The sequence below is a fragment of the Blochmannia endosymbiont of Camponotus sp. C-003 genome (genome assembly GCF_023585685.1).
Classification (GTDB): domain Bacteria; phylum Pseudomonadota; class Gammaproteobacteria; order Enterobacterales; family Enterobacteriaceae; genus Blochmanniella.
On record NZ_CP097764.1, the window covers coordinates 115,344 to 230,686 of the forward strand.

General features: G+C 28.8%; 89 protein-coding genes, 5 tRNA genes and 5 pseudogenes (2 of these 99 cut by a window edge). 50 read left to right on the top strand and 49 right to left on the bottom strand.

Annotated features, from left to right (window positions below; all coding sequences use genetic code 11):
• Positions 1-1,408: pseudogene (cls, locus tag M9397_RS00465) on the bottom strand (cardiolipin synthase) (its annotated part extends 47 nt beyond the left edge of the window); the annotation flags it as partial.
• 917 nt (positions 1,409-2,325) lie between these two features.
• On the opposite strand from cls, the gene M9397_RS00470 reads away from it, so the two are divergent.
• Positions 2,326-2,946, top strand: coding sequence for a TonB family protein (locus tag M9397_RS00470; RefSeq protein WP_250227021.1), 621 nt, complete (start codon positions 2,326-2,328; stop codon positions 2,944-2,946).
• Positions 2,947-3,484: 538 nt separating this feature from the next.
• Here the strand turns inward: M9397_RS00470 and M9397_RS00475 are convergent.
• The 8 genes from M9397_RS00475 to ribA form a co-directional block, all read right to left on the bottom strand.
• Positions 3,485-3,649: a YciC family protein gene (locus tag M9397_RS00475; protein WP_320411835.1), complete on the bottom strand. Its 165-nt coding sequence runs from the start codon at positions 3,647-3,649 to the stop codon at positions 3,485-3,487.
• Between the two features lie 610 nt (positions 3,650-4,259).
• Complete coding sequence (gene trpA, locus M9397_RS00480) at positions 4,260-5,096, bottom strand: tryptophan synthase subunit alpha (RefSeq protein ID WP_250227022.1); 837 nt, start codon at positions 5,094-5,096, stop codon at positions 4,260-4,262.
• Positions 5,093-6,295 carry a tryptophan synthase subunit beta gene (gene trpB / locus M9397_RS00485; RefSeq protein ID WP_250227023.1) on the bottom strand — a complete coding sequence of 401 codons (1,203 nt, stop codon included), beginning with the start codon at positions 6,293-6,295 and terminating at the stop codon, positions 5,093-5,095. The genes trpA and trpB overlap by 4 nt, the downstream gene beginning before the upstream one ends.
• 40 nt (positions 6,296-6,335) lie before the next feature.
• On the bottom strand, positions 6,336-7,712 hold the full coding sequence (gene trpCF, locus M9397_RS00490; protein ID WP_250227024.1) for a bifunctional indole-3-glycerol-phosphate synthase TrpC/phosphoribosylanthranilate isomerase TrpF: 1,377 nt from the start codon (positions 7,710-7,712) through the stop codon (positions 6,336-6,338).
• Between the two features lie 11 nt (positions 7,713-7,723).
• Positions 7,724-8,719, bottom strand: a complete 996-nt coding sequence (trpD, locus tag M9397_RS00495) for an anthranilate phosphoribosyltransferase (protein WP_250227225.1) — start codon at positions 8,717-8,719, stop codon at positions 7,724-7,726.
• 1 nt (position 8,720) lies between these two features.
• On the bottom strand, positions 8,721-9,320 hold the full coding sequence (locus M9397_RS00500; RefSeq protein WP_250259757.1) for a glutamine amidotransferase-related protein: 600 nt from the start codon (positions 9,318-9,320) through the stop codon (positions 8,721-8,723).
• Between the two features lie 2 nt (positions 9,321-9,322).
• Positions 9,323-10,885, bottom strand: a complete 1,563-nt coding sequence (locus M9397_RS00505) for an anthranilate synthase component 1 (protein WP_250259759.1) — start codon at positions 10,883-10,885, stop codon at positions 9,323-9,325.
• A 2,835-nt stretch (positions 10,886-13,720) separates the two neighbouring features.
• Complete coding sequence (gene ribA, locus M9397_RS00510; protein WP_250227027.1) at positions 13,721-14,308, bottom strand: GTP cyclohydrolase II; 588 nt, start codon at positions 14,306-14,308, stop codon at positions 13,721-13,723.
• 1,613 nt (positions 14,309-15,921) lie between these two features.
• On the opposite strand from ribA, the gene M9397_RS00515 reads away from it, so the two are divergent.
• Both M9397_RS00515 and M9397_RS00520 read left to right on the top strand, forming a co-directional pair.
• Positions 15,922-16,707 carry an enoyl-ACP reductase FabI gene (locus M9397_RS00515; RefSeq protein WP_250227028.1) on the top strand — a complete coding sequence of 262 codons (786 nt, stop codon included), beginning with the start codon at positions 15,922-15,924 and terminating at the stop codon, positions 16,705-16,707.
• A gap of 303 nt (positions 16,708-17,010) precedes the next feature.
• Positions 17,011-17,670, top strand: coding sequence for an MBL fold metallo-hydrolase (locus M9397_RS00520; protein ID WP_250259762.1), 660 nt, complete (start codon positions 17,011-17,013; stop codon positions 17,668-17,670).
• A gap of 168 nt (positions 17,671-17,838) precedes the next feature.
• On the opposite strand, the gene M9397_RS00525 is transcribed toward M9397_RS00520, so the two are convergent.
• The 5 genes from M9397_RS00525 to M9397_RS00545 all read right to left on the bottom strand — a co-directional run bounded on the left by M9397_RS00525 (position 17,839) and on the right by M9397_RS00545 (position 23,044).
• On the bottom strand, positions 17,839-19,056 hold the full coding sequence (locus M9397_RS00525; protein ID WP_250227030.1) for an amino acid aminotransferase: 1,218 nt from the start codon (positions 19,054-19,056) through the stop codon (positions 17,839-17,841).
• Positions 19,057-19,270: 214 nt separating this feature from the next.
• A complete protein-coding gene (asnS, locus tag M9397_RS00530; protein WP_250227031.1) occupies positions 19,271-20,680 on the bottom strand; it encodes an asparagine--tRNA ligase in 1,410 nt (469 codons plus the stop codon).
• 282 nt (positions 20,681-20,962) lie between these two features.
• On the bottom strand, positions 20,963-21,481 hold the full coding sequence (gene fabA, locus M9397_RS00535) for a bifunctional 3-hydroxydecanoyl-ACP dehydratase/trans-2-decenoyl-ACP isomerase (protein ID WP_250227032.1): 519 nt from the start codon (positions 21,479-21,481) through the stop codon (positions 20,963-20,965).
• A 772-nt stretch (positions 21,482-22,253) separates the two neighbouring features.
• Positions 22,254-22,571: a heat shock protein HspQ gene (hspQ, locus tag M9397_RS00540; protein ID WP_250227033.1), complete on the bottom strand. Its 318-nt coding sequence runs from the start codon at positions 22,569-22,571 to the stop codon at positions 22,254-22,256.
• A 143-nt stretch (positions 22,572-22,714) separates the two neighbouring features.
• Positions 22,715-23,044 carry a TusE/DsrC/DsvC family sulfur relay protein gene (locus M9397_RS00545; protein WP_250227034.1) on the bottom strand — a complete coding sequence of 110 codons (330 nt, stop codon included), beginning with the start codon at positions 23,042-23,044 and terminating at the stop codon, positions 22,715-22,717.
• A 383-nt stretch (positions 23,045-23,427) separates the two neighbouring features.
• On the opposite strand from M9397_RS00545, the gene M9397_RS00550 reads away from it, so the two are divergent.
• Positions 23,428-23,511 (top strand) — tRNA-Ser (locus tag M9397_RS00550).
• A 308-nt stretch (positions 23,512-23,819) separates the two neighbouring features.
• On the opposite strand, the gene M9397_RS00555 is transcribed toward M9397_RS00550, so the two are convergent.
• Positions 23,820-23,893: transfer RNA gene (locus M9397_RS00555), tRNA-Lys, on the bottom strand.
• A 388-nt stretch (positions 23,894-24,281) separates the two neighbouring features.
• On the opposite strand from M9397_RS00555, the gene pgsA reads away from it, so the two are divergent.
• The 3 genes from pgsA to M9397_RS00570 all read left to right on the top strand — a co-directional run bounded on the left by pgsA (position 24,282) and on the right by M9397_RS00570 (position 25,393).
• On the top strand, positions 24,282-24,833 hold the full coding sequence (pgsA, locus tag M9397_RS00560; RefSeq protein ID WP_250227035.1) for a CDP-diacylglycerol--glycerol-3-phosphate 3-phosphatidyltransferase: 552 nt from the start codon (positions 24,282-24,284) through the stop codon (positions 24,831-24,833).
• Between the two features lie 389 nt (positions 24,834-25,222).
• Positions 25,223-25,294: transfer RNA gene (locus tag M9397_RS00565), tRNA-Cys, on the top strand.
• A gap of 17 nt (positions 25,295-25,311) precedes the next feature.
• A tRNA-Leu gene (locus M9397_RS00570) sits at positions 25,312-25,393 on the top strand.
• Between the two features lie 154 nt (positions 25,394-25,547).
• Here the strand turns inward: M9397_RS00570 and M9397_RS03320 are convergent.
• From M9397_RS03320 to rne, 3 genes and pseudogenes are all read right to left on the bottom strand, one after another.
• Positions 25,548-26,502, bottom strand: a pseudogene (locus tag M9397_RS03320) (L,D-transpeptidase family protein).
• A gap of 368 nt (positions 26,503-26,870) precedes the next feature.
• On the bottom strand, positions 26,871-27,794 hold the full coding sequence (lpxL, locus tag M9397_RS00585) for an LpxL/LpxP family Kdo(2)-lipid IV(A) lauroyl/palmitoleoyl acyltransferase (RefSeq protein ID WP_250259766.1): 924 nt from the start codon (positions 27,792-27,794) through the stop codon (positions 26,871-26,873).
• Positions 27,795-28,173: 379 nt separating this feature from the next.
• A complete protein-coding gene (gene rne, locus M9397_RS00590) occupies positions 28,174-30,765 on the bottom strand; it encodes a ribonuclease E (RefSeq protein ID WP_250259769.1) in 2,592 nt (863 codons plus the stop codon).
• A 508-nt stretch (positions 30,766-31,273) separates the two neighbouring features.
• Between rne and rluC the strand changes: the two genes are divergently transcribed.
• The 16 genes from rluC to M9397_RS00670 all read left to right on the top strand — a co-directional run bounded on the left by rluC (position 31,274) and on the right by M9397_RS00670 (position 46,528).
• Positions 31,274-32,290: a 23S rRNA pseudouridine(955/2504/2580) synthase RluC gene (gene rluC / locus M9397_RS00595; RefSeq protein ID WP_250227040.1), complete on the top strand. Its 1,017-nt coding sequence runs from the start codon at positions 31,274-31,276 to the stop codon at positions 32,288-32,290.
• A gap of 900 nt (positions 32,291-33,190) precedes the next feature.
• Positions 33,191-33,361 (top strand): 50S ribosomal protein L32, encoded by a 171-nt coding sequence (gene rpmF / locus M9397_RS00600; RefSeq protein ID WP_250227041.1) that lies wholly within the window; start codon positions 33,191-33,193, stop codon positions 33,359-33,361.
• Positions 33,362-33,364: 3 nt separating this feature from the next.
• Complete coding sequence (gene plsX / locus M9397_RS00605) at positions 33,365-34,420, top strand: phosphate acyltransferase PlsX (RefSeq protein ID WP_284150757.1); 1,056 nt, start codon at positions 33,365-33,367, stop codon at positions 34,418-34,420.
• A 6-nt stretch (positions 34,421-34,426) separates the two neighbouring features.
• Positions 34,427-35,380: a beta-ketoacyl-ACP synthase III gene (locus M9397_RS00610; protein ID WP_250227042.1), complete on the top strand. Its 954-nt coding sequence runs from the start codon at positions 34,427-34,429 to the stop codon at positions 35,378-35,380.
• Positions 35,381-35,416: 36 nt separating this feature from the next.
• Positions 35,417-36,355 (top strand): ACP S-malonyltransferase, encoded by a 939-nt coding sequence (gene fabD, locus M9397_RS00615; RefSeq protein WP_250227227.1) that lies wholly within the window; start codon positions 35,417-35,419, stop codon positions 36,353-36,355.
• Between the two features lie 29 nt (positions 36,356-36,384).
• A complete protein-coding gene (fabG, locus tag M9397_RS00620; RefSeq protein ID WP_250227043.1) occupies positions 36,385-37,119 on the top strand; it encodes a 3-oxoacyl-ACP reductase FabG in 735 nt (244 codons plus the stop codon).
• Positions 37,120-37,254: 135 nt separating this feature from the next.
• Complete coding sequence (acpP, locus tag M9397_RS00625; protein WP_250227044.1) at positions 37,255-37,512, top strand: acyl carrier protein; 258 nt, start codon at positions 37,255-37,257, stop codon at positions 37,510-37,512.
• 624 nt (positions 37,513-38,136) lie between these two features.
• Positions 38,137-38,961: an aminodeoxychorismate lyase gene (pabC, locus tag M9397_RS00630; protein WP_250227045.1), complete on the top strand. Its 825-nt coding sequence runs from the start codon at positions 38,137-38,139 to the stop codon at positions 38,959-38,961.
• Positions 38,962-39,331: 370 nt separating this feature from the next.
• Positions 39,332-39,970 (top strand): dTMP kinase, encoded by a 639-nt coding sequence (gene tmk / locus M9397_RS00635; protein WP_250227046.1) that lies wholly within the window; start codon positions 39,332-39,334, stop codon positions 39,968-39,970.
• Between the two features lie 6 nt (positions 39,971-39,976).
• Positions 39,977-40,981, top strand: a complete 1,005-nt coding sequence (locus tag M9397_RS00640; protein WP_250227047.1) for a DNA polymerase III subunit delta' C-terminal domain-containing protein — start codon at positions 39,977-39,979, stop codon at positions 40,979-40,981.
• A 16-nt stretch (positions 40,982-40,997) separates the two neighbouring features.
• Complete coding sequence (locus M9397_RS00645) at positions 40,998-41,783, top strand: YchF/TatD family DNA exonuclease (protein WP_250227228.1); 786 nt, start codon at positions 40,998-41,000, stop codon at positions 41,781-41,783.
• 280 nt (positions 41,784-42,063) lie between these two features.
• Positions 42,064-42,432: an HIT domain-containing protein gene (locus tag M9397_RS00650; RefSeq protein ID WP_250227048.1), complete on the top strand. Its 369-nt coding sequence runs from the start codon at positions 42,064-42,066 to the stop codon at positions 42,430-42,432.
• Positions 42,433-42,651: 219 nt separating this feature from the next.
• The gene (locus M9397_RS00655; protein WP_250227049.1) at positions 42,652-43,161 is read left to right on the top strand and encodes a penicillin-binding protein activator LpoB; all 510 of its coding nucleotides are present in this window, start codon (positions 42,652-42,654) and stop codon (positions 43,159-43,161) included.
• Between the two features lie 221 nt (positions 43,162-43,382).
• Positions 43,383-44,588 carry a lipoprotein-releasing ABC transporter permease subunit LolC gene (lolC, locus tag M9397_RS00660; protein ID WP_250227050.1) on the top strand — a complete coding sequence of 402 codons (1,206 nt, stop codon included), beginning with the start codon at positions 43,383-43,385 and terminating at the stop codon, positions 44,586-44,588.
• Entirely contained in the window at positions 44,581-45,282 is a 702-nt protein-coding gene (locus M9397_RS00665) for an ABC transporter ATP-binding protein (RefSeq protein WP_250227051.1), read from the top strand. The genes lolC and M9397_RS00665 overlap by 8 nt, the downstream gene beginning before the upstream one ends.
• A 10-nt stretch (positions 45,283-45,292) precedes the next feature.
• Positions 45,293-46,528, top strand: coding sequence for an FtsX-like permease family protein (locus tag M9397_RS00670; RefSeq protein WP_250259772.1), 1,236 nt, complete (start codon positions 45,293-45,295; stop codon positions 46,526-46,528).
• A 280-nt stretch (positions 46,529-46,808) separates the two neighbouring features.
• Here the strand turns inward: M9397_RS00670 and purB are convergent, their stop codons facing one another.
• Positions 46,809-48,188 carry an adenylosuccinate lyase gene (purB, locus tag M9397_RS00675; protein WP_250227229.1) on the bottom strand — a complete coding sequence of 460 codons (1,380 nt, stop codon included), beginning with the start codon at positions 48,186-48,188 and terminating at the stop codon, positions 46,809-46,811.
• Between the two features lie 421 nt (positions 48,189-48,609).
• Positions 48,610-49,713 carry a tRNA 2-thiouridine(34) synthase MnmA gene (gene mnmA / locus M9397_RS00680; RefSeq protein WP_250259773.1) on the bottom strand — a complete coding sequence of 368 codons (1,104 nt, stop codon included), beginning with the start codon at positions 49,711-49,713 and terminating at the stop codon, positions 48,610-48,612.
• A gap of 738 nt (positions 49,714-50,451) precedes the next feature.
• On the opposite strand from mnmA, the gene mntR reads away from it, so the two are divergent.
• The gene (mntR, locus tag M9397_RS00685; RefSeq protein WP_250227054.1) at positions 50,452-50,916 is read left to right on the top strand and encodes a manganese-binding transcriptional regulator MntR; all 465 of its coding nucleotides are present in this window, start codon (positions 50,452-50,454) and stop codon (positions 50,914-50,916) included.
• 464 nt (positions 50,917-51,380) lie between these two features.
• Positions 51,381-52,025 carry a transglycosylase SLT domain-containing protein gene (locus M9397_RS00690; protein ID WP_250227055.1) on the top strand — a complete coding sequence of 215 codons (645 nt, stop codon included), beginning with the start codon at positions 51,381-51,383 and terminating at the stop codon, positions 52,023-52,025.
• A gap of 866 nt (positions 52,026-52,891) precedes the next feature.
• Here M9397_RS00690 and M9397_RS00695 read toward each other — a convergent pair.
• Positions 52,892-53,530: a winged helix-turn-helix domain-containing protein gene (locus tag M9397_RS00695; RefSeq protein WP_250227056.1), complete on the bottom strand. Its 639-nt coding sequence runs from the start codon at positions 53,528-53,530 to the stop codon at positions 52,892-52,894.
• A gap of 603 nt (positions 53,531-54,133) precedes the next feature.
• Between M9397_RS00695 and M9397_RS00700 the strand changes: the two genes are divergently transcribed.
• The gene (locus M9397_RS00700; RefSeq protein WP_250259775.1) at positions 54,134-56,293 is read left to right on the top strand and encodes a TonB-dependent copper receptor; all 2,160 of its coding nucleotides are present in this window, start codon (positions 54,134-54,136) and stop codon (positions 56,291-56,293) included.
• 115 nt (positions 56,294-56,408) lie between these two features.
• On the opposite strand, the gene infA is transcribed toward M9397_RS00700, so the two are convergent.
• Positions 56,409-56,627: a translation initiation factor IF-1 gene (infA, locus tag M9397_RS00705; RefSeq protein ID WP_250227058.1), complete on the bottom strand. Its 219-nt coding sequence runs from the start codon at positions 56,625-56,627 to the stop codon at positions 56,409-56,411.
• A 470-nt stretch (positions 56,628-57,097) separates the two neighbouring features.
• Positions 57,098-58,069, bottom strand: coding sequence for a thioredoxin-disulfide reductase (gene trxB, locus M9397_RS00710; RefSeq protein WP_250227059.1), 972 nt, complete (start codon positions 58,067-58,069; stop codon positions 57,098-57,100).
• 475 nt (positions 58,070-58,544) lie between these two features.
• On the opposite strand from trxB, the pseudogene M9397_RS03325 reads away from it, so the two are divergent.
• The 13 genes and pseudogenes from M9397_RS03325 to M9397_RS00770 form a co-directional block, all read left to right on the top strand.
• Positions 58,545-58,937: pseudogene (locus M9397_RS03325) on the top strand (DNA translocase FtsK 4TM domain-containing protein); the annotation flags it as partial.
• Positions 58,938-59,699: 762 nt separating this feature from the next.
• A pseudogene (locus M9397_RS03330) lies at positions 59,700-60,905 on the top strand (DNA translocase FtsK); the annotation flags it as partial.
• A 139-nt stretch (positions 60,906-61,044) separates the two neighbouring features.
• A complete protein-coding gene (gene lolA, locus M9397_RS00720; RefSeq protein ID WP_250227061.1) occupies positions 61,045-61,668 on the top strand; it encodes an outer membrane lipoprotein periplasmic chaperone LolA in 624 nt (207 codons plus the stop codon).
• Positions 61,669-62,429: 761 nt separating this feature from the next.
• Complete coding sequence (gene serS / locus M9397_RS00725) at positions 62,430-63,716, top strand: serine--tRNA ligase (protein WP_250259779.1); 1,287 nt, start codon at positions 62,430-62,432, stop codon at positions 63,714-63,716.
• A gap of 132 nt (positions 63,717-63,848) precedes the next feature.
• Entirely contained in the window at positions 63,849-64,937 is a 1,089-nt protein-coding gene (gene serC, locus M9397_RS00730; protein WP_250227063.1) for a 3-phosphoserine/phosphohydroxythreonine transaminase, read from the top strand.
• A 133-nt stretch (positions 64,938-65,070) separates the two neighbouring features.
• A complete protein-coding gene (gene aroA, locus M9397_RS00735; protein WP_250227064.1) occupies positions 65,071-66,369 on the top strand; it encodes a 3-phosphoshikimate 1-carboxyvinyltransferase in 1,299 nt (432 codons plus the stop codon).
• A gap of 121 nt (positions 66,370-66,490) precedes the next feature.
• On the top strand, positions 66,491-67,213 hold the full coding sequence (cmk, locus tag M9397_RS00740; RefSeq protein ID WP_250227230.1) for a (d)CMP kinase: 723 nt from the start codon (positions 66,491-66,493) through the stop codon (positions 67,211-67,213).
• A 77-nt stretch (positions 67,214-67,290) separates the two neighbouring features.
• Positions 67,291-68,988, top strand: coding sequence for a 30S ribosomal protein S1 (gene rpsA, locus M9397_RS00745; protein WP_250227065.1), 1,698 nt, complete (start codon positions 67,291-67,293; stop codon positions 68,986-68,988).
• A 711-nt stretch (positions 68,989-69,699) separates the two neighbouring features.
• Positions 69,700-71,454 carry a lipid A ABC transporter ATP-binding protein/permease MsbA gene (gene msbA / locus M9397_RS00750; protein ID WP_250227066.1) on the top strand — a complete coding sequence of 585 codons (1,755 nt, stop codon included), beginning with the start codon at positions 69,700-69,702 and terminating at the stop codon, positions 71,452-71,454.
• Positions 71,454-72,467 (top strand): tetraacyldisaccharide 4'-kinase, encoded by a 1,014-nt coding sequence (lpxK, locus tag M9397_RS00755; RefSeq protein WP_250227067.1) that lies wholly within the window; start codon positions 71,454-71,456, stop codon positions 72,465-72,467. The genes msbA and lpxK overlap by 1 nt, the downstream gene beginning before the upstream one ends.
• A 223-nt stretch (positions 72,468-72,690) precedes the next feature.
• On the top strand, positions 72,691-72,858 hold the full coding sequence (locus M9397_RS00760) for a Trm112 family protein (protein ID WP_250227231.1): 168 nt from the start codon (positions 72,691-72,693) through the stop codon (positions 72,856-72,858).
• A gap of 11 nt (positions 72,859-72,869) precedes the next feature.
• Positions 72,870-73,634, top strand: a complete 765-nt coding sequence (kdsB, locus tag M9397_RS00765; RefSeq protein ID WP_250259781.1) for a 3-deoxy-manno-octulosonate cytidylyltransferase — start codon at positions 72,870-72,872, stop codon at positions 73,632-73,634.
• Positions 73,635-74,009: 375 nt separating this feature from the next.
• On the top strand, positions 74,010-74,624 hold the full coding sequence (locus tag M9397_RS00770) for a UbiX family flavin prenyltransferase (protein ID WP_250227069.1): 615 nt from the start codon (positions 74,010-74,012) through the stop codon (positions 74,622-74,624).
• 151 nt (positions 74,625-74,775) lie between these two features.
• Here M9397_RS00770 and M9397_RS00775 read toward each other — a convergent pair whose 3' ends face one another.
• Complete coding sequence (locus tag M9397_RS00775) at positions 74,776-76,776, bottom strand: inverse autotransporter beta domain-containing protein (protein ID WP_250259783.1); 2,001 nt, start codon at positions 76,774-76,776, stop codon at positions 74,776-74,778.
• 236 nt (positions 76,777-77,012) lie between these two features.
• On the opposite strand from M9397_RS00775, the gene fumC reads away from it, so the two are divergent.
• Both fumC and nth read left to right on the top strand, forming a co-directional pair.
• Positions 77,013-78,404: a class II fumarate hydratase gene (fumC, locus tag M9397_RS00780; protein ID WP_250259889.1), complete on the top strand. Its 1,392-nt coding sequence runs from the start codon at positions 77,013-77,015 to the stop codon at positions 78,402-78,404.
• Positions 78,405-78,518: 114 nt separating this feature from the next.
• Positions 78,519-79,178, top strand: a complete 660-nt coding sequence (gene nth / locus M9397_RS00785) for an endonuclease III (protein ID WP_250227071.1) — start codon at positions 78,519-78,521, stop codon at positions 79,176-79,178.
• A 100-nt stretch (positions 79,179-79,278) separates the two neighbouring features.
• Here the strand turns inward: nth and tyrS are convergent, their stop codons facing one another.
• The 3 genes from tyrS to slyA form a co-directional block, all read right to left on the bottom strand.
• Positions 79,279-80,562 (bottom strand): tyrosine--tRNA ligase, encoded by a 1,284-nt coding sequence (gene tyrS, locus M9397_RS00790; protein WP_250227072.1) that lies wholly within the window; start codon positions 80,560-80,562, stop codon positions 79,279-79,281.
• 132 nt (positions 80,563-80,694) lie between these two features.
• Positions 80,695-81,345 (bottom strand): pyridoxamine 5'-phosphate oxidase, encoded by a 651-nt coding sequence (gene pdxH / locus M9397_RS00795; RefSeq protein WP_250227073.1) that lies wholly within the window; start codon positions 81,343-81,345, stop codon positions 80,695-80,697.
• A gap of 254 nt (positions 81,346-81,599) precedes the next feature.
• Positions 81,600-82,034, bottom strand: coding sequence for a transcriptional regulator SlyA (slyA, locus tag M9397_RS00800; RefSeq protein ID WP_250227074.1), 435 nt, complete (start codon positions 82,032-82,034; stop codon positions 81,600-81,602).
• A gap of 769 nt (positions 82,035-82,803) precedes the next feature.
• Between slyA and rnt the strand changes: the two genes are divergently transcribed.
• Positions 82,804-83,457, top strand: a complete 654-nt coding sequence (rnt, locus tag M9397_RS00805) for a ribonuclease T (RefSeq protein WP_250227075.1) — start codon at positions 82,804-82,806, stop codon at positions 83,455-83,457.
• Between the two features lie 174 nt (positions 83,458-83,631).
• Here rnt and grxD read toward each other — a convergent pair whose 3' ends face one another.
• Together grxD and M9397_RS00815 are read right to left on the bottom strand one after the other, a co-directional pair.
• Positions 83,632-83,964, bottom strand: coding sequence for a Grx4 family monothiol glutaredoxin (grxD, locus tag M9397_RS00810; protein ID WP_250259786.1), 333 nt, complete (start codon positions 83,962-83,964; stop codon positions 83,632-83,634).
• A 180-nt stretch (positions 83,965-84,144) separates the two neighbouring features.
• Positions 84,145-84,765 carry a riboflavin synthase subunit alpha gene (locus M9397_RS00815; protein ID WP_250227077.1) on the bottom strand — a complete coding sequence of 207 codons (621 nt, stop codon included), beginning with the start codon at positions 84,763-84,765 and terminating at the stop codon, positions 84,145-84,147.
• A 299-nt stretch (positions 84,766-85,064) separates the two neighbouring features.
• On the opposite strand from M9397_RS00815, the gene M9397_RS00820 reads away from it, so the two are divergent.
• Both M9397_RS00820 and M9397_RS00825 read left to right on the top strand, forming a co-directional pair.
• A tRNA-Val gene (locus M9397_RS00820) sits at positions 85,065-85,138 on the top strand.
• A 285-nt stretch (positions 85,139-85,423) separates the two neighbouring features.
• Entirely contained in the window at positions 85,424-85,663 is a 240-nt protein-coding gene (locus M9397_RS00825) for an LPP leucine zipper domain-containing protein (RefSeq protein ID WP_250227078.1), read from the top strand.
• Positions 85,664-85,790: 127 nt separating this feature from the next.
• On the opposite strand, the gene M9397_RS00830 is transcribed toward M9397_RS00825, so the two are convergent.
• The 16 genes and pseudogenes from M9397_RS00830 to prfA all read right to left on the bottom strand — a co-directional run bounded on the left by M9397_RS00830 (position 85,791) and on the right by prfA (position 104,842).
• Positions 85,791-86,219 carry a SufE family protein gene (locus M9397_RS00830; RefSeq protein WP_250259788.1) on the bottom strand — a complete coding sequence of 143 codons (429 nt, stop codon included), beginning with the start codon at positions 86,217-86,219 and terminating at the stop codon, positions 85,791-85,793.
• Between the two features lie 27 nt (positions 86,220-86,246).
• Positions 86,247-87,470, bottom strand: a complete 1,224-nt coding sequence (locus M9397_RS00835) for a SufS family cysteine desulfurase (RefSeq protein ID WP_250227080.1) — start codon at positions 87,468-87,470, stop codon at positions 86,247-86,249.
• Positions 87,467-88,759 (bottom strand): Fe-S cluster assembly protein SufD, encoded by a 1,293-nt coding sequence (sufD, locus tag M9397_RS00840; RefSeq protein WP_250227081.1) that lies wholly within the window; start codon positions 88,757-88,759, stop codon positions 87,467-87,469. The genes M9397_RS00835 and sufD overlap by 4 nt, the downstream gene beginning before the upstream one ends.
• On the bottom strand, positions 88,737-89,480 hold the full coding sequence (gene sufC / locus M9397_RS00845) for a Fe-S cluster assembly ATPase SufC (RefSeq protein WP_250227082.1): 744 nt from the start codon (positions 89,478-89,480) through the stop codon (positions 88,737-88,739). The genes sufD and sufC overlap by 23 nt, the downstream gene beginning before the upstream one ends.
• Positions 89,481-89,537: 57 nt before the next feature.
• A complete protein-coding gene (gene sufB / locus M9397_RS00850) occupies positions 89,538-91,034 on the bottom strand; it encodes a Fe-S cluster assembly protein SufB (protein WP_250259790.1) in 1,497 nt (498 codons plus the stop codon).
• Positions 91,035-91,051: 17 nt separating this feature from the next.
• Entirely contained in the window at positions 91,052-91,432 is a 381-nt protein-coding gene (sufA, locus tag M9397_RS00855; RefSeq protein WP_250227084.1) for a Fe-S cluster assembly scaffold SufA, read from the bottom strand.
• 487 nt (positions 91,433-91,919) lie between these two features.
• Positions 91,920-92,936 (bottom strand): lipoate--protein ligase, encoded by a 1,017-nt coding sequence (locus tag M9397_RS00860; RefSeq protein WP_250227085.1) that lies wholly within the window; start codon positions 92,934-92,936, stop codon positions 91,920-91,922.
• 558 nt (positions 92,937-93,494) lie between these two features.
• Positions 93,495-95,888, bottom strand: coding sequence for a phenylalanine--tRNA ligase subunit beta (gene pheT, locus M9397_RS00865; RefSeq protein WP_250259792.1), 2,394 nt, complete (start codon positions 95,886-95,888; stop codon positions 93,495-93,497).
• A gap of 15 nt (positions 95,889-95,903) precedes the next feature.
• The gene (gene pheS, locus M9397_RS00870) at positions 95,904-96,896 is read right to left on the bottom strand and encodes a phenylalanine--tRNA ligase subunit alpha (RefSeq protein WP_250227087.1); all 993 of its coding nucleotides are present in this window, start codon (positions 96,894-96,896) and stop codon (positions 95,904-95,906) included.
• 177 nt (positions 96,897-97,073) lie between these two features.
• Positions 97,074-97,451 (bottom strand): 50S ribosomal protein L20, encoded by a 378-nt coding sequence (gene rplT, locus M9397_RS00875; protein WP_250227088.1) that lies wholly within the window; start codon positions 97,449-97,451, stop codon positions 97,074-97,076.
• A gap of 71 nt (positions 97,452-97,522) precedes the next feature.
• Complete coding sequence (rpmI, locus tag M9397_RS00880; RefSeq protein ID WP_250227089.1) at positions 97,523-97,720, bottom strand: 50S ribosomal protein L35; 198 nt, start codon at positions 97,718-97,720, stop codon at positions 97,523-97,525.
• A 92-nt stretch (positions 97,721-97,812) separates the two neighbouring features.
• The gene (infC, locus tag M9397_RS00885) at positions 97,813-98,352 is read right to left on the bottom strand and encodes a translation initiation factor IF-3 (protein ID WP_250227233.1); all 540 of its coding nucleotides are present in this window, start codon (positions 98,350-98,352) and stop codon (positions 97,813-97,815) included.
• 6 nt (positions 98,353-98,358) lie between these two features.
• Positions 98,359-99,757, bottom strand: a pseudogene (gene thrS / locus M9397_RS00890) (threonine--tRNA ligase); the annotation flags it as partial.
• A 1,986-nt stretch (positions 99,758-101,743) separates the two neighbouring features.
• Positions 101,744-102,577, bottom strand: coding sequence for a 3-deoxy-8-phosphooctulonate synthase (gene kdsA, locus M9397_RS00895; RefSeq protein WP_250227090.1), 834 nt, complete (start codon positions 102,575-102,577; stop codon positions 101,744-101,746).
• A 346-nt stretch (positions 102,578-102,923) separates the two neighbouring features.
• The gene (gene prmC / locus M9397_RS00900) at positions 102,924-103,760 is read right to left on the bottom strand and encodes a peptide chain release factor N(5)-glutamine methyltransferase (RefSeq protein WP_250227091.1); all 837 of its coding nucleotides are present in this window, start codon (positions 103,758-103,760) and stop codon (positions 102,924-102,926) included.
• Positions 103,760-104,842, bottom strand: a complete 1,083-nt coding sequence (prfA, locus tag M9397_RS00905) for a peptide chain release factor 1 (protein WP_250227092.1) — start codon at positions 104,840-104,842, stop codon at positions 103,760-103,762. The genes prmC and prfA overlap by 1 nt, the downstream gene beginning before the upstream one ends.
• 717 nt (positions 104,843-105,559) lie before the next feature.
• Here prfA and lolB point away from each other — a divergent pair.
• The 5 genes from lolB to ychF all read left to right on the top strand — a co-directional run bounded on the left by lolB (position 105,560) and on the right by ychF (position 110,045).
• Entirely contained in the window at positions 105,560-106,135 is a 576-nt protein-coding gene (lolB, locus tag M9397_RS00910) for a lipoprotein insertase outer membrane protein LolB (protein ID WP_284150762.1), read from the top strand.
• Complete coding sequence (ispE, locus tag M9397_RS00915; protein ID WP_250259794.1) at positions 106,132-106,998, top strand: 4-(cytidine 5'-diphospho)-2-C-methyl-D-erythritol kinase; 867 nt, start codon at positions 106,132-106,134, stop codon at positions 106,996-106,998. The genes lolB and ispE overlap by 4 nt, the downstream gene beginning before the upstream one ends.
• Positions 106,999-107,104: 106 nt before the next feature.
• A complete protein-coding gene (locus M9397_RS00920) occupies positions 107,105-108,043 on the top strand; it encodes a ribose-phosphate pyrophosphokinase (RefSeq protein ID WP_250227094.1) in 939 nt (312 codons plus the stop codon).
• A gap of 244 nt (positions 108,044-108,287) precedes the next feature.
• The gene (gene pth, locus M9397_RS00925) at positions 108,288-108,890 is read left to right on the top strand and encodes an aminoacyl-tRNA hydrolase (RefSeq protein WP_250227095.1); all 603 of its coding nucleotides are present in this window, start codon (positions 108,288-108,290) and stop codon (positions 108,888-108,890) included.
• A gap of 78 nt (positions 108,891-108,968) precedes the next feature.
• Positions 108,969-110,045, top strand: coding sequence for a redox-regulated ATPase YchF (ychF, locus tag M9397_RS00930; protein WP_250259796.1), 1,077 nt, complete (start codon positions 108,969-108,971; stop codon positions 110,043-110,045).
• A 154-nt stretch (positions 110,046-110,199) separates the two neighbouring features.
• Here ychF and M9397_RS00935 read toward each other — a convergent pair whose 3' ends face one another.
• Both M9397_RS00935 and gpmA read right to left on the bottom strand, forming a co-directional pair.
• Positions 110,200-110,910 (bottom strand): Bax inhibitor-1/YccA family protein, encoded by a 711-nt coding sequence (locus tag M9397_RS00935; RefSeq protein WP_250259798.1) that lies wholly within the window; start codon positions 110,908-110,910, stop codon positions 110,200-110,202.
• Positions 110,911-111,100: 190 nt separating this feature from the next.
• The gene (gene gpmA / locus M9397_RS00940) at positions 111,101-111,796 is read right to left on the bottom strand and encodes a 2,3-diphosphoglycerate-dependent phosphoglycerate mutase (protein WP_250259800.1); all 696 of its coding nucleotides are present in this window, start codon (positions 111,794-111,796) and stop codon (positions 111,101-111,103) included.
• Between the two features lie 266 nt (positions 111,797-112,062).
• Between gpmA and pgl the strand changes: the two genes are divergently transcribed.
• On the top strand, positions 112,063-113,085 hold the full coding sequence (gene pgl, locus M9397_RS00945; RefSeq protein ID WP_250227099.1) for a 6-phosphogluconolactonase: 1,023 nt from the start codon (positions 112,063-112,065) through the stop codon (positions 113,083-113,085).
• A 944-nt stretch (positions 113,086-114,029) separates the two neighbouring features.
• Here the strand turns inward: pgl and ybgF are convergent.
• Together ybgF and pal are read right to left on the bottom strand one after the other, a co-directional pair.
• Positions 114,030-114,830 carry a tol-pal system protein YbgF gene (ybgF, locus tag M9397_RS00950; RefSeq protein WP_420022204.1) on the bottom strand — a complete coding sequence of 267 codons (801 nt, stop codon included), beginning with the start codon at positions 114,828-114,830 and terminating at the stop codon, positions 114,030-114,032.
• Between the two features lie 7 nt (positions 114,831-114,837).
• Positions 114,838-115,343: the 3' portion of a peptidoglycan-associated lipoprotein Pal gene (gene pal / locus M9397_RS00955; protein WP_250259802.1), read on the bottom strand. The gene runs 31 nt beyond the window's last position; only the last 506 of its 537 coding nucleotides appear in the window; its start codon lies beyond the right edge, outside the window; its stop codon occupies positions 114,838-114,840.

The window sequence follows — 115,343 nt, forward strand, 5'->3', positions numbered from 1 at the left end:
TAGCCCATTTTTGAGGATCGATTATTTTGGAATGTGCAATATAGGTTTCCTGTGTTTTTTCTAACTCGTTACTAAAATCTTTACTATCAATAACTAAAGTTATTTCAAAGTTTAACCATAAACTGCGTGTATCTAGGTTAACGGTTCCTATGAGACTTAATTGTTGATCGACTAATACACTTTTTACGTGTAGTAATCCATTTTGGAACTGATGTATTAAAACCCCGGCTTTCAATAATTCACTAAAAAATGCTCTACTAGCCCAGTTTACTAATACAGAATCGTTATTTTGAGGAATAATGATATGTACTTCTACTCCCCGTTGTGCTGCTGTACAAATGGCATGTAATAAATCGTCGCTAGGTACTAAGTATGGAGTGGTAATGATAAGTTTTTTACGCGCTTCATATAATGATATTAACAATACTTGATGAATTATTCCTTCTGGACATCCTGGGCCAGAGGGAATAATTTGAATAGTGTGTCCTGTTGGTATTAGTTTATGCGCTGTTACTATGTGAGCGTTAAATAATAATGGGAATAATACATGTTGTCCTGTTTCAATTTCCCAATCAGAAGAAAATATTATGCTCATGGCAGAAGCTGCAGGACCATCTATACGTACCATAATGTCGACCCATTGTCCAATCCCTATATTTTTTTTAAACAACTGTGGGTCTACCATATTCATACTGCCAGTATAAGCAATATGGTCATCAATTAATATCATTTTTCGGTGTTGTCGCAAATCCATACGGCGTAGAAATATACGTAACAAATTGATATGTAGCGCTTCTACAATATTAACCCCAGCTTGGCGCATTATATTAGGATATGAGCTACTGAAAAAATTAGTACATCCAGCTGAATCTAATATAATTCGACATCGAATACCTCTTTTAGCTGCTATAATTAATTTTTTTATAACATGATCTACTAACCCCCCAGATTCCCAAATATAAAATATCATATCAATGCTGTGTTGAGCTAATTCAATATCTTTAATTAAAGATACGATAGTATCGTCAGTTTTTTTAAATAATTGTATTTGATTACCTCTTAGAGCGCCTATTCCTTGACGATGTTCGCAAAGCTTAAATAATGAAGAAGCAATTAAGCTGTGTTCAGTGGAAAATATATGTTTGTAGGTTTTTAGTATTTGTATGCGACGCATAGTAGATGACCATGCTATTTTACTTCTAGTAGAGCGTGGTTTACCAAGGTTAGATTCTCCAAATAATAGATATGTAATGATACCTATTAAAGGTAAAATATAAATTACTAATAGCCATGCCATAGACGATGGTACTGCTCGGCGTTTTATTAAAACTCGAAATGTAACTAGTACGATTAATAACCAATAACTGCACAAGAAAATACAATTAAATATAGCATGAATCGCAATCATGATTTACATAAAATCCTTTGAGATGTTTATGGGATACTTTAAACAAAGATTATAGATTATTATTGAATATTTATTTTATGACAAAATTTTATAATCGCATAAAAGATGTAGATATGTAATGATCAAGTATTGATTAGTAAAATATATTCATTGATATTCATCATTATTTAATAATATAAATTTTATTATTATTATTATAATGTTTTATATTATAAATAGTATACGATAATTGAGGTCATTTCTTATGTTTATTAGGAAATAAATAATTTATACATTTTATTATATAATTAGTAATTATTGTTTCATGCATACATATATATATTGATTATTAATATCTAAATAATAAAAGAAATCATCAAAAACATGATGTATGTGTATATTTAAATTGTGTAATATTACCCAATTAGAATTGATGCATTAATATTTTATAATGTAATTCACGTATTTGCTATTTGGTTGAAGAGAATGTTTTTAAATTGTTTGATTGATGCTGTAATTACGTATTTTTAATGTTTTTTGAAATATGTATGAGAAAGTATAAGAATGATTATGTGAATGAATTATGTTAGTTATTTTGAATGAAATTTAAATTGAATGTTTGTGTGTACTAATATTTTCAATATATGCAATATAAATAAAGAAAACATATATGATACACATAAATGTGTTTCGTATCGCATAAAACTTCTTATATGTCATATATCTTGATATGTTGTATATTTCTGTTACGCACTTAAAGTGTTAAGAAGATTGATTTGAATAATAATAATAATTTTTAATATAAAAATGTAAAATGCACATCATAATGAAACATGATGTTTTTTAAACAAATAAAAAATTTGATTATTGATCTGTATCAACAGATTTGGTGTAAACTGTATATATCGCTTTATTTTTGTTGTTTTTTGTCATGTGTAATGCACGTATTGGTAATATATGTATTATTAAATCGTTATTGTCATTTTGTTAATACTTCAACTTACACCCAAAGATCTCAAATAATTACATTGTCATTACTGCAATCTAATCAGCTTTTTCATGAATCGTTAGAAAAAAATCATGTGTCGAAAAAATTTGAACCATATCGTAACCAGCAAAATCCAAGAGCTATGATGTATTCAAAAAATAAAATTGTAGATAGTTCTCAACATAAATCAAATACTAATTCAAATTTTCATTTGATTAAAAAAAACAATGTTAATATTGAGGATTCTACACTAATGCATTCTTTGAATTTGTCTCAAAAAAATTATGATCGGACGTATATATCTTCTTGCATAATTAATCGTGTGTATCCTGAATATCCCAATAGAGCGAGAATATTAAATATAGCAGGAAAAATTACTGTACAATACGATGTGAATACTAAAGGTAGAGTTGAGAATATACATATATTATCAGCTGTACCGCCTGGTATTTTTGAAGAAAGTATTAGATCAGCTATGCGTCGTTGGGTATATGAGCGTGATAGGCCAGAAAAAAAATTAATTATTACTTTTAAATTTTGTTTAAATGCTGTAAAAATATTTGGGAATTAGTATGATATATGGTTATGTTATGTAAGTAATGTGTTTGATTAATCGAATAGTTGTTATTTTACGTTATAATATACATAGGTGTTGATGTCGTATTCATTATTTTCAGTGTACATAAAATGTTTTTAAAAATTAATAACTTCATATTGTTTTGATAATCATGTGTAAGCGGTATTAATGAATTAAAATAATTGTAGCTAATATTTTTGTTCGTGCTATTTGTTACAATTTTAACAATGAAGATTCAAGAATGGAAATAATGAATTAGTATTAGTATGAATGTAGTTTTTATTAAGCAATTATAATAAATATTGGTGGCGTGATTAAATGGATGTTACAGTAGCTGATTTTTATGCTTAGTCGGACAGTTCCATAATAGATATATTATGAGTGATGATAATAACCAGAGTTATAACTGATTATAATAGATAGCGGTGTAGTCAGAATCGTGTTATTATTAAGTTCAACCGTATGCACAATGTAGTGTAAGAAATGAATAGTAATAATTTTGGAAATTCTGGTATTGTTGAATTAATGATATTTATTGTATTATAAGATTGATTGTTTTATTGGTGGTGGATAAAACATACAACGTAGTTAATATACTTCCTAATAAAAAGTTACCACTTATCAGCTTAGAAATACTTTTAGAGACAGATAATTTTAATAAAATATACCGTTGATTTGATGATATTTCCTGGATTATAGCTTATAAGTTCATATCAATACAGTGATAGTAAATATGAGATCTTCTTTTTGGTAAGAAAGAATAATTTAGGCTAGTTTAAATAATGAATGTCATAACTAATATTAATATTGTAATGTTAATATATAATAATTGAGAATACACACAGAATATATTTTAAGATCATTTGATTATCATAATTTTTATAAAAATATTTTTGAAAATGAAAACCATATTTCCTTAAAATCGAATGTATGCAATTTAATCAAATTATTTAATTTTAAACAGAACATAATATGATTCTACAAATAGTTAATGGTTCATCATATTATTCGGGAATACTTGTAATTGGTAATTTTCTGATAAATGATATCGTTAATTTATAACAATCTGAATGTTTCTGCATCAATGTGGTGAAATTGTATCTAGGTGTCTGTTTATAAGTTTAATGTGTTTTAATGGGAAATTAAACACGTTATAATAACATTTTACACATATGTTAATGTGATATCAAGTTTAAAATAATCTATTTTAGAAGTTTTATAAGGATTTACATGTTAATTTGAGGATTGTAATATATAATTATTTAGTTGTTTTTTCAAAATAATAATGGAAGTAATACATTTATTTATTAATTTAAATTTATATTGAAATGCATGGATTTTTTCATAAGACGTACTAATCTTTCTATTTTATTAAACGCTAGTACTATATCAGATATATTTTCTTCGATAATTTTTGCAATTTTAGAACCGGTGATGATCCCAGAAGTTCCTAACAATAACGATTCTTGAGCTTGAAGTGGTGTGTGTATTCCAAAACCTTGTAGTATAGGTAAATTTTTTTTTTGTTTTTGGATACACTGAATCATATTATATAATATAGCGTTATTGATTTTTGTTGTATTAATATCTATTCCAGTTACTCCGGGGCGAGATAATAAATAGATATATCCATGTCCGAAAGTAGTAATATTATGAATTAATTCTTCGGTAGCATTAGGTGGACAAATGAAGATATGGGCTATTTTGTGTTGCACAGCAGAACTATAAAACGGTAGGCTTTCTTCTACAGGAAGATCAGGAATTAATATGGAATCTATATCTATATTTGCACAATATGAATAGAATTTATCTATTCCATTTTTAAAAATTAAATTTGCATAGATTAGTATACCGATGGGTAAATTTGGATATTTATTACGAATATTGTATAGCATCGTCATACAACGTTCCAAATTCATCCCTGATTTAAAAGCACGTTCCATGCTCTTTTGTATCATAGGGCCATCTGATATAGGATCAGAAAATGGTATTCCTAATTCTAATGCATCGGAGCCTGATGAAACTAATATATCTATGATGTGTGTAAAAGAAATAGGATCGGGATATCCTATAGTAATAAAAGGAACAAATGCTCCTGATTTTTTTTGATTTAGGTGTGTAAATAATTTTTGATAACGATTCATTCTGATGTATCTCTTTCTTTTTGTAATTGCAATGCATCATAAACTGTAGAAATGTCTTTATCTCCACGTCCTGACAAGTTGACTATTAAAATTTGTGATTTATTTGGTTGTTTTTGAATTATTTTTAATGCGTGAGCTAAAGCATGCGCAGATTCTAGAGCCGGTATAATTCCTTCATGAATAGATAGTTTCTTAAAAGCTGTTATGGCTTCTATATCATTAACAGATACGTACTTTACTCGACCAATATTTTTGAGGTAAACATGTTCTGGTCCAACAGATGGGAAATCAAGACCAGCGGAAACAGAATAAGAGTTTTTTATTTGTCCTTCTGCAGATTGTAAGATTGAAGTTTTCATACCAAAATAAATTCCTGTACTTCCATGTTGTAGAGCAGCCCCATGATATTTAGTATCTACACCTAATCCTCCAGCTTCTACTCCCAATAACTGCACTGATGGTATGTCAATAAAATCGGAAAATATACCAATAGCATTAGATCCTCCTCCTACGCAAGCAATAATTGCATCTGGTAAGCATTGTTCATATTTTTGTATTTGTTTGTATGTTTCTTTGCCGATGATACGTTGAAATTCTCTAACGATTGTAGGAAAAGGATGGGGGCCAGCAGCTGTACCAAGCATATAATGAGTGTATTCATAAGTTTTCGACCATTCACGCATAGCCTCGTTACAAGCATCTTTTAAGGTTTCAGAACCATGATATACTGGAATAACTTGAGTACCCATTAACTGCATGCGTAAAACATTGAGTTTTTGACGTTTTATATCTTTGGATCCCATATAAATACGACATTTTAACCCTAACAGAGATGCTGCAATGGAAACAGCCACTCCATGTTGTCCAGCACCAGTTTCAGAGATTATTTCTGTTTTAGACATACGTTTTGCTAGTAAAGCTTGTCCTAATACTTGGTTGGTTTTGTGAGATCCTCCATGTAATAAGTCTTCTCGCTTTAAATATAGTTTCGTTCGAGTTCCTTTTGTTAAATTTCTGCATAATGTTAGAGGAGTGGGTCGCCCGGCGTAGTGATTTAGAAGATATTTAAGTTCTTTTTGGAAAAGAGCATCATCTTGAGCTGATATAAACGCTTCTTCTAATTGATTTAGGGCTGGCATTAGAATTTGAGGTACATACATACCTCCAAATTCTCCAAAATAGGATTTTAGTTTTATCATATTGATTATTTTATTTTTAATTATTCGAAATGTATGTTCCTTAATAAGACTTGATTATTTGGAAGATTTTGATAAGTTTCCGGTGATTTTTAATGCCTGGTTTAATTTCAACACCAGAATTAAAATCTAAACCTATACAGCCTATGCGTGCCGCTTTATCGCAATTGTTTATTGTTAATCCTCCTGCTAAAATTACTTTATCTAATCGCATATTAGATAGTAGTGACCAATCGAAAGTTTTGCCGCTACCTCCTCCATTGTCTGCTAAATAGCGGTCTACGTTCAATATATTATACCTTGACAATGGCCTGTTGTGGTGCCTCATGTTAATACTTTTCCATATACGACATTGCATGGGCAACTGTGTCCGTAAAATATTAATGTAATCTTGGTTTTCTATGCCGTGGAGCTGAACCGCTGCTAATTTCAATATGTTAGCTATGTTAACAACATAAGAAATTGTAGCGTTACAAAATACACCAACATAACTTAAATGTTGTACGTGAGAAACAATACGTTTTGCAGTTATGATATTTATGCAGCGAGATGAAGTGGGAACAAAAATTAAACCTCCGTATATTGCTCCTGATTTATATGTAATATAAGCGTCTCTCACTCGAGTAAGTCCACATATTTTATTTTCTCCTAAAATTAATTTTTTAATGGCTACATTAAGATTTGGTTGAGACATTAATATTGTGCCTATTAAAAATCCGTTGACATATTGTCTAAGTTTTCTTATATGACAATAATTGTTAATACCAGACTCGCTGATTACAGTGATTGTATTAGGTATATCTTTGCTTAGAGTAATAGTACGATTTAAATCAACAGAAAAATCATGCAGATTGCGATTATTTATACCGATTACTTTCGCTCCTAAATATTTAGCACGTTTTAATTCATCTGCGTTTGAGATTTCTGTTAAAACTCCCATACATAGTGTGTGAGCTATTTTGACCAATTTTTGATAAGTTGTATCATCTAGAATTGATAGTATTAGTAAAATGGCATCAGCTTTATGTAAACGTGCAAAATAAATTTGCCATTCTGAAATAAAGAAGTCTTTACATAATATTGGTTGTTCTACGATATCGCTTACTTGGTGTAAAATATCAAAATTTCCATGAAAGTATTTATCATCAGTTAATATCGAGATCACTGAGGAGTAATTTTTATAAGTTTGCGCTATTTTAACAGGATCAAAATTATTACAAATAATACCTTTAGAAGGAGACGCTTTTTTACATTCTAATATAAATATTGTTTGACGTTTGTTGTTGGACATAGCGCTATAAAAATCACGATTGCTTAATTGTGTTTTGGTTTTTAAAATATGTAACGAATGCTGCTTTTCTTGATTAGCTATCCATATTTTTTTATATGACAGAATTTTATCAAGTATTGTGTATTGCATGATTTTGTATCTTAGTTGTCTGATAAAGAAGTTAAGCGAGCGTAAGGTATACCATGATGCATTTTTTCTAAAGCTAGTTGTGTATTAGCATGTAAATTGTTATGCCCAAATAATTTTAATAATAATGCTACATTGGCTGCTATTACAGCAGAATGAGCAGGTTCTCCTTTTCCTTTTAATGTATTGATCATGTATTCGTGGGCTTGTTTTTTTGAATAACAACGTAATGTTTCTATCGGATAAGAGTTTAATCCAAAATCTGACGCTGTTAAAACATAATTGCTGATGATATCGTTGTATAGTTCTGCTACATGAGTAGAAGAGTGTAATCCTACCTCATCAATCCCTCCGCAATGTACTACTATCGCGTGATTATATTTAAGCAACTGCAATATTCGGATTATAGGCGATAATAATTCTTTTTTGTATACGCCAATGAGAGTTAATGGAGGTTTGGATGGATTGATCAATGGCCCTACTATATTAAATAACGTAGGAATTTTTAATTGCTTGCGTATGGGCATTATGCGGTGTAGTACTTCATAGTATTGTGGGGCATATAAAAAACATATACCTAATTCATTAAATTTTTGATATGATTTTTCTGGAGTATTATCTATATGTAAATAATATTTTCCTAGTAAATCCATTGATCCTATTAGACTAGATATACTGGAATTGCCGTGTTTAATGATTTTGGCGCCACAAGTTGAGGCTACAATAGCGCTAGTTGTAGAAATATTAATAGTATTACTATTGTCTCCTCCGGTACCTGTAATGTCTGCAAACAAGCTATTTATACGAGGAAAAGGTTTAGAATGAGTTAATAATACATTTACAGCGCCTATAATTTCTTCAAAAGTCTCTCCGCGTATTTTCATACTAATCAGCGCCGATGCAATCTGTATTGAAGATAATTTTTCTTTTATTATGCAATATAATAATGTTTCACTTTGTTCTTGGGTAATATTTTTACCTTGATATAAAGTATGTAAAATGTCTTGTATATTATTTTTTTTCATTATATAAACACATTGCCCATGCGATAGTTTGTTGAATAAGTTGCGTTCCGTGAGTAGTTAGAATAGATTCGGGATGAAATTGAAACCCACAAATCCGATCAAAGTCATTACGTACTGCCATTACCGTGTGTTTGTTGTAATAAGCATTAATTTTTAAATTATTTGGTATGCAATTACCTATTAATGAATGGTATCGTCCTACTAAAAAAGGGTTTGATATATTAGAAAACATAGCTAAATTGTCATGGTATATCAAAGAAGATTTTCCATGAAAAATTTTTTTTGATTGCGATATATGTCCTCCATAAAACTCTACAATGGCTTGATGTCCTAGACAAATTCCGATTATTGGAATTTTTCTGTGTAATCGTGTTATTAATTGTATCATGCATCCAGCTGTACTAGGAGATCCAGGGCCTGGGGACAATATTAAAATTGGGTCTATCATATCTGATAGTTTATCAATTATTATTGATGCTGGTAGTTGATTGGTATATATCAATACTTGATGTCCGTTATTACGTAACTGATCTACTAAATTATACGTAAATGAATCAATGTTATCCAATAATATTATGTCAGCCATTGTCAAAATAATTCCTCAGAGCCATGTGCTGTAGAGATGGCATGTAAAACAGCACGTGCTTTGTTACGGCTTTCTTCGACTTCTAATTGAGGTATAGAATCTATTACTATACCGGCACCTGCTTGTACTGTCGCTATTTGATTGGTAACATAAGCTGATCGGATGATGATGCATGTATCTAAATTTCCAGAACCAGTTAAATATCCAATCGCGCCCCCGTAAGTATTGCGTCGAGTACCTTCTACTTCATAAATCAGCTGCATAGCTCTGATTTTAGGAGCTCCAGTTAATGTTCCCATATTCATACATGCGCGATAGGCATGTAGTATATCAAGATCATTACGCAATTCTCCTACTACTCTAGATACTAAATGCATAACAAAAGAGTATCTGTCTACTTTTAATAAATCAGCTACATAACGGGTACCTGCTTTACAAACACGTGCCAAATCATTTCTGGCTAAATCTACTAACATGAGATGTTCTGATAGTTCTTTATGATTTAGACGCATTTCTAATTCTATACGGTTATCTGAATCTATATCTAATGATCCGTCAGTATGATAAGTTCTAGATCGCGTGCCAGCGATGGGGTAAATTTCAATTTGTCGAGTATCTGCGTTGTATTTTAGAGAACTTTCTGGAGAAGCCCCGAAAAGTGTAAATGTTATGTCCTGCATAAAAAACATATAGGGACTAGGATTATTAGTTTTCAATACATGGTATGCTGCTAATGGTGAAGGACATGGAAGGAAGAATCGCCGTGAAGGAACAGCTTGTAATATTTCTCCTTGACGGATAGATCTTTGTATTTTACGTATAACTCGTTTATATTTTTCGTCATTCGGATCACAGTGTAATGTCATGTTGTGTAGTTTTTTGTAAGGAATAGACTGAGGTGTTTGACTAATTTGAGTTTTTAATTGGTTCATTCTAGTTTTCAATCGGTTTTTTTCTAAGGTATTTGAGCTAAATAAGGTGCTTTGTAAGGAAGCAGTATATTTTTGATGATCAAACACCAATAATGTTTCAGATAAATAGAAACAGTAGTCTGGGCATGTATAAGTATTGATTAATTGAGGAAACGATTCAAAACAAGATATTAAATCATAAGAAAACAAACCCCCTAAAAATATAGCTTTGGGGGTATTTGGAAGAGGTTGTATTATTTTCAACAATGAGCGTAAACAGTCAAATATTGAAATTGATCGTAGACGTGTATCTTCATCAATCATTGTTTGTATTATAGGAAATATAAATTTAATTCTGTCAAAAGTTTTATAAATTTGTACTTTTGTAGGTAATGTTTGTGCTAGTAATGGGAGCAAGCTTGCTCCATTTTTAGTCAAAGCTTGTACAGTAACGGTTGTACCATAGGCGGTAATACGTAATGCACTATCAATAATCATCATACTTTCTATGTTGTGTTTTTTATTGATTTCTGATGATTCTAATAATAATGTCGAATTGCGTTTATTGCATAATTGATTAAAAACTTCTGAAGAATTAGAGTGGTAGCGTACTTGAATATTTAGACATTGCATTCGATTTTTTTGATATCTCATTATTTTTTAAATTTTTTTCAGTGATTTATTTATCAAACAGCTCATTTATATTAATGGTCTAATTGAAACATTTTCATTTAAGTATAGTAACTTTTTTAAATAATCGCTTAATTACTAGAAACGGTATTAATAAGAGAACATTCAATTTTATCTCGATGTGATTTTTATGTTTTTTATAGATACATAAATATCAATAACATTGATAATACTATTGTTTTTTAAAATGTCAAATAGCAGTTACTGTTATTAATAGTAAAAATATTTTTAATTGAATATGGTAATATTACAGATAGACAACTTAATAGATAAAAAATTGTCTATTATTGTTGTGAGTATCAAATGTATAGTTTTTTATTAAAATTATAATTATTACGATAAATATAAAATTACACTGAATTATAATGAAAACATATATATATTATTAGTTTTTATAGATTTTAATGGTTTTTTTGTAAAGGTGTTAATTATGTCATCAACTATAAATACAATTTAAATAAATGTACTGAAATGATATTTATTAAGTGTATATTTATATATGAGGAAACATATACGCAAATATATATATATGGATGATTGTATCATTTTACAAACATGATAAATTTGGGTAGAAATTGTTGTATTTGGTTGATTGTGTTGATGTAATAATTAATTTCAATAACGTTAAGATAAATATATTGTGTAATTGAATGCTATTTAATAGAGTAATTTATCGAATTAACATGAGTGTACAAAGTTTAGAATAAACATTCTATATATAATATTTTAATTTAATCGTTTTTGATATTTATTTCATGATGGTATATATGAAATTTTTTATTATTTGAATAATGTGTAAATCTTTAAATTGCATTTCAATACATTGATTAGATGTATTATGGATGTATTAATGTGTGAGGGTATAATATAATGAATTCCTTTTTGAGAGACTTCATGTGTAATGAAGAAGATTAAAGTGATGATTTTGTATGATTTTATTTATGTTAATATAATTAACTAAATTTTTCTGATTGATAAGCTGCTTATATTATCAACATGAATAATAATTATGGTATTTATAAAAGGATCATTTCTCAATACTTGAAATGTTATTATTTTTATTTAGATTGATAGTATGAATTATTTTGAATTGGATCTATAAAACAGTGATGAATGGAAGTTGTGACGATGTTTACTGAAATTATTGAAAATAAAGCTCATTAATAAAAATATTTTTAATTGCTTGGTGAGTTATTTACATGTGGGGATTAAATCTAGTAGTATACTGTAAACATATTGATTTTTAATTATATTTAGCAATGATGATAGTAGTTGTGTATATTTAATATTGTATAAAAATAAATTATTCTAATTTTTAGTGTGAATGAAATTTTCATTGAAAATGATCATAATGATTTACGTACCGTAATCAGGACTCAATTACATTAAAATGATGTGAATAAAAATTTAGATATTACAACTCAAAATGATTAAGTTTAAGAATGTATTATAATGCACATATTATTTATAGATGAGTTTTAAACTGAGTTGGTGATAGATGATACTTAGAAATAGTTTGGTACGCCAAACTTTAATGTAAGTGTGCATTATTGTGATCATATGAAATTAAATATTTTTAAATCAAATTTTGATAATGTTTCGTTGTGCATTGCTTATTGAATAAGTGTTAATAAATGTTTTATTTTGAAACAATTTTTATAGATTTATATTTGTAGAGTTTTGTGACTATGACTTGATCTATTTTAGAATAAAATCATTAATAATAAGTAAATTATTTGAAACTTTCAGCATTATGTATTCTATATAGTTTTATTGTATGTAATAATTATGATTATATCGCGTATATCAGAATAGGATGTATGCAGTGGTTTTAGTGATGATTAATTAGTAGTTAAATGTTGTTTGTATTCTTCAGGGAAGAATGGAGAATTTTATGTAATGGTAATATTATTAAATATATTTATATAATGCAGTATATTATAATTGATGTGTATTATAGTAATACCAAACCTTCTTGTGTTTTATAAATGATTAATTATTTAGGTCAGAAATTGTTTTTTAAGTATATTTTTGAGTCTTTAAAAAAAAATTTAAGTAAATTTAATAATATCGATAAATATGCGGATATGTAATTTATGTAAAATAGTAGGTGGGTTATAGTTATAATATATGTATATTGAGGATATGATTTGAATAAGGTTATTAATAGAAAGATGACATATTTTGTGTATATATGGAAAATATTATATTTTTTGAGTTTTGAAATAGTTAGATGTAAATAAATGAAAATGTTGTTGAAGGGATTCGTTCAATATAATAAAAATAAAAAGTTATGTGTTCATGGATTGTGTAACGGATTTTAAGAGTGATAGTTTTTATTTAAATTAAAGAAAGATATGATGTGTAAAAATATTTTTTATATTTTTATAGTATGGGGCTTTTGTAATAAATTAGTGTATATTAAAATTAATTGAATTAAAGGATAGTGGATTAGTGATGTATCATTTATTTGAACTATTTTTATTTAAAATAACTTGATGATTAAAGCGTGGTTCTTTTATAAAGCACAAATAAGAATAATTTTTTAAAGATATAACTTATGAAAAATTTTGATGGATTTTATATAGGTTAAATTGCTGAAGTTTTGTATTTATACGATTTAAATTAGATGTCGATATTTAAAATCATTATTTTTATTCTTTGAAGAAGATAAAAATTTAGTTCGGTATGATAGAGTATACATATTGTTTATTTTGTACACAGAAGTAGCTAATGAAGTTTTCATATAACAAAACATTTTTAAAATGTAGTTATAATGTTTATATTTTTTTATGATAGTTATAAAAATAAATGTCCTAATTTAGATGCTTTGGTATCCAAATATCTGGAGTTTTCTGGATTTCTTCCTACTATTAGAGGAACTCTTTCTGTTATGTCAATACATGATTTATTTAGGATTTCTACTTTTTTTGGGTTGTTGGTTAAAATGCGTATTTTTTTTACATGTAATAACTTTAAAATATCTGCACAAATAGTGAAGTCTCTTTCGTCGGGAGCAAAACCTAAACATTGGTTTGCTTCTACTGTATCAGCTCCACTATCCTGTAGTGCATAAGCGCGAATTTTATTTAGTAATCCAATGTTGCGTCCTTCTTGACGGTGATAGATTAAAATACCGCATTTCTCTTCTGTGATGCAATGTAATGCAGTTTTTAGTTGAAATCCGCAATCGCAACGTGAACTAAATAAAGCATCGCCTGTTAAACATTCAGAATGTATTCGAGTTAATACGGAATCTGATCCAGTAATATTTCCATATATTAATGCAACGTGATTATTTCCAGTTAAATTTTCTTCAAATCCTACGACTAAAAAATTACCCCAAAGTGTTGGTAATCTTGCTTCTGTCACCCGTCTAAGTCGCATGTTATTGCCTCTCTAAAGATGTCATCAAGAATGTTTATTTTTTATTAAAGAATTGCTAGTTTTTTAATAATAGTGTTGAAGTGTAAAATATGTTATATATTTAAACATTCGTATTATGTTGTATAGTACAAAATAACTTCGTTAATTAATAATTAAATATTGAATATGTATTCAACAGTATTGTTATAAGCATAATTGTTTAAGCTTGTTATTATAACTATAAGATGTGTTATGTATGTTACAAATAATATTTATTAATATTTTTTATTTTAGCGAGTTTTATTAAAACTATATAAAAAGGTGGTATTAAATTTAAATAATTACAACTTGTATTTACTATTTTCAATATCCATATGTTTTAGTTTTATAACTACAGCAAGTATAATGTATTTAATAAAATTTATGAATATTTATGTAAATTTTTAAAAATATAATAATTTTATACATAAATGGTATTTATTTTTTTGTATGTGTTTTGTAATTACGAGCACAAATAAACATTTGATATTTAATGATTTATTACAATGAAAAAAATAAATGTTCATGTGCATAGACAAAACATCATATATTTTGTATTTTTTTGATATAAAATTAGTGAATAATTAATAAAATTAGTTAATATTTTTTTTGATTATTATTTTAATATTTATTGTTAAAAGAGGATGGAATTACAGTATGATCTAATATATTTTTAGTACAAATAAAATTATTTTATTAAAATTTAATATCATCTTTTATGGAATCATAAGTTAAAGGAATTAAGATTTATTTTTAAGTAATTTATTCTACATTTTACGCAGTAATGAAGGAGCAGTCGCACATATATCTAATCGATATAATTTCTTCAAATTTAGTGTTATACAATAATGATTACATAACCACTATTAATGCTTAGTGCTGCTGGGTATGTAATTACGTAATAAAATGATTATTTTAAAAACGTACATGTGGTAGTATGATATTTTATTATGTAGCTTGTTTAAAGGGATTATACAAGCCTAGTTCATTTCAGAATTGATATCTCTAAGATATGTTAATAAATAGGTTAAATTTATTGAGAATTTATAACAATATAATTAATAAAATTTTGATAAATATATTGAGCTATAAAAATTAGAATATTTTAAAATTTTTGACATGAAGATTCAGTAGTAATTATTTTGATAAATTGTTTAATGAATATTTATTTTTTAAATAATTGTAGTTATTGAATAGAAGTAAATAGTGTGTTGTTAATTAAAATATAATATATATTATAATAATAAATTTTTTTAATACTCCATATTTATTGATTGGTTATCGTAAAGTAGAATGAGGTGATGACGCTGATCATAATTTATTATAGTTGAAGTTTATATTCATTTTTACGATATGGCAATTGTAGATTGTTGGTTCACAATGTAACTATATTTTGTAGGTATTGTTTGTTATGATAGTAGTAGCCATTTTACTACAAATTTATTGGTGATAATTTATACAATTAATATTAAGTAACAATCTTGCAGCAATAATAGAAGTTTGTAAATATATAATAGTATTCGTTATAATTAATGTTGAACGCTTAATGTATTATTATTTTTTATTACATAAACGTGTATTTTGGGGATATAAGTATGGCATTGCTTAGTAATAAGCGAATTTTAGTTACCGGCATAACTAATAATAGATCTATAGCTTATGGCATAGCTCAGGCTTTACATAGAGAAGGTGCGGAATTAGCTTTTACTTATCATATTGATAAATTAAAATTGAGAATGCAAAATATATCTAAAAATTTTGATTCTGATATTGTATTACCATGTGATGTGTCTGAAGATTCTTGCATACATAAATTGTTTGTTGAGTTAAGAAAAAAGTGGTTAACTTTCGATGGATTTGTACATGCGATAGCATTTGCTCCTACTGATCAATTACAAGGTGATTACATAGATACTGTTACTCGTGAAGGTTTTATATTGTCTCATGTTATTAGTTCTTATAGTTTTGTAGGTATAGCTAAAGCATGTAGGAATATGCTTAATAATACCGCATCCTTAGTAACATTGACTTATTTAGGTGCCATGCGTGCTACACCTCATTATAATGTAATGGGATTAGCTAAGGCTTCATTGGAAGCGAATACTCGTTATATGGCTAATGCCATGGGACCAAAAGGTATTCGTGTCAATGCGATTTCTTGTGGGCCTGTTCGTACTTTGGCGTCTTCTGGTATTAAAAATTTTAAAAAGATGTTATTATGTTATCAAAGAAAATCGCCTGTTCGTCGCAATATTTCTATTGAAGAAATTGGAAACGTTGCTGTATTTCTATGTTCTGATTTATCATCTGGTATTACCGGTGAAATAATTTATGTTGATGGTGGATTTAATATCGCGTCCAACATAGATGATGCAGAATGATTCATATACTTAGTGAGTATATGTAGAGTGTAGTTGTTATTTTTGAATATTTTAAAGTTGAAATTGTATTCAATAATTATATGTGCTTAAATATATATTTAAGATCATTCGTTTTAGTTATTGGGTTATTAACGAATATATGTGTTCTCTTATAATTATTGTTTTATTTTATAATCTAATATGTAATTTTTATAGTGTAATTATTTTTAAAAGTATGAATCTACATGGTAGATTTGTATGTAAATACAAATATTAAAACATTATTAATTTTTAGAACCAGATGCACATAATTATGAGATAAATATGCGATATAGTATTGTACCGGTCACTCCTTTTCATCAAAATTGTTCAATAATTTGGTGCGAAGCAACACATGAAGCAGCGTTAGTAGATCCTGGGGGAGACAGTGATAAACTACGATCAGAAATAGATAGATTAGGAGTGAAAATAAATAAAATTTTATTAACCCATGGTCACTTTGACCATGTCGGTAGTGCTATGGAATTACAACAATATTATAAAATCCCAATAATAGGTCCAAATAAAGCTGATCAATCGTTGTTAGATGATTTATCTATTCAATACAGAATGTTGGATTTAAGTATTATAGATTTCTTTAAAAATACTACTCCTAATTCGGTTATTCCAGACGTTTGGTTAGAAGATGGTGATATAGTGCGAGTAGGACACGAAGTTTTTGATATATTACATTGTCCAGGACATTCCCCTGGGCACGTAGTGTATTGGAATAAAGTACGAAAATTTATGGTGATGGGAGATGTGTTATTTAAAAAAAGTGTTGGTCGCACGGATTTGCCCGGAGGAAGTATGACAATGTTAATTAATTCTATTAAGACTAAATTGTTCCCATTGGGAGACGATATTCTTTTTTTACCGGGACATGGAAGTACTTCCACTCTGGGTTATGAGCGTAAAAATAATAATTATGTGGCATCATCATAGCGCGAAATTTATAACTCATTCATTAGGATTAGAGAAAGCGTCTACAATTATGACAAACAGGACTCTAGATTATACATGTTTGTGTTGAGGTGTTGTGTAATTTTTAATTGCATCTTCATATTTGTATGAAGATTATTAAACCTTCTCTAATTATCCTAAAAAATAAAATTAGGATGGTGAGTTAATCGCTTTTTTATAAGTTTTAATGATAGCTTTGCTTACATAATCGATATTATCTTCTGATAAACCGGATAAATTAATTCTACCAGCGCCTACCAGATAAATACCAAATTGTTCTCTTAGTCTAATTACTTGATTTTCTTTCAGTCCTATAAAAGAGAACATACCACATTGTCGTTTGATAAAACTGAAATCTTTATTTTTGTCGTGAGTTTGTAAAGTATTCGCAAGTAATTTTCTCATGTGTTTGATGTGTTCTCTCATATTTTTTAGCTCTGATTCCCATGTAGACCGTAAAATTTTGTTATTTAATATCAAAGACACAATGGATGCTCCATGAGCTGGTGGATTAGAATAATTACCACGAATAATAACCCGTAATTGACTTAATGCTCGTTCTGCATCATCATTATTATTAGTAATTACAGTGCACGCTCCTATTCGTTCGTTGTATAATCCGAAGTTTTTTGAATAAGAATTACATACTATTAATTCCGGGTTTTTTTTACAGAAAATATATAAACCTTCGAGATCTTCCTTTAAACCATGAGAGAATCCTTGGTAAGCTAGATCAAATAAAGGTAGCCATTGTTGTTTTTCTGATAATTCTGATAGAATACTCCATTGTTCGGTATTAGGATCAATACCTGTAGGATTATGGCAGCAACAATGAAACAATACGACATCATTAGGTTGAACGTCTTGCAAACTTGAATATAATTCATCAAAATTTAGTGAATGATTTATATTATTATAATAAGGATAAGTATATACTGATAATCCTGCAGCCAGGAAAATATTTCTATGATTGATCCAAGTAGGAGAGCTAATCCATATGCGTTTAGATTTAGTATTTTTTACTATAAATTCTGCTGCAATACGTAACGCTCCAGTACCTCCTGGAGTTTGAACAGTTCGCATGCGTTTTTCCGAAACAATAGAATTAGCATTGCTGCCAAATAGTAAATTTTGAGTCGCAGTATTGAAAGAATGTAGACCTTCTATATTGAGGTAATTTTTGCTAATTTCATGTTTTAACAACCATTCTTCAGCTTGCTTGACGCTAGTTAAAACAGGAGTATTTTTTGTTTTATCGATATATACTCCTATTCCGAGATTAATTTTATTTTTTCGTTCATCGGCATCATAAATTTCTGATAAACCAAGAATTGGATCGTCAGGTGCCATTTGAATAGATTGAAACATAATATGTATCCGTATGTATTGTAATGTGCAGAATATCTTATTTATATCAAAAATTATTATGTTTTTCCAATTATTTATATTGAAATTTTCAATTTTAATAATATAAGGATATTAAATATATCATCATGTATATAATGATGTGTATATGGATCATTTTTGAAAAATTACAATTAGATTTATTTTCAATATTTTATTTATATGCGCATAGTTTTCATTAAAAATTAATGTTTTTAGAGGATCTAGGAAAAGGAATGACATCTCTAATATTTTTTATTCCTGTTACATATATCATTAATCTTTCAAAACCTAATCCAAATCCTGAATGAGGTACTGTTCCGTAGCGTCGTAGATCACGATACCACCAATAATTTTCTTGCGTTAGATGGTGTTCTTGTAATCTTTGATCTAATTTTGATAATCTTTCTTCTCTCTGTGATCCGCCAATCATTTCACCAATTCCGGGTACTAAAATGTCCATAGATGCTACAGTTTTATTATCATCGTTTAAACGCATGTAGAAGGCTTTGATGTTTTTTGGGTAGTTTTTTATTATTACTGGGGATTTAAAATATTCTTCTGAAAGATATTTTTCATGTTCAGAGAATAAATCTGTTCCCCAGTGTATTGAATTATTGAATTTTTTATTACATCTTTTTAATAATTTGATTGCTTCAGTATATTCTATGTGATTGAATGTAACATCAACGAAATTCTCCAGAAGAGCAATAATATTTTCATTTGTTTTATCAACCAAGTATTTCATATCGTCAGAACGTTGCTGCAGAAGTGTTCTGATAATGTTTTTGAGTAAAGACTCTGCCAAAATAATAATATCATCTAAGGTCATAAATGCAGCTTCTGGTTCTATCATCCAAAATTCAGCTAAATGGCGATTAGTATTGGAATATTCTGCTCTAAAAGTTGGACCAAACGTATATACTTTCGATAATGCGCAAGCATAAGCTTCTGCGTTTAATTGACCTGATACTGTTAAAAAAGCTTTTTTACCGAAAAAATCATAGGTATCATGAGTACGATTCAATTTTTCGTTCGGATTATTTAACATTTGTTGAGTTTCTGAAGTAGACACGCAAAACATTTCACTGCTTCCTTCAGTGTCACATGCGGTAATGATAGGAGTCGGGATCCATATAAATCCTTGTTTATGCATAAAGTTATGAATAGCTTGCGATAACGTATCTCTGATACGGGCAACTGCACCAATTATATTAGTACGTGGTCTAAGATGAGAAACTTCACGTAAATATTTCATAGTGTGTTTTTTAGCAGTTATTGGGTAAGTACTGGGATCTTCTATCCACCCTAATATTTTAATGTTTTTTGCGATTACTTCAACATGCTGTTTCGTGCCAATAGATTTAGTTATTATTCCCATGATTATAACTGAACAACCGCTAGTTAAACGTAATATTTCGTTTTTATAGTTGTGTAAGTTATCATAAGCGATTATTTGTAATGGGGTGATACATGAACCATCGTATAGATCTAGAAAAGAAATTTTAGATTTAGAATCTCGTCGGGTACGAATCCAACCGTGTATGGTAATTTCAGTATTTTCTGATATATGACCGTGTAGTATATCCACTATTGATACTGTATTCATCTATAGTCTCCTAATTTTTTCAACTAATTATATTTATTTTTAATTGTATTATTGTAGCTGATGGTTTTTATTTCTTTAAGTATTTATGATTCAGATATAGATGACTGCGATAACTTAATACATGATTAGTCAAGGATATGATTATTATTGTAACTATATGTTATTAGTTACAATAATATATGATGTTTGCATCATTTTGTATGAAATCATCCAAATTTATACGAAGTTACTCAATATAGCCTAAGTTAATACGTAAAATATTTCGCTTTATGCCAAAATATTTTAAAATACTGTAGAACTCTTAAATAATCCAACTTTTAAATCAGTTGCAGTATAAATTATTTTCCCATCACACAATACTTCACCATCAGCCATGCCCATGATTAACTTTCTGTTGATGATTCTTCGAAAGTGAATAAAATAAGTGACTTTTTTAGATGTAGGTAAAATTTGACCAGTAAATTTAACCTCTTTTACCCCTAAAGCACGTCCTTTACCTTTTCCTCCGATCCAACCAAGATAAAACCCTACTAACTGCCACATAGCATCCAATCCTAAACATCCTGGCATAACAGGGTCTTTTATAAAATGACAATTGAAAAACCACATATCTGATCGAATATCTAATTCTGCTTCTATAAATCCTTTATTATAATTGCCTCCATTTTTAGTCATTTTTATTATTCGATCCATCATCAGCATGTTAGGAGCGGGTAATGTTGGTCCGTTTTTTCCAAATAATTCACCCCTACTGGAAGCTAATAGATCTTCTTTGGTATAGTATTCACGTTTATTCAGCATAGTACATCTCATCTTATGAGTACATTTATTCATTTCGTGTCCATATAAAATATAACAACTATTAAATACGATTGTATTTCGTATGTACATACGATGATGGAAAATGATTGATTGTGTTATATACATTTGATTGTTTTAATCAAATGATTAAATTTTTTTAATGAAAAGTTTAAATTGTTATGTTTTAATAAGGTTTGAATTTGTATATTCATTTTAATGGATTATTTTGTTGTGTTTTGTATTCTTAATATTATATGTTGGTTATATATATAACTTTATGCCAGTATGTGTAATTACATTGAATATGTATTGTCTGTACAACAATGTGGTTGCTTCGTGCAGTCATATGTGACTTGATAGTATGTAATTTCATAAATATATGTTTTATAAAAAAAATTAGTTTTGAATGAATGAATTAAAATGTAAATTATGACAAAAAATAATGTCAATTAATATTGATTGTAGTATAGGATAGTATAGTGTTTTAATGATTGAAGTATCAAGAAATATGTTCGAGTCTATTTTATGGGCTATGAAATAAAAAATTTATATTTTTACGTAAGTATGGTAAGTAATTACTACGATTAAATTTTTGTTTAAATTTGATATTAAATAATAGATATTTATAGAATTTAAAATGTTATTGAATTAAATAGTTATATTTTTTAACAATATAACCATGACAAGGGAGTTGGAATAATCCCATTGTTATGGGATATAAAAAAAATCAATAGATTTTTTTATATCTATGTAAGTTTTGTAGCAATGAAGATTAATTTCTTAGTCTTGGTGTTTGAAGTTGTAAACGAATGGATTCAGAAAGTTCATCTAAAGTTGTTTGTTCTGGGTGTGTACGAATGTTTTCGTAACCTAATTGTGCTTCTGCTAAATAAGTATGCATAGGTTTTCCTTCTTCGTCCTCCATAACAACATGATACCACGGAGATTTTCGTAGAGTGTCGTTTTTTGTAATTTCATCTAATATAGGTTTTTCGAGGGAATATTCTGGATCTATATCTATTATTACTCCTAAGTATCCTAATAATTTGTGCCGTACTTGTTGTCCTATTCCAAATTTGCTAGCTATCATAAATACCTCGTTAATCACGATTTTCTGAAAATAATAAAGTAGATATGGGGTAAGATAATAAAATCAAGGGTAAATTGTTTGATTAAGTAAATATGATATAACTGAACAATTTACTCACAATTTTTTAAATTGTGTTTGTTATATTATAAACATTTGATAGGTTTAGGAAGGCCAGAAATTTTTGCAATTTTTTGAGCTGCGGATCCTTTTGGAAATAACCTAGCAAGGTATTGACTATTTCCTTTTTCTTTACCATATTTTAGTGCTATAGCATTAATTAATATTCTAGTTTTTGGTAGTGAGTTAAATTCCATATAGAATTTTCGTGCAAAATATATGATATCCCAATGTATTGGGCTTAATGCAATGCCTTCCAATGTAGCGATTTTAATTGCAATTTCTTCATTCCAATCCTCAAGATGAATCAGATATCCTTGTGAATCAATATTATCATTTATTTGATTACATTTCATAATATAATCCTTGATTACTTAATAAATTTATTATTTTAATAAAAATGTGGAGAATCAAAATAATGTCTAATAAATCTAAATACAATTAAAATGATATTAATTATGAGTATGTTATGTGATTGATAAATAATCAATGTACATCAGTTTATCACTAAATGCATAATTATAGATATATAATATATATTTAATATAGTTTAACAATAATATAACTAAATATGGTTTGTTTTATTTATAGGATTTGTTTTTTTATATTAAGCATTGGTTTTCAGTATAAATTAAAACAATTTAACAATTGTTAATTTTTTATTGTGTACGGAAGTATAGTATATTTATTATATGTATTGAAAATGGTAAAATAATTTTATTGTTTCCAATCTGTTGAAGGAGGAGTGGCCGAGTGGTTTAAGGCGCCGGTCTTGAAAATCGGTAATGTCAAGCATTCTAGAGTTCGAATCTCTACTCCTCCGAGGATTTTACTGTATATAATTAGTGATTATTTTTGAGTATCAACTAAATGCAATATAACTAAATGTTTTTATTATTTTTTTAAAAATTATAAAACAAAGTAGTCCTTACAGGTAGTTATTTTGATACTAATAGATGCATGATTTCACGCTTGTTATTTACGGGTATGTATTCAGAAGTGATTGTCGGAATTTTATTTCGATATTCTGATGATTTTTTTATATAGATGTGTGTTTATGTAAAATTTTTTAAAGACTTCTTTAATCTGGTTTACTGAAAATTTTAGTAGGTATTGCAGTATCTAATTGATTGGGTCGTGTAGGATTTGAACCTACAGCCAATTGATTAAGAGTCAACTGCTCTGCCGTATTGAGCTAACGACCCAATTATAATATTGTAAGGGTAAAATACCATATTAGCAACTAAATTGAATTTTGATTATTTATTATTTATATATTATTATGATGTTATGTGTAGCTGCTTTTGAATGATTAAAAAAAAGAGTTTATTAATTGTTTATATGCATAGATACTGTATCTACAGTAGTGAATTGTTGTGGTTTTAATATTTTCTTTAATAGAGAAATTGGTTATAGGTTACATGAGTATTTTGTATAATATTTAATTAAGAATTGTGCTTATGTTAATAATTAATAATGCTATTATGTGAAAGTTTATTTATGAATATAAGAGAGGGTATGCATGTATTTTCAAAGATATGGTGTTTTTTGAGAGATAATATCTAATTTTTTTAGATAATTGTTTTTGTGATTATGGATTGTATCAATATACCAACATATCTTACTTTATTTCGTGTTATCATGGTGCCGTTTTTTACTATAATTTTTTATCTACCTGTAAAGTGGGCGCCAATGATATGCACCGTTATGTTTTTTGTTGGGGCTATCACAGATTGGTTTGACGGATTTTTAGCTCGTCGTTGGAAACAAACTACTAGTTTTGGTAAGTTTTTAGATCCAGTAGCGGATAAAGTTATGATAGTCTCAGTGCTTGTTTTAGTAGCTGATCATTTTCATGAGTGGTGGGTCACATTACCAGCATCCATTATAATTATTCGTGAAATGATCATGTTAGCATTACGTGAATGGGTAGCTGTAATGGGTGGTCGCAATGGGATTGGGGTTTTATGGATTAGTAAAATTAAAACATTTATACAAATGTTAGCTTTAACTGCATTATTATGGAACTCTGATGAATGGATAGTAATTGTAGGTATTGTTGCGTTGTATATTTCAGTGTTATTAACATTTTGGTCTATGTGCATCTATTTATATATTGTGCGTTATGATTTGTTTAATTATTGATTTTTATTTATATAGATTGTAAATTTCAGGTAAAATTTAATTTTATTTATTGAAAAAAAGTTGATAAATGTTGTATGAATGTATAGGTATGAATGCGAGAGACTACTTATATAGTATAAGTGTATTGATTTAAAGACAAAATATAATTTTTAAATTTTATAACTGATTTTGTTCAACTAATATTATATTAGTAGTCAGATATATAACTCATATAATAGATTATCTTTTGAAATAAAAAGGTAAATTGTGATTATTAGCAATCTGTTATTTTGTTAAGTTAATTAATAATAATTTAAAATTGTTACCAAAGAATATATATATATGGTTATATTGATTGGATAGTAGAGATTGTGTTTGTATTTTGTATAGCTGATTAATATTGTTTACGAGGCGCGTTGGCAGAGTGGTTTATGCGGCGGATTGCAAATCCGTATATCTCGGTTCAATTCCGAGACGCGTCTTTTGTTTCAGTAGTACAGCCCGGGTGGTGGAATTGGTAGACACAAGGGACTTAAAATCCCTCAGCTTTAGCTGTACGAGTTCAAATCTCGTCCCGGGTAGTTTATAATATTATTATGTACGATACGACAAAAATTATTTTAAATATTAAAAATGATTTTTATTTAAAAATAAATTCATTCAAACATATGTGGTGTATGCCGCTGTGAGCATGCACCAATATGTTTGATCTCGATAGAGATGGGTTGTTAATGATTATTTGTTTTTATTGTTGGCAAATTTGTTCGTAATGTTGATCGGTATTCCAGAACGGGCTTTTAATTCTTTGTTAATTATTTCATAGTCTACGTTGGAATCATTCTCATCTATTAATATGGATTGTATTTGTTGTTTTAAATGCGCTATAATCGATGATTCTGATTGGTTTTTTTCTTTTCCACAGGATAAAGGATTATGAATTTCTAAATACCGCATACCATTTTCTTCAACAGTGCTCTTCACAGGCTCATTTATAAATCGTACTTTAGTACCGATGGGAACTATGTTAAATAAGTATTCGATGTCTTCGGGACGTAATCTTATACAACCTCGAGTTATTCTAAGGCCAATCCCAAAGTTGCTATTGGTGCCGTGGATTGCATAATTTTTTTCTAGATATAAAGCATACATCCCCATTGGGTTATTAGTTCCTGCTGGAAATATGGTAGGTAGGATTTCTCCATGTTTAATGTATTCATCGCGCATGGTTTTAGTAGGAACCCAAGTTGGGTTTTTTTTTATGTGTTATTGAAGTTGTCCAATGTGATGGTGTTGCATGTTCAATGGTTCCGATAGCTATCGGTAACACAATTACAGTATTTTTTTTTTCAGGATAATAATATAATCGCATTTCAGCGTTGTTAATAACAATACCTGAATGGGGTGTATTTGGTAAAATTAATTGATGTGGAATTATTAGTCGTTTTTCTGAATCGGGGAGATATACATCAACGTTGGGATTGGCTTCTAACATGTTACTTATGCCTACTTGAAATTGTGCAGAAAAATGTTCCAGAGAGTATTTATTATTCTTGGGTGTGAGAATTTCTATATTCTGTCCTATTAGTCTGTTATTGTTATCAGGTAATGTATAAACAGTAGCATAAGCAAAATGATGATATAAACCGACAATAAAAAATATTATATTATAAAAATATATTTTTGTATTCATATTTATTTACATTATTTAAACATTTATATTTTTATTCTTGCATGTGGTTAATCGTGTAAGAATGATTGAAAAAAAATTTGAAATGTTAATTTTCATTTGTAGTTAATTGATATAACTCTAAATTATACCAAAAATTGTAATGAAACTACAGTAGTATATAATAGTTTAACTGTTAATTAATTTCAAAAAATGATTTATAGGTTAAAGTAGAAATATTTTGAATATAATGTGATTAATAACATTTAATTATGGAACGATATAAATGAACTTTGCATATTTTTGTATCTGAATGTTTATTGTATTAGTAACAATGTATGTAAAATGATTTGATTTTTATTAGTTTATAATAAGTTATTTTATTTTTTTGATCAGTATAAAGAAGATTCTCCCGGAGGACGGGTTTTAAATCGACGATGTAACCACATATATTGGTCAGGGGCTAACAAAATTACTTGTTCTATCACTTTATTAATATGTTTAATCATGTCGATATTTGTATCTAAAGGTATTTCATCTTGTTTGTTTGGCAGAATTAGTAGTTCATACCCAAGAACATTAGGTAATCTTCGCGCCACAAAAGGAACAATTGCAGGCTTAGCTATTTTTGTTAATATATAAGTACCGATGGTACTTGCTGCATTTGACACTGCGAATAAAGGGACGAATACGCTGTTTTTATATCCATAATCATGATCTGGCGCATACCAAACAATTTCTCCGTGTTGTAAAGCTTTAATCATACCTTTAATATTAGTGCGATCCAACATTGTTTTATTTGATCTGAGTCGTCCCTTAGTTTGCAACCAGTTTAGTAATGGATTATTATTAGGGCGGTAGACACCAATGCCTGGATGTAGCATTCCTAAAATTCGAGCACCTAATTCTAAAGTGAAAAAATGCATTCCAATCAACAATATGCCTTTATTTTTTTTTCGTTCCTGGGTTATACTGTCTAGTCCATTAATTTTAAACCAGCGTTTAATTCTGTGCTCTGACCAAAACCAAGCCATACCGGTTTCAAATATCCCCATACCTATTGATTCACAATTTTTTTTGAACAAATCTTGTTGTTCTTGACTTGGTAGATTAGGAAAACAGAGTTCTAAGTTTCTACGAATGATACGCATACGATTGATCATAAAATATTTTGCAATACGACCAATTCTGGTGCCAAGGTAGTGTATAATAGGATAAGGGAGTAGTACCAAAATATATAATATTCCTATTCCTAACCAGATTAACCAAAATCGTGGACACAAGAAAGAATAATTAAAGACCGGAAGTTTCTTCATATATAGTCAATGATATCATACAAATGTATTCATTACATACTTATAATATTAAATTGTTACAATGATTCTTAAATAGAGAATCTATTGCTACAAAATGCACATACACATGTTTGAAATTATTTATATAATTTTTTAATGAATAAAATTTTTAAAATTAGATGATATACATTTATGTATATAGAAAATATATTTCTGTTAATTAATGATGCTCTAGAGGATTTAAAAATGAAAGTTTTAGTATCATTAAAAATTTATTTTGTTAAAAATTAAAGAAATAATTTTTTCATTTAAGATTATATTTTAAAAATTCAACAGATATTTGTACGTATAGAATTTTTACAGGTTATTGCAGAAGTTATGTTATGTTTATTTAATAATTTTATTGTATTTTCTTTAAGGTAATTTTTTCTCGACGTTGTTGTAATCGGTATTTAAAATTTATACGAAAATGACGAGAAGATCGACGTAAACGGTGAGTCAGTTGTATACGGTTATTGTTATTTTTCTGGGATATGTTGTTGTCGCTATACTGAACAGTGTTATAATTAATACGACTAGTATTATTGATATTTTTTGGCATATGTAGAGTATTTAATTCTAAATAAGAGGCATGCATATTTTTAGAATTATCAAAAGTATTAGAGTGTACCTCGGTAACGGTGGTTTTTTTTTCAAAAACATGGGGATCTTTTGTATTATATATTCTATGAGTATCAATATTTGTGGGTACTAGTGGTTCTTTATGTATCTTCATGCGTAAAGGGTGTTCAGATTGCTGATGTTTTAGCCATATCCAATGTTTTGTATGATGCATCTTGTTTAAGTACTTATGTGTAATATTGTGTTTATGTCTTTTTTTATATTCTTGTATAGGTGGTTTTTGCGTTATTTTTTTGATAAGTTGTGTCGGATTGGTGTAACAAGGGGTAGCTGCAGATTTATCAACATTATCAATATATTTCGATAGAAGATCAGTGTGATTATCGTTATTAAAATAATTTATTATTTTTTTATTATTATTTAATTCAGTTTTGTTTTTTGTGTGATGGATATGATTTTTTTTCTTAATATTGCTATATTTATAATGAAAATTTTGATATGACCGAATATAATGATTTACGTCCTGAGATAGTTTATGTTGATATATTTTTTTAGTATATATCCGATTATTGTTTTTAGTGATTGTTTTTGATAATATTTGTTTCAAATTATTATAGCTTGTGATAGAAATACCGAGTATTTTATGGTAATGATTTTTGATTTTATCAAACCATGATATTTCTTTGTTTGATTTAGATTGCAAATTGCAATGTGCATAATAAAAATTTTTATTGTAGGTAGGTATTAAATTTAATGAGGTATTTATCGTTGACTGTGGGTTTTTTAAAGTATCATTATAATTTGAAGCAATTATTTCTCCTGGTGTTGTTGAGGATTGGGTTGTTTCGTAATCTTGATGTGTTGCTAATAAATAGCTTGGTTTATTGTTTGTTTCTCCTTTACGTATGCGCCGTACTTCATAATTTGGAGTTTTCATTTGTTCATAAGGTACTATGATAGCGCGCACTCCTTTTTGCCGTTGTTCTATATCACTGATAGCTTTTCGTTTTTCATTCAGTAAATATGAGGCGATAGCTACAGGAACTATCGCATGTACTTCATAAGTATTATCCTTCAGAGCTTCTTCTTCAATTAAACGTAAAATAGATAAAGAAAGGGATTCATTGTCACGAATGCTTCCTGTGCCGCTGCAACGCGGGCAAATGTAATGACTTAATTCTCCGAGCGATGTGCTTAACCGTTGTCTAGATAGTTCTAATAGCCCAAATTTAGAAATATGTCCCATTTGAATCCTAGCGCGATCCTGATGAACCGCTATTTTAAAGCTGTTCTCAATTTCTCGTTGATGTCGAATTGGAGTCATGTCTATGAAATCTATAACAATTAATCCACCTACATCACGAAGACGTAACTGACGTGCTATTTCATCAGTTGCTTCTAAATTGGTATGAAAAGCTGTATCTTCAATATCTGCTCCTTTAGTAGAGCGAGCAGAATTGATATCGATTGCTGTTAAAGCTTCGGTAGTGTCTATGACAATGGACCCTCCAGACGGCAATCTTACTTCTCGTTGGAACGCTGATTCTATTTGGGATTCTATCTGGTAGTGACTAAATAACGGAATATCTCCGTTATAAAATTTTATTTTTTTAGCAAAATCTGGACGCCCTAAAGAAGTTATATGTTCTTTGGCTACATTCAGAATTTTGGGATTATCAACTAAAATTTCTCCTATATCTGGGCGTAAATAATCTCGAAATGCACGTACAATAACATTACTATCCTGATGAATTAAAAAAGGAGCTAATTGTTTTTCTGCAGTATTTTTAATAGTTTTCCAATGTTGTAAGAGAGAAGTTAAATCCCATTCTAATGATTCGACAGATTTCCCCAAACCAGCAGTACGGATAATTAAGCTCATTCCTTCAGGTAATTCTAAAGTAGATAGAATTTCTTTTAATTCAATACGATCGTTGCCCTCAATTCTTCTTGATATACCACTAGATTTGGGGTTATTTGGCATAAGTACTAAGTAGCTACCTGCTAAACTAATAAAAGTAGTTAACGCAGCGCCTTTGTTTCCTCTTTCTTCTTTATCTATTTGTACAATTAGTTCTTGTCCTTCACATAAAATTTCTTTAATATTAGATTTATTATAGGAAGATGAGGAAGGAAGGAAATATTCGTGCGAGATTTCTTTTATAGGAAGAAATCCGTGTCGTTCGACTCCATAATCTACAAATACTGCCTCTAAACTAGGTTCAATTCGGATAATTTTTCCTTTATAAATGTTTGATTTTTTCTGTTCATGACCTATTGTTTCAATATCTAGATCATATAATCGTTGTCCATCTACTAATGCTACTCGTAATTCTTCTTTTTGAGTAGCGTTAATTAACATTCTTTTCATTATAATTTTTGCTCAATGTTGATATATTGAAATGTAGATATTTTGATTTAAATATCTAATTATTTTTTAGTATTTTTAAGTTTGATGTTTAATAGATTTATATTTACATATTTAAATGTATAATTATTTTTGTCTAGAAGGTTCCTGGAATTGTTAATCACCACATATTTATGCAAATCATATTATATGAGTTATCGATAGACTTATTGTATTGTATATAGCATCATTATGAATGATTATTTATTTTGTAGAATATATCAGTTATAAGTAATTCTACTGTAATCAATGAACTAATAATTGTACTTGATATTGGATTAAAAATAACATTATAAAAATATATATGTATGAATTAAATTTTTTTAATTGAAAATTATTAGTCATATATATAATTATATCAGTTTTAAAGTATTTAGTCATACAGTTTGAATTAGATTGCTAAAATTGTAATTTTTCCATTATCTTTTATTATCATTATATTAAAACAATTATGTAATTACCATGGTTTCTTATGAAAGAACATGATATTCAGGTACATTTTATTAGAATTTCTTCAAATGTTTCTGGTCAAAGAATTGATAATTTTTTGTATACTTATTTAAAAGTAGCACCTAAATCTATGATTTATAGAATTATACGCACTGGTGCAATACGCGTTAACAAGAAAAGAATTAAATTTCAGTATAAATTAAAAGTAGGAGATTTATTAAGAGTTCCTCCTTTACAAGGAATGAAAATAAATAGATTTAATACGAAATATATGAAGGAAGTGGCATTTTTACAGAATATCATAATTTATGAAGATGATTATTTATTAGCACTGAACAAGCCTACTGGTATTGCTGCGCATGGAGGAAGTGGTCTTAAATTTGGTGTTATTGAGGGATTGCGAGCGTTGCGTCCTAAAGCACAGTTTTTAGAATTAGTTCATCGTTTAGATCGAGAAACTTCTGGTGTATTATTAGTGGCGAAAAAACGCACTGCTTTAGTGTATTTACATGAACAGTTACGTTTACAAAATATGAAAAAGGAATATTTAGCGTTGGTACATGGAAGATGGGATGTAAATCTACAAATAGTATCCGTTCCATTGTTAAAAAAAAATACTTTACTTAATAGTAACAAAGTTGTTTGCATAGATTCAGAAAATGGAAAATCTTCTACGACTCATTTTAAAATTAAAGAATATTTTAATAACGTAGCGACTTTGATGATAATTAAACCTATTACTGGGCGTACACATCAGATTAGAGTGCATACTCAATATACTAGTCACCCTATTGTGGGAGATAGACGGTATGGTAATTGTCAATCTAATGCTCGATTTAAACGATTTGGATTTAATCGATTATTTCTACATGCTTCTATATTGCGTTTTATACATCCAAATACAAAAAAAAAAGTCTATATATATGCGCCATATGACCAATTATTTCACAATTGCTTATTTTTTTTAAGAAATTTAGTTGTAAATAGTTATGATTGTCCACTGGAAAATATTAATAGAAATATAGGTAATATGAAATAATTAAATTTTTTTATTGTTAATTTCTGTTAAAAAGCATGATATGCGCAATTTTATTTTGAAATAATTAAATTCTATTTGTTTTAAATAAAAAAATAATTAAATGAACATTAACGTTATTGCTTTTTTAATAAAAAACATTTTAGGAAACAATGAATCTTTTGAAGTACCGTACAATTCAATTGTTCTATGCAGTTAATATTATTTTCAAATATTCAAATCATTTGATGTTAAAAAATAAAAAGTTAATTGATTGTTGTGATGAGTTATAAAGTGCGTATATATATTAATGATGAATAAAGATCTTATAGTTATAATGAGTCATCTAATATAATTCATTAAAATTATATATATATATATTAGTGCATGGAATTTTGTTAATTAAAAATATCGTGAAATTTTATTAATTGAATTCATGTATTGAGTGATTGATATTAAAGGATTTTTTAATATATCTTAAAATAATGTGTGCTTGTTTTTTAAAAGTTAGTAAATTCGTAAAATGAAGACAGTAAAATACAGTACTATAATATATTGTTTTCTTCTTGTATTAGATCATTGTTATATATTTTAAATGTATAAATATATGAGTATATGTGTGAATTTAGTGATTATATGTGATTATTTTTTGAACAGTTTAGAAGAATGTTTTGTGATAATGCAAAGAAGTAGTTTTAATGAATAAAAAATTATATTTGCGGAACGATAGATAATTAATCAATAATATATTACTCTGGTGAGTAATTGTGTATATATTGAAAATAAACAATATTTCTATCTGAAAAAATTATAATTATGTGATTAAATAAATGTATATTTTAATCATTTAGTTGATTTCATTAATATTAGATGCAGTCTTTAAGTAATCAATAATATTGAAACATATCAAAAGGAGAGTATAGCATGGCCGTACAACAAAATAAATCTACTCGTTCTAAAAGAGGGATGCGTCGCTCTCATAATGCGTTGCGATCAGTTACTATATCAGTAGATCGGATATCTGGAGAAATACATCGACGTCATTGTATTACTTTTAATGGATTTTATCGAGGCCGAAAAATGATTGAGAAGTAATTTTTGAAAAACGATATACAATTACAAAATTTAGTTGTTGCATTAGATGCAATGGGTGGCGATTTTGGTCCTGTTGTGACGGTACCTGCTTCTTTACAAGCGTTATCTTTATATCCAAAACTCAGGTTATTACTTGTCGGAAATCCTGATGCGATTGTGCCTATATTGGAAGCATCAAAATCTATAGGTCTTGATAGATTAACTGTTATTCCATCAAAATCGGTAATAAGAGGAGATGTAAGACCTGCACAGGCAATCAGGGTAAGCAAAGATACCTCGATGCGTGTAGCTTTAGAGCTTATCAAGTCAGGTCACGCTCAAGCTTGTGTTAGCGCAGGAAATACAGGGGCTCTCATGGGTTTATCTAAATTGGTGCTTAAATCTGTACATGGTATTGAACGTCCTGCTTTAACAACGTTGCTGCCACACCAAAAACAAGGAAAAACTGTTATTTTGGATTTAGGAGCCAATATTTCATGTGATGGCTCAATGTTAGTACAGTTTGCGATTATGGGTGCAGTATTATCAGAGCAAATTTTAGGAGTAAGTAATCCAAGAGTAGCATTATTAAATATCGGATCAGAAGAAACTAAAGGATTAGATAATATTCGTCACGCTTCAAAGGTATTGCATACTATTTCATCAATTCATTATGTTGGTTATATTGAGGCAAATGATTTATTAATGGGGAAAACAGATGTTTTGGTTTGTGATGGATTTATCGGTAATATTACTTTAAAGACTATGGAAGGAGTTATAAGAGTGATTTTATCAACATTACAATCGTCAGGAAAAAAAAATAAGCTAAACTGGTATATGAAAATTATTAATTTTTGGATCAAAAAGTATTTATTTAATCAATTTAGTCAATTTAACCCTGATTGCTATAATGGCGCTCATTTAGTAGGCCTACGCAACACGGTAATAAAAAGTCATGGCGCAGCTAATCAACGCGCATTTATTGCGGCTATCGCGCAGGCAATGCACTCTGTGGAACGGGAGGTTCCTGAAAAAATTTCTCATCAATTAAGTGTAGTATTGTCTAAAAATAATCATTAAATATACATGTTTACTAGAATTCTTGGAACAGGGAGTTATTTACCTCAACATATTAGATCTAATATTGTTTTAGAAAAAATGGTAAATACATCACATGAGTGGATTGTCGCACGTACTGGTATTCAAGAACGTCGTATTTCAAGTCCTGATGAAACTGTTGCCAAAATGGGTTTTTTTGCTGCTAAACGAGCTTTAGATATGTCTTGTGTGCATGCTGATAAAGTAGGGATTATTATTGTCGCGACTACATCTTCTAGTCATGCGTTTCCTAGTTCAGCATGTCAAATTCAACGCGATTTACATATACGAGACACTATTGCTTTCGACTTATCGGCAGCTTGTTCTGGATTTGTTTATGCACTGGGTGTAGCAGATCAATATGTTAAAAATGGCAGTGTAGATTATGCTTTAGTTATAGGTTCAGATACTTTAAGTCATGCTCTAAATCCTAGAGATCGTGGAACATTGATTTTATTTGGAGATGGAGCAGGAGCGGTAGTACTGGGAAGATCAAAAACACCAGGTATTATTTCTATTCATTTACATGCAGATGGAGATCGCGGGGATTTATTGACTCTTCCCAATTGCAATAGGAAGAGTCCTGCTATATCTAATTATTTGACTATGTCTGGCAATAAAGTATTTAAAATAGCTGTTTCTGTTTTAGCACGCGTTATTGATGAAACTTTAAATGTCAATAATTTACGTCAAGATGAGTTGGATTGGTTGGTACCTCATCAGGCTAATTTGAGAATTATTTCTGCTACTGCTAAACGTTTAGATATGGATATGAGAAAAGTAGTAATTACACTTGATAGACATGGGAATACATCTGCAGCTTCTGTTCCTTTAGCGTTAGATGAAGCTGTACGTGATGGTCGTATTAAGTCAGGTCAATTAGTATTACTAGAAGCGTTTGGGGCTGGATTTACATGGGGTTCAGCGTTATTGAGGTTTTAAAAATAATAAAAAATTACAATAGGAATATTAATGATTATGAGTACATTAGCTATGATATTTCCGGGACAGGCAGCTCAAAAAGTAGGAATGTTAAGCACTCTTGCAGAACATTACCCGTTGGTAGAAGAGACTTTTTCTGAAGTATCGGGGGTATTAGGTTATGATATATGGAAATTAGTACAGAGCGGACCTGCTACAGAATTAAATAAAACTTATCGAGCACAGCCGGCTATTCTAACAGCTTCAGTGGCTGTTTGGAGAATATGGAAACAGAAGGGAGGTTGCATACCAAAGATAATGGCTGGTCATAGCTTAGGAGAATATTCTGCTTTAGTATGCTCGGGAAGCATGGATTTATGTTCTGCAGCTAAATTGGTTATGATACGTGGTATGTTAATGCAAGAAGTAATACCGGATGGAATCGGAGCAATGTCTGCAATTATTGGGTTAAGTGATGACATTGTTTGTGAATTATGTAAAGCAGCGCAACAAGATCAAATTGTTTCTCCCGCTAGTTTTAATGCGCCTGGACATGTAGTTATTTCCGGACATAAAGAAGCAGTAAATCGTGTCAACTTGTGTTGCAAAAATGCAGGAGCAAAACATGCATTTATGCTACCGATTAGTGTTCCGTCACATTGCTCACTAATGAAACCGGTGGTTGAAAGATTCAGAGAAGAATTAGAAAAAGTCACGGTCATTACTCCTAGAATACCAGTAATAAATAATGTTGATGTGTGCATTGAGTGGGAACCGAATGATATTCGTAGTGCATTAATACGACAATTATATACTCCAGTGCGTTGGAATGCAATCGTGCAATATTGTGTTCATCGAAAAATTAAGAGATTTGTAGAAATGGGACCTGGAAAAATATTAACTAGATTGATACATAGCACTATTAGTGATGCATTTAGTTTGTCAGTAAATGATCCTATTTCTTTATTAGACGCAATTAGAATTAATGAGAATTAATATATTTGTATAAGAGGAGTACATGTAGGATGAATTTTAATGAAAAAATTGTTTTAGTAACTGGTGCTCGTCGCGGTATTGGTCGTGCTATTGTCGAAACGTTTGCAATGTATGGGGCTACTGTCATAGGGACTGCAACTAGTGAATTAGGTGTTAAAGATATTAATAGATATTTAAGAAATCAAGGAAAAGGAATGCAATTAAATGTTACAGATAAATGTTCTATTGATCTTTTTTTTGAAAAAATACGCCAAGAATTTGGTAATGTTGATATATTAGTAAATAACGCTGGTATCGTTCAAGATAACATTTTGTTATATATGAAAGATGATGCATGGCAATCTGTTATTGATGTCAATTTAACTGCTGTATACCGTATGTCTAAAGCGGTAATAAAATCGATGATTAAAAAACATTATGGTAGAATTATTAATATTGGCTCTGTAGTTGGTCTTATGGGTAATGCTGGGCAATCAAATTATTCGGCTGCTAAATCAGGATTGATTGGGTTTACTAAGTCTTTAGCTCGTGAAGTTGCTTCTAGAGGCATTACGGTTAATTTGGTAACACCAGGATTTATTTGTACAGATATGGTTAAAAAATTAACTGATAAACAAAAAAATGATATTTTATTGCAGATACCGGTTAATCGTTTTGGAGATCCAAAAGATGTGGCCTATGCGGTAATATTTTTTGCTTCTGATCATTCAAATTATATCACTGGGCAGACGATGCATATTAATGGAGGAATGTATATGGGTTAATTTATTTTGTGTGATTTGTTGGAAATACAAATCTAAGAAAATAAAATGTAATTTTTATTCCTCGTTATGCAATGCAGTGTGTTTTATGTTATTGAATACTCTCGTATAAGCACATTTTGATAGGAAAATAAAAATATGAGCACTATAGAAGAAAAAGTAAAAACAATTATTTCTGAACAATTAGGGGTGAAACAAGAGGAAGTGGTAAATCATGCTTCATTTGTTGATGACCTTGGTGCGGATTCTCTGGATACTGTTGAGTTGGTTATGGCGTTAGAGGAAGAGTTTGATACTGAAATTCCAGATGAAGAAGCCGAAAAAATTACAACTGTTCAGGCAGCAATAGATTTTATTACCAGTCATCATCAACGAAATAAAAGCAATGAATTATAAAATGATATATTTATTTTGTTGTATTAAGTAAGATATAAATGATGTTTGGTAAATTATATTTTTAATTCGTTGATATGGAATTGAATTCTATTGGAGATAGTTCTTGAGACGTATGTAATTAATTTAATGTGCATGTAGAATTGTTTTTATATAATTTAGTAAAATTATATTGGTATAGCACTTCACTTTAAGTATATATTATTGATTAGTGATTCACTGAATTATTTTAATAAATAAAATCGAATACTAGTATGCAATACTAGTAATAATATATGAATATTTAAATATAGTAATGCACTTTTATAGTGCACATTGTTTATATGAATATCAACGTTTTTTGATTATAAAATGGAAGATATTATAAGTGTTGCATGACAATGAGATTAAAATAAAAAATTTGTACGCGTAGAGATATAAAGTGGCGGGAATTTATTATATATGCGTTGATATTGTATGTGTTAATATATATTTATATTTGTATTTGTGTTGATGTGACAACGTGCAGTGTATATAAATAAAAAATAATGTTTGTCTTTTTTATGTATGCTCATTCAGAAATTGTAGCATTTGGTTATACGAATAAATTTATTCATCATTATTAAAGGTTGATTAATTGAGATTAAAATGTATTGGGTGAATGGAATTTCAAAAAAAACAATATTGTTAAATAATCGTGCTTTACATTTTGGAGATGGATTTTTCACGACTGCTAGATTACAGAATGGAAAAATAGATTTTTTAGATTGGCATATGGATAGATTGGTCTGTTCAGCGAGAAGGTTAATGTTTAATAATTTTAATTTCAATCTTCTTCATAAAGAAATGCAGCAGGCAGCTGCATATAACGATATGTATAGTGTTATTAAAGTAATAATAAGTAGAAATAATAGTTACGGATTATATGGATATCAATGCAACAATGATATTGAGCCATTACGTATCATTCATGTTAGTCGATTACCAAAATATTATATGCGCTGGATTCATTATGGAATTCGTTTGAGAACGAGTGTTGTGCGTTTAGCACGTAACTCTTTTTTAGCAGGGATTAAACATCTCAATAGATTAGAACAAGTTATGATTTCCATTTGGTTAAGTAAAAATAAAGCAACTGATGAAGCTTTAGTTTTGGACACTGATGGAAATGTTATAGAATGTTGCAGTGCTAATATTTTTTGGAGATATAAATACCAAGTATTTACTCCATCTTTATATCATGCTGGTGTTAATGGAACTATGCGTCAATTGGTATTAAAATTGTTGCCAAAATTAGGATACTGTATACGGGAAGTAACGGTTGGACCTGAACATTTAAAAAGTGCAAATGAGGTTTTTATTACAAATTCTTTGTTACCATTAGCGTCAGTTAATTCAATTGATGATTGTTTATATTCAGATAGAACATTATTTTGTTTGCTACGTTCTCACATTATACATAATAAAATTTAAATATTTTTAATGTCATTAAAATAACATGCAAAAAATATTTCTGATATTTGTTGGTAGCATTATATGTTGTGTCAATGTATTCGAGAGTAACTAATGATTTTAATAATAATTGTTATTAACGATGATATCATCATGTAGTGTGAAAAATGATATTTGAATTCGTGTGGTGTAAATCATTATTGTTGTATTTTTAGAATTAATTAGATTTTATTGTTTTTGATTTTGTGGTTATATAGTTGAAAAGATACGATTAGAGGGTATATAAGAATTATACTTTAATTTCTGTTTATTTTTATAAATATGTGAAATTTGATGTGATTTTAATAAGTAATTAAATAACAATGATCACACAATCTTATATCAGGATGTTATGGAAAATAGGTTTATAACAATTGAAGGGTTAGATGGTTCTGGAAAAACTACTATTGCTTATAGAATAAGTAAATACTTAAATCAATATGGTATCACTAATATTTTGACCACTCATGAACCCGGAGGAACTCCGGTTTCGGATTTGTTACGTGTATTAATTAAATACGGTGGTCCTATGAGTGAGCCTATTGATAGTATATCAGAATTATTGATGATATACGCTGCACGATTGCAATTAGTAGAAAATGTTATTAAGCCAGCTTTATCTAAAGGTTATTGGGTAATTGGGGATAGATTTGATTTATCTTCTCAGGCATATCAAGGAGGTGGGAGAGGCATTGATACATTTTTATTGCATACTTTATCAAATAAGATTACGAATAACTTATCTCCAGATTTGACATTTTATCTTGATATTTCTCCGGAATTAAGCATGTCTCGTGTAAATCATAGAAAGAAATTGGATCGTATTGAACAAGAACCACTGAGTTTTTTTAATCGTGTACGCTCTTGTTATAAAAAATTAGCTTCTGAAAAAAAAAATATTATCACGATTGATGCTACTCAAAATTTAGAAGAAGTTTCTGTTTCGATTTATAGACATTTAGATTGGTGGTTCTTACACTCATGGGAATAAGTTATAATGATACGGTATCCTTGGTTAAATATTATTTATAATCAAATATTAAATGCTTATCGAAAAGATAGAGGACATCATGCATTACTTTTGAATAGTAAACGAAACAATGGTGAAAATACTTTGATTTATGCTATTGCGCGTTGGTTGATTTGTTCTCGTCCTAACGAGAATCAATACTGCAATATTTGTTATGATTGTAGATTAATGAATGTAGGGCATCATCCAGATTATTATGAAATCAGTCCTGAGAATAATACTCAAACTATAGGTGTAGATACTATTCGGGTGTGCATTAATTCTATATACAACCATGCACACCAAAATAAAGTAAAAATAATCTATGTAAAAAAACATGTGGAATATTTAACTGATCAGGCTATTAACGTATTATTAAAAACACTTGATGATCCTCCAACAAATACTTATTTTTTTTTAAAAACTCGAGATTGTATGAGAATGTCACTGACGTTGTTAAGTAGATGTATGCGATGGTCTATTATATCTCCGAAGGAATCGATCGGATTGCAGTGGTTAATGAAAAATCGAGAAGGGATAAATAATATTTTGTTGGCGCAATGTGCATTACGTTTATGTGATGGGTCCCCTATAGAAGCTGAAGAAATGTTTAAATTAGGTTTATGGAAACAACGATTAGATTTATGCAAATGTATACATTATGTAATTACAAACAGGGATTTTTTAAAACTTGTTCCATTTTTAAGTACTTGTAAAAATGATATGTATTTGTATTGGTTGATAACTGTACTTGTCGATGCATTAAAATGGAAGCAAGGGATAAAAAAAAGATTTATAATAAATTTAGATCAATTCGAACTAATTACTGTTGTTACAGTGCATTGGGACATTGTGTCTTTAAGTCGTCAGTTACAACAATGGTTGGTGTTGTCACGTTATTTTCAAGAATTTAATAATGTTGATCGCGAATTATTATTAACTTATCGATTATTAAATTGGCAACAAGGTACTGTTGAATCTTGTTGGCATTAATGGGGTATATAATGCTATGTTTTTAGTGGATTCTCATTGTCATCTAAATCAATTAAGTTATCCAAATATTCATAAAAATGTATCAGATGTTTTGAATAAAGCTAAAACCAAGGGAGTTCAGTTGGTTTTGTCGGTGAGCCTCACTATGTCGGATTATGATGATATGGTGAAATTAATTGGATATAGAAGTGATGTTGTGTTTTCTTGCGGAGTACATCCTACATATGTATATAATGTTAAGAATGTTGATAGTGAAAAATTGTATATTTTGTCTTCTAAAAGGAATGTAGTAGCTATCGGTGAAACTGGATTAGATTATTATCATAAATTAGAATCAGATAGTAAAAAAAAACAACAAAATGCATTTCGAGAACATATTCGGGTTGCTAAAGCAGCAAAAAAGCCAATTATTGTACATAGCCGTGATTCCTGTAAGGATACTATCACTCTTTTACGCTCAGAATCGGCAGAAGAGTGCGGGGGTATATTACATTGTTTTAGCGAAGGTATAGATGCTGCAAGATTGTTGTTAGATCTCAATTTTTATATATCTTTTTCTGGAATGATAACGTTTACTAAATCTTATATGATGAAAGAAGTAATTAAATATGTACCTTTTGATCGTATTTTATTAGAAACTGATTCTCCTTATTTAACTCCAGTTCCTTATAGAGGACAAGAGAATCAACCTGCTCGCATATATGAAATTGCTAAATATGTAGCATTTATAAAAAATATGGATATGGATGAATTAGCAGTTATCACTACATCTAATTTTCGTACCTTGTTTCATTTGAAATAAAATTATAGGTAGTATGTATGTGATACACATGGTATGTATGAATAGATTATTTTTCGTATTTTTATTAATTTTTAGGATGTGATAATTATACTGAATGTATTATGTGTCAGTAAGTGTAAGATTCATCTCTATAGTAATAATAGGGGAAAAATATAGAAATAGTATATAAAAATAAATATAGTTGTAGTCTATATGTTGTTATGTTAGGAGTGTAATATTGGTTAATGCGTTTAAAAAAATCATTGTAGGATTTCTATTATTTGTAGAAATGGGATAAGTTATGAAAAAAGACAATATTTTTATAAATATTATTCAAAAAAAAGTCAAAACTGATATCTTATATCAAGATGAGTTAGTTACTGCTTTTTATGATTTACATCCTAAGGCGCCGGTTCATGTATTGATTGTTCCTAATATTTTGATTCCTACTGTTAATCAGGCAACAATTCATGATGAAATAATGTTGGGTAGGTTATTTATAGTGGCAGCAAAAATTGCTGAACAAAAGAATATACATGTGTCAGGTTATCGTTTAATAGTGAATTGTAATAATCATGCCGGTCAAGAAATTTATCATCTCCATATGCATTTGTTAGGTGGGAAACCTTTAGGTCCTTTGTTACAACAAGATAATAACAAGTTTAATTAAAAATAAATTGTTCATCATCATCAGTTTTGTGTATTTTCTTAAATAAGAAGGTGTACTTGTTTATATATATGTACGATATGTGAACAATAATGTGCGTCGCTTGTTGAATGAAATTCATGTTATTAAATAAAAATTTTTTGTAATAATATTTATTTTATTGTTATCAACAACATCTTATATATAATTGTGAATAAACAAATAATATATCTATTTCTTAGTATGATTGTTTTAGATGACCATGTTGGGGTATGTAACAATAATGTACCTATTTTGACGACCAAACCTACTTTATTAACACCATCAAAAATTAATTTAATTAATTGGCAACCGGTGTTATTAAAAATGTTACAAAGTGTATTTTTTTTTGATAATATTGAACGTGATAGCGTGTTATTAGTAAACATAGTAAATAATAAAACTAATGGTATTTTGCAGGCTAGTAAAATTACGGATATTTTAATTCGTTATATTGCAGATAATACCCAAAAGTATAATGTTGTCGATATGAAAGTATTGTATTCTGTGTATAGAGAATGGGGGGTGTTTCCAGAAGATAATAGAAATTCTTATAATTTTTCTATTAAAATAGCAAATTACTTAAAAGCGAATTATATTTTGTATAGCATTGCTTCTGGAGATTCAGTACAACCAAATTTAGAATTGCAATTGATATCAGTTAAAACTGGTGAGATTTTACGTATTGTTAATAGTTCTGTAGGATATAAATAGTTGTTTAAGAGTATGGATATACTGGGAATGTAAAGATTCTTTTGATGTATTGAAAATGCAATACTGAGAAATAATTCAGTGATTAAAATTTGATTACATAATTATATGTATTTTTTTATAAATATTGCGTCTATATGCAGATGTGCATTTCATTATATATTTCATATAATATAAAATATATAATTGTTTTTATATTTATGGGGTGATCCAAACAAATATTGATGCATCGATCAACTATATTATTTATTGCGATACGTTATATTTTGGGAAAATCGATAGATCAATTTGGTCGGTATATTTATTGGGTTTCTAGCGTTGCAATTATGATAGGTGTGATGGCTATGATAACTGTATTATCGGTCATGAATGGTTTTGAGCGTGAGTTTAAACAGAATCTTCTTAATTTCATACCTCATGCATTACTTACGACTCCCAAAGGATACGTACATGTTAAAGATGAACCAAACTCAGTATTAGATCAGTTACACAATATCATACGTAATCAACCGTTGGTAGTATCCAATGTGATACTACAAAGTGCTAAGAAAATATCGTTTGGAGTTATGTTAGGGATTGATCCAAACTTTTTTGAACCATTATGTAATTATTTAGTAAATAAACATGAAAATCAATTAATTTTAGGAAAATATTACGTAATTATTGGTTCAACATTAGCAAAACAACTTAAAGTACGTATTAATGATCAAGTTCGTTTAATTATTCCTTCAGTTATGCAGAAGACTCCTATTGGCTATATTCCCAGTCAACGTTTGTTTACAGTGTTAGATATTTATATTACTAATAGTGCAGTTGATTCTTATCAAGTATTAGTTCATCAATCAGATGCTTCTGCGTTAATGCATTATCCATCAGAATGTGTTACTGGATGGCGTTTATGGCTACATGAACCTTGTTTACTCGCTAACTACATTCAAAAAGTGCGATTGTATAAAGACTGGGTTTGGAAAGATTGGAGAGAATATCAGGGATCTTTATTTCAAGCGATGAAAATAGAAAAAAATGTAATGTCTTTATTGTTAAGTTTAATTATAATAGCAGCAGGTTTTAATATTGTTTCTTTTTTAGTGTTATTAATATTAGAAAAAAGAACAGACATTGCAATACTTAAAACATATGGTTTTACTCGCCGACAGATTGTCTTTATTTTTATGATTCAAGGAATTACTAATGGTTTTTTTGGAATTGTGTTAGGAACAGTATCAGGGGTATTATTATCTCATAAATTAAATCAAATATTATTGTTTTTTAAAATACTTCCCAATACTATATTTCTACCTATAGAAATAAAATATTCTCAAATATTAAGTATAATGTTCATTACGTTTAGTATAATCTTATTAGCTACATTATATCCTTCGTGGCGTGCAGCTTCTTTTCATCCTGCAAAAATTTTACGTTATGACTGATATCCCATTGTTGTATTGTGTTCGGTTAACAAAATATTATCAACGTGCTGATTTTTTAATTAAAGTGTTGAATTGTATTACTTTGACTATACAAACTAATGAAATTGTTGCTGTAGTAGGGACATCTGGCTCTGGTAAGAGTACATTGTTACATTTGCTTGGAGGATTAGATAAACCAACTGAGGGGAAGGTATTTTTTGAGGGCCATGGGTTACATCAATTAACTGACAATGAACGCGCTATGATACGTAATAAACGTATAGGGTTTGTTTATCAATTTCATCATTTATTGTCAGATTTTAATGTTTTAGAAAATGTAGCAATGCCCTTGTTGATTGGAGGTCTTGAGTTTAATCAATCAAAAAATAAAGCGCAATGCGTATTAGAATCAGTTGGATTAATAAATCGAATTCATTCTTTTCCTCATGAATTATCTGGAGGAGAAAGTCAACGAGTTAGTATAGCTCGAGCTATCGTAAATAATCCAGTTTTAATATTAGCTGATGAACCAACCGGTAATTTAGATCAAAAAAATTCAGATAATATTTTTCAATTATTAAAAGATCTGAATACATGTTATGGCACAACATTTATAATAGCAACTCATGATTTGAATTTGGCTAAGCAGTGTCATAAGATATTAATGATATCTAATGGTAAAATAAAACTGATGCAGCATGATTCGTTTAGGTAGTTATTTATAGATGATGTTATCTTTTCAAATTGCATTAAAATTTTATCGAGGTTCGAGTAGTAATATTTTATTATCTTCAATGTCTTTGATTTCCGTTATTAGTATTACTATAGGAATAATAATATCTATAATTGCATTAAGCACAATGAATGGTTTTGAATATGAATTAAATAATCGTATTTTGGCAGTTATTCCTCATGGAGAAATCGAACCAATAATAGCACCATTCATTGATTGGAAAACAGCTTTGAGATGTATTCGTCAGATACCAGATATTATTCATGCAACGCCTTATATTAATTTTTATGGAGTTGTTGAATTTAACAATAAATGGAATGTGGTTTATATTAGAAGTATAGATTTAAAGCAAAATTTATATGACAGTACATTGCTTAATTTTATAGAAAAAGATTCTTGGAAATATTTTTGTGAAAATATAGGACAAATTATTGTAGGGAAAGGCATATCAGAAAGTTTAGGAATTAAAGCAGGTGATTGGGTTACTGTTTTAACTACTAATGATTTTCGTTCGAACAATAAACTATTGTCATCTAAAAAAATTCGCTTACAAGTAGCTGGAATATTAAGTTTAAATAGTCAATTAGATTATAACATTGCTATAATGTCTTTATCAGATATACAACATTATTATGATAAAACGTCAGATGTTTCGGGAATAGCTATTAAGATTAATAATATTTTTTCCGTTAATAGAATACTATATAAAATTAAAAGCATGCTTAACCATCAGGTTTATGTGTGCAGTTGGATGGAAACTTATGGATATATTTATAAAGATATTCAAATGGTTCGCATAATTATATATTTATCAATGATTTTAATTATAGGTATTTCTTGTTTTAATGTAATTGCTGCATTGATTTTGTCAATAAAAGATAAAAATTATGATATTGCGATAATGCGTGCGTTAGGAGCTAAAAGTATTTTAATTCAACGTGTATTTTTTTTGTACGGGTTAATTATTTACACGATTTCTGGTATTGTAGGTACTGGAGTGGGTGTCTTTATAACTTTTAATTTAACGAATTTTATTACAACATTTAATGGGCTATTAGGTAATAAAATTTTATCAGAAGGAGCTTATTTTGTTAATTTTTTACCTGTTAAGTTAAGTGAGTGGGACATATTATTGATATTAAGTATCACATTATTACTGGGTTCATTAACTAGTTGGTATGCAGCATCAAAAACAAGACGGGTTAATTTGTCTAAAATATTAAAATAATAGGTATATATTATGATTTTTTTGTTAGAGTATCATTGATAGTTTTTTAAATAAGTAAGTAATATGATTAGGCTATATAATCGCATTATCAATAAAAAATTAAATTTAATAATAAATATAATAATATGATGCTGTATATATGGTTTATTATACATTATATTATTATAATGCGAGTATTTTGGTTTTTATGCATTAAATTAAATAGCAAACATTAGCTATATGTTACGATTGTTGTATCGTAATGATGATTGAATTACGTATGAATTGATTAATTATTTTATTATATTATATCAGTGATGTCATTTGTGATGTCTTCTGCTAAACCTGTGTAATCAAGTGGGGTAATTTTTTGTAATCTTTTTTTTTCTGTTGTTGGTAATGGCAATGATTCAATAAAAATTTTTATTTTTTCCGGATTAATTTCTGAGTTACTGACGAATTTTTTTGTACATTCATAAGATTTGTGTATATTGTGTCGTCGCATTACTGTTTGAATAGCTTCGCTTAATATTATCCAGTTTTTATTTAGTTCAGTTAACACGTATTGTTTGTTAACTTTCAGTGTTTTTATTCCTTTTAATGCGCTATGATAGGCAATTAAGGAATACCCCATTGCCATTCCTAGATTTCTTAGAACAGTAGAATCGCTTAAATCACGCTGCCAACGTGATATTGGTAATTTAGCAGAAAAATGATTCAACATGGCGTTTGCCAATCCTAAATTTCCTTCAGAATTTTCAAAGTCTATAGGATTTACTTTATATGGCATGGTAGAGGATCCAACTGTAGTAGTGTTATGATTTTGTTTAAAATAGTTGAGAGCAATATAACCCCATATGTCTCTATTAAAATTTATTAAGATGGTATTGAACCTTGCAATACAGTCGGATAGTTCGGCAATATAATCATGTGGTTCTATTTGTGTTGTATAAGGATTCCATTCCATACCTAAAGAGACAACAAATTCTTCACTGAATTTTCTCCAATTTATTTCTGGATATGCTATAACATGAGCGTTGTAGTTTCCTACAGCACCATTAATTTTTCCTAAAATTTTTATTGATCTTAATTGATAGTATTGACGCATCAAACGGTATGCAAAATTAGCCATTTCTTTCCCGATAGTGGAAGGAGTAGCGGGTTGTCCATGAGTTCTAGATAACATAGGAATATTTTTATAATGCAGACTCATTTTTTTTATTTCATTAATGATTTTTTTCCAAATGGGCAAAAAAACAGTTTTTCTAGTATTAGTCAGCATTAATCCATATGCAAGATTGTTAATATCGTCTGAAGTACAAGCGAAATGAATAAATTCACTGACTTTTTTTAGATTAGGTAATATGCTAATTTTTGATTTTAAAAAATATTCTATTGCCTTGAGATCATGATTAGTAATTTTTTCTATTTCTTTAATATGTTCTGCGTCTTTAATATTAAAATTGATTACTAGTTTATTTAAGAAATCACATTCAATTTCTGTAAAAGGTGGTATTTCTTTAATAGAAATTGTGTTGGCTATTTTTTTGAACCAATGAATCTCTATTTGAACGCGGAATTTTAGTAAACTGAATTCACTAAAAATATTACGTAAGGGATCAGTTTGTTTGTAATAACGGCCATCAATAGGAGATATAACAGTTAGGGGGGATAATGCTATCACATTTTTTCTCCTCTTTATAATTGTAATGGGATATTTATATTTTTATTATATTTAAATATTAAAAGTTTATTTAAGATAATAATATGTGTATCTTAAAATCTTTTAATTTTTATACGAAATTTTCATTTTGCAAATGTAGGTGACTACGAATAACATTGGCACTATTGTATCAAAATATACGGGATGATTATAATCAATAACAACGTATCATAATGACAGAAATTATTTTGAAGAATATTGAATGATTGATTAAATTCATATTTATTTATAGAATTTAGTTGTAACTAGATTTATAGAATTGTAACATTTATTCATCTATGATGAAAGTGTAAATTAATGTAATAACGATTAGTTATATTTGATTTTAATATTGATATTATTGATATTTTTTAGACCAATTATTCTGGTGTTTTGGAATTTAGAAAGGGTATGTTTTTGTAATAATTCCTCCGCCCAAACAACGTTCTTTTAAGTAAAATACTGCTGATTGCCCTGGCGTAATTGCCAAAACCGGAATTTTTAAAATAACTTTAAGATTATTGTTTAAAAGAGGGTATACCTGACATTGTATATCGGGATGTCTATATCTGGTTTTAACTGTGCAATATAAAGGCGATGTAAGTGTGTGTCGTTTTACCCACTGGGTTTGTTCGGTAATGAACGCGATAGACATCAGCCGTGGATGATTGCGGCCTTGTGCTGCAATTAATATATTGTTTGATATATCTTTATCTACCACATACCATGGTTGTCCATTTCCTTGTTTTATTCCACCTATTTTTAGGCCTTTTCTTTGTCCTAAGGTATAAAACGATACTCCTTGGTGTGTTCCAATTATATCTCCATTTATATCAATTATAACCCCTGGTCGTATTGGTATATAATTGCTAATAAAATCTTTGAATTTACGTTTTCCAATAAAACAGATACCAGTTGAGTCTTTTTTGTTTGCTGTGATTAAGTTTAATTTTTTAGCGATATTTCTAACTTGAGATTTATTTAATATTCCTACAGGAAATAAACATTGTTTAAGTTGTTTGTAGCTGAGTGTATATAAAAAATAACTTTGATCTTTATTTTCATCTGTACCACGTATTAGATAAGTTTCTTGATTTACATCAAGACGGCGGGCATAATGTCCGGTGGCAATGAGATCTGCTCCTAGATCTTTTAGTGCAAATTCTAAAAAATTCTTAAATTTAATCTCTTTATTACAGAGTATATCCGGGTTAGGAGTGCGACCCATTCTGTATTCTTCTAAAAATACCTGAAATACATTTTCCCAATATTCTTTAGAGAAGTTTATAGTGTGCAGGTATATGCCTAAATTATCGCACACAGAATGAGTATCTAATAAATCAGATGCTGATGAGCAATATTCTGAGGTATCGTCATCTTCCCAATTTTTCATAAATAAACCTTCTACTTTATATCCTTGTTGTTGTAATAACCATGCAGATACAGAAGAATCTACACCGCCCGACATACCAACAATTACTTTTTTTGCGTGATTGTATGACATAATTTATAATAATATTAAAGGTATAAATGATTTATGAAATATGTAATATAAGGATTTTGTGTTTTATAATATTTATTTATGCAAATATATACGGATAGTAATAGTATATCGAATCATTTGTATGTTTTATAATGTTTAAATTTGTAAAATATGTATTTTGGAAAAACAAATATCTTTTGATTCATATAGAATACCGTAATCAAAAGATATTTGTTTAAGCTATAAATATAAATGATATAATATATCCAATGATATCATCGTCATTTAAAGTAACATAAAATATATTATATGTGTTTTAGTCAATATGCTATCAATCAATTATTATTTTATCCAAACATGTTGTGATTATCGCCATAATACATTCAATATATGGATAAATCATGATAGATCAAGATATTTTTTATGTGATTAATCTTTGAAAGATATAATTAAAGAAGTGAATCTAAATATTGTAGATAGTTGTTTTTTATTTAATGAGTCAGTATTAGAGCAATACATTTAATTTATTTCTATTTTTTTATTAGTATAAATGTAATATTTGTTATTTTTTTTATTTATATACATTAGTTGATATATCAGTATTTACTGATATGTGAGCATAGAATGTAGATTCTTAATTGTTATATTTATATATACAAACAAGTATATAACGATGTTATTCATTAAAACACAATATCTCCTTGTGTAATCGATAAGAAAGTATTGTTGATTTGTAATTATGTAGAATGAGATTTTTTTATGACTAAAAATAATATAGAAATATTGTCCAATAATTTAGCATGTTTTATAAAAAAAACAGATAATTTACAAGGATTTATCCAGGTTCGAGCAGCACATCGACGTGAGCGTATTGATGATTATATTGAATTAATTGCAGATTTAATTCAAGAGCGTGGGGAAGCTCGTCAAGTAGATTTAGCATTAAGACTTGGAGTAAGGCAACCAACAGTAGCGAAAATGTTAAAAAAGTTACTTGCTTCCTCTTTGATTAAGCAAAAACGTTATTGTGGAGTGTCGTTGACAGAGCAAGGGAGACAATTGGCTAATGAAAATCATATACGACATAAAATTGTAAAAACTTTTTTAATAGATTTAGGTGTTAACAAGAAAATTGCGCAAAGAGATGCAGAAGGAATGGAACATCATGTCAGCAATGAAACATTGTTAGCGTTTTTTCAATTTTCTGAGCGCTTCAATAGATGATTATCTATTTACTTTACATAGATATATATAAGAAGCAATAAGTTTAAATATTCTGTATTATAAATCATTTTGTAACCTACAATGGTGTTATAGATGTTTTTATTTGGGTTTTTATTTTAATAATTTTTTGTTTAAATTTATTTAAGAGGTTATTATTTCATTTGAATAAAATAAACGTATAAAACTTATGTTATCTTTATTTATTCAACAAAATATTTTGTTATATGTAAAATCATCAATGTTTTGATATTTTTAGTATATACTTTAAATATAATTATTTACATGATAAAAAAGGTAACATGAATCATGATGTATTTATATATAAATGTATATATATAAATAAATGTTCCTACATATTTTAATTGTTAATTTTATGGAAAACTAATTTTTAAAATATGAAAACATCACTTTTATATAATGATTTTATGAAAAAGTTTATATTTTGATTATAAAATCATGAAATTATGAAGATATGTATAATATATTTAGTTGTAATTTTTCTATTCACAACTTGTGCTCAAAAAAATATTGAAAAAAATGCTACATGGACATTATATACTAATTCAAAATACAATGCAATTTATCTTCCTAAACGTATGACACCATCTATGTATAATGATTATATTCATTATTGTGCTATGAGTTATGGAGTAGATGCGTCTTTAGTGAAAGCTATTATTCAAGTAGAATCTAATTATAATCCGACCGTGATCAGTAAATCTAATGCTGTTGGATTAATGCAACTTAAAGCGGATACTGCAGGAAGAGATGCTTATCGTTTAAAAGGGTGGAGAGGAGAGCCTAGTGTTCATGAATTGAAAAATGCTGCTATTAATATTGATCTCGGCACTGCTTATTTATCTATATTGCAAAAACAATTGGAAGGAATTATTGATGCAAAAACTAGACGTTACGCTATAATTGTCGCTTATGTGAATGGGTTAGGTGCGTTGTTGAAAACATTTTCTATTGATCGTAATTGTGCTATTGAAAAAATAAACAAACTTGATCCGGAACAATTTTACCAATATATACAGTCTCATCATCCATCTAAACAAGCACAACGTTATTTGTCTAAAGTTAATTCTATTTATGTTGCGAAAAATTAATGATAATAGTAAGTGATTTATACTAAAAATTTTATTTTTGATAAGTTTTGTGAGATGTATGTCAATGATAATTGTGATTTTTGACGAAACATATTATTGGAATAATTTATTCAATTAAGTTGGATATTTATAATTTAAATAAGTAAATGGATATATTTAGTTTTAGTCGGTATCGAAATGAATGAATATAGATGTCGATAGACTTTTGGACGATAATGAATTGTTGTTCTAATTAAGTTAAGGTGTTTATAACGATATTATAAATATAAAAAAAATACTTTTTAAAACTAAACGATTAACAAGCATTTTATTTAGCGCATAATCTATGTATAAAATTTTGATGGATAATATAGATATTTATATATATCTGATGATATGCATTTAATTATTGTTGTGCACAGTACGTATATCAGTTTATCTGCATGATTTAGATATAATATGATTTTTATTTGTATTATTTTATCAGACAATGAATTAGAAAACAATAATTTTTTTAATTTTTGTGATTATTATTGTTTATAATGTAATTTTTTAGTAAAGATTAAATAATGATGAGTAATATAGTGAACGTTGTTGACAATATGACATTGTGTGTTAAACAAATAGATTAATAGATATATCATAATGTTCGTTAAATTGTAGTAAAAAAAAGAAGGTGCTTTTAATTTGGTTAATTTATTTGATTAAATTTATAAATAGTTGCTTTAATTAAAGAAGTAAGTTATAGATTGAAGGAAATATATAAAGAAATGTATACATATTGTTAATATGTTACTGGTAATTATTAAATGATAATTAACACGTTTAGAGTATCTATCAAGATGTAATGCGATATGAGTTTTAATTAAATAAGCTATTTGACTATTCTATGTAATTTCAGTGCACTGCGTAGTGCAGTCGTTACATTCAAATCCCAATTCTGAATGAAAAGTACAAATATTGCATGAGTTTATTTCTTTACAACAATATAATTTAATATGATCTTTTTTAGTATATAAATATACGAAACCAATACTAATTAATATTGCGACCATTATCGTCAGAGTAATCATATATTTTATATGAGCTTTTATATTTAGCAAAATAGAAGATGATAATGAATTATTGTTTTGATCTGTGGTTTTATATGGGAGAGGAGACACATATGGGCGATCTTCGTGTATTTTTTCTATGATCAATTGATTGTTTAGCTTTAGTCCTCGTTTGGGAATAGTTATGATGGATGAAGAATCTAATCCGAAAGAAGTGAAAGTTTTTCGTATTAAACTAATTTGTTGATTTAAGTTTCCGTTAGATGGTTCAAGTCCATAAGATCTCCAAACGGTTGAAAATAAGTGTTCTCGAGTGACTGGTGCGCAAATATCAATATTGCGGTGTTTAATCAGTTCTTCTAATACCCTTCCAGCAGAATTAGACATTTTTACTGATGTTCTGGAATCAGTTAATAATGTCAGAGTATATTCTGTAGTATCAAATATTATAGTTGATTGAATGACATATTTCATTTAATTACTCTATATGAACTGTGCATGGGTGAATCAACATTTACACCATTGTTTAAATAAGGTTCAAATAATATAATTTTTTTTGACTAAAATATATAATAAATACTATAAAAAATATTTCATCATGAAAATGCATTAACATGATTGTAATTTATGTTGCTTAGATTGCAGATGTATTTACAGTTTATTTATTGATAGTATAACAATATTTTATAAAAATCTAGTTTATTAAAATATGTGTTAGGAAAATGAATATTATTTTAATAATTGATTTGTTTAGTTAGTTCTTTTAATAAATTAAATAAATTATGTTGATGAAACTGTAGTTTGAGTATGCAGTATAGTAACTATTTTAGTTGTATCAGTGTTAATATAATATTTAAAAAGTTTAATATCGCGTAGGTTGTAATTTTTTTAAGGATTATGATATTTGTAAAGAGTATAAATATTTCACGTGTAATTAGCAATGATCGGTTTTCAATTGAGATTGTTGATATTGTTGATTTATCTAATTTTATATTAGAAGAAATTGAGTTTTTAATATATATTGTGTGGATGATTGTTTAATTTTGTAAGAAGTATGTAATAGTTACGAGAATATATATGGTATATGGAAAACTTTTTTATACTTTTAAACAGTTAATCCATATGATGTCATCTTTGGTATGTTTTGTAGTAATCATATTTATTTTTAATGGTTCTCAAGCTTATTCAAATAATGTATCCGTTATGCATAAACCTCAAGATACTTCGATATCAATATCTAGTGGTATACAAAAATTACCCATATTATTTCAAGAAAAAATGAATGATGATGTCATAACTATTATTTTACCAAAAAATTCTCCACTGATTGTTAGCGATTCTCCTTCAATATCTTTGCAATCGTTGTATGTAGTGGATGCTTCTGATTATTTGAAAAGTATTGCGGGATTTTCTGTGATTCGTAATGGAGGAGTAAATAATGAACCAGTGTTTAGGGGAATGTTTGGATCTCGAATACGCATTTTGATGGATAGTGGGGAAATACTTGGTGCGTGTTTTTCTCATATGGATCCTGTTAGTGCTTATATTTTTCCAGAGACTTTTGATATTTTGAATATTATTAAAGGTCCGCAGACAGTACTATGGGGCCCTGCAACATCTGCGGGTACATTACAATTTGAACGATATCACCCTCGTTTTGATAAGCCAAAAATTCAATTGCGAAGTAATATAACAATCGGTGCAAATAATAAAATAGATAAAAATATAGATAGTATTATGGGGAATAAACATGGCTATATTAGATTAATAGGCAATATTTCTCGTTCAGACGATTATCATGATGGCAATAAAGGGCAGGTACATTCTGCGTGGTATAAATGGAACGCTGATGCGATTTTATCATGTAATCTAAGTACAGATACATATCTAGAAGTTAGTTTGGGACAAGGAAATGGCACTGCAAATTATGCTGCTCGACCCATGGATGGATTATGTTTTGCTAGAGAAAGTTATGGACTGAAAATGGAAACCACAGATATCAGTAAAGTGTTGGATAAAATTGAATTGCAAGCTTGGCGTAATTATGTTAACCATATTATGGCTGATACTGTATCTCATAGTACAGGATTGTCCACTACCAAAAAATGTTGCGGGTTTAATGGCAATGTTAATAATAATGTTGATCGTTTAATATGGGGTGTACGAGGTATTGCTGTATCTCAGTGGGACAACATCAAATGTTGTAGTGGTGCAGATGTTCAAATTAATACACATAGAGCATATTTGGAATATGATTCTGATTGGAAATCGGATATTCTCTCTAGAGATGCTGGTATATTTACTGAATTGACTGTGAATTCATTATCAAACAGGAGATTGATTGGAGGTACGCGACTAGAATACAGTGTAATTAATTTTAATAATTGTTCTAAATATAAGCGAAACGGTATGGTATATCCTTCTGGGTTTATACGTTATGAGGATGAGATTAGTCCGTTGTTGTCGTATTATGTTGGTGTAGGAACGAGTTTGCGTTTTCCTGATTTTTGGGAATTGTTTTATACTAAATCCGGTAACGACATTAATATAGACGATATTTTTCAATTAAAACCTGAAAAAGCTGTTCAAATAGACATAGGAACGTGTTTTCAATATCTACAAATGAATGGATGGATATCATCTTATGCTGGATATGTTAAAGATTTTATTTTATGTAATCATCCTAATGATGATACTATGCGAGATAGTAGTATTAATTACGCGGAAAACATCTATGCTAAAATATGTGGTACTGAAGCCGGATTGAATTATCAATTTAATGATCATTGGCGCACTGAAACAAATATATCGTGGGCTTGGGGTATGAATATTGATGATGGCTGTATTTTATTTAGAAATCCTCCATTAGAAGGTAGGATTATATGTCAATGGATACAAGGGAGTTGTAGTATAGCTGCAAAATGGAGGTTGGCATTAGCACAATCTGTTAATAATTCGTTGATGCTGTCGAAATCGAAGTCTGTTGTTCCTAAAAATATGTTGTCTTATACGGGTGTAGATTGTCATCCTGCTTCAGGATTTGGAATATTATCCATGCATTTGACATGGAAAGGTTCTCAGTTTTATAAATTTAGTGTCGGTGTAGATAATTTATTAAATCATAATTATAGAGAATATCTGAATTCGTGTGTCCATAAACGATTTGGATATTCTGATGGTACTTTGATTTATGAACCAGGGCGCACTTGGTGGATTAAATTAGGGATGGAATTATAAACAATGAAAGATATAAAAAATAGTGTAATAAATCAAGATATACAGATTAGTATCCGTAATTCCTTTGTAAGGTGCATATATATAAAAGTTTGAAACTATATTGTGGAGCTTTTTATTATCGACTACGAAAAATAATTCTTCCTTTACTTAAATCGTATGGTGTTAGTTCAACAGTTACTTTATCTCCTGTTAATATTCGAATATAGTTTTTTCTAATTTTACCAGAAATATGTGCTATAATGACGTGTCCATTTTCTAATTTTACACGAAACATCGTATTAGGTAAGGTATCTAATATGATACCGTGCATTTCGAAATTATCTTCTTTTGTCATTATGATCTCTAAAAAATTAAAAATTGGTCTAAAATTTTCTCATAAGATTAAAATATAATCAAGTGTTGATTATCGTGCATACGATAATTTAAATATTTAAATTTAATAAATTCAGGAGTTTATTTTTCAAATATAGTTATAAATAACAAACAACTATAATAGAGCATAATAGGGTCTATATTGTTAAAAGTTAGTTATTTATTGTGTTTATTTTTAGATGTGTGTATTTTTGTTTTAAAGTACGAATCTTATTTTTATGTTGTATTGCATATATTCAAGTTACAATATACTTATATATATATTGTATAGTCAAATTTATATATTTATTTAAACGTTGTTACTGTGTATATTAAGTAGCATGCAGGTATTAGTTATATTTGTTAAATATTAATGTGGATTTTTGTATTTTATAAATATAGATAATTACAAATTTTATTTATAAATTAATAAATAATTATTAGAATGTGCTTTTATTTGTTTGTTGTATTAAAATAGATAGCAGATAAGTAATGTTCAGCGTCTATTGCAGCCATACAGCCTGATCCAGCTGCAGTAATTGCTTGACGATAGCTGTGATCTATAACGTCTCCTGCTGCAAATATGCCTGGAACAGAAGTAGCTGTTACGTTGCCATTCATACCGGATTGTACGCAAATATATCCATTGTTTAATACAAGTTGATCATTGAATATAGAAGTATTTGGATTATATCCAATAGCGATAAATATACCTTGAAGATTGATTATGTGTTCCTTATCTTGTGTTAAGTCTGTTACACATAAACCGGTAACTTCTGTACCATTACCTAAAATTTCTTTAACAATATGATGAGTATGTAAAACAATATTTCCGTTTTCTACTTTATTCATGAGTCTATTGATTAATATTTTTTCTGCGCTAAATTTGGAACGACGGTGAATAAGATGAACCTTCGAAGCAATATTAGATAAATATAAACTTTCCTCTACTGCTGTATTGCCGCCCCCAACAACTGCAACAATTTGTTTATTAAAAAAAAATCCATCACAAGTAGCACATGAAGATACTCCCTTTCCTTTATATTTTTCTTCAGAAAGTATGCCAAGAGTGCGAGCATATCCTCCTGTACTTATGATTAAAGCGTCACACATATATTCGTATGTATTACCATATAAATGGAACGGGTATTGTTTGAAATTTACTTTCAAGATGTGATCAGAAACAATTTCTGTATGTAAACAAGTAGCGTGTGCATGCATACGATTCATTAGCATAGGTCCAGTGAGATTTTTTGGATCTCCAGGCCAATTTTCTATATCTGTAGTGGTGTTCAGTTGTCCTCCTATTTCTAACCCAGTAACTAATACAGGATTTAAATTAGCTCGTGCCGCATAAATAGCTGCAGTATATCCAGCGGGGCCTGTTCCTAATATGAGTAGCTTGCAATGTTTTTTTATTGTCATGATGATTGTATCTCCTTGTATGTTATCTCAATCATTTGAGGTAAGCATGAATATTTTTTAAGGATTATAGTGAATACTATAAGTCTATCACTTGTAATATATAATACTGTAATTAACACTAACTCACATAAAAAATTGAATGTATTTACGAGATATATTTGCAATATGCATCAATCGCGCTTTGTAGAAGATTAAAAGTGTTCTAAACTGTATTAGAATGCGATCTTTGTTAAAGATACATATATAGTATTGAGATAATATATTTGAAATATCATATTATTATGGTTTTGTAAATTAGTATATGCACATTCACATGTTATGTATATTGAATATATGTCACAATTGTATTGTGAATAATTATTCATATCAATTAACAGTATTAGTATTTAAAAATTAAACGCAATACTTGAAATAAATAAAATAACTATTTAATAAAATTTTTATTAATCCTTAAGTGAAGTAAGAGATATTTTTAGTGATTAATTTTATATTCATTGGTATAAGCATAACTTTATTATATTTAATTGTCGCATTAATTAGTTTTAATCCTGCAGATCCTGGATGGTTACAGACCATGTGGCATGGATCTATTCATAACTTTGGAGGTATGTTTGGAGCGAAAATTTCTGATTTCTTGTTTTTTACTTTTGGTATTCCAGTTTATATAATTCCGTTGTTTATATTTTTTTATCTTTGGAGGATTTGTGTACAGGGTATGCGTATTACTATTCTTATTTTTATATTTAAATTAATAGGTATATTAATACTATTATTCGCATGCTGTGGATTAGCCCATATAATGATGGATGATTTTTTTTATTTTTCTTCTGGTGGTATGCTAGGAAGTATATCGTACCATTTTATTTCATCGTATACACAAATAACTCATCATATCAGTATAATTTTGTTTTTTTTGATTGGGATTATTGATATTATAGTGTTTTTTAATAGTTTTTTTTGGATGGTGTTGAAAACTATCAAGAATCAATTATGTAATTATTTATCCTATTTAAGTACATTATTTTTTTGTTACAAAAAATATAGATATCGATTTATTCATCGAAAATCATGCACTCAGCGATTTATGTATCCATTGGTTTCTTTTCCACAGGATCTTAATTTTTTAAAAATTTCAAGAAATGATTTATTAAACATACACATCGTCCCTGATATATCTAAAAATATTATCAAATCTACTAAACAATGTAGCCCTACCTTAAGAAATAATTCTCTGAAAATGAAATGTATTTCAGAGATCAAGATATTTCGTCAAGGTCTCAATTGTATTGAGTACTTAGTATCCCACTTCAAATTATTCATAAGACAATCAGGTTATGATGATTATCAAAAAAAAAATGTGACTAATGTTAGTTATAAAGAAGAAAAATGTTCTGTAAACATTAATAAATATGACGAAAAAATTTGTAGTAATAACGATATGTATCGTTTTGATAAAAGAGAACAAAAACATAATGCGTCATGGACACAAGATTTAAATGTAATATGTACTGATAGAAATAATATTGATCAAAAAATTCCCATTGTTATTAACAAGAGCATAAAACGAAATGTGCCTTTTTTTAAAGATAAAAATATGCCTATAAGACATCATTATGATTTTTTTTATGACAAAACTAGTGTTACTTTTCCAGATATAAATTTATTGACTACATCTTCTTCAGAAAAAACAATGATAGATTTCTTGGAGTTAAAAGAACATGCTCAATTACTAGAATCGAAATTACTAGAATATCACATTACAGCAAAGGTGGTTAATATTGTTCCTGGACCGGTCATTACTCGATTTGAATTGAGTTTGTCACCAGGTATAAAATCGTCAAGAATTTCTAATTTATCGCGTGATTTAGCTCGTGTTTTATACACAAATTCTGTTAAAGTAGTGGATATAATTCCTGGTACTCCATATATTGGATTAGAAATTCCTAATAAAAAACGAAAAACAGTATATTTGGGAGACATAATCAGTTCAGAACAGTTCAGAAATATCAGTACTCCATTGGCGTTAGTTTTAGGAAAAGATATATCTGGAAAACCGTTAGTTGTAGATCTTAAATCTATGCCCCATTTATTAATTGCGGGAACTACTGGTTCAGGTAAATCTGTGGGGATTAATGCTATGATTATTGGTCTTTTATATAAGGCTACGCCCGAAGAAGTACGTTTTATTATGATTGATCCTAAAATTTTAGAATTATCAGTATATTCAGGTATTCCTCATCTTTTAAAAAAAATTATTACTAATACACAAGAAGTTTATGAAGTATTACAATGGTGTATAAAGGAGATGGAGCGTCGTTATAAACTGATGGCTATACTTGGCGTTCGAAATTTAGAAAATTATAACAACCATGTCACCCAATTTTATTCTAACAAATGTGTAACAAATAATATTATCGGTAAATACATGAACGATAAGATTGTATCTTATTCTGATAAATTAAAAAAATTACCTTATATTGTAATTATTGTAGATGAATTTTCAGATTTGATGATGACCACAACAAAAAAAGTGGAAGAATTGGTTATTCGTTTAACACAAAAGGCCCGCGCTGCTGGGATTCATGTAATTTTAGCAACTCAGAGACCGTCAGTTAATGTAATTACTGGAGTAATTAAAGCAAATATTCCATCGCGTATAGCTTTTACTGTATCGAGTAAGATAGATTCTCGTACTATTCTGGATCAATCTGGAGCGGAATCTTTATTAGGTATGGGCGATATGTTATATTTAGGACCTAATTCTTCCATATCTACTCGGGTGCATGGAGCATTCATAGAAGACCAAGAAATACATGCAGTAACTAATTTTTGGAAAAATAAAATGATTAGCGTATGATTCTTTATGAGTCATTAAAAATTATTATGGTGAACATGAAGATGTGCATAGCCGGATATTTAAAGTTAATTATTTATTTTAACAATATTTTAACGATTATAGAGATAATTAACTAAGAATGATGAAACAGATAATATATGCTGGATTTTTAAGCGTTATAATGATAATTATTACAGCAGTAGCTGATGATACATCTGTTTTTATATTACAAAATCGCCTTAAAAAAATAAGTAATTTTTATGTACATTTTGTTCAAAAAGTTGTTAATTCTGATAACAATACGATATTAGAATCTCACGGGGAATTATGGGTAAAACGTCCTAATTTATTTAATTGGCATATGATATCTCCTGAAGAAAATTTTTTAATATCTGATGGGAAAACACTTTGGTTTTATATTCCTTCTATCAAACAAGCGACTGCGTATTGGTTACACGACTTTTCTGATAATATTTTTTTTATGTTGTTTTTTAGTGATAATGTATATTCATGGAATGAATATGTTGTATCTCAACAAGGAGATTTTTTTTCTTTAATACCAGTGGGTAATAATTTTGATTTAAAAGAATGTAGAATTGAGATCACTGCTTGTGGCTCAATTGAGAGATTTAGTATTTTCGAAGAAAAAGGACAACGTGTAGATTATTATTTATTAAATAAAAAGAGTAATAATAGTATTGATATAAGTAAGTTTGATTTCATTCCTTCAGAAGATATTCAATTAGACGATCAAAGAAAATAATGTTTATTAGATAATTAATTGGATATTGAGTTAAATACACAAGGAAATTATTATATTTGATATGCATGCATATACACATAAAATTATATAAATCGTGTTGAGTTAATTTTTGTTGATATATTGTTGGGAGTTTGACGTATATCATGATATCTATATAATAAAAGAAATTTAAAAAAATATTACAGTTTGACATTCTTTAGTAATGCGCTGTATTTGATTATCCAACTGTTGTGCGCATGCACAACAGTTTTTATGTTATAAAAATATTACACAAGAGTACGTTTTGTGTTACTGAAGGGCAACAGGGAGTACTATTGTGGATATATATGTTATATATTTCGTGCTCTTATTAAAGAAGAGTGAAGTCATTTAAATTGTTTTCAAGTTATTTCATTTTATTATGTAGGCATGTTGATATACGAAAAGAGGTATTGTGTTTGTTAAAAGAATTAAAAATGCTATATAGTGTTACTGCGTAGTGATTTGTACACATGCATCTTAAATACACTCATTGATTTTTAAATATTTTTAAAGAATCAAATTGAATATGTATTAGGCAAGCATATATATGTACTTGAAACATCATTTAACATAATAAATAGCGGTATTCTATATTTGCATACTGAATTATATGACATTGTGGATTGTAATTAATGCAAATATAAATAGATTATTATTTATAATAATGTAAATTTGTTGTAGTTTTTAAAAATATATTATTGTGAAAATTGATGCATGATGCATGAGAGTATAGGTTAGAAATGATTGATCCTAATTTGTTACGCAGTAATCTTGATTTAGTCGCTAAAAAGCTCGCGCGCAGAAAGTTTATACTAAATGTTAATAAGTTTCGTCAGCAAGAAAGTTTGCGAAAAATTTTACAAAAACAAACTGAAAGTTTACAGACTGAGCGTAAAGCTAAGGCTAAAATTATAGGAATAGCTAAGTCTCGTGGAGAAAACGTAGAATTTTTATGTCAAGAGGCATATATTTTAGGAAAAAAATTAACTTCTCTTAAAATTGAAAATAAGGCTTTACAAAATAGAATTAAAGAATATGAGCTATCTTTACCAAATATTCCAGATGATCAAGTGCCTTATGGATTTAGAGATCAAGATAATTTAGAAATTATGCGTTGGGGTAAGCCAGTTCAATATAATTTTCCAATACGGGATCATGTAGAATTGGGTGCATTAACTGATGGTTTAAATTTTTCTCATGCGGCAAAATTAACTGGATCACGTTTTATCGTAATGAAAGGACAAATAGCGCATTTGCATCGTGCTTTGTCTCAATTTATGATAGATTTACACGTTAGATGTCATGGATATGAAGAATATTATCTACCATATTTAGTGAATCAAGAATCTTTGTATGGTGCAGGTCAATTACCAAAATTTTATGAAGATTTATTTCATATTCAACATTTACAATCCGAAACTAATCCATACACATTAATACCGACTGCTGAAGTGCCACTAATAAATTTAGTTCGTGATGTAATTCTTGAAGAAGAAGAATTACCTATTAAGATGGTCGCTCATACCCCATGTTTTCGTTATGAAGCTGGATCATATGGTCACTATACTCGTGGGTTGATTAGGACGCATCAATTTGATAAAGTTGAAATGGTTCAAGTAGTACATCCAGATAAATCTATGCAGATATTAGAAGAAATAACAACTCATGCAGAACAAGTATTGCAATTACTTAAATTACCATATAGGAAAATATTATTGTGTACAGGAAATATTGGATTTTCTTCGTGCAAGACATATGATTTAGAAGTATGGCTTCCAGCGTATAATACTTATTGCGAGGTTTCTTCTTGTTCAAATGTTGGGGATTTTCAAGCGCGTCGCATAAAGGCGCGTTATAAAGAAAAAATGAATAGAAAAACAAGATTGTTACATACTTTAAATGCTTCTGGAGTAGCAATAGGTCGGACGTTGGCAGCGGTGCTTGAAAATTATCAATTAGAAGACGGACGAGTGGCTATTCCTTCGGCGTTGTATCCTTATATGAATGGTATAACACATATTGATTAGGATCTTAATTTTTTTACTATAGTAATATGTTATTAAACATTGTTTTATGCTTTTAACTATTGTTTTGATAAGTAATCCATTTTGAAGAACATTATTTTAATTAATTTAATTATTTAAATGATCGATCATTATATGAATAAAGTATTTAATTTTAGCGCGGGTCCAGCAATGCTGCCACACCAAGTGTTAAGTCAAATTAAAGAAGAATTATATAGTTGGAATAATATGGGGATGTCCGTAATGGAAATCAGTCATCGTAGTAAAGAATTTTTTCAATTAATGCAAGATGCGAAACAAGATATGCGTGATCTTCTTGATATTCCAGAAACTTATGAAGTTTTATTTTGTCATGGTGGAGCACGTGCACAATTTTCTGCGATTCCTATGAATTTATTAAAAACATTTTCATCAAGAGTTGATTATGTAATTACTGGGTACTGGGCATACAATGCAGCAATAGAAGCAAAAAAATATTGTGATCCGCGTATGATTAATGTGGTCGATAAAAAAAATGGATTACATAATATTCAGTCTATATCTAAATGGGATGTTTCTGAAAATAGTCTTTATGTTCATTATTGTCCTAATGAAACCATTGATGGAATAGCTGTATATGAAACCCCAAACTTTTCTGATAAAATAGTAGTGGCAGATTGTTCTTCGACTTTATTTTCGCGCCCGATTAATGTAAACCGTTTTGGTATAATTTATGCTACAGCTCAAAAAAATATTGGTATATCTGGTTTGACTGTAATAATTATTAGAAAAGATCTATTGAAAGAACCTCATCGAGCAATCCCGTCCATTTTAAATTATAAGGTTTTATCTGATAATTGTTCAATGTTTAATACGCCTGTGACTATGTCTTGGTACGTTGCTAGTTTAATGTTTAAATGGTTTAAAGCACAAGGAGGCTTAGAGGAAATTGACAAATGTAATCAAGAAAAATCGACTCTGTTATATAATACAATTGATTCTAGTAATTTTTATTATAATAATGTTAGTTTACTTAATCGTTCGTATATGAATGTTCCTTTTTTTTTAAAAGACGATAGATTAAATGATCTTTTTTTAAAAGAATCAATATGTTTCGGGTTATATGGTTTAAAGGGACATAAAGTAGTTGGGGGTATGCGAGCATCTTTATATAATGCCATGACATTAGAAGGTGTGCAAAAATTAGTTGGATTTATGAAACTATTTTCTGAAAAATATTGTTAATTAGATTCAATTGCTATGTTGTAGCTATGTGTTAAATTTTTAAATACAATCACAATATTATTATAGTAAGTGGTATATTATAGGTTATTAATTTTTAAAGATTAGATATTTTTATATAAAAAGTTGGTGAAAAGTGAATAATTTTATCAAATTAGATCCTATAAGAAAAGTACATGGCACCATTCATCTTCCTGGCTCTAAAAGTATATCAAACCGAGCATTATTGTTAGCAGCACAATCTATAGGCACTACTCAGCTGACTAATTTGTTGAATAGTGATGATGTACATTGTATGCTAGATGCCTTACGAGATTTAGGAGTATCGTATTGTCTTTCAAATGATAGAACAACTTGTGAAATTAATGGCGTTGGAGGTCTGATTCAATCAAGAAATAACGGTAAATTAATTTTGTATTTAAGAAATGCTGGGACTGTTATGCGACCTCTTATTGCAGCTTTATCTGTAAAGAATCAAAATATTGTGCTTACTGGCTATCCTCGTATGAAAAATAGACCGATTGAACATTTAGTAAATGCTTTAAGACAAGGAGGAGCACATATTGAGTATATGGAGCGTAATGGCTATCCTCCTATACGATTGCATGGAGGATATTGTGGAGGCGAAATTTTTATTAAAGGGAGTATTTCTAGTCAATTTTTGTCATCTATGCTTATGATGGCGCCGTTAGCTTCTCGAGATACTCTTATTAAAGTAGATGGAGTATTAGTGTCTAGACCATATATTGATATGACTTTATCTCTTATGAAAATTTTTGGAATCGATATTCAACATGAAAATTATCGTGTTTTTTATTGTAAAGGAAATGCGGCATATCAATCGCCTGGTCATTATTTAGTGGAAGGAGATGCTTCAAGTGCTTCTTATTTTTTAGCAGCATCAGCTATTCGAGGAGGCACTGTTCGAGTTATAGGAGTCGGTCGGAACAGTAAGCAAGGAGATATTTATTTTGCGAATATATTAGAAAGGATGGGAGCAAAGATTAAATGGAGTGATAATTATATAGAGTGTAGTCGTGGATCTGATCTGAGTGCTGTTGATTTAGATGTTAATGATATTCCAGATGCAGCAATGACTCTTGCTATCGTTGCATTGTTTTCTATTAACGGTCCTACAGTATTACGCAATATTTATAATTGGAGAATTAAAGAAAGCGATCGAATAGCTGCAATGGCTACCGAATTACGTAAAATAGGAGCGGAGGTCGTAGAAGGGTATGATTATTTACAAATTATTCCTCCAGTTAAAATAAAATCGGCTTATATTGATACTTACGACGATCATCGCATAGCGATGTGTTTTTCTTTGACGGCATTGTCGGACGTTTCTATGATAATTAACAATCCTAAATGTATTGATAAAACTTTTCCAGATTTTTTTACACAATTATCTAGTATTAGTGTATATGATTAAGGATTTGATGTGTCATGGTGTTCATATATAATTTGAGTCGTATATATGAGAGTTATGATGAGTAATTTTTAAATATTAAAATAATTATTATATAGTGAAGATTGCGTGCTACAAGAGGAAAATTGTGGGCAATATATTTCCAGTTATTACTATTGATGGTCCAAGTGGAGCAGGAAAAGGGACTTTGTCTAGGACATTATCAAAAATTCTTGGGTGGAATCTATTAGATTCGGGGGTTATTTACCGAGTATTAGCGTTAGTAGCTTTAAAAAATAAAATTAATATTCATCGCGAAGAAAAAGTAGCAGCACTTGCTGAAAAGATACAGATAAGTTTTACAAATAGAAAAAATAGTTTTTTTGTATTATGCAATGGTAAAGAAATTAAAGAAGATATTTATACAGAAACTATAGGAAATTATGCATCTAAGATTGCCGCTTTTCCACAGGTGCGTCAAAATTTATTGGCATATCAACGTACATTTCGTCAATGTCCAGGACTTATTGCTGATGGACGGGATATGGGGACAGTAGTGTTTCCTAATGCGGAATTAAAAATTTTTGTTTATGCTTCTTTTGATGAAAGAAAACGTCGTAGATTACATCAATTGCGGAAAAAAAATTTTAATGTTAATTTAAAGTTTTTATTATCACAAATAAAAGAACGAGACGAGCGTGATTATAATCGAAAATTAGCGCCATTGACTCCTGCAATTGATTCATTAATATTAGATTCTACTCATTTATCTGAAGAAGAAGTAAAATCTAAGGTACTTGTGTATATTAGAGAGAGTCTAGTATTCTTTCCGAGAGTACTATATAATACTACGCATAATCAAGGATAATTATGATTATATTTTTTTATAACTCCATCGAAAAATGGAATGTGGTGGACGTTAATTGAAAATTGAAGATTATAGAAATGACAGAATCGTTTGCTCAGCTATTTGAGGAATCTTTAAAAAAAATAGAAACTTGTCCTGGATCTATTGTTCGTGGAGTTGTTGTGTCTATTTTTAAGGATATTGTGTTGGTCGACGCAGGATTAAAATCAGAATCTTCTATTCCTATTGAGCAGTTTTATAATTCTCAGGGAGAATTAGAGATTTCAATTGGTGATTATGTTGATGTTACATTGGATGCGATAGAAGATGGGTTTGGAGAAACTGTGTTATCACGTGAAAAAGCTAAACGTTATGAATCTTGGGTATTATTAGAACAGGCATATCAAGATATGACTACTGTTACAGGTATTATCAATGGAAAAGTAAAAGGAGGATTTACTGTTGAATTAAATGGGGTACGTGCTTTTTTACCTGGTTCCTTAGTGGATGTTAAGCCAGTACGTGATACTTCATTTCTAGAAGGGCAGGTATTTGAGTTTAAAGTGATCAAATTAGATCATAAACGTAATAATGTTGTAGTTTCGCGTCGTGCCGTGATTGAATCTGAACATAGTGTTGAACGTGATCAATTATTAAATCAATTACATGAAGGAATCTCAATTAAAGGGGTGGTCAAAAATTTAACTGATTATGGTGCTTTTATCGACTTAGGAGGTGTAGATGGTTTATTACATATTACTGATATGGCATGGAAACGTGTCAAACATCCTAGTGATATAGTAAATGTTGGAGATGAAATTGTTGTGAAAGTATTAAGATTTGACCGAGATCGTACTCGTGTATCTTTAGGTTTAAAGCAATTAGGTGAAGATCCATGGGCGGTTATTGTTCAACGCCATCAAGAAGGAAGTAAATTAATAGGCACAGTAACTAATTTAACTGATTATGGATGTTTTATTGAAATTGAGGATGGAGTAGAAGGATTAGTACATGTATCTGAGATGGATTGGACTAATAAAAATATCCATCCTTCCAAAGTAGTGACAGTTGGAGAATCTGTTGAAGTAATGGTGCTAGATATCGACGAGGAGCGTAGAAGAATTTCTTTAGGATTAAAACAATGTAAAATTAATCCATGGAAGAAGTTTGAAGATATGTATAATCGAGGTGATCGGGTTATAGGAAGAATAAAATCGATTACTGATTTTGGTATTTTTATAGGATTAGAAGGAGGGATTGACGGTTTGGTGCATCTTTCTGATATTTCTTGGTATTTATCTAATGAAGAAGCTGTGAATAAGTATAAAAAGGGTGACGAAATAATTGCTGTAGTTCTTCAAGTCGATGCAGAACGTGAACGTATTTCTTTGGGTATAAAACAATTAACGGAAGATCCTTTAAATGTGTATTTGTCTGCTCATAAAAAAGGAAGTATGGTATCCGGTAAGATTGTTTCCATAGATGAAAAAGGAGGAGCTACCGTAACGTTGGGTGATAATGCTGTAATTGGTTATTTATCTATTCCTTCTGTATCGAACAATAAATCTATTCATAAAAAAACAACGTATATGTCATTGCGTGTAGGAAATGATATATTTGCAACACTAGATGGGGTAGATCGTAAAAATAGAATCGTCAATTTATCTTCTTGTAATATATGCAATCCAATTCAAAAATCAGAAGTCAACATTGTTGATAATCAAATCAAAGAGAAAGATAAAAATTTCTCTGGTGTTATGGCGGAAGCATTTAAAGCAGCGACTAAAAATGATTAATTATTTTATTAAATAATTTTTTGTGTATTAAATTTATTAATATGTTAAAATAAGTCGTTTTATAGAAAAAAGAAGTAGAAAATAAGTGGATAAATATTTTAATGTATACACGATGCATATATTCAATTTTAATGTGAATGTACATGGTAATCAAATTAATTGGATGATGGTTTAGGATATTATATTAGATAGGATGAGGTTCGTTTTCTTAATAGAAAATAAGGATTATAATTGTTGTATGCCGTGTATTTGTTTCATTTTTAGTAAGTTGCTTTGATTTTTATTACTAAAGGTGATAAAAATTGGTTGATATTAACAATATAATATTATGAGCATAGTAAATTCTATTTATTTATTTAAGTTATATTAAATTAAATTAGTGTTTTATATAGTTGATGGTTAAATAGTACGGTTTTTACAGTCAGCAATAGTTAAAATATAAGTAAGCATAAGCATTAAATTCTTTTGAATCGTGAAAATCACATTTAATTACACAGACTATTATATACTAAAGATCAGAAATATATTGATGTATATCCAAAATAATTTTGGTATACAAGTGTAGTATTTTTTATTTTTATACATATTTATTTTATAAGATTTTTTACGAACCTTGGTGTATATATTTGAAGTATTCCATATTATGTGGTGTGTTGATTACAATTTATTCGAATATTTAGTATGAAATAAGTTATGACTGCAGGAACATAAATGTTGCAGTACAATAAAAACCATTCTTCTACTTGGCAAACTTTTCGTCGTCTTTGGCCAATAATTTTTCCTTTTAGAGTAGGATTAGTTATTGCTTCTATCACTTTGATTTTGAATGCAACAAGTGATGCTTTAATGTTAGCTTTATTAAAACCGTTACTTGATGATGGTTTTGGAAAAGCTAATAGAGATGTATTTGTGTGGATGCCATTGGCTTTAGTGGGATTAATGGGTATTCGAGGTTTTAGTGGTTTTGCTTCGACTTATTGTATATCTTGGGTATCTGGACAAGTAGTGATGCAAATGAGACGTGCATTATTTAAACATATTATGAATATGCCGGTTTCTTTTTTTGTAAAACAATCCACTGGTACATTAGTATCTAGAATTACTTATGATTCTGATCAAGTTGCTTCTTCTTCTTCTGGAGCCTTAGTGACTGTGATTCGAGAAGGAGCGTCTATTATTGGTTTATGTATCATGATGTTTTATTATAGTTGGCAATTGTCATTGATTTTAGTGTTAATTGCACCTATAGTGTCCATCACTATTAAGCTTGTCTCTTATAGATTTAGAGCAATTAGTAAGAAGATGCAGAGTGCTATGGGTCAATTAACTAGTAGTGCTGAGCAAATGCTGCAAGGACATAAAGAAGTATTAATATTTGGAGGGCAACACACAGAAAAAGATAGGTTTAATTGCGTCAGTAATCGTATGAGGCAACAAAGTATGAAGATGGTGCAAACTTCGTCTATTTTTGATCCGTTGATTCAATTTGTTGCATCTTTGGCATTAGCATTCGTGCTATATGCAGCTAGCATTCCAAGTGTTATGGAGATGCTTACTGCTGGAACTATTACTGTTATTTTTTCATCTATGATAGTTTTAATGAAACCATTAAAGTCTTTGACTAATGTCAGCGCTCAATTTCAACGTGGAATGGCAGCTTGTCAAACTTTGTTTTCCATATTAGATTTAGAAACAGAAAAAGATCAAGGTATACTTGATATTGCAAGAGTACAGGGACATATTGTTTTTGATAATGTTACTTTTTTTTATCCTGAAAAAAACACACCATCGCTTTCTAAAATTAATTTTTCCATTGAATCAGGAAAAACTGTTGCTTTAGTAGGTCGGTCTGGTTCTGGAAAATCTACTATTGTAAACTTATTAACTCGTTTTTATGATATAGATAAAGGACGCATATTGCTTGATGGTTTTAATTTAAATGATTATAAACTTTCTTCTTTACGTAATCAAATAGCTGTGGTATCACAAAACGTTCATTTGTTTAATGATACTGTTGCAAATAATATCGCGTATGCTCGCAGAAATTTCTATTCTAGAGAATCTATCGAAACTGCAGCCCGTATGGCATGTGCTATGGATTTTATTTCTAAAATGAAAAATGGATTAGATACTATTATAGGGGAAAATGGGATACTATTATCTAGTGGTCAACGTCAACGTATTGCTATTGCACGCGCTTTGTTACGGGATTGTCCTATTTTAATTTTCGATGAAGCCACTTCTTCTTTAGATTCTGAGTCAGAGTATATTATTCATAAATCTCTGGATACATTAAAAAAAAATAAAACATCATTGATTATCGCTCATCGTTTATCCACCGTTGAAAATGCAGATGAAATATTGGTAATTGAAAATGGTTATATTATGGAACGTGGTGTGCATAAGGTCTTAATACGTAGCCAAGGAATGTATGCTCAATTATATAAATTACAATTTTCTTCTTGATGTTTGTTCGTATTTGGTTTAAATCATCGTTTTTTTATTTATTTTTATTGCCATTTTCTTGGTTATACGGTTTAATCAGTACGCTTAATCGTATTAGTTATCAGTGTGGATGGCGTAAAGTATATCGATTTTCGGTACCAATAATAATTATTGGTAATTTAACGATCGGAGGAAATGGAAAAACTCCAATGGTATTGTGGTTGGTAGAACAGTTAAAACGTCGTGGTTGGAAGGTCGGAGTAATTTCTAGAGGGTACAAAGGTAAATCAAATAGTTATCCAATAATTATTGATACAAATAGTCATAGTGAGGAATGTGGCGATGAGCCTATGTTAATTTGGAAACGAACCGGAGTATCAGTTGCTGTTGCTCCAAAACGTGCTGATGCAGTTGCTGCGTTATTGAGCACGCAAGAACTGGATATCATAATAAGTGATGATGGATTACAACATTATGCGCTTTTTAGAGATATAGAATGGGTAATAGTTAATAGTTCGCTCCGATTTGGAAATGGTTGTTGGTTACCAGCAGGTCCTATGCGCGAACGTATTAGCAGACTGCATACGGTAGAAGCAATTATTGTAAATGGATTAGAGGTAGAAATACAATCTGGAGAAATATTAATGCAGTTATGTCCTAGCGCTGTCATCAATATATTAACAGGAGAACGTAGACCTCTTTATTATTTTTTAAATAATGTTGTGGCTATAGCAGGGATCGGGTATCCTACACAATTTTTTGATACTTTACGCAGTTACGGCATTATTCCTATTCGCTCAATTTCGTTTTCTGATCATCATGTGTATTCTGAAAAAATGTTAACATCCCTTACAAAAAAAGATGAGATATTATTAATGACTGAAAAAGATGCAGTTAAGTGTATAGATTTTGCTCATGATAATTGGTGGTATGTGTATACAGAAGTGAAGATCAATAAGATAGATACGCATAACCTATTGTGCACGGTGGAGGATAAAATCAGGCATTATAAGGATTTAAAATGTAATATGTAATAATTAAATTTTTTACAACATTTGATGATAGATAATGATATAAAGAAAGATTAAATAACATTTAAAAGTGTTCTGTGATTTCATGCATATGAAAGTGTTGATATAGTAAAGTACATTACTTAAATGATAAAAATTATTATTTTTTGAATTATAGAATACATATAGAATAGTTTTTTGTGTACAATATATATAAGTTAAAATTTATCGGTTTAGTAGTATTATGATGAGATATCGGTTATTAAAGATTATTGTGTGTCCTATATGTTATTCGAAATTATCTTTTGATTTAGAAAAAAAAGAATTAATTTGTGATGTTGATAATTTAGCTTTTCCAATAAGAAAAGGAATCCCGGTTCTTTTAAAAAAAGATGCTCGTAATTTTATATTATAAAAAGGTAAACTATGAATTTTGTAGTAATTATACCTGTCCGATTTTTTTCGACGCGTTTTCCAGGAAAAGCTTTAGCAGACATTAATGGAAAACCTATGATTATTCGTGTTATGGAAAATGCTTTAGATTCTGGAGCCGATAAAGTGATTGTTGCTACAGATAGTTCTCGTATAGCAAGAGTTATTCAATCGGAGCGATCTGAAAGTGAGGTATGCTTAACACGATCTAATCATCAGTCAGGTACTGAACGTCTTTCAGAGGTAGCTGTCAATTATAAATTTTCAGATGATCAAATTATCGTACACCTTCAAGGAGACGAACCTTTGATTTCATCTATCATGATTCGTCAAGTAGCAAGTATTTTGTATTCAATGAGTAGTGCTACTGCTATGGTTACTTTGGCGACGCCATTGCGTTCTTTCGAAGAAGCATGTGATGATAATATCGTTAAAGTTGTTGTAAATGCGAATAGTAATGCTCTTTATTTTTCTCGCTCTATGATTCCATGGAATACAGGAGATTTTAAAAATTATTTAGATAGTGAATTATCTAAGATGTTATTACGTCATATTGGTATTTATTCATATCGAACTAAATTTCTGAGTCGGTATATTGAATGGACTAAAAGTCCATTGGAACAACTTGAACGTCTTGAACAGCTTCGAGTGCTATGGCACGGAGAAACAATACATGTTTCTGTAATTGATGATGTATTTAGTATTAGTGTGAATACTCCAGAATCATTGATGCATGTTAATTCTGTATTTAAAAAATAAATATACTACTTATATAGTTTATTATGACTATATGGAATAAAGTTTTTATCATATTAATAATGTAAATTACTTAATTTTTAAAAAGTAATTATATAGGGAATTTTGATTAATTTTTATTGTTTATAATTAAGCACATATCACTAATATGGGGTTTAAGGATTGCTTTGATTATTATATTAATTGTGGTATTATCATATCTCCTTATAATATGAAGATTATAAGGTTGAAATATGTTTATAATTTTTTAATGAGTGACATTTTGAGAAATGTTTTTAGTAAACGTGAGCATTGCATATAGTATGATTATCATTAAACAATGATACATATATTTTGTTTATGTTGGTTAACTAACGTGGGGTACAAAAAAATAAAATTATGCAGCAACGATTACGTCTAGTGGTGGGAATATCAGGGGCTTCAGGAGGGATTTACGGGATCCGAGCGTTGACTATTTTAAAAAAATGCTCTATGAATGTAGAATCTCATCTTATTGTTACTAGAAATGCTTTGGTTACATTACAACAAGAACTCAATATGAGCAAGCAATCTGTATATGAGTTAGCAGATGTTGTGCATCTTCCTCAAGATATCGGCGCATCAGTTGCTAGTGGATCTTATCCAACTATAGGTATGTTAATTGCTCCATGTTCTATTAGAACTATGTCGGAAATTAGTTCAGGAATGACATCGTCATTGATTGGTCGTGTTGCAGATGTAATGTTGAAGGAAAAACGTAAACTGGTGTTAATGATTAGGGAAACTCCATTGCATTTGGGGCATTTACGCACAATGGTTAAATTAACAGAATTTGGAGCAGTAATTATGCCGCCTGTTCCCGCGTATTACACACACCCAAAAACTATAGATGACATTATTTGTTACACTGTGACAAGAGCTCTCAACCTATTTGGCATTGATACTAATAATGTTTCTTCTACTTGGTTAGGCATACGGCATCGAACTCACGATAGTACTATAAAATTAAATTGAAAATCATTTGATTACCTATATCAATACATATTGTATATATACACTAATGATTAGATTTTTGTAATTTTTTGAAATAATTTAACTCAATAGTTTAACAGTTTTTTAGATATATCTATCTGAAACTAGTGATATATTTTCCGTATTTGTGGAATCAGAGTTTAAAGCTATCACTGCTATCGTCTGTTGCGCAATCTTCGCTGATGGACGATGAAGATTGCGCAAGATTTAGTTTGGCAAACATTTGTTCCATATCACTTAAGTGTTTAGTATTTCTTCGTTCTCTTATAGTATTTTCAAGTTTATTCATATGTTCAGTAGTACCTATTGACGCAAACTTAGATTGCCTGTGTGTGAATAACCGATACGATAAGTCATCATTTTGATTTAATTCAACAATTTTAGAATCCTCAGGATAATAAGAAGGATTACGAGTTTCTTTATTGTAATTTGTGTTGTTTCCAGAATAGGTTTGTTGACCTTCATTAGGAGACATGGGTCTAGTAGATAATGGAAGTATATCATTCAGCGTTGATGATGCTGCGATACATGCCGATGAATCTTTTTCTAAAAAAGAAAAAGGAATCATCGGAGGAGGCGGAGGAGGAGTTAAAAAAGTGCAATCGTCGGCTTTTTTTATAGTATTCTGATCATTTTCTGATGGAGTATTACATACGATATTATTCTGTGGCGCAGCCACATTTGCATTGTTCATTACATTACGCTGATTATCGTCATGACAAATGAATGTATGTTCAGTTATACTTTCTGTGACGTTAACTCCGGAATCATTATTAATTTTAACAACAGAAGCGTCATTGTTTTGTGTATTTATATTTAACAATGTTTGTTGTGAAAAATCTTTTACTACAATACGTATATTTTGTTTTGTTTGTTTATGAGGAACTTGTGTTACATTATCATTAATGTATGAAATGAAAATATTATCTTCTTGTTTAATAGGATACTTAGGGAGATAGAGCGCATAAGTGTTATTTGTTATTGCAACAATATTACCTCCTAGATTTGATAATGATTCAAAATCCCATCGCGCAAATTTATCATTATTGTCCTCGATTTGAATTATTTTAATTTCTCCAGGATGCCCTATTATTTTGTGAGTGTAGCGCAAGGGTGGAATGTGATGATGGTCATTCATTGAAATATCATCGTGGTGGTATTGACATTGAATGATCGTAGGTATAAATGGTTGTATTATAGTATCAATATTATTTTGTATTGATGTATTTTTTTTATGCATATAATTAATTTGTTCCATAATAGGAATACCGAATTGGTAATCTATTAATATTTTACAAATGGTACTATTGTATTGCTTATTTAAAAAAATATTATTGATACTAAAACCTAGTATGGGAATCGGTTGATAATTCAAATCTAACGATAAATAATAGTCATTATTTTTTTTGTTGAAAATTTTTTTGTATTTTTTGTTATAAATAAATTGTTCCAATTTTATTTTTCCAGTAAATTCAAAAAAGTGTGGAAATTTAGTTTGTATATATAGTTGATGTCCTCTTTTTGGATAATATGTGTTAAATTTTTGTAATGATGTTTCAGGATCAAAAATGTTGTCTAAATTATAATAATTATTTAACATGAATAAAGTATTATAAAACCAATATTCTATACCAACATTCATTGAGTATGGTTGATGGATTTTGTTAGAAATAGGACAGTGATAAAAAGCATTATATCCAATAGCGTATTTCTTATTAGTTAGATATCTTTTTCCTCCTCCAAAATTAAAAATTTGTTCTGATAAAAGATTATGTATCCCTAATTGCATAAAGGATAGGTTTTTTTTATATTTGTTGTGTTGTGTATGAAATGCATGAAACATATTGATTGAATCGTTTTGTAGTTGTATTTTAGATTTGTAAGTAGAAGAAAATGGAGATAGATAATTATATGCATGGGCACGTAGTTTATTCGTTGTATCAGGATGAAAATTAAGAGTATGATGTATATGGTCGTGAGTGTATAACTTCATCTCTTGTTGATAGAATCCATCTTGGTGGAATGTGTTGTTGTTGATATTTGGTGTAGCGCGCTCTTTGAGCGTACTACACCAGGCAATTTCGTTATATGCAAATATTTGCAATACTATTCCCAATATAATTAATATCGTCATGTTGAAATTTTAATTAGTATATTTTGTATTGTATGTGTGCAGTATATTTACGTTATTGTTTTGTTATTATAGACAAATAATTAATATATACAAAATTATAAGTCAAATAATTTTTATTTTAAATAGAAATTTAATTTGGAAATAAAATCACTGATTTTGAGTATATGATATATAACGATTATATTTATATAATTAATAAAATCAATGAACATTTTTTATAATTAGAGGTGGTAATTATTATGACGATGCGTTTCGAAAAAGACACTATGGGGACAATCTTAGTACCGAATGATCGGTTATGGGGAGCGCAGACACAACGAGCATTAAAATATTTTAATATTTCTGATGAGAAAATTCCTTTTTCGTTAATTAAAGCGTTGGCTCAAATTAAACTTGTAGTAGCGCAAGTAAATTGCGATCTAAAACTAATAGATTGTAAACGGGCTCAAGCAATTATTCAAGCGGCAGATGAAGTATTATCTGGCATACATAAAGATGAATTCCCAATATCAGTTTGGCAAACTGGATCTGGGACTCAAAGCAATATGAATATGAATGAAGTTTTAGCTAATAGAGCTAATGAATTGTTAAGCAGTGAAGTAAGCGAAAATAGGAAATTTGTGCACCCAAACGATCATGTTAATAAAAGTCAAAGTTCCAACGATGTTTTCCCTAGCGCAATGCATATTGCAGCGGTAGTTAATTTAAATGAACAATTAATACCTAAAGTTAAGATGTTACAAAAGGCTTTGTTTGATAAATCTGTTGAATTTAATAATATTATTAAAATTGGGCGTACTCATCTTCAGGATGCTACTCCATTAACTTTGGGGCAAGAGATTTCTGCTTGGGTATCTATGTTACAGCATAATATAGACCATATAGAAGTTACAATACCTCATTTATGTGAATTAGCGTTAGGAGGAACAGCAGTGGGTACAGGTTTAAATTCTCATCCGGAATATGCTGACCGTGTTGCTGATGCATTATCGTTTCTTACTAAACATAATTTTGTTAGCGCATCAAATAAATTTGAGTCGTTATCGACATGTGATGCATTGGTGCATAGTCATGGATCTTTGAAGGGTTTAGCGGTTTCTATGATGAAAATTGCTAATGATGTGCGTTTATTATCTTCCGGTCCTAGATGTGGTATAGGTGAATTAAGTATTCCTGAAAATGAACCAGGTAGTTCAATGATGCCCGGAAAAGTTAATCCAACGCAGTGTGAAGCTATGACTATGTTGTGTGCTCAAATTATGGGAAATGATGTGAGCATAAATATTGGGGGTGCATCTGGTCATTTTGAATTAAATGTATATAGGCCATTGATTATATATAATTTCTTGCAAACAGTACAGTTGCTGGCAGACGGTATAGAAAGTTTTCATAAATATTGTATTATAGGAATTCAACCTAAGTATCAAAGAATTAAAGAATTACTCAATAGTTCATTGATGTTGGTAACTGCGTTGAGTCCGTATATTGGGTATGATAAGTCGGCAGAAATTGCTAAAAAGGCACATTTAGAAGGATTAACTTTAAAGGAAGCTGCGTTGCAATTGGGTTACGTAAATGACCAGCAATTTGACGAGTGGGTTTGCCCTGAAAATATGATTAATTCTTGAGAATCATGTTAATTATATCAGAAATTAATAATTCAATTATGTTAAACAACGATAGATATTATAAGTATTTTCAATAACAATAAACATTATAAGATAATTCATGCAGTGCTATCGATGAATCGCGTTAAACGGTATCAGATTTTATGTAAATTACGAGATAACAATATTCATCCAGTTATTGGATTGGCTTATCGGTCAGAATTTGAGTTGTTGATTGCGGTGTTATTGTCGGCTCAAACAAGTGATATACAAGTTAATAAAGTAACAAAGAACTTATTTAAAGTAGCTAATATACCAAAAGATATGTTACGTTTGGGAGTAGATGGCGTTAGAAATTATATTAAATCTATCGGTTTATCAAATAATAAATCTAAAAATATTATTGAAACTTGTCGTTTGTTGATAGAAAATCATAACGGTATGTTACCGTCAGATCGTATTGGTTTAGAATCTTTACCCGGCGTTGGACGTAAAACTGCTAATATTATTTTAAATGTAGTTTTTGGTTGGGCTACAATTGCGGTAGATACACATGTATTTAGGTTTTGCAATCGTAGTCGTTTTGCGCTAGGAAATAATGTTTGGTCTGTAGAAAAGAAATTATTATCGGTAGTACCAAAAGAATTTAAGAGAAACTGTCATCAGTGGTTAGTACTACATGGTAAGAATATTTGTCGGGCTAAACAGCCCCGTTGCCGTGTCTGTGTGATTCAAGATTTGTGTGAATTTAAAGAAAAAAATAGTCTATATCATAGTAGAAAGTTATATAATTAAAATATTTAGATAGTGTAATAAGGTAGACTGTGAGATTGTGTTTGTATTTTAAAAGTATATATATTTGAAATCTACAATAATGCATTTAGTTACATTTAGATTATTCCCATTTGATTAAGCAATAGTGTTTTTTTCCACGTTTTAATAATGTAAAACGACCATGTAATCTGTCGATGGAAGAAAAAATATATTCTTTTTTTAATTGTTTTTTTGAGTTTATAGTAATGCTATTAGATGAAATTAATTCGCGTGCTTTCGATCGAGATGTTACTAATTTAGAATCTACTAACGCCTGTTGTAATGTAATACCGGCTTTCAGTGGTACGGTTGGGACGCCATCTTGACATAGTTGTTTAAAATCATCTAAGGTGAGTTTATGTATTTGTCCTGTAAAGAGATTGCTAGTAATTTTTTGCGCTGTTTTTAATCCTTCTTTTCCATGGACTAATCGGGTAATTTCTTCTGCTAATATAATTTGAGCTTGTGGTTTTGTATTTTTTATGCTATCCTCTTTTTTTAAAAGGTTGATTGTATCTACGTCAATGTTGGTAAAAATTTTAAGAAAACGATATACTTCTTTATCAGAAGAATTGATCCAATATTGATAAAATGTATAGGGACTGGTTTTTTTTGCATCTAGCCATATCGTGTGTTGTTCTGTCTTTCCAAATTTAATATTATCAGCTTTGGTAAGTAAAGGCATAGTGAGTCCGTAAACAGTTCTTTTATATGTACGCCGTATCAAATCAATGCCTGATACAATATTGCCCCATTGATCAGAACCTCCAATTTGGAGTATTGCATCATAATTTTTATATAAATAGGTAAAATCATAACTTTGTAATAAATTATAGGAAAATTCAGTATAAGATATGCCATAATTATTTTTTTGTAACCGTTTTTTTATGGCATCTTTATTGATCATTTTATTTATAGAAAAAAATTTACCGATATCTCTTAAAAATGTTAAGAGCGATATAGAAGATAACCAGTCGTAATTATTCACTATACAGGCTTGTGAATGTTGACTGTAAGAGAAGTCTACAAATAAAGACACTTGGTGTTTGATTTTTTCTGTCCATTTTTGCACTGTTTCAGTTACATTGAGTTTTCGTTCCGAGTCCTTGAAACTTGGATCTCCGATGAGCCCAGTGCCTCCTCCTAGTAAAATTATAGGACGATGCCCAAATGCTTGAAATTGTCTTAAACATAACAATGGGACTAAGTGTCCTATATGTAAACTATCGGATGTTGGATCAAATCCGCAGTACAAAGTAATGGATTTTGATTGTAATATTTTAATTAATGTTTTTTGGTTTGTAATTTGTGCTATTAAATCACGTTCGTATAAAAACTTTATTATATCAATATTTTTATTATTCATACAAATATCGTTTCAGTATGTAATGAAGAATGAAGAGTTCAAATGTATATTTATAATGTATTAAGTCAATATTGTTTTATTGAGTTGATTTGTATTTTTATATATTAATATTCATTAAAATTGTAATTGTAATTACGGAGACAAACGGTAAACACTCCATGAATGCTTATATCGTTGATATATAAATCGATCATGTAATCGGTATGTTCCGCCTTGCCAGAACTCCATGCTATTTATATTAATTTTATATCCACCCCAAAATTCAGGAAATGGTACTTTTTTGTGGAGATGATTGTTTTTGAATTCTAAAAATTTGTTTTCCAGTAAATCTTTGGAAGAAATAATTTTAGATTGGTTCGACACCCATGTGCTAATTTGATTGTTTTTTGGGCGTGTATAAAAATGTTTTAATACTTCTTTTTCTGAAAGTTTATCGACATTTCCTGTTATTATTACCTGTTTATCTATTTCATTCCAAAGAAAACATAAACTAACTTTGGGGTTATTGGCTAAATGAATGGCCTTGCGACTGTTAAGATTGGTATAGAATATCATTGTTTTATTAGTAAAATTCTTCAATAACACCATACGTTGATAAGGTTGACCGGTGTGATCTACCGTAGCTAAACACATTGCGGTAGGATCAGGTATTTTTGAATAATATGCTTGATGCAACCATATTGAAAATAACTGAATAGGTTGATTAGTTATATCTTTGTGTCGTAGCTGTCCGGATGTATATTCTCGTCTGATGTTGGAAATGTTATTTTTATTTATTAACATAAAATATGGCACAATACTAGAATAATAATTTCATTGATTTTAAGTTATGTACAAAAAATGTTAAGTAATCGATAAATATTTAAGTGTGTAATTATATACAGTCAACAAAGAATCGTGTTATATTATATATTTTATGAATTATGATATATTTAGAATTTTTAGTACAATATACTTGTATAATTTCTTTAAAATAAACAATATAAATGTGTTTGTGTTATTTAAAGGTACATACGTTCTTAGTTATATGAAATTTTCTAATTTTTATTGTGTAAATTTATAATGTTTTTTTCTAATTTAAAAATAATTTTGCTTAGAAAAATTGTTTCTTCATGGCTAATGCCACTAAAAATTTCGTTTCTAGTGATAGAAATAACACGATTTACTTCATTAATAATAGGTCTAGCATTATCAGTTAATTTGATTCGTTTAGCTCGTCGATCATTAACACAAGTATGTCTTATAATTAATGATTTTTCTTCAAGTTGATCAAGTGTTCGTACTAAAGATGGTTGTTCAATTCCTATAGCTTTTGCTAATTGTATTTGAGATTGATCTGGAGGTAATTGACAAATATTATGCAATGTAATCCAATGTGTTTGTGTGAGTTTTAAAGGTTTTAAACGATGATCAATTAAAGCACGCCATATTCTTACAAGGCGTGCCAAATCTGATCCTAATGGCGATTCCAATTTTTTCTTTCCTTATAATTGAATTTATTTTATTTTAGATATTTTGTCTATTTTAAATAAGTAGATATTCAATATATGAATATGTAATTATGGCATAATCGTGTCTATGATATTACGCTTAATATAATTTAATAAAATTATTGTAAAGTGATTGCTATCCCAGTTTATCAATTAGATACGTTATTATGTATAATTTAATTCATTAAAGTGTAACATACATTTATTATTGTATGTAAATTATTTTTAAGACTTGTGTTGAAAATAATTCATTGAATGAAATGTATTTATGTAAAATGAGTGAAATTCTAATTATAGTTAGAATTCTGTTTCAGAATGGTTTGTTTAGTGATTTGTGTTACAATATCATCCTCAGAAGTTGATTTTAAACAAATTAGTTTATTCAAAAGAAGTGTGTTGGATAAAAAAATCGGTGTTATTCATGATTTTATAATGAGTTATAAATATATTTATTAAAGTATCTGTTATTATATAAATAAGTGGTAGTTATTATATATTTTAGTATTTTTGGTGATTTAATAATAGGTATCAATATATGTAACCATTTTTAAAATTAAAAAAATATTTAATTTCAGGTATATTGATATAAATTGTATTTTTAAATAAAAATATATGTTTTAAAAAAAAATAGTTATTTACCATTTTTCATAGAATATCCGAAGAATCATTGTTACACAATAAATATAAAAATGTATTAAAATTTATGATAACATTAATTGTTTATGTAATGTAATATATTTTATAAATAAAAATGATTTATAAAGATGATCACAATACTCTTCGAACCAGATTTCGTGGGTTTTACCCGGTTGTAGTTGATGTAGAGACAGCGGGTCTTAACGCGAATACTGATGCTTTGTTAGAAATTGCTGTTGTTACACTTAAAATGGATGGGTATGGTTGGTTATGTGTAGATGATTCTCTTAATTTTCATATTAAATCATTTCCTGGAGCTATTATTCAACCGGAAGCATTAGCGTTTAATGGAATTGATTTAAATAGTCCTTTAAGAGCTGCAGTAACAGAGCAAGAGGCATTACAAAAAATTTTTGAAATGGTACATCAGGGTATTGAAACTCAAGAATGCAGTCGTGCTATTATCGTAGCACACAATGCGTTTTTTGATCATAGTTTTTTAATGGCGGCAGTAGAACGTGTAAGTTTTTCAGAAAATAATCCATTTCATCCTTTTGTTATGTTCGATACAGCTACTTTAAGTGGATTAGTATTTGGTCAAACTGTATTAGCTAAGGCATGTGCGCGAGCAGGTATTTGTTTTGATAAAAAAAAAGCACATTCTGCGTTATATGATACTGAGCGAACCGCAATGTTGTTTTGTGAATTGGTAAACAAATGGAAAAGACTTGGTGGTTGGCCATTAACCCCTTATTGTGCTGATTCTTAATGTGCGTCATTAAGACATTGGTATTATTATTATAGTTGTGTGTGTTTTGATGACACTAGGGAGGTTTTAAAATTTGAATATAAAATATATTTTATTCTACTTATGTAGATTTTATATATCCGCGTAATAATTATTTATATATTTAGTTCTCTTGTAAAGGGAAAATAAAAATTTTTAATTTAAATTATATCGTAATTTAACCTGATTAATCAGAGTGTGTAGTTTTCCGTTGCGACTCATATTAATCATGATGTCAGATCCACCTATTAATTTCCCTTCTATCCATAATTGAGGAAAAGTAGGCCAATTAGAAAATGTTGGTAAAGCATTTCTAATATCTATATGGATCAATACATCAATGTAAAAAAAAGATTGAACATGAGTGGATAATATTTGAGCAGCTTTTGATGAAAAGCCACATTTAGGAGCACTCGGGGTACCTTTCATGTATAAAACAATAGGATTTGTTTCTATTTGATTTTTGATTTTTTTTATTGTGTTGTTCATATTATATTTGTGTTAAAAATTAAAATTATATTTCTTAATAAATAAAATGAGCAAGCATTTTAAAATATTTGTATTTATCTCAATACAGATGAAGAATGTGATATTTAAAGCAAATCTTTCAAATTTTTCGTATATTAAATTTATATGCAAATTTATATATGTATTAATGAATACTTGTTGTTATTTTTTCAAATTAACAATAGATAGCGTTCTTTCAAAGCTGTTTATAACAGATTTTATAATAATGTCAACTTCAATATTTACTACATTACCTATTTTTTTGCTTCCAAGCGTTGTTTGTATTGCAGTATATGGGGTTAAACAAATACGTATATAATCATTGAATATTCTACTTACCGTAAGGCTGACTCCATCTACCCCAATGGATCCTTGGTGTAAAATATATTTTTTAAGATATTTTTTTTTTATATTGAACCATATTATTTTGTTGTTTTCTGAAGTAATTATTTTTATAATTTTCCCAGTGCAATCAACATGACCACTCATTAAATGCCCACCAATTTCAGAATGAAAACTTAGTGATCTTTCTATATTAATTAAATCTCCTGATTTTAGCATACCCATATTAGTTAATTTTAATGTTTCATGTATTAAGTTAAAACTAACTAGATTGTGTTGCATGGCAATAACAGTTAAACAACATCCATTATTTGATATAGAGTAACCAATTTTTAAATTTGATAGTAGATGCGTGGGTAATATAATTGTATACGTTTTAAAATTGGTTGATTCATAGATCGTATGAATTGGAACGACAGCCTGTATAATACCTGAAAACATATTTTTCAAATACTATTTAATATTATTATAAATTATATTTATTATAGCATATACTTTTTTTGTGTTAAATATAACTTTAAAATGATTTAAGTTCGTTTTTGATAGAAACATATTTTCTTAATATAAGATATTCTTAAAACATTTGACGTATGATATAATTACATGTATTTTGTTGTGCATAGGTATTGTTTTTTTTAGTAAACTATCTATGAATCTTTTCAATACGGTAAGAAATCAATAATGTGTTAGTAACACATTATGTGGGGATAATGAGTAATTAAGCATTGTTTTATTGTTGTGCGTTCTTAGCTCAGTTGGTTAGAGCGCTATCTTGACATGGTAGAGGTCGATGGTTCAAGTCCATTAGAACGCATTAGTTATTATTGTAATAAATTATTTGGTTTAAGATGATAATAAGGTATTTTTCTTTGTGTATACAGCTCAAAAAATAAGAAAGAAGGTTAGATTATTATCTAAATGTTGTATCAATAAAATTGATTTTCATTTTTAAATGATAGGGTAATTAATTATTTTAACATAATTAAAATGATACGATAGTAGAGTGTTTTTAAAAAAATTAATAAATGATTCTTTACTAATTATATTTTTATATAAGTCCAATTACTAAAGTAATTCTAATATAGGAGAGTATTTAAAGATGAAACCTAATAGATTCATGTGTTGTTCTGTAATCATTTTGAGTTCTTTTGTGTTGGCTAATTGCGCGAGTACAACTAAAATAAAAGAATTATCTTCTGAAATGCGTGATTTAAGCGAAAGAATTGATCAAATAAGCAGTGATATTGATGTTTTGCGTCCTGAGATAGAGAAAACAAAAAATGAGGCGACACGAGCTAATCAACGTATTGATAATCAAATTACTTCTTTTCATAAGTAATTTAAAAAAGATGTCGAGAAAAGTATGTGTACATAAGGATTCTTTAAAAATAAAAAATGATAAAACATTTGATTATAATTATAAATAATTATTGTATAAATATTTTAATTTGGAATAAAGTTATAGTTTATAGAGAACGGTTAACTTGACTCTGTATAGAGTCAAGTATCAGATGTATCCCTTGAGATCGAGATATAGTTAAGTTTTGTTTCAATTGTAATTGATTTATCAGAAAGGGTTTAATATCAATATTAGCGGCTTCTTTTAAATTTAATCCTTGGTATAAACTAAATATTATAGATATAATTCCTTTAACGATAGAAGAATCACTATGTCCGTATAGTTTAATCAAACTGTTATGGGGCGTTATAGAAGAAGTAGTCAAAGCAATCCATGTTTGACTTTGGCATCCAGGAATTAAATATTTGTGTGTACGCATATTTTCTGGAAATTCAGGTAGTAATTTTCCGAGACTAATTATATATATATATTTCTCTTCCCAATTAATGCAACTTAAGAAATTTTGTAATAATTGATTTTTTGTAGGAAATTTCATCATTGTTGTTAAAATAATAATTGTTTATTAGTTTAGTAAATGTTGCGCCTGCATGAGTCCATATGCTAATCGATCAATATCTTCTTTGTTGGTGTACATAGCTAAAGATGCACGACACATACCTGGTACTTTAAAATAATTCATAGTAGGTATTGCGCAATGGTGTCCTGTTCGTATAGCAATTCCGTATTGGTTTAATAACATTCCAATATCATATGAGTGATGTATCCCTAAATTAAAAGCAATAATCCCAACTCGTGTACTTGGTCCATATAATATTAGATTTGGAATGTTTTGTAATGTGTCTACAGCATACCGTATTAATTGATCTTCATGATTATAAATTTTATCAATACCTATGGTATTGATATATTCAATAGCACTTCCTAGTCCTATAATACCACTGATATTGGGAGATCCTGACTCAAATTTCCAGGGAGAGTCTATAAATGTTGTATTGTGAGTTAAACTTACATCTTGAACTATTCCACCTCCTACTATCCATGGGGGCATTTTTTGAAGTAATTTTCTTTTTCCATACATAATGCCAGTACCAGATGGCCCATATAGTTTATGCCCGGAAAATACATAAAAATCACAATCTAGTTTTTGTACGTCTACTGATTGATGTACGATGCCTTGAGCGCCATCTATTAAAATTAGAGCATTACTTTTTTTTCGAGCTATATTCGTTATTTCTGTTAACGGATTAATTGTTCCTAAAACATTAGACATGTGTGATACCGATAAGAGTCGAGTGCGATTATTTATAATTTTGGATAAGCTGGATATATTTAATGTGCCATTAGGAGTTAATGGTATATAATGTAACGCAATTTTTTTATTTTTTGACAATATTTGCCATGGAATAATATTGGCGTGGTGTTCCATTTCACTGATAATAATGTTATCTCCATAATTTATAAAATTATGTCCCCAACTGTTGGCGATGAGGTTGATAGCTTCAGTAGTGCTTTTTACAAAAACAATTTCTTCTCTAGATGCGTTAATAAAATTAGCTATATGTAAGCGTACTGTTTCCATGTGATCAGTTGATTCTGTACTCAATGTGTGAATACCTCGATGTACAGCAGCGTATTTATTACGATAGTAATGAGTTTGTGAGTCTATGACAATATTAGGTTTTTGAGCAGATGCAGCATTATCAAGATAAGTAAGAGGGTGTTGATTTATTATTCGGTTTAATATAGGAAAATCTGATCTAATTTTTTCTATGGGATAAATTGTCATATTTTGATCCTTATTAAAGCTTTATTGATTTTTTTCAATATAATATCTTGTAACATAGCATGTTTAATTAATCCTGTAATTTCAATAGTAAAAGCATAAATAAGCATTTTTAAAGCATCTTTTTTGGGAATACCGCGTGTACTTAGATAAAATAGATGATCAGCATCAATGTGCCCTATTGTTGCTCCATGACTGCATTTTACATCGTCTGAGTAAATTTCAAGTTTAGGTACACTATAAATAGTTGCATCTTGGTTTAATAGTAAATTATTGTTTATCATTATTCCATCAGTCTTTATAGAATTTGGATTTACTTTTATCAGACCATTAAACACACCGGTACTGTGATTACATGCTATTATTTTATGTAATTGCGTACTTGATGCATATTCTTGGTTGTTATGTTCTAAATAAGTGCATATATTTCCAATATCTTGTTTGGATAACAAAATTAAACTATTTAATGATAAGGATGATCCCGAGTGATTAATTTTGGCGCTGGTTTGATGAGATGTAAATTTAGGACCGAGAATTACAAAGATATTACTGTGTACATTTGAATATTGCCCTATATTAATATCGTTGTGTGCTATATGATAACTTGCATTATTCTCGAATATTAGTTTAAAGTGGTCTAATTTGGATCGGTTTCCTGTTGTAATAGACATACGTGCGCCGCTGAAGTGACTGTTGTTTTTATTGATGCTAATAAAATGTTCTATAACGCATGTGTTGGAATCATTGCCAATGTGAAGATGATGATGATAATGAGATGTAACTAATTTGTTTTTTACGTTAGATCCTTCATTAATATATAGTAAATATAATGGTTTTTTTGTTATTTTTTTTGTAGGTAAACTTATATGTATTGTTGCATCACTTAAGTATTCAGTTAAATATAAAAACATCTCTGGTTGAATGGGATGAGTTATTTCATGGCGATTGGGATCTCGATTGATTTTCATTATCCATGGATCAATATTTTTATCACTTAATTCAGGTGCTAATAGACCGTTAACAAATGTTAAGCAATAAGCATCTATAGGAAAACTTAATTTTTCATATTGCGGCGCATTTAATTTAAAATTTTTAGAGAATTCAAAATTATATGTTAAAAATTCTTTAAATGCCGTATGTTTCCAATTATCCTTGTTAAAATTAGGTAATCCAAGTATTTTAATACGTTCCCAATATTTATGCACCAAATCCGAATTAATATTATTTTTTTGTTTAAACAATCCATACCATTCGTTCAATACTCTATCTTTATTGTCCGCATAACCAACCATAACCTTTTTCCTCGATCTTTTTGACTAAAGAGATATCACCAGATTTTACGATATGACCCTGATGTAATACGTGCACATAATCAGGTTTAATATATTCTAAAATTCTTTGGTAATGAGTGATAATGACAAATGAACGTATTTTATTGTTTAATATATTAATACCATTATAAACGATTTTTACTGCATCAATATCTAAACCAGAATCTGTTTCATCAAGAATACATAGTAATGGTTCTAACATCATCATTTGAAGAATATCATTACGTTTTTTTTCTCCTCCAGAAAATCCAACGTTTACTGATCGACTCAACAAGTCATTAGGCATTTTTAACAATGTCATTTTTTTTTGAATCAGCTGGGTAAAATCAAACTTCTCCATAAGAGATTGGTGCCTGTATTTACGTATAGCGTTAACAGCGCTGTGTAAAAATAGTTGGTTACTGATCCCTGGAATATCTATTGGATGCTGAAATGCTACAAAGATTCCTTCCCCTGCGCGTTCTTCTGGCTTCAGAAGTAATAAATTTTTGTTTTTAAACAATATCTCTCCGTCAGTAACAACATAATCTTTTTGACCAGATAATGTAGCAGATAATGTACTTTTTCCTGATCCATTAGGCCCCATAATTATGTGTATTTCACCAGGATTAATTTCTAAATTTAATTTTTTTAGAATAGATATATTTTTTACGCTGACATCTAAATTTTTTATTGATAACATCAGCACTTCTCCTTTTTAAATGACTATGATTTATGAAAGTACTTATATTATGGGATTTTATCCAACGCTGTGTTCTAAAGTAATTTCTAGTAATTTTTGTGCTTCTACAGAAAATTCTAAAGGTAATTTAGAAAATATATCTTTGCAGAATCCATTTACAATCATAGAAATAGCATCATCTTCATTAATTCCACGTTGTCGACAATAAAACAGTTGATTATCGCTAATACGCGAAGTTGTAGCTTCATGTTCTAATTGTGAATTATTACTATGTGATTCAATGATAGGAAAGGTATGAGAACTACATTGTTTTCCTATCAGCATGGAGTCACATTGTGTAAAATTACGTGAATTTGAAGCAGATTTCATCATTTTAACTAATCCTCGATAAGTATTTTGACTGCTTCCAAGTGCAATACCTTTTGAAATAATAGTGGAGCGTGTATTTTCTCCTATATGAATCATTTTTGTTCCAGTATCTGCTTGTTGTATGCCATTAGTAATGGCGACTGAAAAAAATTCTCCAATAGAGTTTTTTCCTTTTAAAATTACACTTGGATATTTCCAAGTAATAGCGGATCCGGACTCAGATTGAGTCCAAGACATCTTAGCATTTTCTCCAGAACATAGTGCTCGTTTAGTAACGAAGTTTAAAATCCCACTTTGAGAATTTTGGTTGCCAGAAAACCAATTTTGTACTGTTGAATATTTTACTTGAGCATCTTTTAGAACAATAACTTCTACAACTGCTGCATGCAGTTGATAGTTATTATGTGTTGGAGCTGAACATCCTTCAATATAACTTACATAACTACCTGTATCTGCAATTAAAATGGTCCGTTCAAATTGTCCGGTTTTTTTAGAATTCATTCGGAAATAAGTTGAGAGCTCCATAGGACAGCGTACATTTTTAGGAATGTATACAAACGTACCATCAGATACAACTGCAGCATTAAGTGCAGCGAAAAAATTATCTTTAAAAGACACTACAGTTCCTAAATATTGACGTACTAAATCTGGGTAATCTCGAATAGCGTCGTGAAATGAACAAAAAATGATACCTTCTTTTAATAAGGTATGTCGGAACGTAGTAGACACGGAAACCGAATCAAATATAGCATCAACTGCCACGTTTCCTTCTTCATATACTGGGATACCTAGTTTATTAAAGGTTTGTTCTACTTCTGTGGTTAAGTATTTTGATTTATTTAAAAAAGTGTTTGTATTTTTTTGTGTTTCGTGGGTTTTTTGTTTAGTTACAGATGCTGGAGCAGAAAAATAGCTATAGGAATTATAATTGATTTTTTGATAATTTCCTTTTAACCAATGTGGTTCTTCCATATTACGCCAAGCGTGATAACCTGAAAGTCTAAATTCTAGCATCCATTTTGGTTCTGATCTTTTTTTTGAAATAGTGTGTATTATATCTTCATTAATACCCTGTTTGAGTTCTTCATTATTTAATTTGGTAAAAAAACCTTCCTTATAATATGAATTATCATGTGTATATAAATTTTTATTAATGTCATATATGTTAGAGTTATTATGTATCATAATAATAATACCTTTTTTTAAATGCTAAAACTTTCACCGCATCCACAAGAATGTTGAGCTTGAGGATTATTAAATTTAAACATATGATTTAATCCTTCTCGTGCATAATCTAATTCGGTTCCATCAACAAATGGCATGACGTGCAATGGTATGAATAATTTAGCTCCGTTACGTTCGTATATTAAGTGATCATCATCTAGTGATGTAACTTTATCCATAAGATATGAAAATCCTGCGCATCCTGATTTTTTTATGGTTACTTTCAATCCTAATATATTAGGATCTTTGTTTTTTAAGTGAAGAATTTGTTGTGCTGCTGCTTCAGTCAGTGTTAGACCATTCCAAGAAACATGTTTTTTGGATATGCAGTGTATATTTTTTTTGATATTATTTTTCATGATAAATTCCTTTAAATTTGTTACATAATATTTTACCATACTAAACACTCAATTATTTTTCATTGCATTAAATATTTATGAAAGTAAAAATATGCAAATAGAAAATGGTTCTACATATCTAATTGTATTAGAAATTATAGTTTATAATCATATGTTAATTTTTATAAATTTTCATTTAAATTCAACGAATGTTGAAATTTAGTACAGTATCTATTTAATAAAAATAGTGTATTAAAGATAGATTGTTGTAGTATTCTTCTAAAATTAATTTTTTATTTCAAACGATGTGAAATGTAACTGATATGGCAACTTCTTTCAGAATAACATATATTAAAAGTGTATGCTAATTGGTTTATTTTTTTTGATTAGTAGAAAATATTTCATATGAATCTTCTTATAATTAAGATGTATAACTACATATATGTAGTTACGTTGAAAATTTTTAAAATTTAATTGAAATTAAAGCTTATTAAAAATTAACAATGAATTAAGATGTTGTTTTGATTAACCAACTAGAAACTTCTGATAATTCTTTTTTGTGTTGAGGCCATATTTTCATCCATTCTTGACAACAAGAGAGAATGCTTTTATTATTATATGGAATGCCTACTAATTTTTTTGCCAGTGTTTCTAAAGGATCTGGTTCTAAACTGTCAGTGAAAATATGGGTACGATGAATAATACCACGTTCTATATCGAAATGTAACGTCACACTGCCCCAATCAAAACGGGTATCTAATTGATGTGTGAATGCAGGAGCGCTTCCGAAATTCCAGTTCCAATCACGTTGTTTATTGAATTGCTTTAAAAACTCTGGGATATTATAAAAATTATCTATAGATAATATTTCTGGCTGTACTCTCACTCCATGATATTGGAAAAACGCTTCTGTTAATCCTTGACATACTTCTTGGTGATTAATTCCAGGTTTTAATTCATTTAAGTTAGCAACTCTTGACCGAATAGAGGTAATCCCTTTAGTTTCTAGTTTTTTAGAATCTGGATTAAGATAATAAGCGAGTTTATTAATATCAACGTGTAAAAGTAGTGTGCCGTGATGAAATTTACGCCCAGATGTTTCACGATATGCAGAACCGCTAATTTTACGTTCTCCATTTGCTGTATGTATGACAATATCATTGCGTCCAGAAATGATGGCTTTAATCCCAATGTGACGCAATCCATTCAAAACTATATTAGAGGATACATATTTGTCATAATTTTCTTGAGTAGAAATGAAGGTAAAACAAGTATTACCTAAATCATGAAACACAGCGCCACCGCCACTACTTCTTCTAGCTAATTTAATGCCATCTCGTTCCATTCGGCGAGTGTTGCATTCTTTCCATGCGTTTTGAGCGCGTCCTATCACTACTGTATTTTGATTTCTCCATAAAAATAGTATAGATTGTTTTTTAGGTATGTTTTTAAATATATATTCTTCAAGTGATAAATTAAACCATGGATCATAAGAGTTAGATAATAATAATCGAAAAGAACGCATAGCTCCCCTTTTTTTGATATTTAATTAAAGCGTGAATCTTATATGCCATATGGAAATATACTATCATTAATAATAATAACTTTAAATTATTTTTTATTAAATTATCAGTATTGGAAATAAATTTGATCTGTGTTTTTAATTTACAATTATATTACAATTAATACAAATAAATCAAATTACTGGGAGGTGAATATAAGTTTCATCATTGTTTAAATATTATTATAATATATTTTTAATTTCTAATTGAGATACAGATATTTTTTATATATAAAACAGTTAAATATTCTTATTGAAATAAGTTTTAAATTTTGTTTACTAAATTTTAGTACAAGATATGAAGATTGTTGGTTTACATAATTAATATTATCTAATTATATTCGGTGTTTATTATATAAAATGTATACTTATTGTGCGGGTGTGTTTTTTTGTTTTGAAAGATTAAGTGATTAAAAAAAGGATATATAATATATATATTATATAAAAATTCATTTTTAATTATTTTTTAAATAGTATATAAATTAACATTTAAATATGATAATAGTAACGATACGAGTATTATTATCTTAATGTTCCATTGAAACGTTTTTTTAAAATCATCGAACATTTGTTAACAATATCAGAAATTTCTTCTTCTTTTAAAGTATGAGTTTTGCTTTGTAAATATAATTTAATAGTAAAACTTTTAAAACCTTTTTCAATGTTTTTACTTTTATAAACATCAGATAACTTGATGTCAACTAATTGATCTTTGTTATCAATTTTTTTGCATTCAGCAATGATAGATTCTGCGGATACTTTGTTTGGTACTATTATAGAAATATCACGAAAATTTTTAGGAAATTTAGAAATGGAAGTAACTTTAGATAATATAAATTGAGAAATCATATTCCACGATAACTCAAAAACTAGTGTTTGTGAACGTAAATTTAGTGTCATTTGTATAGAAGGATGAATCATACCAATGTATCCAATACATATATTTTCCAAATAAATTGCTGCACTTTGACCAGAATGTAATGCTGGATGTGTGTATTTTTTAAATCTAATACAATGTAACTTGTTAGTTAGGTTTAATAAAGCTTCTACATCTCCTTTTATATCGTAAAAATCTACTGGATGTATTTTTTTTAAATCCCAGTGTTCATTAAATCTAAGTCCAGATCGTATCCCAGCTATCATAAAATCTTGATACACTTGATTTTCAAAATTTTTTTGAGGAATAAAACATATACCGCTTTCAAATAATTTAATTTGTTTTTGTTGTCTATTTTGATTATATATTACTGTTTTGATTAATCCAGACCATAAAGATAGCCTCATAGTAGACATTTCTAATGTAATTGGATTTTTTAGAATTAATGGAATTTTTTTCGGGTGTAATAGTTTTTGCATACCAGAACTTACGAAACTATATGTTATTATTTCCTGATAACCACGATCTACTAATAAATTTTTTATTCTTGATAACGGTATAGTTGATGAATGGGTACGATCTGTTATTAAGTTTGTACAAATAGAAACGCGAGGGATATTGTTATATCCATAAATACGTGTTATTTCTGATATCAAGTTTTCTTCTATAGAGATATCAAAACGCCAAGTTGGTGGAAGTACTTTCCAGATGTTATCTGAAAATTTTATTTGAAAACCAAAGCGTCTTAAAATATGTGTAATTTCTGAATCTATGATATGAAATCCAATAATTTTGTCTAATTTAGTTCGATTTAATATGATATTGATTGGTTTTGGCAGTATATTTTTGTTAGTTATATTTACTATTGGACCAGGACAACCACCGCAGTTTTTTAGTAATAATGAGGTGACACGATCCAAAGCTAATTGAGATATGCTGGGGTCGATGCCTCGCACATAACGGAAGGAATACAGATCGTGAATGGGATGTAATATGGATTGACTCGCGATAGTAGACGGAGTAAAAACAGCAGATTGTAACATTATATGACGAGTTTCAGAACAAACAGAATATTTATTTGGAATGATTGCTCCAGCAATTGATAATGGTTTTTTACGATCAGATATGATGATGGTATTTTGCGATAATTTTAAATTATTGTGATTGGATAATGTTAGAATTTCTCCGATTTCAGAAAAACGTATACGTATTATGTTGCCATCAATTTTTGTATAATCAAAAACATGAATCGGTTGTCCTAACTCTAGCAATACATAATTAATAATGTCTACAACTATATTAACTGAACAGATGCCGCAGCGACGTAATTTCTCTGTTATCCATAAAGGCGTAGGAGCTGTAATATGAATGTTTTTTATAATTCTTCCCAAGTATTGTGGACATGCATCTGGAATTTCGACAGATATAGGGATGGTATCGTTGATTGTTGGAATAGTTGGTTCTATTTTTATTTTTTTTAATTTTAAATGATTTATAGCTGCTATTTCTCTAGAGATTCCGATGATACTCAGACAATCTCCTCTATTAGGAGTAACGTTGATTTCAATAATGTTATCATTAAAACGTAAATAGTTATAAAAGTTTTCTCCGATAGGTGCATTTGTAGGTAATTCTATTATATCTACTGTGTGGTTAATGATTCCGAATGTTGAAAAAGTACATAATATGCCTTCTGATTCTTTACCGTGTATTGTTTTTGTTTTAATTTTACGTCCATTTGGTAATACTGCTCCTACTTTAGCAACAACTACTCGAATATTTTTACGACAATTGGGGGCGGCGCAAACAATATTTAATAATTCATTATTACCTTTATTTACTTTTATTATCCACATGTTATTAACATTAGGATGCATTTTGCATTCTACAATTTCACCAATAATTACTCCATAAAAAATATTGATAACAGGTTTTAATTCATTAACTTTAAATCCAGCCATGGTTAATTGATCAACTAATTCAATGCTACTAATTGGTGGATTTATCCATTCGCGTATCCACATTTCACTAAATTTCATTTAAATGTCCTTGTATTATTTAAATTGATCAAGAAATTGTAAATCATTTTTAAAGAAAACGCGTATATCGTCAATATTGTATTGTAACATTGTTAGTCGTTCTATTCCTATGCCAAAGGCATATCCCGAAAATTTTTCTGTGTCAATATCAAAATGATGTAATATTTGGGGATGCACCATACCACATCCTAAAAGTTCTAACCAATTTTTAGTGTCTTGTTTCATTACGTCTATTTCTGCAGATGGTTCTGTAAATGGAAAATAAGATGGTCTAAAACGTAAAGTGGTATTTTTTCCGAAAAAATTATATAAAAAATCATATAATATTGTTTTTAGATGACTGAAGTTAACGTTAGAATCTACCATTAATCCTTCCATTTGATGAAACATAGGTGTATGGTTTTGATCATAGTCTTTGCGATATACTCGTCCAAAAGAAATGATACGAATGGGGGGGGGGTTATTTTTCATGAAACGTATTTGAACGCCGGATGTGTGTGTACGAAGTAAACGTTTTTCATCAAACCAAAAGGTATCATGTTCATCTCGGGAAGGATGATACTTAGAAATGTTTAAGGCATCGAAATTGAAGTAATCATTTTCAATTTCTGGACCATGTATTATGGAGAAGCCTAAAGAATTAAAAAAAACCTTCATACGTTTTATAGTACTCGTTATTGGATGATGTGTACCGGTATCTGATAAACGTCCTGGTAAAGTAACGTCTAATGTGTCGGTGATTAAGGTATTTTTTATATTTTTTGATTGTAAGAAGTTTTTATGTTTAATAAATAATGTGTATATATCTTTTTTGGCTTGATTAATAGCTGCTCCCAATTTAGGCTTAACATCTGATGGACTATCATTAAGATTTTTGATTTGTTGGTTCAGGTGTCCTTTTTTACCTAAAAATTTAATGCGTACTACTTCTAATTCATCTATATTGTTAGATTGCATTATGTTTGATTTCGCTAGTATAACTAAGTCGTTTATACGATCTAATGACATGAACACTCCGCTATAACTAATATAGCAATACAAGGTTGTTTTTTTGATATAATATATATGTAAAGAACAATTATATGATATTTTAATTTAATTAACTGTGCTAATTATTTAATATTACTAATACTAGTTGTAGTTGCATTATTATTATGAATTTTATATTACATGAATATGTATTTCTTATTGAGTAGATTTATGTATGTCTACAATTAATTTTTTTGCTTTGTCGACTAATTTAGAGAAGGTTTTTTTATCGAAAATGGCTATATCAGCAATCATTTTTCTGTTGATATATATATTAGATTTATGTAATCCATTTATTAAATTATTATAAGACATTCCATATTTATGTGATGCGGCATTGATACGATAAATCCATAATCGACGGAATAAGCGTTTCTTCTGACGACGGTCTCGATAAGAGTATTGTCCAGATTTTATAACTGATTGATAAGCAACACGATAAGTACGTGATCTTGCTCCATAGTAACCTGCTGCTTGTTTTAAAATTTTTTTATGACGAGCATGTGCTACTACACTGTTTTTTACGCGTGTCATACGTATTGCGCTCCTAATAATTTAAACGATGGTATATATAGATTTTCTTCAGTAATTCAAATACCATTGATTTATATGTATGGTAAACATTTCATAATTGTAGTCACATAAATTGTAGGAAGTATAGATTTCTGACGTAAATGGCGTTTATGTTTTGTAGATTTTTTTGTTAAAATATGTCGCATATAAGCATGTTTATGTTTGTAATTTCCTAAAGCTGTTATTTTAAATCGTTTTTTGGCCGATTGAAGTGTTTTAATTTTAGGCATATACTGATCTCTATAATTTTTTATTATGTGTTTTAACGCCAAGATCTAGATAATGAAATTGCTATTTATATACATTTAAATAGTAGATATTGTTATTTCTTTTTTGGAGCCAAAATCATAGTCATTTGGCGCCCTTCAATTTTATTAGAAAAAAATTCTACTGTCGTTAATTCATGCAACTCATTACGTATTCGGTATAACATTTTTGTACCAAGTTGGTGGTGTACTAATTCTCCTCCTCTAAAACGTAAGGTTATCTTGACCTTATCTCCTTCGTTGAGAAATTTAATTAAATTACGTAATTTAACTTGGTAGTCTCCTTCATCAGTACTTGGTCTGAATTTTATTTCTTTAACGTGAATCACCTTTTGTTTTTTCTTTTGTTCTTTTGTGGATTTGCTCTTTTCGTATAGAAATTTACCGTAGTTCATAATTCTACATACAGGTGGATCGGAATTAGGACTAACTTCAACTAAATCAAGACCAATGTCTTCAGATTGCTTAAGCGCTTCATGTAAACTAACCACACCGATTTGTTTTCCGTCTACTCCAGTTAGACGGACGTTTTTAGCGCTGATTTCTCTGTTAATACGATTTAATCGTATTGATTGTATTTTTTTTACGAATTTAATAATATGTTATTCCTCCATTTGATAAACACTGTAACTTTTAATTTCGTGTAGTAATTTTTTTATAAATATATCAATATTACAGTTTTTTAATGTTTGACCTCGATATGTACGTATAGCTACTGTATTTTGATTCATTTCTTTGTTTCCGCAAATTAACATATAAGGTATGCGTTGTAAGGTATAATAGCGAATTTTAAATCCTATTTTCTCATTTCTCAAGTCTACTTTTGTTCTTATTTTTTTATTTGTTAGCTTTTTTTCTATAGCAGAAATGTATTCGGATTGTTGATCAGTGACGTTTATGAGTACAACTTGTGTTGGGGCTAGCCACGTTGGGAAAAATCCTGCATATTCTTCTGTTATTAAACCAATAAAACGTTCCATGGACCCAAGGATTGCTCTGTGAATCATTACGGGAACAACGCGATTATTATGATGATCGATATAATATGTGTTTAATAGATTTGGTAAAGAAAAATCTAATTGTATTGTACCACATTGCCAGGTTCTACCTAGAGAATCGAGTAAAGTAAATTCTATTTTAGGGCCATAAAATGCGCCATCATTAGGTTGATATTGAAATGTAATATTATTATGTTGAAGTGCAATAGATAAATGCTGTTCTGCCATATCCCATATTGAATCAGTACCAATTCTTTTTTCAGGGCGGGTAGATAATTTTACTAAGATTGTTTTAAAACCAAACGTATTATATACATCGTACATCATTTTAATGCAGTGATTTAATTCGTCGAATATTTGTGTTTTTGTACAAAAAATATGACCATCATCTTGGGTAAATTCTCGTGTTCTCATGAGCCCATGTAAAGATCCAGATGGTTCATTTCTATAACAATTTCCAAATTCAGCTATGCGATAAGGTAAATCTTTATAAGACTTAATACCTTGATTAAAAATTTGAATGTGTCCTGGACAATTCATTGGTTTAATACAATACTCATTATTTTCTGAAGAGGTAGTAAATATATGTTCATGATAATTATCCCAGTGACCTGTTTTTTTCCATAATGCATGATTAATCATAACAGGACTTTTTACTTCTTGATATTCATATATTTTGAGTTGTATTCGTATAATTTTTTTTAGTTCTTGTAATAAGATCCATCCGTTTTGATGCCAAAATATCATACCAGGGGCATCTTTTTGTGTGTGGTATAGGTGTAATTGTTTCGCAAGATTGCGATGATCATATTTTTTAAGTGCTTGTGACATATTTTGTAAGTTATATATTATTATTTTTTTATTTTTAGAAAAGATGAAAAATACAATAATTTTTTATTTTACTGTTTTTATTCTAGTAAGGTCCATAAATTTTAGATAATTTGAGATTTTGATAAAAATTTATGTTAGGTATATGTGATCCAAAATATATATATATATATTGATATATGTTCATGATAATACAACTCGGTTGTTTAATAAGGTAAAATATTTGTTATATACAATGGATATTGTATATATTCTTCACCATGTGCATAGATAACTCTTCTGTAATTTTTTTAGATAATGTTGGTTGTAATAAATATGCGTTTTTATTTTATCAAGTATTACCTGAGTTTGACATAATTATTAGATTATTTTTTGAGATAATATAAAGATCTATGTCATAATAAAATCCTATGTTTATTGTTGGATTATAATGCTATTTTGGTTGTGTTATAATGGACTGATTTTCTCATTGCATGTTGTTTTAGTAAATATGCACAGTTAAAGTGATTATATGTAATTCCGTTCTATATTTTGTATGATAACTGTAATATTTAAATTTTAATGTGTTAAATTGAAAATATCAGTAACCTTAATAGGTGTCTGTTCAGATAAATAATTTTTTATATAAATTTAGATCCATCTCCTCTCTAAACTTATAGAGGAGATGGAGTATAATTTTATTGATTTTTGTTTTTTAAAGTTATTAAAAGCATTAACGATGGTATTTATATTCTAATATTTTTATATGTTATTTGTTATGTAATAAGGTTTAATTTGTTTAGGTTTATTCTGCCATTTTCATTGGATGAAATACCATCCTGCAGCATATGTTAAACATATTAACTTATTATGAAGAAATAATAGAATACTCGTAGATACTTTCAATTTATTGATGCTTATAAAATATTTTCCTCACACCAGTAACATTTTTGTCATTCTATCATAATATTGTTATGTGTGAAGAATATAAAATTCTAAAAATCGTATTTAAATCCAATTGATATTGAAAATTGATTGATAATAATATAATTTTTTATTAATGCATATATATTTCTGCATAAGAAGTATATAGATCTTTATGTTTGTTTAGAGGATATATTTTTGATGTTCTACCAAATATTAGAATTTGTAATTAGTAGTTATATTATATTAAGTGTTTAATTAATATTTTTTATAAATTTATAATTTTTGTTATCTTGAGTGTATCAAGATTAATTCTTTAAAATAAAAAATATTTTTTAATTAATTATTTATAAATTTTGTTACTGACAGAGATTAATTACTTATTAATTTTTTTAATGAAAATACATTAAAATAATAACAAAAATCAGATAATTCAAGTGTATTTTAAACAAAACATACACGAAAATTTATAAATAAAAACGAATCATTATAGGTAACTGGTACGCATGTATTTTAATTTATTACATAAAGGTATAGGTACTACCTGCATAATATTTATATACTTTATTGTATTTATTTTTTATTTACATAGTGATATCTTATCATCAAATTTTTTGGATGCATTCCATGAATGTAAGATTTGGAAATTATTAGCATGAGTTTTTGTATAAGTAAACGTAACCGATCATAATAAGTTATTATATGTATTATAATACATATAATTCATTAATAATCGTCACGGGTATAATAATATTAAATGAATATTAATAAGAATTCAAATCTATATATAATAATAAAATTAATAAACGATAATAAAATGATAGATATACGACACTGTTTTTAAAAAACAGCAAATGTTATTTTTTTTATGATTTTTATTTAATTTTAAATTATAAATTATGTTTAAGGTGATGTTGTGATTGATCATTGGTACTGGGATTAATAAAATTTAACTGTTAAACATATTAAATTGGTTGATTGGCCTATTCTGAATGTATGACAATTTTTATTATAAAGTGTATATGATGTTATATTTTTAACAGAAGTATATTTATTTTATGATGAAAAAATTTCGAATGGATGTTACTATGGTCATAGTAATGTTTTAAAGTTGTAATATTTTTGATTACATGAAAAAAATTAAATAAATTTAAAATATTTATATGCAATATTAAATTTTAGATACATTGCTATTAAAAAATAATTTTAATTAGAAAATTTTTTTTTTATTATTAATTCAATATTTTGATGTGTAATTTTAAAAAGATTTAACTAATTCATCAATAGCTTTCATCTGCTTTAAGAAATTTTCTAATTGATTTAGAGGTAATGCAGAGAATCCATCACATTTAGCGCAACGAGGGTTAGGATGTGCTTCCAGAAATAATCCAGCTATCCCTACTGCAATACTCGCTCTAGCGATATCATAAATTTGTGTATTTCTTCCTCCAGAAATGGGACTTAATGGATTACGTGTTTGTAAAGAATGCGTGACATCTACTATTATCGGGCAGCCTTTAGAAACGTGATTCATTATGTTCAATCCTAGCATATCTACTATTAAGTTATTATAGCCAAATACAGTGCCACGTTCACATAAAATAATTTTTTTATTGCTAAATGAATGACACTTCTTAACAATGTGTATGATTTGAGTAGGGCTCATATATTGTGGTTTTTTTATATTAATTGGCATACCAGTCTGCGCAATAGATGCAATTAAATCAGTTTGTCGGGCTAAAAACGCGGGAATTTGTAGTACATCTACTACTTCTGATACAGTTTTTACTTGGTAAATTTCATGTACGTCAGTCATAAGTTTGACTCCAAACATTTCCCGCAATTCTTGTAGTAAACGTAAACCTTCTTCTAATCCTGGCCCACGATATGAATCAATTGATGAACGATTTGCTTTGTCGAAAGATGCTTTAAATACATGAGGTATATTTAGCTTATGAGTTATGTTGACATAATGCTCGCAAACTTTTATGACTATATCTCGTGACTCCAAAACGTTCATCCCGCCAAATAACACGAATGGTAAATTATTGGATACTTTTATATTGGAGATATCGACTATTAATTGTTGCATGTATTGTATTTTCCAACATTTTGAGTTTTAAGAACATAAAACTGTAAAATTTTTTAATCACTGATTAGTGCTGATATTCATTAAAAGATAACCATAGTACATCAGCCTCGTAATGAACATTGCTCAGCTATGATTTAGTTAAATAAATATATTATAATATAAAAGATTGGATAAATTTAATATTTTTATAGTATAAATATAGTTTGTGGGTTTGTGTATACTTAAATACTGTTGTATGGTTATTTAAGTTGCGGTGTATCCTTATTGGTTTTTGAATTTATTTATTTAGCTTGTATTATTTATCAGTTAAATATGCAATTTGTTAAAATATAAAATAATAATATTGTTAATAGGATTTCCATTTTCCGTATGTGACGCGCTCATAATGATGATAATCGCGTATCGTATGAATATGAGTAAATCCATATTTTAAAAATAAAGTACGTATATAATTTCCTTGATTCCATCCATGTTCTAAGACTAACCATCCATTTTGGCGTAAATGTTGAGTGGAATATTTGCAAATCACTGTTAAGTCTTTTAAGCCTTTTTGTTGCGATACTAATGTGTTTTGAGGTTCAAAAATCATATCGATAGATTGTAAACATGGATCATTTTTGTCGATATATGGTGGATTACTAACAATTAGGTTAAATTTTTTCCCTATTAAATATTTAAACCAATTTCCATATATAAATTTTACATTTTTAAAATCGAGTAAAAGTTTATTGCTATGGGCAAGAAATAATGCTTGTTTTTGACAATCTACTCCTGTAATTTTCCAGTTGGGTCGTTCTGATGCAAGTGCTAAAGCTATTGTGCCTACTCCAGTGCCTAAATCTAAAACATTTAAGTGAGATACTTTTAATAAATCAAATACATGTCTTACTAAGCATTCTGTATCTGGCCTAGGAATAAATGTACCTGGGGCAACTTTAAGATTTAAGGACCAAAATTCTTTTGAACCAACAAGGTAAGCTATAGGTTCTCCTTTGCTTCTTCTATAGATTAAAGATCTTAACTGAATAATAGTCTCATATTTTAGTAATGATTCTCCAAATGCTAATAATTGAGTACGAGATTTTTTGGTGATTTGACTTAAAATAATTTCTGCATCTCTTTTTGGGCTTATAGATTTTTTTAGTTTTAAATGAGCCCAATGTAACCATTGATCCCATGTCATTATTTGAGCTCTAATAACTTATTAAGTTGATCGGATTGATATTGATTGATAATAGGTTGTATTAAGATATTTAATTCTCCGTTCATTATGTCATTTAATTTATATGATGTAAAAGAAATACGATGATCAGTAATTCGGCCTTGTTGAAAATTATATGTACGAATACGATCAGATCGATCTCCAGTACCTAGTAGATTACGTCGGGTGCAGGATACTTCTTGTTGTCGACGTTTCATTTCAATAGCATGTAATCGAGAACCTAGTACCGATAAGGCTTTGGCTTTGTTTTTATGTTGTGAACGTTCATCCTGGCATTCTACAACCAATCCACTTGGTATATGGGTAATACGGATTGCTGAATCTGTAGTGTTTACATGTTGTCCTCCTGCACCTGATGATCGAAAGGTATCAATTCTTAAATCATGAGGATCAATACTCGGTAATTCAATATCTGGTATTTCTGGAATTACAGCGATTGTGCAGGTAGAAGTATGAATTCGACCTTGAGATTCAGTATGTGGTACTCGTTGTACGCGATGTCCTCCAGATTCAAATTTTAAGAAACTATATGCGCCTTTGTAAGGAATTTTAGCAATGATTTCTTTGTAACCACCGCATTCTCCATAAGCAACATTAATAATTTCCATTTTCCATCGATGCACTTCTGCATAACGAGCATACATTCGAAATAGTTCTCCTGCAAAAATTGCTGCTTCTTTTCCACCGGTTCCAGCTCTTAGTTCAATAAAACAACCTAGCTGATCATTAGGATCGATGGGTAATAATAGTATTTTTAAGTTTTGTTCAAGATTATACTGATTCAAATAGAATGTTTTGAGTTCGTCTTGTGCAATATCATGCATATCTATATCGTCAAGCATTTTTTTTGTATTAGTTATTTCTTGTTTTATATTCAACCAACGTTTAAAATGAATAACTATTTCAGATAGTCGAGCATGTTCCTTAGATAAGGTACGAAAATGTTTTTTGTCATTAATAATATTAGGTTTATTGAGTAATTTTTCTAATATATTAAAACGTTCCTGTAAGGCTATTAGTTTATTGACAATAACAGGATTCATATATATTTTTCTTAAGGAAAAGTAGATTTTTATTGTTTAGAAAATAATTGATAAGGTTAATAATTCACCGGTATAATTTAAACATATATTACTCTGTTGCATGATATTGTTGATTTTTTTTGTACGACATAAATTATATTTTAACTATTTTTACATGCAAAAGTAAAAAGAACCATATATGTTTGTTTATAAATATAATTGAAACACTAACACCTGAATTATGATATCATATATTTTGTATTCATACAACAATTTAATTTTTATTTTTTTAACATATAAACTTATAAGTGATGAATGTTTATCATCGAATAAAATTTTTAATAGTTATTAAAGGATATAGTTGTGCATACAACTAAAATTATTTAAAAAATTTAATTTTGTTACTAATTTAATAAATACTTAACTGTAATGATTATTTGTGTAATAAATTAATATGTATATAGATATTTCGAATAAATAGTAAAAATGAAAATATTGAAATTTAAAAAAATTAAGTAGAAAAAATTGTATTTTTTTATCTAAAGATGTTAAATATTAAATTTAATAAATATTTAGATGAGTCAAATATTATTTATCTTAACTATCAGATAGATAATTGTATTTAAGATATAAATTGTAAAGTGAGTAGAATAAGTGACATTTATATTTTGAATAATGATTTTTAATTTTAATATTTAAATGTATCAATATAGGTGTTTTCGATTGTTTGGTATAATGATGTTTATTTGTGTTTCTTGTGTTTATCATCATAATTTTGGTTTGTATGAAGATAAATTAGTGTGCATGTGGAACAATCATAAAAAATCAATATCCCGGATATTTCATTATCAAATACAAGGTACTATTATTTATACAGTTAATCACAAAAAGAAGGTGCATGTTAGGTTTACTTGGATTTACAATAATAATAATTGTTGCATGAAATTATTTAATATTTTTGGATTAACTATAATTTCTATATCTATAGAAAATGGGGTTGTTTATATTTTAAATGGTATAGTTTATCAAAACGCTGATTTTAAAAATGAAATCCATAAATGGATTGTAGATTTCAGTTATTTTTTGAAACAATCGCAACAATGGATTCTTGGATTGCCCGGTAATAATGTGGAATATAAGTTGAATTCTACCGGTTGTCTGTCTTATATAAATTGTTGTCATGATGATAAAAATATATCTATATATTATCGTAATTATTATTCTAATAATATACCAACTTTGCCTAAAGTTTTGGAAGCATGTTATGATCAACATCATATTAAGTTAGTAATTAATCACTGGAATATACGATGAATTATCAATGGTCTTCTCCAGGAAAACTTAATTTGTTTTTATATGTAACTGGACGTCGCATAGATGGTTATCATTACTTACAGACATTATTTCAATTCATTGAGTATGGTGATACGATCAAAATAATTGTGACAAATGATGGTAGAATTAGATTATTTGGAATTATGGATAATGTAATATTTCGTGATAATTTAATTATACGAGCGGCAAAATTATTACAAAATTATTGTTGGCCAGATAAAAAACCAGTATTTGGAGCAGATATTTTTATTGATAAAGTATTGCCTGTTGGCTCTGGTTTAGGAGGCGCTTCTTCTAATGCGGCAACTGTATTGTTGGTACTTAATCAACAATGGCACTGTTATTTGAACAAAAATGATTTAATGCATTTAGGTTTGATACTAGGAGCTGATGTGCCAGTTTTTTTATGTGGGTATTCTGCATTTGCTGAAGGTATTGGTAATATATTAACTCCAATTTTTGTGCCTAGAAAATGGTACCTCATTATCGTACCGTCGGTTCGCATTAGTACTTCGTGGGGTTTTCAAATGTATGAATTGGAGCATCATCGTTATTCTCCATATCGATCAATGAGAGAATTATTATCTATTTCGTTTCATAATGATTTTGAGGAAATTATAAAAAAAATATTTCCTGAAATAAAAACGTGTTTTAAGTATTTATCGCAATTTGCATCGGCACAACTTACAGGAACAGGTTCTTGTATTTTTTCTGAATTTAGGACCGAATATCTTGCTTATCAAGTTCAAAGTTATTTGCCATCATGGATTAATAGTATTGTAACACGAGGAATAAATCTATCTCCATTACATAAAGAATTATTGAAACATACTACATTATAGTATTAACAATTTTTTATTTTAATAAATTCTTATCAGCGTCATCATTATTATCTATGTAAATGTTTAATAGTATTAGCAAATATAAAATTATGAGATTTTTTAAAATATGAAACTTTTTACTGGAAATGCTATTCCAGAATTAGCTCAACGTATTGCTAATAGATTATACATTAATCTCGGTAAGGCCTCTGTTGGTCGTTTTAGTGATGGTGAAGTAAGTGTTCAAATTAATGAGAATGTGCGTGGAGGAGATGTATTTATTATTCAATCAACTTGTGCTCCAACAAATGATAACTTAATGGAATTGATTGTTATGGTTGATGCATTAAAACGAGCATCAGCCGCTAGAATTACTGCTGTAATTCCTTATTTTGGGTACGCTCGTCAAGATCGAAGAGTGCGATCTGCCAGAGTACCTATTACTTCTAGAGTTGTAGCAAATTTTTTGTCTAATGTAGGAGTAGATCGTATTTTAACGGTAGATTTGCATGCTGAACAAATACAAGGTTTTTTTGATGTCCCAGTAGATAATGTTTTCGGGAGTCCAATTTTGTTGGAAGATATGATGCGGCAAAATTTTAATAATCCTATTGTAGTATCCCCGGATATTGGGGGGGTAATACGTGCTCGTGCTATTGCAAAATTACTTAATGATACTGATATGGCGATTATAGATAAACGAAGATCTCGTGCTAATATTTCTCAAGTTATGCATATTATTGGAGATGTATGTAATAGAGACTGTATATTAGTAGATGATATGATCGATACTGGAGGAACTTTATGTAAAGCTGCAGATGTTTTAAAAGAAAGAGGAGCTCACCGAGTGTTTGCATACATTACTCATCCAATTTTTTCTGGAGACGCTTACGAGAATATTCAACATTCTATGATTGATGAAATCATAGTGTGTGATACTATTCCATTAAAACCAAAAATAAAATCTTTACCTAATGTACGTGTGTTAACTTTATCTGGTATGCTTGCTGAGACGATTCGACGTATTAGCAATGAGGAATCAATTTCTGCTATGTTTGAGCATTAATAGGATCATATTTGTATATTTAAAAATGTTAATATATATGAAAATATTATATTTTTCTTCATGTTAATCGTTTATGATCATTCTAATAATTAGAATGTTTAGTATATAGTATTAAGGTATGTATGTTGAAAATACTAAATGGTTTTTAGTGTGTGTTAGGTAACAATAAAAATATATTTGTAACATCAAAATTAGTGTTAATTAAATTTGAAATTCATAAAATTGTATGATGGTGTGTATAATAATGACTATTAAGCTTATTGCTGGATTAGGAAATTTTGAAACGAGTTATTTTAATACTAGGCACAATTTTGGTTCCAGATATGTTCAATCTTTGGCGAACAGATATAAAGTAATATTAAGTAAGAATACTACGTTGTGTGGATATATTGGGCAGTTAAAATTAGAAACCAACATTGTAAATTTATTAATACCAGATTCGTATATGAATAATAATGGATTTTCAGTATCTAAATGTGTTGATTTTTATCAGTTATGTCCACAAGAAATTTTGGTTGCACATGATGATCTGAATCTACCGCCTGGTGTAATGCGTATTAAATTAGGTAAAAATATTAATAACAGTCATCGTGGTTTACAGGATGTTATTGTTAAACTTCATAATAAATATGATTTTTATCGTTTACGCATTGGCATAGGTCATCCTGGTGACAAAAGTGAAGTCATTGATTTTGTGTTAAATAAACCAACTGTTTATGAGAAACGTAGGATTAACTATGTAATTAATGAAGCGATATTACATACCGAAGATATAGTTAATAAAAAATTTGTTAAAGTTATGAATCAACTACATACTTATAAGTCTAATGTCTTAAGGAAATATTAATTAAAAATATTAAATTTAATTATAAAAATATGCTTATAAAATTGAATTTTGATACATATTTTGATTGTTTAAAATTTTATGCAAATTGATTGTGGTATTATCGGATTACCGAATGTAGGTAAGTCTACTTTATTCAGGATATTGACTAATGCGCCAGCTAAAATAGCTAATTTCCCTTTTTGTACTATTCATCCCAATATATCTGTGGTGCAGATACCTGATTCGCGTATATATCAATTGATGGATATTGTTTCATCAAATGAAACAGTACATGGTAAGATTAAATTTGTAGACATTGCTGGTTTAATAAAAGGGGCTGCTCAAGGCATTGGGATGGGTAGCAAAATTTTAAATTATGTTCGCTCGGCAAAAGTATTGTGTCATGTGGTACGTTGTTTTGATGACAATCAAATTGTTCATGTTTTTAATGATATAAATCCTCATAGAGATGTGGGTATTGTTAATACCGAGCTTATATTATTTGATATTATGCAATGCGAAAAAAGTATTTGTACATTACAAAAAAAATATAAATTTATTAATGCAGATGTTGAACAACAGTTGTTTGTATTGAAAAAATGTTTGGATTATTTGTATGACGGGGTTCTTTTGAGGAAAGTATGTTTTTCTAAGGTAGAAAGAACGAATGTTGAAAAATTTAATTTTTTAACTATTAAACCAATTGTTTATTTTGCTAATATTGATGAAAAATCTGTTACGAATAATATTTATTTAAATCAATTGATTGCACTTACATCTCATGATGCAATGCCATTAATTTCATGTCGTTCAATGTTATCTTTATTAAAAAATAGAGATGATTGTGTTACAACAATTAGAAAACAGCAAACAGACATATTGTATGATACAGTTAGTGCTATTTTTTCTGTATTAAATTTACGTACTTTTTTTACTATTAATTTACATATGACATGTGCTTGGATATATATGATTGGAATGACTGCATTAGAAGCAGCTAACAAAGTACATAGTGATTTTAAAAAGGGTTTTATTCGTGTTAAAATTATTAAGTTCAATGATTTTATTTTTTATAATGGGGAATTAGGTGTCAAGAAAGTTGGTAAAATATATTATTCAGGTAAAGACTATTGTGTGGAGGATGGGGATATATTGGAATTTTTGTTTAAAATTTAGTGTGCATTGTGTATTGTTGTGTTGTCATATTTAATGACAGTGTTAACAATAAACAGCTAACAGTTACAGAAGATAAATGGCTCGGCCTATTGTTTTTTCTACAGAAAACAATAGGCCGAGCCATTTATCTTCTGTAACTGTTAGCTGTTTATTGTTAACGGCGATTTCCAAAAATGCGAACTATCATTAAAAATAGATTGATGAAATCTAAATATAAAGTTAGCGCTCCTATAATCGAGTATTTGCGAAATTGATCTTGATTATCTATAGATAAAGATGCTCCCATAGATTTTAGTTTTTGAGTGTCATAAGCAGTTAAACCAACGAATATAATAACACCAACATATGTAACAAGCCACATTAAAGCTGTATTTTTCAACCATACATTAACTATTGAAGCTAGTACTATACCAATTAGAGCCATAAATAATAAATTGCCAAAACTGCTTAAATCTCGTTTAGTGGTATACCCATATAATGTCATTGCGCCGAACATACCGGATGTTACAACAAATGCGCTAGATATGGAGGATGTAGTATATAATATAAATACACTGGATAAGGTTAACCCTGTTAACATTGAATACAACATAAATAAGGTAGTCGCTAAAGAACCGCTTAATCGCGTTACCATACCAGATAAAACAAATACTAACGCTAGTTGACCGATAATCAAGCTAAAAAACATTATTTGATTAGAAAATAACAATTGAAGTATTGCTGGAGTTCGAGAAGCATACCAAGCAACAAAGGCTGTTAACAATAATCCACAAGACATCCACCCGAACACTTGTAATATATATGGTTGTATTGCGTTATTAACTCGTTCTGATACTGCGTTTTGAAAACGGGGAAATCGATCCATACTCATCACCTTAAAAAATAGTTGAAATAAGAAAACTTTTTTGCATTATATCGTAAGCAAATCATGTGATCAACAAAATGTTTCATAACATCATTTTTAGAATAAGTGTAAAATTCAAAATAAGCATAACATAATCATGCATTTGATTTATCAAAGTGTTAACTAAACAATATTATTTATTATTTGAATATTATTTTAAATAATAATGTTGAATGGGATATGCGTCCTTGTCGAATTCATATATTAAAGGAACACCTGTTGGTATATTAATTTGAAATATTTCCGATTCATTTAAGTGATTAAGAAATTTTATTATAGCTCGTATAGAATTGCCATGGGCAACGATAATAATGTTTTTTTTTTGTTTAATACAAGGTATTATAGATTGATCCCAAAAAGGGATTACTCTCTGTAGGGTTAGTTCTAAACTTTCGCTGCTGGGTAGTTCATCAGCGCTGAGGTTAGCATAACGATGGTCATTTGTTGCAATGAATTGGCTATTTTCACAAATCCTTGGAGGAACGATATGAAAACTGCGTCGCCATTTTTGAATGGTTTCGTAACCATGTTTCTTTATAGCTTCATCTTTATTTAATCCCTGCAGTGCCCCATAATGACGTTCATTTAGTCGCCAAGATTTCTCTATTGGTAGCCATGCTTGATTTAATTGATCTAGTATAATCCATAAAGTATGAATGGCTCGTTTTAATACTGAAGTATACCCGTAATTAAAAAAAAATCTGTTTTTTTCTAAAATTTTACCAGCGTATTGCGCTTCGGCACGTCCTTTATCTGATAAGTCTACATCAACCCAGCCAGTAAATCGATTTTCTTTATTCCATTGACTTTCTCCATGTCTTATTAAGACTAGTTTAGTTATATTCATAATTTGTTCCTTAATTTTATTTACGAACATACAGAATACATTATATACTGCTTGTTTTAGATTAGCTATTTAATTATGTAATATACAATATTGAAATAAAATGAAATTTGTTAATATATGCATATTATAAATAATATTTTTGTTCTAGTGTAATTTAAAAGTGATAATTTTATGAATTATTTAAAAATTAATATAGATTTATAGTCTCATACTGGAGGGCCATATACGGTATGATTTTTTTAACTTGTATTTAGCACTATTATAAAATGAATAAGCGTACGATGCAAATCGTTTATGTGGCTAGCCCGGAAAGTCAACAAATTTATGTTTGGAAATTAGATAATATTCGTGGGGTATTAGAATTAATGCAGGTAATGTATACTCCTGGGCGCGTGCAGCCTATGGCTGTGCATCCTAATAAACGATTTTTATATGTTGGCATACGTCCTAATTTTGGAATTATTATTTATCGTATAAATCAGATGGGGTTGTTAACGGAATATGGAACCATAGAGATCTTCAGTAGCCCCACTCATTTGGTTACAGACAACACGGGTACATGTTTGTATTGCACATCTTATAGGGATCATACGGTAAGCGTGATCCCTATAAGTATGTCAGGAATGCTGAGTTGTCCTGTACAAATTGTAGGAGGTTTATTAGGTTGTCATTCTTCAAATATAGATAAATTCAAAAAATTACTTTGGGTACCTTGTTTACAGGAGCACGCTATTAGATTATTTAGCATAAATTCATGTGGAATGTTAACGCCATATGATCCGTGTACTATTAAAACTAATATTGGTTGTGGTCCGCGTCATATGACGTTTTATAGTTTTGATTGTTACGCATATGTCATTAATGAATTAGCAAGTACTGTTGATGTTATCAAATATGATAATGTTCACAACACTCCAACAATTATTCAAACATTAAATATAATTCCTAAAAATATTAGCATTAATCGGTGTTGGGCATCTGATATACATATTACTCCTGATGGACGTTGGTTGTATTGTTCTGATAGAGCTGTTAATATTATTAGTTGTCTGAAGATATCTAAAAATACAAAAAAAATAAAATTTGTTGGTTACCAACGAACTGAGGAACAGCCGCGTGGTTTCGCCATCGATTGTCAAGGAAAGTTTTTGGTGGCTGCAGGTCAAAAATCAAATTATATCTCTTTATACAATATTGATTTATACAATGGAAAATTAACTACGTTATCTCGTTATTCATCAGGACAAGGTCCTATGTGGGTTAATGTTGTGACATTGCATTGTGAATAAGTATATATAATAATATTATGTATCTTTTTTATACAGTGATGTTTGTATGAGGACAATTTTTATAAATATAATTTTTACGTACATAGATTAAGTAGTAATTTGTATGAATGCATCTGTGTATTGATATCATTTGTGTTAAGAAGACAGCACAAATTATCATTATAAAAATTAAAATAATAAATTTTTAATTTTTCTGTATTATTATTCATAGTAGTAATAATTATAAGATTTGTTTCTTCTTGTTTTTCTTATGTTTATGTTGTCAGTTGTTTAGCTAATAATCTGAAAAAATTTATAATATATTTGTTTTTCAAGTAAAGTGTCTTATAGTGATAAAGACAAATAATGTAAGATAGATTTTTTTATAAAAATCGTTATAATTACTTGTGGTTATTTTTAATTATATGATTATCGGAAATATTCATTTTGAGTAATTAAATCTACAATTTTTGACGAATCTTCTTAAATGTGCGGATATTTTTTTTAAAAAAGAGCATTTATTTATTTTAATTCATTTTTTCATTTTATTATGGAAACATGAGTTTACTCGTACCCCATAAATATATGTTTTTATCTGCAATATGGATTAGTTAAATTTTTTGAATACTAAACGTAGATAAAATTACATTTAGATTATATCTTCTATTGAAGATAGATTTTTAGTTGCTATATATTTTTAACTTTTATCTAAAATAATATAAGGTAAGACATGCATTAAGAATAAATAAAATTAACGATCATTATCATTACGATATTTAATTAAATAGCGGTATTTTGATTTACATCATTGGTATCGTGGTTTATAAGCTTTTTACTTTTATTATTTTGGAGATCAAAATTGTGTGTTGATCAGCATTAACATTAAAGTAGATTTAAATTATCTTATATTTTTTTCATGCGTGAAAGGTAAAAATTGATTTTAAACAATAATTTGTTACTTATTACTATAATGATAAGTGCATCAAACGTTTTTGAGCTTGTTTTGCTGCGTTGCTATTAGGATATAATTTTCCTACTTGTTTATATATTGTCTTAGCTTTTTCTTTTTGTTCTGTTTCTTGCATGATAATACCACATTTTAATAATGCATCTGATGCTTTCAATGATTTAGGATAATTTTTTACGACTAAAGCAAAATGATGAGCAGCATCATTTTTGTTACCTTTATTATAATAAAGCTGTCCTAACCAATAATGTGAATTTGATTGATAAATTGAATCTGGATGACTTTTTATAAAATTTTGGAAAGCCTCTATTGCTTTATTGTATTGTTTTTTTTCCAATACTAATGATACTGCTTGTTTATATGCAGTTTCTATATCTATTATTATTGCATTATCTATTTTTTGGGTTTTTTGAATGTTTGAGTTACTGGATAATTTACCAGAAGTATTGGTATTAGAATAGTATGATGTATTGTTGTGTTTATTTGAAATATTACTGGTGTGTTGAGATGATGCTTTTGGTTGATTATTTATAATTTCTAATATATGATGCTGTATATCTTGAATATTCCCACGTAGAATATCAATATCTCGTTGATTTTCAGATAACTGTTGTTGCATCTGAATTAAGCATTGGCTGTGTGCATCGTATATCTGGTGTAATTGATTAATGCGTTGATTAGTATCTATCTTATTATTTATATCTTTAGCGTATACGATATTATTATTTGCGATATTGCAATATATGATTATCATAATGAATATATATAATTTATGTAGCAATAGTATCAATTTAAACATATGAATATTATTTATATTTTAATACAGCACGTCTATTTTTAGAGTAAGCTTCTTCGTTTTGTCCTAATACAGCTGGTTTTTCTTTACCATAAGATACAGTTAACATTTGCTCAGATAATACACCTTTACTTTGTAGGTATGATTTGACAGAGTTAGCTCGACGTTCACCTAATGCAATATTGTACTCTGGAGTACCACGTTCATCGGCATGACCTTCAATTATCATATACTGTAATGGATTATTATATAAAAAATTAGCATGGATATTTAACGAGTAAAAAAACTGAGAAGGAATATCATATTGATCTAAAGGAAAATAAATAACATTGTTGGACTTTAATTCTTGGTTTTTTAACTGTATTTGATCATCAATCGCTTTATTATTTTGCGCATTAGCATGTTTAAAACGATTCAATTCAATTTTTTCTTGATTATGAATAGTAGTAGTATCGTCGTATTTAGATGATAATGAAGAACATGCAATCATCAGTATGCTCATGCTTAGTCCAAATA

Excerpts from the sequence above, each read along its gene's own strand:
- M9397_RS00690 (WP_250227055.1), top strand. The coding sequence starts at position 51,381 with ATGAAGATATGTATAATATATTTAGTTGTAATTTTTCTATTCACAACT.
- M9397_RS00470 (WP_250227021.1), top strand. The coding sequence starts at position 2,326 with ATGCACGTATTGGTAATATATGTATTATTAAATCGTTATTGTCATTTT.
- lpxK (WP_250227067.1), top strand. The coding sequence starts at position 71,454 with ATGTTTGTTCGTATTTGGTTTAAATCATCGTTTTTTTATTTATTTTTA.
- M9397_RS00825 (WP_250227078.1), top strand. The coding sequence starts at position 85,424 with ATGAAACCTAATAGATTCATGTGTTGTTCTGTAATCATTTTGAGTTCT.
- tyrS (WP_250227072.1), bottom strand. The coding sequence starts at position 80,562 with ATGAATAATAAAAATATTGATATAATAAAGTTTTTATACGAACGTGAT.
- prmC (WP_250227091.1), bottom strand. The coding sequence starts at position 103,760 with ATGACATGGGATCAATGGTTACATTGGGCTCATTTAAAACTAAAAAAA.
- pth (WP_250227095.1), top strand. The coding sequence starts at position 108,288 with ATGACTATTAAGCTTATTGCTGGATTAGGAAATTTTGAAACGAGTTAT.
- sufD (WP_250227081.1), bottom strand. The coding sequence starts at position 88,759 with ATGGTTGGTTATGCGGACAATAAAGATAGAGTATTGAACGAATGGTAT.
- tmk (WP_250227046.1), top strand. The coding sequence starts at position 39,332 with ATGGAAAATAGGTTTATAACAATTGAAGGGTTAGATGGTTCTGGAAAA.
- fabD (WP_250227227.1), top strand. The coding sequence starts at position 35,417 with ATGAGTACATTAGCTATGATATTTCCGGGACAGGCAGCTCAAAAAGTA.
- M9397_RS00770 (WP_250227069.1), top strand. The coding sequence starts at position 74,010 with ATGCAGCAACGATTACGTCTAGTGGTGGGAATATCAGGGGCTTCAGGA.
- nth (WP_250227071.1), top strand. The coding sequence starts at position 78,519 with ATGAATCGCGTTAAACGGTATCAGATTTTATGTAAATTACGAGATAAC.
- msbA (WP_250227066.1), top strand. The coding sequence starts at position 69,700 with ATGTTGCAGTACAATAAAAACCATTCTTCTACTTGGCAAACTTTTCGT.
- lolB (WP_284150762.1), top strand. The coding sequence starts at position 105,560 with ATGTTTATTTGTGTTTCTTGTGTTTATCATCATAATTTTGGTTTGTAT.
- rpmF (WP_250227041.1), top strand. The coding sequence starts at position 33,191 with ATGGCCGTACAACAAAATAAATCTACTCGTTCTAAAAGAGGGATGCGT.
- lolA (WP_250227061.1), top strand. The coding sequence starts at position 61,045 with ATGATGAAACAGATAATATATGCTGGATTTTTAAGCGTTATAATGATA.
- M9397_RS00610 (WP_250227042.1), top strand. The coding sequence starts at position 34,427 with ATGTTTACTAGAATTCTTGGAACAGGGAGTTATTTACCTCAACATATT.
- M9397_RS00505 (WP_250259759.1), bottom strand. The coding sequence starts at position 10,885 with ATGAGATATCAAAAAAATCGAATGCAATGTCTAAATATTCAAGTACGC.
- M9397_RS00760 (WP_250227231.1), top strand. The coding sequence starts at position 72,691 with ATGAGATATCGGTTATTAAAGATTATTGTGTGTCCTATATGTTATTCG.
- pgsA (WP_250227035.1), top strand. The coding sequence starts at position 24,282 with ATGGATTGTATCAATATACCAACATATCTTACTTTATTTCGTGTTATC.
- prfA (WP_250227092.1), bottom strand. The coding sequence starts at position 104,842 with ATGAATCCTGTTATTGTCAATAAACTAATAGCCTTACAGGAACGTTTT.
- ychF (WP_250259796.1), top strand. The coding sequence starts at position 108,969 with ATGCAAATTGATTGTGGTATTATCGGATTACCGAATGTAGGTAAGTCT.
- M9397_RS00695 (WP_250227056.1), bottom strand. The coding sequence starts at position 53,530 with ATGAAATATGTCATTCAATCAACTATAATATTTGATACTACAGAATAT.
- M9397_RS00815 (WP_250227077.1), bottom strand. The coding sequence starts at position 84,765 with ATGTTTTCAGGTATTATACAGGCTGTCGTTCCAATTCATACGATCTAT.
- gpmA (WP_250259800.1), bottom strand. The coding sequence starts at position 111,796 with ATGAATATAACTAAACTAGTCTTAATAAGACATGGAGAAAGTCAATGG.
- ybgF (WP_420022204.1), bottom strand. The coding sequence starts at position 114,830 with ATGTTTAAATTGATACTATTGCTACATAAATTATATATATTCATTATG.
- M9397_RS00670 (WP_250259772.1), top strand. The coding sequence starts at position 45,293 with ATGATGTTATCTTTTCAAATTGCATTAAAATTTTATCGAGGTTCGAGT.
- rluC (WP_250227040.1), top strand. The coding sequence starts at position 31,274 with ATGAAAGAACATGATATTCAGGTACATTTTATTAGAATTTCTTCAAAT.
- grxD (WP_250259786.1), bottom strand. The coding sequence starts at position 83,964 with ATGAACAACACAATAAAAAAAATCAAAAATCAAATAGAAACAAATCCT.
- serS (WP_250259779.1), top strand. The coding sequence starts at position 62,430 with ATGATTGATCCTAATTTGTTACGCAGTAATCTTGATTTAGTCGCTAAA.
- trxB (WP_250227059.1), bottom strand. The coding sequence starts at position 58,069 with ATGACAATAAAAAAACATTGCAAGCTACTCATATTAGGAACAGGCCCC.
- M9397_RS00860 (WP_250227085.1), bottom strand. The coding sequence starts at position 92,936 with ATGCGTTCTTTTCGATTATTATTATCTAACTCTTATGATCCATGGTTT.
- pheT (WP_250259792.1), bottom strand. The coding sequence starts at position 95,888 with ATGAAATTTAGTGAAATGTGGATACGCGAATGGATAAATCCACCAATT.
- M9397_RS00515 (WP_250227028.1), top strand. The coding sequence starts at position 15,922 with ATGGCATTGCTTAGTAATAAGCGAATTTTAGTTACCGGCATAACTAAT.
- rnt (WP_250227075.1), top strand. The coding sequence starts at position 82,804 with ATGATTTATAAAGATGATCACAATACTCTTCGAACCAGATTTCGTGGG.
- trpA (WP_250227022.1), bottom strand. The coding sequence starts at position 5,096 with ATGAATCGTTATCAAAAATTATTTACACACCTAAATCAAAAAAAATCA.
- asnS (WP_250227031.1), bottom strand. The coding sequence starts at position 20,680 with ATGAATACAGTATCAATAGTGGATATACTACACGGTCATATATCAGAA.
- infA (WP_250227058.1), bottom strand. The coding sequence starts at position 56,627 with ATGACAAAAGAAGATAATTTCGAAATGCACGGTATCATATTAGATACC.
- pabC (WP_250227045.1), top strand. The coding sequence starts at position 38,137 with ATGTATTGGGTGAATGGAATTTCAAAAAAAACAATATTGTTAAATAAT.
- M9397_RS00775 (WP_250259783.1), bottom strand. The coding sequence starts at position 76,776 with ATGACGATATTAATTATATTGGGAATAGTATTGCAAATATTTGCATAT.
- pgl (WP_250227099.1), top strand. The coding sequence starts at position 112,063 with ATGAATAAGCGTACGATGCAAATCGTTTATGTGGCTAGCCCGGAAAGT.
- M9397_RS00655 (WP_250227049.1), top strand. The coding sequence starts at position 42,652 with ATGATTGTTTTAGATGACCATGTTGGGGTATGTAACAATAATGTACCT.
- M9397_RS00700 (WP_250259775.1), top strand. The coding sequence starts at position 54,134 with ATGGTATATGGAAAACTTTTTTATACTTTTAAACAGTTAATCCATATG.
- lpxL (WP_250259766.1), bottom strand. The coding sequence starts at position 27,794 with ATGAAGAAACTTCCGGTCTTTAATTATTCTTTCTTGTGTCCACGATTT.
- kdsB (WP_250259781.1), top strand. The coding sequence starts at position 72,870 with ATGAATTTTGTAGTAATTATACCTGTCCGATTTTTTTCGACGCGTTTT.
- M9397_RS00520 (WP_250259762.1), top strand. The coding sequence starts at position 17,011 with ATGCGATATAGTATTGTACCGGTCACTCCTTTTCATCAAAATTGTTCA.
- pheS (WP_250227087.1), bottom strand. The coding sequence starts at position 96,896 with ATGTCATTAGATCGTATAAACGACTTAGTTATACTAGCGAAATCAAAC.
- M9397_RS00650 (WP_250227048.1), top strand. The coding sequence starts at position 42,064 with ATGAAAAAAGACAATATTTTTATAAATATTATTCAAAAAAAAGTCAAA.
- M9397_RS00665 (WP_250227051.1), top strand. The coding sequence starts at position 44,581 with ATGACTGATATCCCATTGTTGTATTGTGTTCGGTTAACAAAATATTAT.
- rne (WP_250259769.1), bottom strand. The coding sequence starts at position 30,765 with ATGAAAAGAATGTTAATTAACGCTACTCAAAAAGAAGAATTACGAGTA.
- trpB (WP_250227023.1), bottom strand. The coding sequence starts at position 6,295 with ATGATAAAACTAAAATCCTATTTTGGAGAATTTGGAGGTATGTATGTA.
- sufA (WP_250227084.1), bottom strand. The coding sequence starts at position 91,432 with ATGAAAAATAATATCAAAAAAAATATACACTGCATATCCAAAAAACAT.
- M9397_RS00525 (WP_250227030.1), bottom strand. The coding sequence starts at position 19,056 with ATGTTTCAATCTATTCAAATGGCACCTGACGATCCAATTCTTGGTTTA.
- M9397_RS00500 (WP_250259757.1), bottom strand. The coding sequence starts at position 9,320 with ATGGCTGACATAATATTATTGGATAACATTGATTCATTTACGTATAAT.
- fabG (WP_250227043.1), top strand. The coding sequence starts at position 36,385 with ATGAATTTTAATGAAAAAATTGTTTTAGTAACTGGTGCTCGTCGCGGT.
- pdxH (WP_250227073.1), bottom strand. The coding sequence starts at position 81,345 with ATGTTAATAAATAAAAATAACATTTCCAACATCAGACGAGAATATACA.
- sufB (WP_250259790.1), bottom strand. The coding sequence starts at position 91,034 with ATGATACATAATAACTCTAACATATATGACATTAATAAAAATTTATAT.
- M9397_RS00645 (WP_250227228.1), top strand. The coding sequence starts at position 40,998 with ATGTTTTTAGTGGATTCTCATTGTCATCTAAATCAATTAAGTTATCCA.
- ribA (WP_250227027.1), bottom strand. The coding sequence starts at position 14,308 with ATGCGACTTAGACGGGTGACAGAAGCAAGATTACCAACACTTTGGGGT.
- M9397_RS00830 (WP_250259788.1), bottom strand. The coding sequence starts at position 86,219 with ATGAAATTTCCTACAAAAAATCAATTATTACAAAATTTCTTAAGTTGC.
- M9397_RS00835 (WP_250227080.1), bottom strand. The coding sequence starts at position 87,470 with ATGACAATTTATCCCATAGAAAAAATTAGATCAGATTTTCCTATATTA.
- M9397_RS00920 (WP_250227094.1), top strand. The coding sequence starts at position 107,105 with ATGAAACTTTTTACTGGAAATGCTATTCCAGAATTAGCTCAACGTATT.
- mnmA (WP_250259773.1), bottom strand. The coding sequence starts at position 49,713 with ATGTCATACAATCACGCAAAAAAAGTAATTGTTGGTATGTCGGGCGGT.
- serC (WP_250227063.1), top strand. The coding sequence starts at position 63,849 with ATGAATAAAGTATTTAATTTTAGCGCGGGTCCAGCAATGCTGCCACAC.
- rpsA (WP_250227065.1), top strand. The coding sequence starts at position 67,291 with ATGACAGAATCGTTTGCTCAGCTATTTGAGGAATCTTTAAAAAAAATA.
- sufC (WP_250227082.1), bottom strand. The coding sequence starts at position 89,480 with ATGTTATCAATAAAAAATTTAGATGTCAGCGTAAAAAATATATCTATT.
- kdsA (WP_250227090.1), bottom strand. The coding sequence starts at position 102,577 with ATGCAACAATTAATAGTCGATATCTCCAATATAAAAGTATCCAATAAT.
- acpP (WP_250227044.1), top strand. The coding sequence starts at position 37,255 with ATGAGCACTATAGAAGAAAAAGTAAAAACAATTATTTCTGAACAATTA.
- trpCF (WP_250227024.1), bottom strand. The coding sequence starts at position 7,712 with ATGCAATACACAATACTTGATAAAATTCTGTCATATAAAAAAATATGG.
- mntR (WP_250227054.1), top strand. The coding sequence starts at position 50,452 with ATGACTAAAAATAATATAGAAATATTGTCCAATAATTTAGCATGTTTT.
- fabA (WP_250227032.1), bottom strand. The coding sequence starts at position 21,481 with ATGCTGAATAAACGTGAATACTATACCAAAGAAGATCTATTAGCTTCC.
- rpmI (WP_250227089.1), bottom strand. The coding sequence starts at position 97,720 with ATGCCTAAAATTAAAACACTTCAATCGGCCAAAAAACGATTTAAAATA.
- M9397_RS00640 (WP_250227047.1), top strand. The coding sequence starts at position 39,977 with ATGATACGGTATCCTTGGTTAAATATTATTTATAATCAAATATTAAAT.
- rplT (WP_250227088.1), bottom strand. The coding sequence starts at position 97,451 with ATGACACGCGTAAAAAACAGTGTAGTAGCACATGCTCGTCATAAAAAA.
- hspQ (WP_250227033.1), bottom strand. The coding sequence starts at position 22,571 with ATGATAGCTAGCAAATTTGGAATAGGACAACAAGTACGGCACAAATTA.
- M9397_RS00545 (WP_250227034.1), bottom strand. The coding sequence starts at position 23,044 with ATGAAATGTAATCAAATAAATGATAATATTGATTCACAAGGATATCTG.
- lolC (WP_250227050.1), top strand. The coding sequence starts at position 43,383 with ATGCATCGATCAACTATATTATTTATTGCGATACGTTATATTTTGGGA.
- ispE (WP_250259794.1), top strand. The coding sequence starts at position 106,132 with ATGAATTATCAATGGTCTTCTCCAGGAAAACTTAATTTGTTTTTATAT.
- M9397_RS00935 (WP_250259798.1), bottom strand. The coding sequence starts at position 110,910 with ATGGATCGATTTCCCCGTTTTCAAAACGCAGTATCAGAACGAGTTAAT.